We start from the raw sequence: 115343 nt of genomic DNA, 5'->3' as shown, positions 1-115343 counted from the left end.
GATTGAAGAGCAAGATTATCCTGGTATTCAAAGAGGGTGTCAGCATGCAGAAACACTTCATATGACTGGTACACGAAAAACGTTCACACTAGAAGAAATTCGATCCGCCTATACCCGTTTTTTGCAAGATGACAGCAGACGAGATTTCGCCATTTGTCTGCTGGATACGAAAGAGATGATTGGGGATGCGGCGATTGTGGACATTGATCCAATCAATCATACGGCAAGCTTCCGCATTGCGCTTCACGGGCCGGAGCATTTTCAAAAAGGCTATGGCACTGAAGCTGTTCGGATGGTTCAAGCATTTGCCTTTGACACATTAGAACTCAACCGTCTTGAGCTTGAAGTCTTTTCCCACAATCCAAGGGCCTTTCGAAGCTATGAGAAAGCCGGATTTCAATATGAAGGAAAAAGACGCCAAGCGCTCTATTTCAACGGTACATACTCAGATGTCATCATCATGGGCATCCTTCGTAAAGAATATAAAAACATGATGAATACAGATGCTCCTGCTTAAGAAGGGTCATCTTTTTTAAAAAATTGAATCCCAGTGACGATAATTAAACAAATAATGGAAGAGAGAACGATAGAGACGCTTGATAGACTGAGCGCCATGCCTTCCCATCTACCAATAAAGAGACTGACAATCAATAAAACCAAACCAAATAAAATCAAGCATATAGGGACAATGAACCCCGCATGACGCTGCCGGCTTCTTTTCCCTGCCCACCATGAGAGACACAAAATAACGATTGTAAAAATAGCTGTTTGCAGCCAGAACATATGATATCAACTCCCTTTCTCTTTTTGATCCCATGACAACGGAGGTACTTCAAATGAACATTAGACCCATCGAGCAAAAAGACAATCCGTATATCGCAGCAATTATCCGCCAGTCACTAGAATCAGCGAATCTAGCAATTGAAGGAACAGCCTACACTGACCCCCAGCTTGACCAGCTTTTCGAATATTATCAATCATTGACTCATGCAGCCTATTGGATTGCTGAAGAGCATGGTGAGATTGTGGGTGGTGTAGGGATTGCTCCATTCACAAATGGAGTATGTGAATTACAAAAGCTTTATTTAAGTCCAAAAGCACAAGGAAAAGGTGCGGGCAAAAAACTGATGGATACGGCGCTGGAATATGCCTCTACATACTACGAAGCGTGTTATTTAGAAACCCGCCGAGAATTAACAGCGGCTATAGGCCTTTATCAGCGATACGGCTTTTCTCTTCTTTCAGAACCGCTTGAAGGCTCCGAGCATTCTGCAATGGATGCTTGGTATCTCAAGACCTTCTCATCATGAACCATAAAACAATCGATAGGTTTTGATCCTCCGGAAGCCTAACTTCTCTGCTAGTTTGATTGAAGCTTGGTGATGGACATCGCAATCCCAATGCGGTGTCCTCTTTTTTTCAAGACAGATGCTGAGCATATGCTGAGCTGCCAGCAGCGCCAAACCTTTTCCTCGATAAGTCTCATCTGTCCAAATATCTATCTCTGCACGATCCTTACTTGAAAAAATAGAGACACATTCACTCACCACGTTCTCTCCATCTAAAATGGCAATCCCGATTCCCTTTAAAAGAAAGCGAGCTGTTTCACCCCAATAGACTTCGTAATAGCTGGGAGGAAAAGCCCTGCTTGCAGTCATCACCTGCTCATTTGTCCGCTCTACTCTATAGCCTGGATAAGGCGCAGAGACATGAGAATGTGCCTGTGAATAAACGTACGCATGTCTTTCCATTTCATTCAGATATAACCCAAGACATTTTTTCATCAATGCATCTGTTAATGGGTTTGCTGAAAATATGGTGAATCGGGCATTTTGTCTTTTCTGCCTTTCGTACACATCCACAATGAAGGCTGAACAGCGTAACAGCTCCGCTTCACTCCTTCCTGCCACATAATAAATGCCGCATGAAGCTTCGAGAAAATATACAAGCGGATGCGCTTCATCATCTACATAAAGATGCCCTTGTATGACGCCATCCATGACTGCATCTACAAACACTGGATATGCCGGATCGATCTGCTTAATTCCTTTTTTCATTGATGGTATCTTTTTCCGTTCCAAGAGATGCACGATTTTTCCTCCTTTCCTTCCATTATAAAGAAAAAGCTGCTGACATACAGGACTCTTTTCAGCAAAAGCAATCTTCTGCATCAATGGCGCAATTTAAAAAAAGAGACCTTATTTAAAAGGTCTCTCATTATTCTGCCGTTGCCTCTTCTGTCACTTTTCCCTTCCAAATCAGGGTTAAGCCTAATCCAAGAAATAAGACAACACCTGCGAATAGAAATGGGAAGTGAATATTTTGGTCGAATAAGATGCCGCCAAGTGCCGGCCCGAAAATCGTACCTAGGCTTGTGTAGGTAGAGTTCATTCCTGCGACAAATCCTTGCTGATTGCCAGCGATTTTGGATAAGAAGGTGGTTAATGCTGGACGCAATAAATCAAACGCAAGGAAAATGACACATGTGACAATCAATACAACCAAAAAGCCTGACACAACGGTTGAAACGAAAGCAAGGACAGCCCCGATAATCAGACATAGCTGAATGACTCTTTTTTCTCCTAGGGTATTTACCAGTTTACCAAACACAAGTACTTGGATGATGACTGCCACAATTGAGCTGACGGTAATAATCACGGCTATATCTTTTGGACCAAATCCAAACTTATGATTTGTGAACAAGCTAAAGACTGTTTCATATGCAGATAGTCCAAATGCGAGGACAAATACAATGATAAAGGCAATGAGGTAGCTAGGATGAATCGATTTTTTCAAATCTTTAAAGAAAGTCGATTCTTTCACTTCAATCATTTGCTTCTCTCGCTCTTCTTTTGTTAAAGGCTCCTTCAGCATAAACATAGACGAAATGACGGCAATAAACGCAATCCCTGCTGCAAAGAAGAATGGCAGGCGTACGCCGTATTCTGCAATAAACCCGCCAATTCCCGGGCCAATGATAAAACCAGTACTAATGGCCGCAGAAACATAGCCCATCGCCTTTGATCTTTCTTGAACGGTCGTAATATCTGCGACATACGCAGTGACAGCCGGCATGATAAATGCCGCACTAATTCCGCCTAGAAGCCTTGCAACATACAGAACATACACGTGTGTTCCAAGACCAAAAACGAGTTCCGATAACGCGAAGAGGAACAGCCCAGACACAATCATTATCTTTCTTCCGTAGCGGTCTACCCATCTACCTGCAATCGGTGATGCGATGAGCTGAGCAACGGCAAACGCCGCCACAAGGTATCCCATCGTACTTCCTGTTAGATGCATCACATTCATGAATAGCGGCATGACAGGAATAATGAGACCAATGCCTAAAAACGCAATAAAAATATTACTCAATAAAATAACGAGTACAGCTTTTTGCTCACGAATCGGTTTTTGCATGATGTTTGTTTCCCCTTTACTGACTCACTTGTTACTCATGATGGTTGATTCCGTGAATAAACAATGAGATCGCCTCTTTTTGTAACTCTTTCTTCTGCTCAATGGTGTCATTTTTATATAACACGTCTAATCCATAAAAAACGGAAAGTAATATTTTCACTTTTGACTCCACATGCTGGATCGACCAGCTGCCATCTTCATTTCCCTCAAGTAAGATATCTCTCATCACATCATCAAAATCGACATCAATCTTGTTCAGCCGTTCCATGACTTCGTCTGATGTAAAGGCGCTGGCACAAAATTCCTCACTGGCTCTCATTAATGGGTAGTTAATCCCTATTTGACTGAGCAGCTCTGCAAATCCGGCAAGCTTTTCAATAGCTCGGTTCAGTGTTTTCTTTTCCTCATGCCACGCTTCCATCATCACACGATGATCCTCTTCCATAATATGAAGAAACAAAAACTCTTTTCCTTTGAAATGATGATAGAGATTACCTTTACTCACCTCAGCAGCCTCTAAAATATCGCGCACGGATGTTTCTGAATAACCTTTTTTCGCAAATAAGTCACGAGAAGCGGTGACGATTTTTTGCTTCGTTTTCTCGCTCTTTCCAGCCCCGCTTTGTGTACGTGTCATGTGTCACAATCCCTTTCTACCCTACATTTCTTAATGTGAAAAAATAAAACCGACCAGTTGGTTTATTTTTTTATTATAAATGGATTTTCCTCATAATACAATGAAAATGGCATCGATTCATAAGGCGTAATTCATGTAAAAACAAACAAAACAGTCATCTGCGTTATCACTAAAAAGGACTTATACGCATTTTTCTTCTGCGACCTTTTCATGGCTGCCTTGGCCTACTACATGTTCATCATTCATTTAATTTCCCTTTATATTTAACTTCACTTAAATATAAAGATTGCCTATAATAGAATAGAGGTGATGTCATTGGATGAGGAAATTATTCATTACAGTAAAAAAATCATTGAATACTCGAATGCTCTAGGCTCAATTTATGTAGAAGAGTATCAGCGATTTTTAAAACATGAGTATGCAGATTTATCAGCCAAACAAGAGCTGACGCTTGAGTTGCTGCGTACGAAAACGAGAACAATCAATGAATTAGCTGATTACTTTTCGATTTCTGCCAGCGCAGCTAGCCAGCTTGTATCAAGGCTTGAGCAGCTCGGCTATGTCACACGAGAAATTAATCCGCATAACCGAAGAGAAATCATTGTTGATTGTGCTCAAAAGGGCCATGACTATCACAAGAATACAGAAGACATTCAATTGCATCTAATTCAAAAATATTATGCAAAGCTTCCAAAAGAAGATTTAAAAACATTACTATCTCTATACGAAAAAATCTATCAGATTGCGAAAGAAGCGCCTTAATACGGTGTTTCTCTCCCCGACATTTAAGTTGACTAAACTATTAAGGGGCTGAAAATATGACAAGGATTCATTTACAAGATGGCCGGCACATCGGTTTGATTCAATACGGTGATCTTTCGGGGTTTCCAATATTCTTTTTTCATGGAACACCTGGATCAAGAGTGATGTTTTTAGATGATGATCCAATCTCTCAAAAGCTCGGCATTCGTCTCATCTGTTTAGATCGACCTGGATTTGGTTTATCCACCCCACTACCTGACCGCACAATTTTAGACTGGGCAATAGACGTGCAGGAAGTGGCAGATGATCTTGGCATTCAACATTTTTCAGTGATGGGTGTATCTGGAGGCGGTGCATTCGCAGCTGGTTGTGCCTATCAATTGCCGGATCGCGTCCTTTCAGCCGCTCTGATCTCAAGTACAACCCCTTTTCAGGGCGGAAAACCGCCGAAAAGCATGCTGAAAGAAAATAAATTAGCCTTTTTCCTTAGTAAGAAGTTTCCTTGGCTATTGAAAGCAAGCTATCGTTCCCAGAAAAAAATGATTGAGAACAAACCAGAGAAATTTAAGAAGCTGGCCAAAAACGGGAACAAGCATTTACATCCATGGGATCGGCAATTCCTTCAAACCGATGAGCAGTTAGAAATGATGATGACACATTTACACGAAGCGACTCGTCAATCGGTGGATGAATGTATTCATGAACCCGTTTTACTTTCGAAACCATGGGCCTTCGATATGAAAGATATTCAAATCCCTGTTGATGTCTGGCATGGAAAAGAAGATACGATGGCTCCATTTGTAGAAATAGAAAAAATAGCTCGGGCGATTCCAAACGTCAAAACCCATTATATAGATCAAGCAGGGCACTTTCTTACTGATGTAGACGATATTTGGCGAAATATTTTACGCTCTTTAAAGGAGCGTGCTGAACATCAGAAACATGCATAAAAAAAGACCCAATATGACTCGGGTCTTTTTCTTCATTAATATTGTTCATAATACCTCTGCACTTTATCTGGATCCTTTGTCTTCGTCAGTGCCAGCATGAGCAGAATACGTGCTTTTTGCGGGTTTAATGAATCAGACGACACAAAGTGATGTTCATCATCCGTTTTTTCATGGGTGACAATTCCATTACCCGTACGGCTTGATCGCACGAGAACCACATCTTTTTTCACTGCATCTGTTGCTCCTTTGATGGCTTCTGTTGACATCGTTCCATTTCCTGCTGCGGCTACAACAATCCCTTTTGCTCCTGCTTTTACTGCAGCATCATACATATATTTTTGATCATTTTGATAGCCGTATAAAATATCAACTTGTGGCAATTCTTTTATCTTCGATACATCAAAATCGCTTTCAGTTGTATGTTTTCTTGTCGGTTCGTTATAAAAGGACACCACTTCACCAGTAACTACTCCGATGTATCCTTGCTCAAGTGACTTGAAGGCATCAGTTGTGGTTGTGTTTGTTTTCGTAACAAAACGAGCTGATGCAATTCGATCATTTAATGTGACCATGACCCCTTTGCCCTTCGCTTCTTTGGTGGATGCAATTTTCACCGCCTGATACAAGTTAAGCGGGCCATCTGCACTGATAGCCGATGCTGGTCTCATTGAGCCAACAACCACAACAGGCTTATCACTTTTGACCACCAGATTTAAAAAGTAAGCTGTTTCTTCAAGTGTATCTGTTCCATGCGTGATGACAATGCCATCCACTTGATCATCTTTTAATAGCTCATTGACTCGTTTGGCTAATTTTAAAAGAAGAGCGTCATCAACATTTTCACTTCCAACATTCGCAACCTGCTCACCAGTGACATTTGCAATATCCTTCAGCTGTGGAACTGAAGCAATGACTTTATCGATGCCAAGTGCACCAGATTTATAGCCCGTCGTATCTGTATCACTGTCTGAACTGCCAGCAATCGTCCCGCCTGTGGCTAATACCTTAATATTTGATAAGGACTTATTCCCTGTTTCAACCGCATTGTTTTTCTCTTTTGTTTCACTGGATACGTTTTCTTTTTCGCTTTGACTATTCTCTTGAGTGCCTGTGTTCGCACAAGCTGCTGTCACTAGTAATAAAACAGAAAGAAGGACAGCACCTAACCATTTTGTCATGTTCATTGGATCATCTCTTTTCCTCATTTGATGGATTTCATGGCTAAATCTCTTTCTATAGACTTTACTTTATACCATACCTTCATTCATCGGCATGAGGCTAAAGATATAGAACCAAATACTGGGAATACTCCTTATATTTTTAATGAATTACTTTAAAACATAAGATTAAATTATAAAAATAACCCATTTAACCTTAATTTTACCTTAACAAAATTATTTACATATGGAAAAAAATAATTACGTGAGTAGAATATACTATAAAGGAGGGAATATGAAAATAAAGTTTATTTTTCTTTTCTTGTTCATAATAATCACTATTGTTTTCATTTACATACCTAAAAATGATCACAACATTAAAATAGCAGTCATTGATAGCGGTATTGACGTAAATCATGTTGATGTTTCTGTGATAAAGCGCTTTGATAATAAGAAAACAGTGATGGATTCTTTCGGACATGGTTCTGCTATTGCTGAAATTATTAATAAAAACAATGAGAACATAGATTTTTATGATGGAAATATTTTAGACGAGAATGGAAACACAAGTGTAGAAACTTTAATCAAAGCTTTAGATTGGTGTATTGACAACAAAGTGAATCTCATCAATATGAGTTTTGGTCTTTCTGAGAATAATGTAAAACTACAAAAAAAGATTGACGAAGTCGTTAGTCATAATATTTTAATTATAGCTGCTGCAGGTAATAAATTTGGTTTAAAAAGTGATTATCCTGCTCGTTATAATAACGTGATTTCTATTTCTGCTGTTGATTCTAAAAATAAGATATATAAATTTGCAGCTAAAGGAAAAATCGACTTTGTTTCTCTTGGTGTCGATGTAGAAACAGTGAAAATAAAAAAATTGGCTGAAGTTAAAGTTTTAAGCGGTACTTCTTTTGCTACAGCAAATGCTACAGGGTATATTTCCAAGCTAATACCAGATGACTTTTCGCTATCTTTTAAAGATATTCTTCACAGATTAAAACAAAAAACTCAAACGCTGAATAATGACGAACGAGATTCAACATATGGTTATGGCCTATTATTAAATAAGAATTAGGAGTTTATGATGTTTAAGAATATTATTAAAGTAATAAGTTTAGTAATGATATTTTCAATTATTGGACCTAGCATTTCTAATGCGACCATGAATTCAAATGAACATGATGAAATTAATTCAAATGATATTAACACTCTACCAAACACGGGGGAATTGCATAGTACAGAGGTCATTAAAAACACGAATAATGAACAGGAACTTGAAGTAAGTGTTGAAAACGAAAATTTATTGATCAACAGTAAAGTGATTTTATCTCAAGAATCAGAACAATTACCAATGGTTGAAGCTGAAATTGTTGATGAAGACACAAAAGAGACTGTAAAATATAATTTTGAAATAGCAGATATTGATGTTGCTGAAAAAAGCGAACCTCATCTCTTATTAGTGGATATTGAAACTGGTGAAGAGTACACAGTAAGTGACTCACAAATTCAAGCATCATGGTATCCTTTAGTAGTCGTAGCAATCTATATTGCTCGTGTTGGAATTAACCAAGCAATAAAGAAGTTTGGTAAAACTGCTGTTAAAAATGCTGTTAAAAAACATGGTAAGAAAACCACTACTTCAAACGCAGTCAAAAAAGTGAGTATGTCGCGGCTAGACTATCATTATAAGAAACACAAAAAAGAATTTGGTAACATTACAAAATCTGAGTATTTAAATAAAGCACGCAAACTATTAGGAGCAAGTAAGAGCAACAATATTTTAGAAAAGAAAAGCAAGAAAAAGTTTAATGGTAAACACCGTTATTATAAATATAATAAAAAAACAAATGAATTTTTATCTGTAGAGAAACAAAAAGATAAAGATGTCATTATCACTTTTTTCAAACCTAAAAGAGGAATTAATTATTGGAAGGACCAGTAGAAATGAATAAAAACGTTTGTTTAATTTGCGGCTATAATGAATTAGAAGAAAGACCTTACTATTCCGATTTTGCAGGTAGTAACGAAATTTGTCCATGTTGCGGTTTTGAGTTTGGAGTAGATGATTTTGATTGTGATGAATTTGATCATGAGGGGTTAACAGACCAAGAAATTGTTGAAAAGTCCCATATCATATGGAGAAAACATTGGATTGAAAACGGGCTAGAGTTGTTCAATCCTAAAATCTTTTCTCCAGAATTTCGAAACGGTAAATTTTTAAAAAGAGATTACTTAGAGATTCAATTGAAAAAGAATCTTGGATTAGATTTTAATGACATTTAAACGAACAAAGACCACTCAGGTTTTATTCTGAGTGGTTTTCATATTTTAATATATGTCTTTACTACAGCAAAAAAAATATTTAATGTATAGGTTGTTTTTACCTGATTTATTACGCATTTTAAGTGCTCCAAATATCCTTGACCACACAGTCAATCATGCCATAAAAAAATCACTGAGGAAATGTACCTCAGTGATGGGAATCGTTATTTCTTCATTGAACCTGCGTGTGAAAAGATTAGATCTTTCAATTCAAATTCGAATGTCTTTCCGTCCACAATACCGACTGTTTTTTCACTGTCATAAAGCTCAAGCATACAAGCAGCCATTTCTTTTGATGTATGATATTTCTTGAAATTGCCTTCATATTCAAATTCGTCTACATCCAATGAGCGCTTTGCAAATTCTGATTCTGTCGCGGATGGCGCTAATACTTTTGCCTTTAATTTGGCACCTTTTTCTTTCAATTCTAGGGCCAGTCCTTCTGTAAAGGCGCTCACGTAAAACTTCGTTGCTGAATAGGTGACGGCATTGCCAACGACTGTATAGCCTGCTCGTGAAGAAATGTTAATGAGCTGAGCCCCCTCTACTTGCTCATAATCACGAACAAATAAGGTGGATAGAATCGTTAATGCTTCTATATTCAGATGAAGCATATCCCCAATTTTACTTAAATCTTGTTCTCCTATAGAGCCAAAATGACCAAAACCCGCATTATTTATGAACGTAGCCAGCTCATAATCTGACAATGATTCATAAAATGAATACACTTGCTCCATGTTTGTTAAATCAACTGACTGTATGACTACTTTGATATCGGGATATTGATCATGAATCTTTTTCTTCAATTCTTGGAGTTTATTGAGCCTGCGTGCAGCTAATATAAGATTTTTCCCTCGTGCTGCAAATGCGAGAGCCGCCTCATATCCAATACCTGAGCTTGCTCCTGTAATGACTGTATAGCCCATTTTATATCCCCCTATTCGCGTCTTCTAACTGGTTAAATTATAACGACAGCGTTTCGCTCAAGTCAATTTTGAAGAGAGTCAAGGGGCATCATGTCAACTGAGATACAGCTCCTCAGTTACTTCCTTTTGAATCATTTTGGAGGATGTCATGCTGAGATTTTTTTGTTAATTTTTGAAAAACCAATTGATAGGAATGTTCGATTAACTCCTCTACAAATGAGGATGGAATGTCTGCATCAAGGTAAATGGAATTCCAATGAGTCTTATTCATATAGTAGCCAGGGATAATTCCTTCATGCATCTCTCTTAGTTCTTCAGCGCGAAGAGGATCACATTTTAAAGTGATGATAGGCTTTCGATTCGCATCTCCCCCCATCATAGCAAACATCTTTCCGCCAATATGATAACGATCTGCCTGCCACTCAGGTTGATAATCATGGGTTGTTCCTTTTAAAGAAAGACAAAATGCCTGTAGCTGTTCTTTTTTCATTTCATTAGCTCCTTTTTAGAAATCATCTATTTTTTCTATTATATCGACAATGAGGAAAGATATCTGACGCTTTTTTTCAGAAACAATAAGAAAAGCACAGGCCCATTGTCTCCTGTGCTTTTGAATCACTCTGCTTTTTTTATTCAAACGCCTTCTTTAGCTGATCCCCCATCAAATGCCAAGCCTCTTCAGCTATGGCTAAATCTCCGGCGTGCGTGAAGCCGTGTGGAACTCCTTTAAATTGTTTATACGTGACGTCTATCCCAGCTTCTTTTAACTTGCCAGCATATTGCTCAGCTTCTTCAGCCAGCGAATCCCTCTCTGCTGTGATGACGAGAGCTGGAGGCATTTGTGCCAAGGATGAACGATCTGCAAAAACCGGAGAAACGAGCGGATTGCGCGGATCTTGGCCTTGCAGATAGAAGGAATTAAAGAGTCTCGCCAATTCAACTGGAATCGCTTCTTCAAACGCTGGCTTTTGTGCTGGATCAGTGGCTAGATCAAGCGGTGGATAATCAAGCACTTGATAGGCAATTGGGAGTGTATTTCCTTTTTGAATATTTAATAGACAAGCAGCCGTTGCCAAATTTCCTCCTGCACTATGTCCGCCAATGGCTAATGCATTCCGATCGATTTGAAGTTCATCAGGGTGGTCATACAGCCACTTCAGTACATCGTAGCATTCATGGAGAGCGGCTGGGAAAGGGTGCTCAGGAGCAAGCTGATACTCAACATTGACCACGATACATTGCGCTCGGTCTGCAATGACTGGACACCATGGATTATCCATTTCAGCACTGCCCATGATAAATCCGCCACCATGTAAATTCACAAAAACAGGAAGTGGCTGCTTTGATGTGTTCACTGGCTTAAACACCCACACCTTTGTTTCGCCAGCACTTGTTGGAATGTCATATTCCATTTTGTTCACATCAGGAGGATTTACTGGCTTTAGTTCCGATTGACTCGCTAATGAACCTTCAGATGGCTGGCGTAATGAAGCAGCGATTTTGATTTGTTCTTCTAAGTTCATGATCTCAGACTCCTATCTTATTCATTTCTTCTTAACTCATTCGTTCCTTTTTCCTCTTTTCCTTCTACTGAATCAGCAGCACCTTACTGGATTAATCAAAATAAAAAAGAGAAGACATTGAAGAAGGTATACGTTTATTAGCTAAACTAATCAATAAAGCTAAGTAACACACTGAATTTAACACACGATACTAAGAGAATGAAAAAAAGAAAAAAACGAGTTTTCCATGTTTAATGTAAATGGGAAAACTCGTTTTTATATCACAGCTGAAAACCTATAAAAATAAATAATTTTTAAGAAAAAATGATCAATCTGTAACTGCAAACCAAGTTTCTTTGAGCAATTCACAGAAAGATTGAATGGTTGGTCCTTCTGAACGACTTCTTAAATATACGACAGATGTTTCAATTGGTTTTTCACAGTAATGCAATGGGATAAGAATACCCTCTGCTAATTCTTCTTTAATCATATTTTCACCAAGCAAGGCGATTCCGGTTTTATTTAAAACTGCCCGCCTAATCGTTTCATCACTTCCCCCGCATTCAATGATAGAAGAAGGACGGGTGTTAATTTCAGAAAAACACTGCTCTGTAATTGAGCTAAAACCGCAATGTTCATGATAAGCAAGAAACGGAAAAGATTCTATAATCTCTTCTTTAGAGCGGTTTTTTGTAAGATCGGCGGAGACAACCAACACCGCCTTTTCCCTTTCTAAAACAAACTTTTCTAATTCTGAGGAATCAACTTCCCCTGCAACAATCCCAATATCTGCTTCATTATTTAAAATTTTATCGACAGCTATAAGGCTGTTTGCTGGCATGAGGCGCAGCTTAACTTGTTTATGCAATTTTGTATAAGAACTAAGCAGTAGGGAAAGGTGATTCGTACAATAATATTCTGAAGCTGTTACAGTTAGACTTCCGGAAGGACCATTTAACTCTTCCATGTCTCTTTCCATATATTCCATTAATTCAAATAATCTATCTGTATGCTGCTTTAATTTTTTTCCAGCAGGCGTCAAAAACGTTTTTTTTCCAATACGGGTGAATAGAGAATGGTTTAGTTCCCTTTCTAATACTTGAATTTGCAAAGTAATAGTGGGTTGAGTATATTTTAAGATCTTTGCAGCTTTGGTCATATTCAATTCATTGGCTACTACTTGAAAAGTTTTTAGATTTCTGAGTTCCATTTAACCTTCATCTCACTATCTATATTTTTTATAGCCTACAAAAGCTCCTAACCAAAAGTATATAAAGTAATCATCTTTCTCATAGGATATAAGGTTAACCATATAACCCCATAGACAAGATGCTCTGAAGCGAATAGCAATCAAATCATTATATCAAAAATTTTAACGGGAGAATCTAAAAGTTTGATACGAATCATTCATTTTTTATTGGTAACTATTGAATCGCCTAATTTAAAATACCAATAAAAAACCAAATCATCTCCTTACTCTTAAGGTTATGATATATCGCTAAAGTTTTCTAATGCATACTATTAAATTAATTAATTTTTAGCTTGTTTCATCCTGTGATAGATTTGATAAAGAGCTTAACGAAGTAAGGGAAAGGGAGAATATTATGTACCCATTTAAAGTATTAAATCATGAAGATATCAAAGCTATTCTTGATATGAAAAATGTAATCGATATCGTAGAAAAAGCTTACGTCTTAAAAGAAAATAAAGAAGCTTCTTTATTCCCAATGGTGTTTCACGAGTTCGAACCTGGTAAAGCGGACATGGATATTAAATCAGGAGAATTGTCAGGAGCAGGCATTTTCGGTTTAAAACTTGTTTCCTGGTTCGGTGACAACCCTTCTAAAGGCCTTCCTGCTGTTGTTGGAACTGTCTTAGTTCTTGACAGCCGTACAGGCCTTCCAATCGGTATCTTGAGCGGTGAGTATATGACCATGATGCGCACCGGAGCAGCTGGTGGAATTGGAGCTAAATATTTAGCAAGAAAAGAATCAGAAGAATTACTTATGGTAGGATCAGGTCATGTTGCGGCTTATCAAATCTTAGCTGTTTTAATGACAATGAACCATATCAAAAGAGTTCGAGTGTATAATGCTCATTCATTTGACCGAGCTGGTCAGTTTTGTGCAGACATCAAAGGCAAGTTAAAAGAGCTGTTAGCTCAAACTAAAGAACAAAACCCGGAAGTTTATGAAGAAATGCTTCAAAAGATAGAGATTGAGTATACGCCGGTTAATGATATTGAATCAGCTACGAGAAATGCAGATATTATTATTACAGCTACTCCAGCACGCCAACCAATTATTCTAAAAGAATGGGTAATGCCAGGTACTCATTTTTCATGTGTGGGTGCAGACATGGCAGGAAAACAGGAAATTGATGAAAATATTTTAACTGATGCTCGCATATTCGTTGATGACCTTGAACAGTCTGTTACGGTAGGAGAATTTGAAACTGCATTCAAAAAAGGCATCATCGCAAAAGATAGCATCATTTCGGAAATTGGAGGAGTGATTACAAATCAAGCACCAGGACGCGTTTCTCCAGAAGATATCACTGTTTTTGACAGTACAGGCATCTCTCTTCAAGATCTATTGACAGCGAGCTATGTTCTAGAACAGGCAGAAGAAAAACAAATTGGGATGTCGACAAAGCTGTAACTGATCGATAGCCTTTTAAATCAGCAGATTTTAGAAAGTATTCTTTACCAAAAGACTATGTATCAAAAAATAAGATCATACTTACAAAGGAGTTAATCGGATGAATATTAAAACATTTGCTGTAGAACATTGGATGAATTTATACGAGCAAGAGGCCGTTTATAATATCGCGGAAACATGTGTTGAATCTTTCACTGTAAATGAGTTGATTGGGATTGACGGCACAAATCCGGCAGATTTTTTCAATGAAGTCGGAAAGAAAAAATTAACATACGGACATATTGAAGGATCTCCAGAGTTTAAAAGCTTAGTATCTGGCCTGTATGAGACAGTTGAAGCTGATAATGTACTTGTCATGAATGGAGCAATTGGTGCAAACTTCTTAGTGCTCTATTCTCTTATTGAGCCAGGAGATCATGTAATTGCTGTACACCCAACATACCAGCAGTTATATGATGTGCCTGCTTCATTTGGCGCGAATGTAGATCTGCTGCCATTGAGACCAGAAAATAACTTCCTGCCGGATCTAAACGAATTAAAGTCTCTGATTAACGAAAAAACAAAATTGATTATTATCAACAATCCGAATAATCCTTCAGGTGCTATTATTGAGAGAGAAATGCTTGAAGAAATTGTAGAAATTGCACGCTCATGTGATGCTTACTTGCTGTGCGACGAAGTATACAGAAACCTATTACAGGAAGATAACCTTGTTGTGCCATCTGTTGCTGATTTATATGAAAGAGGAATCAGTACATCAAGTATGTCAAAAGTATTTTCATTAGCCGGCTTGCGCCTTGGGTGGATTGCAGGTCCAAGTGATGTGATCGCTGAATGCATAAAACACCGTGATTACACAACAATCAGCTGTGGTGTGCTTGACGATATGTTAGCCGTTCATGCTCTTAAAAACTATGATAAAGTCCTAGGAAGAAGCCGCAAAATTATCAAAGATAATCTGGCTATTTTAGATGAGTGGGTTCAAAATGAACCTTCAATCTCCTACGTAAAGCCACGTGCAGGCACAACATCTATGCTGAAATACGATTACCCTATTTCATCAGAAGAATTTTGCGTTGACCTATTTAAAACGAATGGCACATTCTTAACGCCAGGTTCTTGCTTTGATATGGAAGGTTACGTTCGTATCGGTTACGCATGTTCAACAGATGTATTAAAAGCAGGTCTTGAGAAATTCTCTGAATATTTGCGTACCCTTAAAGTAAATAGCTGATTAAAAACCATTAAGATAAATATTTGGAATATCTGATCGTACAAAAAACCGAACTGCCAATAATGGTTAGTTCGGTTTTTTTTGTAAAGTTAAAAGATATTTAAAAATCTCATCTTGTCAGATTATCTCACATCATTAATTTCAATAGTTACCATAAATAAGTTAAAATTTTCAGTTAATTATTTTCGTGTTATTCTACACCTGCAACAGAGGAAAGGTAGAGGTGTAAAAAGCTTAAGGGGGGAGATTTTATGAGCAACAACTGGAGTTCCTTAGTTGAGAACATGAGTGATTATTTAGCACCTAGCATGGCCAAAGATCATCCAAACTTACCTGTGGTAAAAGAAGAAGGTTGTTATTACTACGGGCTGGATGGGAAAGCCTATTTAGATTTTACTTCCGGAATTGCAGTAGCTAATACAGGACATCGCCATCCTAAAATTGTACAAAGTATCAAGGATGCAGCAGATCATTTAACTCATGGCCCTTCGGGAGTCATTATGTATGAATCCATTTTAAAGCTGGCCAAATCTCTAGGTGAAATTCTGCCAGGAGATTTAAATTGTTTTTTCTTTGCCAATAGTGGCGCTGAAGCAATTGAGGGAGCTTTAAAATTGGCTAAATATGCAACAAAGAGACCTTATGCTATTTCTTTCACGGGGTGCTTTCATGGCCGTTCTTTAGGTGCTTTAAGCGTATCAACATCAAAAAGTAAATATAGAAAATATATAAATCCGTCTCACCTGACTTATCATCTGCCTTATGCTAATATGCAGGCATGCCCCGAAGGTAAAGACCCAGAAACTTTCTGCATAAACGAATTAGAAAAACATTTTGAAGAATTATTTAAACACCAAGTGACACCTGAAGAAGTAGCCTGCGTCATATTAGAACCTGTATTGGGAGAAGGCGGCTACATCATCCCTCCTAAAGGGTGGCTGAAAAAGATCCGCGAAATATGCGATCAGCATGGTATACTGCTTATTTTTGATGAAGTACAAACTGGCTTTGGACGCACAGGGGAGTGGTTTGCTGCTCAGACATTTGAAGTCACCCCAGACATTATGGCTATCGCTAAAGGAATAGCTTCTGGTCTACCTTTAAGTGCCACAGTAGCTTCAAAAGAACTGATGAGCAAATGGCCTGCTGGAAGTCATGGAACAACGTTCGGTGGAAATCCAATTGCCTGTTCGGTAGCGTTGACCACTCTTGAAATAATGAAAGAAGAAAGATTACTAGATAATGCAAAAGTGGTTGGTCAATATGCTGCTGAAAAACTAAAACAAATGAAAAAAAATCACCCGGTCATTGGAGAGATACGCTCGGTAGGCTTAATGATTGGAATTGAAATGATAAACCCAAAAACAAAAAAACCCGATGGAAGCGCCGTCATGAAGATTTTAGATTATTCCCTTGAGCAGGGAGTTCTCTTTTACTTATGCGGTAACGAAGGAGAAGTGATTAGAATGATCCCTCCTCTGACCGTCACAAAAGAACAGATTGACGATGGGCTTTCAAAATTAGAAAAGGCATTGCACCAATTTGAGAAAGAATTTTAAGTAGAAGCCGTTTCGAGTATTCACCGCTATTCTATGTACGACTCTTTTTTTCATATTTAATGATATCATTATTTGATGAAAGACTAATTTATTGAAAAAAAGCACTGCGGCGCTATGTCCTCAGTGCTTTTCATTTCTCTTATGATACTTGCTGTTCTACCTTCACTCGTTTAATGAAGAAAGCAATAATCAATCCAATGACGGTCATGATCACGGCAAAGATAAATGCATGCTGGACACCATTTGTAAAGGCGAGCAGCTGATTCACCGGATTTGCGGGGTCAGATACATTTTCCATAAAGCTGCGAGCTCCTGATGAAAGGATCGAGATACCGATCGCAGTACCAATGGCTCCTGACACTTGCTGCAAGGTATTCATAATCGCTGTACCATGCGGATATAGCTCTGGCGGAAGCTGATTTAATCCATTGGTTTGAGCAGGCATCATGATCATCGCGATTCCGATCATTAAGGTAATATGAAGAGTTACAATGAATCCAATTGACGTATTCACACTTAGATTCGTAAAGCCAAACATCGTCGCTGCGACAATGACAAGACCTGGAATGACAAGCCATTTTGGGCCAAACTTATCAAATAGACCACCCATGATTGGAGATAGCAGTCCGTTGATAATTCCACCTGGCAACAGCATTAAACCTGCTGTAAATGTAGAAAGCGCCAAGGACGTTTGCAGATACAATGGCAAAATCATCATAGCAGACAGCATCACCATCATACACACTAAAATCAGAAGTAACCCAATGACAAACATCGGATATTTAAACGGGCTTAAGTTCAGCATTGGTTCTTTCATGTTCAACTGTCTTAAAGAGAACACGAGAATCCCTATGACACCAACTACAATTGCAACGATGACATGCATACTGCTCCAGCCGCCGCCTTCCCCGGCACTGCTAAAGCCATATACTATTCCACCGAAACCAATGGTTGAAAGCACAATCGATAAGATGTCGATTTTCGGTCTTGTTGGTTCTGTAATATTTTGCATAAAGATAAAACCAAAGACAAGTGCAGCCATTAATAAAGGAAGTGAAATCCAGAAAATCCAATGCCAAGTCAACGATTTCAAAATAAGGCCAGAGACTGTCGGGCCGACAGCTGGTGCAAACATAATCACAAGACCAATAATCCCCATTGATCGGCCTCGTTTATGAGGCGGGATGATGACCAAAATCGTATTAAACATCAATGGCAGAAGCAATGCTGTACCGACTGCCTGCACGACACGTGCTACCATTAAAATACTAAAGACCGGCGCAACCGCCGCAATAAATGTTCCGATGATCGAAAAGACGAGCGACGTTATGAAAAGCTGCCTTGTCGTAAACCATTGAAGAATGAGTCCTGAAATCGGTACGAGAATACCAAGTGTTAATAAATATCCTGTTGTCAGCCACTGAGCAGTCGTCGCTTCAATTCCAAAGTCTAACGTTAAACTTCTCAGCGCCATGTTTAATGCCGTTTCACTGAACAGGCCAATAAATCCAGCTGTGATAAAAGAAATAATAATGGGCAGCGTTCGAATTTCAGAAGCTGCTGCTTGCTGTTTGTTCATATTAAGTTGGCTCCTTTTCTTTTTCAATTTAGATGAACCTTAGGAAGTCAGGGTGGTCAGAAATGAGCCACTTTCATGTCTATTGAAAGACGGATAAAATCTGTTTTTCTGCAGCAAATCGAGCAATTTTGTCGATCGAATAGCCAGATTCATGTATATAAAACATGAGCTCAGGCGACATTGGAGAAGACATACATAGCGTTGTCAGTTCTATATCCTGTATATTCGCTTCTCCCTTTTCTCTCGCTTCTTCAAGCAATTCACGAATGATTTGTCTGAGTGATTGACTGTAATGACTATCATACACTTTACTTGTCTGCTCTAAATTCCCAGAGATTGTGAGCATCCGAATCCAGTCTAAATGGTGACCGACGATCAGATGAATTTCTTCGAGAACATAGCGTAATCGTTCACGAACCGGCTGATCACTTATTTTGCTCAAGTAAAGATGCAAAGCTGGGATCAGCTGTTCAAATCTCTCCCCAAGGATAGAAAGGCACAAATCACTTTTATTGGCGTAGCGGCGGTATAGTGTGCCCTGTCCAACACCAGCTGTTTTCGCAATTTTATGCATGCTGACATTTTCTACACCAAATTCTTGAAACAAGGAGAATGCGATCTCTTCAATTTCCTCACCAATATCCTTTTCCACCATACACACCTTCTTTACCTTCATCCACATGACACTCATCTCTATGTGTTAAATCAAAACACTTTAGGTTTTTCTTAGGAAAATTGTCCCGATATTATCTTACGGACAACTGTCCGCATTGTCAATCATTATTTTTTTCTTTCAATTCTATTAAATGATGCACACAGTTTATCATTATTTAGACCGATTTTCCCTTTTGAAAGAATCATGTATGATCAATAAAGAAAGCGCTTCCACAAAAGGAGAGGAGAATGCGAATATGTACCGTATGAAACGAATGTTGATGCTGGTTGTCACTGGATTAGTCTTGAGTTTGTCCACATTTACTGTGGGTGCCTCAGCACAAACGGGTGGATCGTTTTATGAACCTTTTAACAACTATAATACGGGGTTATGGCAAAAAGCCGATGGATACTCGAATGGAAACATGTTTAACTGTACGTGGCGTGCAAATAATGTGTCGATGACCTCAGCAGGTGAAATGCGTTTATCTCTCACAAGTCCCTCCTATAACAAGTTTGACTGCGGAGAAAACCGCTCCGTTCAAACGTACGGCTATGGGTTATATGAAGTCAACATGAAGCCCGCCAAAAATGTGGGGATCGTCTCTTCTTTCTTCACTTATACGGGACCGACTGATGGCACGCCTTGGGATGAGATTGACATTGAATTTCTAGGAAAAGATACGACAAAGGTACAGTTTAATTACTATACCAATGGTGTAGGAAATCATGAAAAGATCGTCAACCTTGGTTTCGATGCAGCGAACTCTTATCACACGTATGCATTTGACTGGCAGCCAAACTCTATCAAATGGTATGTCGATGGACAATTAAAGCATACCGCCACCACACAAATTCCTCAAACACCAGGGAAAATTATGATGAACCTGTGGAATGGTGCAGGTGTCGATGAATGGCTTGGTTCCTACAACGGTGTTACACCACTCCACGCACATTATAACTGGGTGCGTTACACAAAAAGATAACTCTATCAAAAAAACCTGTGACTTGTCACAGGTTTTTCTTCGTTTAATTTGAACTAGTTTTCAGCTGATGAGCGAGTTTTTTCTCATGATTGTGGATAATATCTTCATAACTTTCTATTTTGAAATCCAATCGTTTAATGGTCTCTTCGATTTCCTTTTGTTTTTGGACGAGTCTTTCTCGTTCATTGATCAAAATGTTTTTTCGCGAAGATAACGTATGATCATCATCCTCAAAAAATAAGGCTGTATATTCTCTAAGCGCATCAATCGAGAGCCCAGCATTTCTCATACACTTGATAAATTCAATCCATTGAAGATCATCCTCTGTATAATCACGAATCCCATGATCATCACGTTTGATTTCTCTAATCAAACCAATATTTTCGTAATATCTAAGTGTCGCAGTGGATAAAGCGAGCTGTTTTGCTGCTTGTGCTATTTTCATTGTGCCCTCCCTCTTTCTCTTACCTTCCGATCTCCCTTTCCTCATCATCTCCATTTTAAAAAAGAAAGCAAGATGCTTTTGGCTCAATTCTTGATTCAAGAATGTTGAATTCGTTATTACAAAAGGTTTTCTGTTGACTTATAGTTCACTTTAAGAAGTACAGTATAGAAGAAAGAATCGAAGCTTATTTTTGAAAGGATGATCAAGAATGTGTCAGACGCACCAATCAAATGTTTTAAGTGTTTCACACGCAAAAGCGAATTTTGAACGGACGACCATTGAACGAAGAGCACTTCGTCCACATGATATTTTAATTGATATTCAATTTAGCGGGATCTGTCATTCAGATATCCACAGCGCTTTTGATGAATGGGGCGGCGGTATTTTCCCGATGGTTCCTGGTCATGAGATTACTGGGGTCGTTGCAGCTGTAGGGGATGATGTGACGAAGTTTCAAATCGGTGACCGTGTAGGTGTTGGCTGCTTTGTGGATTCCTGCGGCACCTGTGAATATTGTCAAAATGGAGACGAGCAGTATTGCACAAAAGGGGTCGTCCAAACATATAACAGCCGTGACTATGACGGGGAACCGACTTATGGCGGCTACAGTCAAAAAATTGTCGTGACTGAACGATTTGTCGTCAGCATTCCTGATCAACTGCCTCTTGATGCCGCAAGCCCTCTTCTCTGTGCCGGCATTACAACTTATTCTCCATTAAAGCACTGGAAGGCAGGCCCTGGTAAAAAGGTCGCTATCGTCGGGATGGGTGGACTCGGTCATGTCGCCATTCAATTCGCACGCGCACTTGGCGCTGAAGTAACGGTTTTAAGCCGCTCTTTGAATAAAAAAGAAGAAGCACGATCATTTGGTGCAAAAGACTATTTTGCTACAAGTGATCCTGAAACGTTTCAGACACTAGCCGGTCAGTATGACCTCATACTCAATACAGTCTCTGCCAACATTAATGTGGATGCCTATCTGTCCTTACTCCGTGTAGATGGAACCTTGGTGAACGTCGGTGCACCGCCTATGCCGGATCAATTCCACGTCTTTTCATTAATTTCCGGCCGCCGCAGCATAGCTGGTTCACTCGTTGGCGGCATCCAAGAAACACAAGAAATGCTCGATTTCGCAGCTGCTCACAACATCGCACCACAAATTGAAGTGATTAACGCGAATCAAGTTGATGAAGCGTATGAACGTGTGCTGAAAAGTGATGTGCGTTACCGGTTTGTGATTGATATTGCTACGTTGTGATTGCTATTTGTTTTAAGAGACTAGCCTGATTGGCTGGTCTTTTGTTATGTTTCAACCTTTTCCTTTTACACAGGTGTATGCAATGGACATTTCACAGCAAAAATCCTCTGAAATTCGCACAAAAAATATTGACATAAAAATAAAAAACATGTTATTATTAAAAATTTGGTTATTACACCTTCATTTGTGATACCCTTATAGTAGATACAATTTATGGAGGTGGATGAAATGTTTCAAATTGGTGATAACATTGTTTATCCAATGCACGGAACAGGCATAATTGAAGCCATAGAAGAAAAGAAATTTTCTGCCGAGACAGAAGAGTATTATGTCATTAAGATGTCCGTCAGCCAGATGAAAGTGATGATTCCAACAAAGAAAATGTCAGGGTCAAATATAAGAGCAGTTACGAATATACTTGCCATCAAGAACATTATCCACATTTTTCAGAATGAAACCTCAGATACATTATTGTCCTGGAAAGAAAGGTATAAAATCAATACAAACAAAATCAAAACAGGCGATATCCAAGAAGGCGCTGAAGTTGTACGTGACCTCTTGCGAATGAAAAAAGAAAAACCACTCAATTCAAGTGAAAAGAAAATGCTGGATGATGCTTATGAGTATTTGATTAGTGAACTGGAAGTCATCGAAGGAATTACCGAAAAACAGATTAAGAGCTTTTCTTAAAAATTTATACCACTTTTTTACTCCCACCTTCTCCCTCATTTGTTATTCTCTACGAATAGCTCCACGCCCTGTCACTTTGAAAAGAAAAAGAAATTATTTAGGAAAATTCCGCATATTGTCAATCCAGTATGTTATACTAAACTAACCTTTGAAGCATGAAATTTTTACGAATACCTTGTACCATCTCCCTACTTGTACGTTGAGTAGGGTTTTTTCATGCAAAAAAACAGGCTCTCCGTAGAGAACCTGTTTTAAAAGAATGAAGATTAAGCAATTTTTTGAACGTTAGCAGCTTGAGCTCCACGAGAACCTTGCTCTACGTCAAATGATACTTTTTGACCTTCGTCTAAAGATTTGAATCCGTCGCCTTGGATAGCTGAGAAATGTACGAATACATCGTCGCCTTCTTCACGTTCGATAAATCCAAAACCTTTTTCTGCGTTAAACCATTTTACTGTACCTTGTTCCATGATTGTTGCCTCCTCGTGCGTTTACCACACAATGTATTATACTATCCTTGCCCAAAGTACCCTCAAGACGAAAAGTCAATCTTCATACTATCCTTTACGCCGAACAAAAATAATTACTTTTCATTATAGCATGAATCGGTAATAATTGCAATTTGTTGATTAGAAGAAACATAAGTACATCATTAGACAGGGGGATGATGGTAAAAGGTATAGACATGTTAATCATAAAGCTTGAATTCTATAATAAGTTGTACCTTACTAAAGACTTTCCAACTCAAGTCTATTTAACCAATTATCGACTAATGAGTTAAATACATCGGGTTGTTCAATTTGTAGGTTGTGACCAGCCATATCAAGCACCGCAAAAGTGGCTCTTGGATAATCTTCGATGAGCCGCCATGCATCGTGGTATCCGACTACATTGTCCTGGCGCCCTGTGATAATGAGCGTTGGATACTTAAGATCAGTTGAAATATCGAAGGTAAAACCATATCCATTTTGATGAATGTTGTTGATGAAATCATGATTTGTTTGTTTAGAAGGAAGTAAAATTTCATCTCGAAACCTCTCCCATTCCGTTTTTCCTTGCACAACTATCATAGAGCAAAATTCATCTACCTCCTCTGAAGACAATTGTGATATGAAGCTGCTGTCACTTTTTAAAACCGCCGCCTCTGGTACGACTCTTTCATTGAATTCTGGTATAGTCATGGGCGCCACAAGCAGTAATCCACGAACGGTTTCCTGACGTGAACGAACGATACCTCTGGCGATGTACCCTCCATATGAATAACCACAAACAATAAACTGTTCATCAGGGATAATCTCGTCCAAAAGACACAATATCGCTTCTAGCACATCATCAGAGTTCTGAATAGACGGATGTGGCTTTGAACGTCCCATACCTGGTAAATCTATGTATATTCTCTTCCAACCGCTTCGTTTTTCGAATACCGGTTCCAATGCGTGTAACATTACCTGATGGTCAAGAGTCCAACCATGCAATATCACGATCGGATACCCTTCTCCAATGACTTTATGGTAAATTGACATGTTTTTATTTCCCCTTTCCTACTCTTCAATATTTTATCACAATTTTAGAAAAATTCTTTTTTCACTAAACTTGTTATCATCGTAAACTATCATATATAACTGTTCAAACTAATTAGAAAGCACAAAAAAAACCAAAGGTCTACAACCTTTGGTTTCTTAGATGCGGCCGAGAGGACTTGAACCTCCACGGGTTATTCACCCACTAGGCCCTCAACCTAGCGCGTCTGCCATTCCGCCACGACCGCGTGTATGATGTGCTCATATATTCATAAGTGCACTGTTTGAAAAAACAATGCGGGTGAAGGGACTTGAACCCCCACGTCATAAAGACACTAGATCCTAAGTCTAGCGCGTCTGCCAATTCCGCCACACCCGCGTGACAATGGTGAGCCATGAAGGACTCGAACCTTCGACCCTCTGATTAAAAGTCAGATGCTCTACCAACTGAGCTAATGGCTCATCTGCTATGCAGAAAAACATATATAAAAAATGGCTGGGCTAGCTGGATTCGAACCAACGCATGACGGAGTCAAAGTCCGTTGCCTTACCGCTTGGCTATAGCCCAACGAATCAAAAAACAAAACATGACCCGTACGGGATTCGAACCCGTGTTACCGCCGTGAAAGGGCGGTGTCTTAACCGCTTGACCAACGGGCCATACAATAATGGCGGAGAAGGAGGGATTTGAACCCTCGCGCCGCTCGCGCGACCTACACCCTTAGCAGGGGCGCCTCTTCAGCCACTTGAGTACTTCTCCATTATGGCTCCGCAGGTAGGACTCGAACCTACGACCGATCGGTTAACAGCCGATAGCTCTACCACTGAGCTACTGCGGAATAATAAGACATGTTTCATTATATCTATGCCAGAAAAATGTGTCAAGAATTTTTAAGTGTTTCATTCCTGTCTCATTAGCGACGGCTTTTATAATTTAACATATACTAATATAACAGTCAAGCCTTTCTTCCTTCCTTTTTGTTTTCTGTTTAGACATGACAGAAAGACCCCGACCTCTAACTGAAAGACCAAGGTCTCCTTGCTGCTGCGCTCCCTATGAGTTCATGACAGCTTATACTTTCGCATCCACTTGTAAAAGGTGCTTCTTGGCACCTCTGCCAGCCTCGCTGCTTCTGACACATGACCTTTTGTTTTGTGCAATGCTTCAATCACCGTTTGCTTTTGAATGCGTTCCCTTAGCGTGAGTTCTTTTGGATTCTCGGTATACTCTGGTAGATGCTGCTTCTGCTTTTTCTGATCCATCGCCTCTAATAACGCCGCATATTGCGATTCACCAATCCATCCTCCTTTAGGAAATAGTACCCTTATATGTTCAAACAGATTAAAAAGCTCTCGTATGTTTCCTGGCCAGTGGTACGCTTCTAGCTTACGAAAAAAAGATTCAGGAAATGTCGCATTCCATTGGTGTTTCTTTTGGTAATAGCGATAGAAATCAACAATGTCTTCTTTTCTTTCTCTAAGCGGCGGGATGTTGATTGGATAGACATGAAGACGGTAATACAAATCTTCACGTATTTTTCCTTCCTTCAGCAGTTCGTTTATATTCCGGTGTGTCGCTGTTATGATTCTAATATCCAAAGGGATTTCGTGTGTCCCGCCGAGCGGTACGACTTTTCTTTCTTCAATGACCCTAAGAAGCGCCACTTGCATCGCATAAGGGATTTCGCCAATTTCGTCTAAAAAGAGAGTTCCTTTCTGAGCCTGTTCAAATTTCCCCTTTGCTCCATGACGTTTTGCCCCTGTAAAAGCTCCTTCAGCATAACCAAATAGTTCGCTTTCTAACAGGCTTTCTGGTATGGCTCCACAATTAACGGCAATAAACGGTCCTTTATGTCTTTCACTAGCTAAGTGAATTGCTCGAGCGGCCAGTTCTTTCCCTGTACCTGTTTCTCCCCAAATATATACATTTACATCTGTTTGTGCCGCTCGTTTCAATTCGCTAAGTGTCTGCTGAAATACTGTACTTGTTCCAGATTCCCCGGGAAATTGAGGAAAAGAAACGGTGATATTTCTCTTCTTTGCTTCTTCAAGAGAAAAAGACATCCCAAGCAGCTCTCCGTCTTGTTCTGACTGAATGAGACGCTTGTCTCGTGTAACAAATGTATCAGCCATGAGCAGCTCAACATCCATTCCATACCAGTCTGTAAACCGATCTCTAATCGGCTTGCTTGCCGAAACAATCTGCTTTTTCTCATTACAGACAACATACGGCTCGTCCGCTTCCACCTGCTGGAGACAATGACTGACCAGCTCCATCTCTTTCCTTTTTTGCTGGACCTGAATTTCTCTCTCTATAGCATATGCAACTGTTGAAGCCATCCCAAGCATAAAAGGATGCCTTTGATCCGCCATACAGGAGATATCAATGACTCCTATGATCGTGCCGTCTGCATCACGAATAGGGGCCGCTGAACAACTCCAATGGTGGGAAGCGACTGAAAAATGCTCAGTTCCGTTGATCGCTACAGCTTCCCCAATGACCAGTGCCGTTCCAATAGCGTTCGTCCCCACATCGGCTTCGGTCCAGCGCGCGCCCTCCATAAAATTTATTTTTTTCGCTTCTACCAGTGTCCTTTGGCTTCCTGTCAAACTCAGCACATAGCCATCTGCATCGATGAGTAAGGCCATCATGTCCGATTCTTTTAATTGCTGACTAATTTTATTTAAGTAAGGAAGAGCGGCATTTAGGAATAGTGAGTACTTCTTTTTTTGAATACTGAATAATTCCTTTTCTAACAACGACTGTCCTTTATCTAAATACGGGTTCACATTTGCCTGTTTACATCTGTGCCATGACTCCATCACTCTCTTATCCAGACGAGACCTATCAAGTAAACCTTCACGAACAAAACGTTTCCAAGTATTTAAATAACAAGGCGTCGGATTCATTCCATCCTCTCCTCTGGGGGCTTTTTATCCATTATAGATAATTATAAAAGCGCTTTCAATTATTGGCTGACCCAGGGAATTCATTCGGATAAAATGTTTCTCTATCAGCAGTGCACCGCTCGTCCATTTGTTTGCAGCAAGGCTTCGTGTATCGCCTCAGAGAGTGTCGGATGTGCCGCAATAAACTGCTCTAATGTATCAGCTGTTAACTCTGTATGCATCATCACTGCCGCTTGTCCAATCAGTTCTGTGGCATTTGGCCCGATAATGGATACACCTAAAATTTCTTGATATTGCGGTTCGACAATGACCTTTACTTGACCTGCTGGCTGATTTAAAATGAGTGCTTTTCCATTAGCAGAAAAAGCGAATTTCCCTATCCGAATCTCCCCATATTGTTTTCTAGCACTCTCTTCATTTAAACCGACACTCGCGATTTCTGGAGACGTGTAGATGCACCTTGGAATCACTTGTTCATTGACCTTTACATCTTCACCTGATGCATGTGATGCCGCAATCGTTCCTTCATGAAAAGCAGCATGAGCAAGCTGAACACCGCCTGTCACATCACCGCACGCATAGATATGCGGGAGATTGGTTTGCATATGCTCATTGACGCAGATCCCGTTTCTATCAAATTCAATGCCGACCTGTTCAAGATTCAGCTCTCCCAGCCTCGGCTTTCTGCCAATGGCGACTAAACAATGATCGGCCTTGATGTCACAGCGCTCTCCATGTTCCTTCTCAACCACCACTTTTTTTGAGATTGCATCAAGCTGTTTGACTGTTGCTGATGTCAAAATCTCCACACCAGCTTTTTGAAGCTGATCGTGAAGACAGTTAGCGGTATCGTGATCTTCTTCAGGTAAAATGTGTGCTGCCTGTTCAACCATGACAACCTTTGATCCCATTCTGCTAAAGATGCTTGCAAACTCACAACCGATCACCCCTCCGCCAATGATACAAAGCGAATCTGGTATTGAAGGGAGCGTCATGGCATCCTTACTATCAATGATCCACTCCCTGTCAAATGGGGCGAAAGGCAAAGCAGCAGGTTCTGATCCTGAAGCAATAATGATTTGTTTTGCTTGAATGATTTCAGATGTCCCTTCACTTTCTATCAATAGCTCATGTGCCGAAAGAAATGATGCTTTCCCATTTAACACGCTGATTTTGTTTTTATTCATCAAATAACGAACGCCATCAGTCAGCTGCTTGACGACTGACCGCTTCCGCTTTTGAACGGCATCCCAATGAATGATAGGCTCCTTCCCTGGAAGCTCAATTCCAAAATGACCAGCTGATTTCACATGCTCGTACATATCAGCGCTTTGTAAAAGTGCTTTCGTTGGGATACAGCCTTCATTCAGGCAGGTACCTCCTAACAGGCCTTGGTCGATTAGTACAACCTCTCTGTCAAAACGGGCGGCTGTTATTGCCGCCACATATCCTGCTGGCCCGCCTCCTATAATGACAAGCGTCATTCATTTCACCTGCTTCCTATAAAAGAATGGATACTGGATTTTCTAAATACGCTTTAACAGTTGATAAAAATTGTGATGCCGGCGCCCCGTCCAGCACGCGATGGTCAAATGTCAGACTGAGTGGCAGGATCGTCCCTTTACATAATTCATTCCCCTGATAAACAGGCATTTGATCCGCTTTTCCAACGCCAAGAATACCTGCTTCCGGCGGATTCAAAATCGGGGTGAAATGTTCCACACCATAAGCACCTAGGTTAGTGATTGTAAAGGTAGAGCCTTCAATTTCATCGTGGAGAAGTTTGCCTTCACGTGCTTTTTTGCCATACGATTTGATACTCTTCGCCAGCTCAATAAGTGAAAGCTTTTCCGCATGCCGAATAACAGGCACTGCCAGCCCATGATCTAAAGCAGCAGCGATTCCAAGATGTACATGCTCAAAAGTTTCGACTCTATCATGTTGATATTGACTGTTCATTGCAGGGTGCTTTTGCAGAGAAAGAATCACTGCTTTGGCTACAAAATCGGTCATGGTTAATTTCATATCGTGTTGTGCTCCAGCTGTTTCGTTCAACTCAGACTGTAAAGCTGTAAGTTTTGTCACATCCGCTTTCATCGTTATTGTTAATTGTGCACTTGTTTGCAGGCTTTCCATCATTCGCGAGGCAATGGTTTTCCGCATCATGCTGACTGGCTGATGCTTTGTTGGTTCATTGTGTTGTTTTTCTTTTTCATCAGGAAGTGCCCGAAGCACATCCGCTTTCGTGATTCTCCCATCTGGACCTGTTCCCACTAGTGTATGAATATCCAAATTAGCACTTTGAGCAATCTTACGTGCAACAGGGGAGATTTTTATTCTCTCTTTCTTTTGTTTTGGCGGCAGGTCTTTTTCTTTCTTTTCCTCGACCTGTTCATTTCCTTCACCGATATAGCAGATGACCGTGCCAGGCGGTACACCTTCTCCCTCAGACACTTTTATATCCAATATAGTTCCTTCTGCAGGTGATTCGATCTCCATTTCAATTTTTTCAGAGTTGATGCTTGCAATGCTTTCCCCTTTATTCACGGTCTCTCCGATCTCTTTATTCCAGACAGATACCGTTCCTTCTTTCATTGACATGCCCAATTTCGGCATCACAACCTCGACAGCCATCTCCCTCTCTCCTTTCTTTAGTTCAAGATCTTGTCATGACTTTTTCCAACCATCTCTAAGACAGTGTTCACAACCTTATCAGGTGTCGGCAAATATATATCTTCAAGCGGTGGTGAAAATGGGACCGGTGTATGAGGAGCCGTCACTTTTTTGATTGGAGCGTCGAGTAAATCGAAGCCTTTATCCGCAACCAGAGAAGAAATATCTGCGGCAATTCCGCACCTCGGATTTGCTTCATCCACAATGACAAGCCGATTCGTTTTCTCTACTGAAGTCAGAATGGCCTCTTCATCGAGCGGTGACAAGCTTCTAGGATCAATCACCTCGGCTTCTATTCCTTGGGCAGCTAATTGTTCTGCTGCTTCGAGTGCTGTATGAACTTGTTTGCCTACTGCAAAAATGGTCACATCTGAGCCTTCTCTTTTCACATCTGCTTTGCCAAGCGGCAGCGTGTAATATCGCTCCGGAACATCTCCTGTAATATTGTAAAGCGTTTTGTCTTCAAAAAAGATGACAGGGTCCTGATCCTCGATGGCTGCTAGTAGCAATCCTTTGGCATCGTATGGTGAAGAAGGCACCACCACTTTCAATCCAGGGATGCTTGTAAATAGCGCATACAAGCTTTGCGAATGCTGAGCAGCTGCTCTAAAACCCGCTCCATGTGTCGTTCTGATCGTGATTGGCACCTCTGCTTTTCCGCCAAACATGTATCGAAATTTAGCCCCTTGATTCAGCACTTGATCCAGACAGGTGCCGATAAAATCATTAAACATGAGTTCTGCAATTGGCCTTAGCCCTGTGGAAGCAGCTGCCATGGCCGCACCTACATAGCCAGCTTCACTAATCGGTGTGTCAAGGACTCGCTCACGTCCAAACTCCTGAACGATTCCTTTCGTTACACCGAGCACGCCGCCCCATGCTTCATCATCTTGTAAGTGATCTACATGAGCGCCTCCAGCAACATCTTCCCCCATTAAAATGACATCCTCGTCTCTTCTCATGGCAAGCTTAATCGCTTCATTCAATGCACTAGACATGCTGATTTCTCTTGTCATTTTCCTCTCCTCCTTCTGATTTATTGATACGAAACATACACGTCGGTCAATAATTCGGTCTGATCTGGATATTCACTTTCTTCACTGAATTGAACGGCTTCATCTATCGCTTCAGTTACTGCCGCTTCAATATTTGATAGCTCTCCATTCGTCAGCAGCTGCTGCTTGATCAATTCATTTTTAAAAAGAGTGATCGCATCCCTCTCTTCTTGATGTTCTGTTTTTTCTTGATTGGTTTTGTAACGCTGGGCGTCTCCTTCGAAATGGCCATAATTCCGATATGTCATGCATTCAATCAATGTCGGACCTTCTCCATTTTTCGCTCGTTCAATTGCTTGTTCTGCGGCTTGATAAACGGCCATCACATCTTTTCCGTCTACTTGAATCCCAGGAATGTTATAACCGGCCGCTCGATCGACGATTGATTTGCAGCTTGAAGCATAGGAAAATGGTGTCGCTTCTCCGTACCCATTGTTTTCTGCGATGAAAATGACGGGCAGTTTCCAGATGGCCGCGAGATTGATTCCTTCGTGGAAAGTCCCTTGATTGTTTGCACCATCCCCAAAAAAGCAAACGCTTACATTTTCTGTCTTTTTATATTTGGCTGTGAGGGCTGCCCCGCACGCAAGAGGAAAGCCCCCTCCAACAATTCCGTTGGCACCAAGCATTCCTTTATCAAAATCTGCAATGTGCATGGATCCGCCTTTGCCTTTACAAAGACCTGTGGCTTTTCCATAGATTTCTGCCATCATTCCTTTTAGATCACAGCCCTTCGCTATACAATGGCCGTGGCCGCGGTGGGTACTTGTAATACTGTCTTTTTCATTCAGATGTGCACAGACTCCTACGGCAACAGCTTCTTCGCCAGCATAAAGATGGACAAACCCTGGCAAGATTCCTTTTGTAAAAAGCGCGTGTACTCGATCTTCAAATTGGCGGATTTCCTGCATTTTTTGATACATCCATACGGCTTTTTCTTTAGTCAATGCCTTTTCCATTTGGTAAAACCTCCTATCCTTTTTTGCTTGCACTACTATACAAGCAAAAATCGTGCCAACATGAAGATACTTGAACACTTTGGCTTTGACCGAATCACACCGATGAAAAAAGAGACAAAATGAGACATGCGTCTCTTTTTGTCTCCATATGTCCACACATCTAATGGAACAAAAAAAGCATCCCCTTAGAGGAATGCTTATCATAATGAATCGGTTGTGCTCTGCCACTTTAATTTCCCTTTGCAGACGCCGCATACATAACGAGAGGTATCAAACCGTCTTTTTCTGATAAAAGACCGGCCGCATCCTGTGCAAATGTATTCATGGCGTTTCCCCGCACGTCGCTTCTTTTGTACGGTCTTAAGCGGTGTACAAAAACGCGGGGCTTCTACTTGTTTTAATAACTCTTTAAAATCACGGTCGCGATGCTGATAGCCCTTTCCCTCAAGATGTAGATGATAATGACACAGCTCATGCTTGATGATCCCGATTAATTCTTCTCGTCCATGCTCCTCTAGGTATCGGCGGTTCAGTTCGATATTGTGTGTACCAAGTAAATATCGTCCGCCTGTCGTTTTTAACCGTTCATTAAAAACAGCCTGATGGCGGAATGTCTTGCCAAAGAACTGCTGGGAAATGTGCTCTGTTAACTGCTGTAACTCTCTCTCGTTCAATCAAGATCGTTCCTTTCTATAAAAACCTCGAACGGGACAATTTCCCCTATGCATACATTGAAGATACACCCACTGTTTCGATCAAAGGAGGAATGGGCGATGCCCAACTGGCTGAAAAATCAGATGCAGAAGGCATTTTATGAGAAAAATCATTATCAAATCAAATTGCTGAATCAATGCTGGTACTTTTATAGAAAAAAACATTCAGTCACATCAAGGCACACCCCATCCTAAGGTGCGCCTCGTTTTTTGTTTACTCTGGTTTCAGCATGGAGAGGGCAACGCGGCCTTTTGCCTGGTCAACCGAGTCCACCCAGACGGTCACAATGTCACCAACTGATACAACGTCAAGCGGATGCTTCACAAAACGATTGCTTAGTTTGGAAATATGCACAAGCCCATCCTGCTTTACGCCAATATCAACGAATGCGCCAAAGTCTACGACGTTTCTTACCGTTCCTTGCAGCTCCATTCCTTGCTTCAAGTCTTCCAATTTCAATACATCTGTTTTGAGCAGCGGTTTTGGTACTTCATCCCGCGGATCACGCTCAGGTCTTGTGAGCTGATCGATGATATCTTGCAGTGTAATTGTCCCAATATCTAGCTGTTCTGCTGCTTCGTCCAGTTTCACTTCAGCAATTTTCTCTTTTAACTGCTCTGTGCCAAGATCGTCTGGCGTCATGTTGATCATGCGTAAAAACTGTTTTGTTTCTTTATAGCTCTCTGGGTGAATGCCTGTACGGTCAAGCGGATCTTGTCCGTCTGTAATACGCAAGAAACCGATACACTGCTCATATGTTTTAGCACCGAGCCTTGGAATATCCTTCAATTCTTTTCTGCTTGTGAATCTCCCAATCTCTTCGCGCCTTTTGATGATATTCTCAGCGACGGCTTTTGAAAGGCCTGACACATATTGCAGCAGCGCCTGTGAGGCGGTATTGACGTTTACACCAACTTGGTTGACGACTGTTTCTACCACAAAGGTTAACGAGCTGTTTAATTGCTTCTGGCTGACGTCATGCTGGTATTGGCCCACACCAACAGACTTCGGATCAATTTTCACGAGCTCTGCTAAAGGATCTTGTAATCTTCTAGCGATTGAAATGGCGCTTCGTTCTTCAACTTGCAGATCTGGAAACTCTTCTCGCGCAAGTGCAGATGCGGAGTATACACTTGCTCCTGCTTCATTCACGATCAAATAGGACACCGGCTGATCCAGCTCTTGAATCAAGTCTGCAATGAATTGTTCTGTCTCTCTTGAGGCTGTTCCGTTTCCAATCGCAATGACTTCAATGTTCGATGATTGAATGATCTCTTTCACTTTTTGTTTCGCTTCCGCTTTTTTCTGCACGGGCGGATGCGGGTAAATGACGCCAATATGATGGACTTTGCCTGTATCATCCACGACGGCTAATTTGCAGCCTGTCCGAAATGCGGGATCGACTCCAAGTACACGCTTCCCTTTCATCGGCGGTTGAAGCAGCAGTTTTCTTAAGTTTTCAGCAAAAATATGAATCGCTTGTTCCTCTGCTTTTTCTGTCAACTCTTTTCGTATTTCTCGTTCGATGGAAGGCTGAATGAGACGTTTATATGCATCATCGATTGCTGCTTCAATAAACGGTCTCGCCGTCGTCTGTTTGCCTTTTAGAACTTGTTTGTCGAGATAGAAGCGAATATTTTCAGCAGGTGGTTCGATGGCTGCCTTTAAAATGCCCTCTTTCTCCCCACGGTTGACCGCTAGTACACGGTGCGGGACAATCTTTTTGATTGGCTCTTGATAATCGTAATACATTTCATAGACGTTTTTCTCATCGCTTTCGACGTCTTTTCCTGATGTGACCAGACTGCCCTTTTGGTACGTTTCACTGCGAATCCATTTTCGCATATCAGGATCATCTGCCAGTTGTTCAGCAATGATGTGCTGCGCACCCTCAAGTGCCTCTTCTACATTCGTCACTTCTTTTTCTTCATTCATAAAAGCAGCTGCCTTCTTCTCGATCTGATCGCTTGGCAGCGTGAGTAAATATTCCGCCAGCGGCTCCAGCCCTTTTGCTTTGGCTACATTCGCTTTTGTTTTGCGCTTTTGTTTGAATGGCCGGTATAAATCTTCGACCTCTTGCAGTTTATGAGCTTGTTCAATTTTCTGTTTTAATTCATCGGTTAGTTTGTCTTGTTCAGCAATTAAGCGAATGACTTCTTCTTTTCGATTCGTGACATTTTGGATATATGTATAGCGCTCTGAAATGGTTTGAATTTGCACCTCATCCAGTGAGCCTGTCTGCTCTTTCCGATAACGGGCAATAAACGGGACGGTGTTGCCATCCTCTAAAAGCTTGATCACACTTTCAATTTGTTTCGTTGAAAGCTTTAATTCTGTCGCAATTTGTTTCAATAAAAAGTCAGATGTCTTCATACTTTGCATCCTCTCACTGTGTCTTCTCTTTTAGTGTATCAAAAAAACCGGCAAAACAGAAAAAAGGTCAGCTATTTTACGTGAGCTGACCAAGTACATAGGTGAGATCGTCCTTTTTGTCTTGTGTGTATGTTTCAAGCTGTTTGGCGATGTCTTCAACTGAATGTCCATGCTTTAAACACATGCGCATGTTTGGCACATTCAGTCCGTCTGAATACATAATGAATATCGATCCTTTTTCGTAGGAATAGGTGTATGTTTTATATTTTCTAGGTTTCCCTGATAAGTATCCTGATGTCGGAAGTGGATAAATATAGTCGCCAGAAGGTGCATTCAAGATAAAACGAATATTACCAACCGAACAATAGGTAAATTGCTGCTGGGAAAAATTCACCTTTAAGATCGCAGCTGTGGCACCGCGTTTATTTTTCATGGCCTGATTGCATCTGTCGATGAGGGTCGCCACATCCTCATGTCCATATTCTTCGACAATTTCGCTGACTAAAGAAGATGATTCATTGGCGTACTGGCCGCTGCCTAATCCGTCTGCTACAGCACAAATTAGTTCTTCATCATCTGCTTTAATAAAAAAACTGTCCCCGCAGCATGGTTTTCCTTCTTTATTCGATTGATAGATAATGGCGTTTACATGCTCATGCTGTTCAATCTGTTTCATTACCCTAGCTCCATAGACGCATCTTCTGATAATGCATCTCGCAGTTTTTTCACTGCCTTCCGCTGCAGTCTCGATACATGCATTTGGGATATGCCGAGTAAATCGCCTGTCTCTTTCTGACTCTTATTTTGCAAGTAAGTCAGATTGATAATCTCTTTTTCTCTATCCGACAGCACATGAAGCACACTCTCAAGCATCATTTTTTGATTCACACGTTCGTAGCCTTCTTCCTGTGAGCCGACAACGTCTAAAATCGTCACAGTACTTCCTTCAGAATCAGCCTCTACGCCTTGGTCAACAGACAGTGCTTGATAGCTTTTGCCCATCTCCATAGTTTCAAGTACTTCTTCTTCTGTTACATCCAGATATTCTGCAATTTCTTGGACTTTAGGTGATTTCTGTGTCTCTGTTGTCAAATGATCGACTGCCATTTTGATTCTTGGTCCAAGCTCTTTGATCCGCCTTGGTACATGGACACTCCATGTCTTATCTCGTAAAAAGCGTTTGATTTCCCCGATGATGGTTGGAATAGCAAAGGCTTCAAATGATTTACCGACGAGCGGGTCGTATCGTTTAATGGCGCCAAGTAAACCAATCATTCCAACTTGTCTGAGGTCCTCATGAAAGCTTTTTCCTTTAGAATATTTTTTCGCCAGCATATCAACCAAGTTTGTATAGCATTCGACCAGCGTGAGCTGCGCCTGCTCGTCTTGATTGGTTTGATAGCTTTGGATGAGGCGATCTACTTCATCTTTAGTTAGTTTCATAGTTTTGGATGGTTGTGTCATGGTCAACTCGCTCCCTGTTTAAAAACTTTGTCATCGCCACGGTAACTCCGGAGTTTGCTTGCACCTCGACTTCATCCATCAATGTTTGCATTAAGTATAAACCAAGACCTCCTTCTGCCAATTGATCCACCGTATGAGCAGATGTGTACGGTCCCAAGTCTTCCTGTTTTTGCTTAAAGTCAAAGCTACCGCCTTTGTCAGCGACAATGATTTCTAGACGATCCGCGTAGACAAGAAAGCGAACAGCTACCTCTCCATCTTCGCCGTCTTCACCTTTGTAGGCATGCTGAACTGCATTTGTACAGGCCTCACTGACGGCAATTTTTAAGTCTTCAATCTCTTCATAGGCATAGCCCATCCGGCTCGCTACACCTGAAAGAGTCAAACGAATGATGCCTACATATTCTGGTTTTGCCGGTATTTTCATCTCGATTAGATCTACTGATTCGTTCATTGTACCCCACCCTCTGACTTTGCAGAAATGTCAATGATGTCCTTTAATCCAGTGATTTCAAACAACCTTACAAGCCGTTCTGACAAGTTCTCAAGCTTTAATGTTCCACCTGCTTTTTGAGCCGCTTTAAACAGCCCAACGAATACACCTAAACCTGTACTATCCATATACGTAACATCCTTTAGACAGATTTCAAGATGCTCTCCCGCCTCTGCTTTAGGCATGAGCGTTTCTCTTAGCTGAGGAGCGGAGTACACATCGATTTCTCCGCTGACACTGATTTTCGTTTTTTGATCTATTTGATGCTCTTTTACAGACATATTCATTATGCATTCACCTCGAAATTCTTGTTTCCTAAAGTTTTATATACCCGCATGTTCACTTTCTAAACCTTTCTTTTGAGAACAAGTAAAGTAAAGTCATCGTGCAGCTGAAAATCCTGCAGTTTGAGTAAGCTGGCGTAGATGGCATCCACCATTTCTTGAGCTGAGTAGGATAGGTGCTCTGATATGAGTGCTTTGATGTCTTCCCGCTCTAGGAAACCGTCCTCTGACTTGGATTCTGTGACCCCATCAGAGAATAAGATCACCATGTCTCCTATGTCTAAATGCTTCTCATACTGTCTGTAATCAAAGTCTGGTGCAATCCCGAGGACAAGCCCTTTCGCTTCTAAATCGTAAAATTTGTCCTCTTTTTTGCAATAGAAAAAGCCCGGCTCATGACCAGCCGATGCGTATTTAAACTCATGCGTTTCTTTATTATAGCTGCCATAGAACATCGTGATAAACATACTTGGATCTACATTTTGCTCGACTACACGATTCAGGGTTTTCAGTACCTTTGTTGGGCCGCTCCCTGACTCTGGTAAGGAATCCATCGCATATTTAATCATCGACATACAGAGCGCTGCCGGGATTCCCTTTCCAATGACATCTGCGATCGCGATATTGATTGTATCGTGATCCGTTACAAAGTGGTAATAATCTCCACTCATCTGTTTTGCCGGTACACTAATCGCACCAATATCAAAGGTATCTCCTTCTGGAATTTTCGTTTCCAGAAGGGTTTGCTGAACATTTGCAGCAATTTCGATTTCAGATTTTATTTCTTGCTGGATGCCTCTGAGTGTTAAATGTTCTTGGTAAGCAAGTCCGTACCCAATCATGACTTCAATTAAGAAGTCTAGTGAATGAAAAACATCTTCCGGCAAATCAGGGTAAAGCTCCTGAATCACTTTTCGGTGAACACTCACTATTTCTTCAGGAGGTATTTGATGCTCAATGGTTTTACGGCTAAATTTTTGAGCTTGATAAAGCGATGTTTCAGTTAAATCACTGATATAACGACTGAGCAGCTGATGGTACCGCTGCTCCATTACCTCCTTAAAATCCATGGTTTCCCTCCTAGCGAAGCCACTTAACAGCTTGTATCTCCGTTCCTTGTTCTGGTGCAGAGTCTAATTTAAATTCATCCATCAGTCTTCTGACACCCGGAAGACCTGCTCCGAGTCCGCCTGATGTTGAAAATCCGTCTTCCATTACTTTACGTATATCCATGATACCCGGGCCCTCATCGGCTGCGATGACTTTGAGTCCACGCTTTCCGCGCTCCATCACTTCGTCTATACAAATCTGACCTTTACCAGCGTATAAATAGATGTTTCGAGCTAATTCTGAAATGGCCGTCGTAATTCTTGCTTGGTCAACTGTTCCAAATCCAAGTTCTTTTGCAACATTGCGCCCCAATTGTCTTGCTGCGACTATGTCCCATTCCGTCAATATTCTTACACAGGATTGGTCTTTCATATCTATTCCCCCAATTCCCGCTTCAGTGTCTCAAGCCCTTGTTCAAGATCTAGTGCTGTCTGAATTTCTTCAAGCGATATTCCAAGTTCAATCAGCGTCACAGCGACTGCTGGCTGTATTCCTGTTAATACAACTTTTGCCCCCATGAGCTTGGACATCGTGATGACATCGCCTAATACCTTTGCAATAAAGGAATCAATCATGTCGACGGATGTAAGGTCAATGACAACACCGTTTGCTCCTGTTTCATGAATTTTATTCAACAAGTCTTCTTGAAAGTGGAGAGCTGTCTGATCATCAAGTTCCCACTGTATTGAAATCAGAAGACAGTTATATAATTTTAAGATTGGAATCTTCGGGTGATTTCTCACTAGGTTATCCCTCCAATGAAACAATTTTTCGATTTGTCATTTCCAAAGCAGTTTGAATTCCTTTTTGAAGGGTATTCTTTGTTGTAACTTGAGATAAATCAATTCCAAGGTTCACAATGGTTTGGGCTATTTCTGGGCGAATACCGACAAGCAAACACTTCGCACCTACTAATCTCACAGCCTCAGACGCTTGAATGATATGGTGGGCTACCATTGTATCAACAACCGGGACACCCGTAATATCAATTAAGACGACCTGTGAGCGATGTTTGACGACACCATTGAGCAGGTTCTCCATAATTTTTTTCGCACGATCTGTATCAATTGTTCCAACAAGCGGCATGACGGTGATGTGCTCAAATACAGGGATTAGCGGGGCAGAAAGTTCCTGCAGCGCAATTTTTTGAAGGCTGACTGTTTTCTCCCATGAGATGGAATACTGGTTTAAGATCTCGTTATGAATTGGTGTGATGAATTGGTCGATTTGCCAGATGAGGTCATGACTTTCTTCTGTTGTATCTTTGTCATCGTTCATTTTTTGATATAAATGTGTACGGATTTCAGTTAGACCATTTGCCAGTAACTTAAGTGATATACCCATTTGAACAATGTTTAAAGCAAGAGTTTGCACTTTTTCTTCAAAATCCTCATTATACCCCTCTGAAAGAGATGTAATGATTAGTTGAACATATTCCGAACAGATGGTTTCATACATTTTGTCGTTCAGCATCATGTCCGTTTCTTTTTCTCCGAGTCGTCTAAAAATGTCCGTCCACTCTTTTTGTAATTCCTCTTGATGCTCCCTTGCGAAAGCTAACACGATATGATTCGACATGTTTTACCCCCTACGTACATAAACAGCACTTCTTTTATTCTTTCTTCATTATAACGTTAATAAAAATTGAACACAAAAAAAAGTTGCTCTCACGAGAGCAACCAAATCTCACCATATTAAAAATCAATAAGAGCCAAACTAACTTGTAAGGCTTCATCAACCTTCTCCATCATCTCATCATCAAGATGTGTGATTTTATCTGTCAATCTTTGTTTATCGATTGTACGAATCTGCTCCAAGAGAATGACAGAATCTCGTTCAAAGCCGTAGCGCTTTGCATCAATTTCGACGTGAGTCGGTAATTTCGCTTTTTGTATTTGGGCTGTTATGGCTGCAACGATAGCAGTCGGGCTGAAGCGATTTCCAATGTCATTTTGAATCACCAATACTGGGCGAACCCCGCCCTGCTCGGAGCCAACAACAGGAGATAAATCAGCAAAGTAAACATCACCGCGTTTAACAATCAAATGTTTAACCCCCGCTGACTAATCGCTCAACTGTATTCTCAGCCTCAAATTCTGCGTATTGTGCCTCTGAAGAGATATTCAGATTAATTTTCGCCATCTCCATGTAGCCGCGTCTCATCGATTCACGATTTTGTCGAATATTACGTTCACGAATATACGTTTTTGTCGCTCGGTAGATCAATTCATTTCTTGTTACCTTATCCTGCTCTGCTACTCGTTCGATTTCAGACATCAAAGCCTCCGGTAGTCGAATCTTCATTTCGTTTGTTGCGCTGGATTCAGACAAAAAACATACACCTCCACAAAACTTACGGATACCGTTTCGATCCATTCCAAGACTAATCATACCATTATTCAATGCGCAAGCAAAGCTGTTTTTTCATGATTTCTTATTAGAACATGAAGCGGCTGTTCACCCGTAAATCAAAGATGATAATGGAGTTCCTCTTTCACATTATACGCTTTTTTCCGAAAATCATACGGTATTTCCAAAATCTCTAAAAAAGGGAGAATGTTTACCCCTTCTTTGTAGAATAAAAAGGAACGATGTCAGTTTGACGATCGTTCCTGTGAAAGCTGTTTAGAAAAAGCTTGGCCCGCCTTGAAGCAGCGGATTCCGCACATGCACCCTTTTGCCGTCCTCTATATATACTCTTGGGACGCGGTGTCCAATGGAGCATGTGACTTCATAGTTAATGGTTTCAAGCCTTTTTGCAATTTCATCGACTGATACCATTTCTTCACCTTGTCCACCAATCAAAACGACTGGCTCCCCTACTGGAAGGTTCTCTTTCAGTTCAACCATGAATTGATCCATACATACCCTTCCTGCAATCTTCCGGCGCTTTCCGCCAACAAGTACTTCCGTACCTGCCAGCTTCCGAATCCACCCGTCTGCATAGCCGACTGGTACCGTACCGATCCACGTATCTTGATTAGCTGTATACGTCGCCCCATAGCTGACACTCTCACCCTTTTGAATGAGCTTTACATGGGCAAGCTTTGTATGAAGCGACATGGCTTCTTCCAGCTTGAAAGGAAGTTCATCTTTGATTTCCTCTGACGGTGACAGCCCGTACATACTGATGCCGAAGCGAACCATATTAAATAACACTTCTTTAAACCTTAATCCTGCTGCACTATTGGCACAATGAACAAGCAGTTTTTCCGTATGAAGCGGCTGAAGCAGGGTTTGAAAGGTGTCGACCTGCCGATCAAAATAGTTCTCATCCTTTTCATCCGCGGTCGCAAAGTGAGTAAATACTCCTTCCAGCTGTAAATAAGAATGCTCGCTGACAAGCTTCTTTACTTCATTCACTTGCTCTAACGTTTTCACACCTAAACGGTTCATTCCGCTGTCTATTTTCAAATGAAAACGAATGGGTTGTCCCATCTGCCCTTTCACCATATCGACGACTTCCCTCAGCCACCTGGTGGAGTAAGCGGTCATAATTACATTGTATCGAACAGCGGTTTTGACATACTCCGGCGGCACTGCGCCGAGTATAAGAATCGGTGCTTTGATACCTTTATTTCTTAAAGAAATGGCCTCATCTAAAAAGGCTACAGCTAACAAGTCTGCTCCTGCTTTGAGGGCAGCTCTTGCCACTTCTATATCTCCATGTCCATATGCATTGGCTTTCACAACAGCCATCAGTTGAACATTTTGACCGATATGATCTTTCATATGTGAAACATTGTGCTTGATTGCTGTTAAATTAATTTCTGCCCATGTGTCTCTATAAAAGGCATTTGTGTCCATCAGTCACACTTCCCTATTGAATGATTCAATCCCCTCATATGATACTAAAAATCAAGAATAATGTGAAACAAATCAAAGAAAATCAGCCCTTGCACAGGGCTGATGCTGCATTTATCAAGGCTTTCCGCCTGAGAACCTCATTTATTTAGCTGACTGGCCTTCTACACTCTTTGCGACCATCAACAGCTCTTCCTTCGATAGATCACTTGAGGAAATTAAGTAGTCAACTCCGTCAGAAGTCCATGAGAGAGATTGTTCTGTCAGAACCCCTACTGTCATACCAAGATCGACCGGCTCGCCGTTCATCGTGACAGGCGTAGATGCTTCCGCTACTCTCGCTTTTTCCTGGATGAGTGTGAAGGATTTCTTGCCGCCGTACGTAATCACATAACGCTTCCCAGCATCTGTCGTCATTTCTTTCTCTTCCATCTTCTTCACGCCTTCTGGCATATCAACTGGTGTTTTCACCGCAAAGCTGTCAGATGGGTCTGCACTTGTGGCAACATCCATTTGAGAGAGTGTCATGTTTTTCTTCTCATCAAATGCATCTTTGTCAAAGGATTTATTGAATTCAAAGTGAGAGAATTCCACTTTCACCATTGGCTTTTTGTCGCTATCCAGCACTTTTACACTGGCAGGCGCCATTGTTTTCTTATGAAAGGTAATCTCTTGGGTAGGCAGCATTTGATTGTGCTGATAATTGGTCTTCGTTTCGAACACATACTTTGACTCTTTCGCTTTGAACTGAGCTGCACTGTCATTCTTAATGTCCTTCACGAGTGATTCGAATAAATAGACTTGACTGCTATTATTCGGCCAATCGCTATGGAAACGGAAGCTCTTGTTCAATGAAGGTGTCAGCACAAACACACCATTGCCGTTTCTTAAAATGACTTGACTCTGATCCTTTTTCGGATTTTCTAAATAGACACGGTAAAGCTCCGGCTTTTTGTACCAAATTTCTACCTGGTACTCCTGCGGGTCATTTCCTGTCTCAATGGTCATTTTTGCTTTGGCTTTGTATGATGTCATTTCCTCTGCCTTTTTGTTTAAATCTCCAACGATATCCTGCTGAGATTTTTGACCGCATGCGGAGAGAATCAGTACAAAAAGGATTCCCGTTACAAGCAAAACAAAGCTTTTTCTCACCCTTTTCAACCCCTTCGTTAATTGTGTTAAAAGGAAGAAACCGCTTGTTTGACTTTAACAGTACGCCTCAAGAGTTAACTGCGTACCGCGAACCATCAAAGCCTGTTAGCAACTCGCCCTTCCTTATCGCACTACCCAATATATGAAGGGGGGACAAACAATATGCAGACTAGCTTGACAACCTTTCAATTAAAACTTGTGCAGCAGCATATTCCTTTGTATGAGTAATGGACACATGAACCTGATCTCCCTCCGCTTTCTTGCTTTTGATGAAGGGTTTTCCCTTATCGTCTTTTTGAATGTCTATGTCATGAAAGCTTAAATACTGACCGATTCCGGTTCCGTATGCTTTAGCGAAAGCTTCCTTTGCCGCAAAACGTCCTGCCAAAAATTCCAGCTGTCTTTTTTCACTGAGTGTACGAAAGACATCCTGTTCACTTAAAGTCAAAATTCGTTCTGGTAAACGGGGCTGTCTGCTGAGCACTCGCGATAGTCTGTCGATCTCTACAATATCAATGCCTATTCCTTTGATCATGAGGTACCTCCTATGATACTCGTACTAATTTGAGTGTTCTCTTCATAAACGTGTTACTATAAACTTACCATTATCTAGTCAAAAGGGGTTTGTTATGTTTATTCGAACGGAGAGCTTTCAACAATTTATTAAATCGTATCCAATCGTAACAGCGATCCTCGCTTTACAAATCGGCCTGTGGCTTATATTTGCGATTCCTATCCCTATTATACAGCTTGGACAGGATCATCTCGTCGGTTTCAACTATGGTGTAGCGGCTGGGGAATGGTGGCGGCTCGTCACACCTATTTTTCTCCACGGAAGTCTCACGCATATTTTATTTAATTCTATGTCCCTTTTCTTATTCGCCCCAGCGCTTGAACATTTGCTAGGGAAGGTTCGATTTCTAATCATTTATCTTGGTGCAGGGTTCATTGGCAATCTCGGGACCTATTGGGTGGAGCCTTTAGAGTATGTACACGTTGGCGCTTCTGGTGCGATCTTTGGTTTATTTGGGGTGTATCTATACCTTGTCCTATTTAAACCGCACATGATGGACCGCGGCAATTCACAAGTGATTTTAACGATTCTTGCTGTTTCTGTCATCATGACCTTCGTCAATTCGAACATCAATATCATGGCTCACTTGTTTGGATTGATCGGCGGTATGATTCTAGCACCTATTACGCTGTTCTTCCATTCGAAAAAAAGACGCTATTAATCTCATAAAAAATGTCGATCACTCCTTGAGCTGGAGCTGATCGACATTTTTCGTTTAAGACGATTGATTTTTTTCATACGAATACCAATCAAATACACGTGCAGCATCTTCTTCCTCAAGGTGATGCACACCAAAGGAATCAAGCAGCGCGGAGGATTTTACAAAGGTGTGAATACTTGCGACCCGGCCTTTCTTTTGGAAAAAAGATTGCGTCATCGTATAGTTTTGCATTCGTTTTCTCAAGACAATGCCAGTGGTCTTGCCAATGCCTCTTGATGTCAGTTGAATCAATGAATCTTTGATTGTATATCCTGATTGTTTATAAGCTAAATAGCCAAAGAATAGAGCAAGTGGTAACGGAATGAGTCCCAAATATCCCCATGGCGGAAAGCGCACCGACAGGATAACACCTACAAGTAACGGCACAAAGCCATATGAGATCAGGTAGCGTTTGAGTGAACGCTTTGGCACCTTTTTCAGCTCTGTTTCTGGTGCAACATGATAATGATCCGTGAATTGGGACAGCAATTCATTTATTTTTTTCTTCCGAATGAGCGGAAATAAGACGGAAGAGGTTTCTTTCTCTGTAATCGAACCTCCTGCACTAACAAGCATCACTGTCGCAAAGCCAAAAGGCTCACGGATAATATTCTCTTTGATTTTCACTGCTTGAATTCTCGCAAGTGGAATGGTCATTTGATGTCTCTCGATGAGACCTCTTGTAATGATGATGTCATTCCCTTTTCGCTTTGCAGCAAAATTCGCATACTGAAGCGCTGTTACCCCAACACTCAGGATCCACGCGATCAATACGGCAAGAAATATCAAAATCGCATAAATTTCAACGCTCGCATGACTTAAAAAAGAGAACTTCTTGAAGAACCCGTCCAAAGGGAGAATTTCATCTATTTGCGTGTAAATGGCAAGACACCCGGATATAATGACCCCGATACCGTTTGAAGTGGTCGCAGCCAAAAGCAATTCTGGCACACCCATACGATAGGAGACATTGATTTCTTCCTGCACAGGTTTCTGGGCAGCCAAATGGCCATACAGCTCTCCTGCTTCATCCGTCATTTCTTCTTCCTGCAAGCTTTTCTTCCGGTTGAAAATCGACTGCTTTAATTGTTCCGCTTCTGCTTTTGTAATAGCGGTCAGGCTCACTTCTGGACCATCCGTACCGCCTGCCGTTTCGATTTGAACCCGCACTAAACCGAAAATCCGTTGGAAAATACCTTCACTTGTATTGACTGTTTGAATTCGTTCTAACGAGATATATTTTTTCTTTTTCGTGATTACACCCGATTCCACACGAAATTCATCGTCTTCCATCCGGTAGGTGAATCGTCTCCATTCTAAAATGGTATATACGGCTTTCCATAAAAGAAGCACACCAAGAATGATAAATGCATAAAAGCGAATGCTCGAATTCGAGTTCACAAAAATCAACACGAAAAAAGGGATAATGAAGTTTTTAATCATGGATACAGCATCTGATATAAAATCAATGAACATCGAGATAGGATGTACACGTTTTGGTTCAGACATCATCTTCCGTCACCCTTGCTAAACGAGATATGTAATCACGAAGCTCATCTGCCTCTTCTAATTCTAGCGCCGGTATATCATGAACTGTGGCAGCAGTCGAAATTTGAACAGAGGCCAAACGATAGCGCCTTAAAAGCGGTCCTTGTGATGTATCAACATGCTGAACACGAACCATCGGCACAATGACACGTGTGACGCGAAAGAGACCATGCTGTATTTCAATTTCATTTTCAAATACTTCGTAGCGCCAGATGTGATGGCGGATTTTTGGTATGAGCCAAATGCCAAAGATGACCTGTAAGACCCATAAACCAGAAAGAATCGCTCCAATCCAATATGGCCATTGAAAATAGTAGCTAGCAACAAATACCCCAATGATGATGAGTAAGAAAATCAATGAGATAATTCCATTTTGAAGACGCCATACCTTTAAACCATTTAGACTAATTTGACGTTGCGGCTGTTTTCTCACACTCTTCCCCCATTCTCTTACTTTTCTATCAATATATTACGTAACAAAGCCTAAAAAGTTTCAATTTTAGCCTGTTAAAAAAAGCGAACCCTGCAAAGGATTCGCTCTTGTATTAGTTGTTATAAGATTTCTTTTGACGACGATCGTTAGAAGAACGATTGCGGTCATTTGAAGAACGCTTTTTATCACCATAAGATGAACGGCTGTTCTTGCCTTTTCCACGGTAGCCTCCGCCACCGCCGCCGTCTCTGCGTTTAGAAGAGCTGCGGTTGTTACGATGACGTTTTGAAATCATTGGTGCTTCATCTGTCAAACGAACAGGCGTTGCATCCGGCTCTTTTGTCATCATTTTGATAGCAGCTGCAACCACTGTTACAGAATCATGATCTTCCAGCAATTCAGCAGCAGCTGTCATGTAGAAGTTCAAGTTGTTTTCACTGATGATCGTGCGTAGACGGTCAACTGTTACTTGCTGTTGTCCTTCAATTGCCTCATCAAGTGTAGGTTCTTTCATACGATCCATTTTACGTTTAGTCGTTTGCTCAATCGCACGAAGCATATCTTTTTCACGTGGTGTGATGAATGTCATCGCCATACCTGTACGTCCAGCACGTCCAGTACGTCCAATACGGTGTACATAGCTTTCTGGATCTTGCGGCACGTCGAAGTTATACACGTGTGTGACGCCTGAGATATCAAGTCCACGTGCTGCAACGTCTGTTGCGACAAGCACATCGATTGAACCTTCTTTGAATTTACGAAGCGCAACCATACGTTTTGCTTGAGTCAGGTCACCATGAATTCCTTCAGCTGTATAACCTCTTAGGTTAAGTGCTTCAGTCAATTCGTCAACACGGCGTTTCGTACGGCCGAAGACAATTGAGAGCTCAGGTGATTGAATGTCAAGAAGACGAGTCAATGTATCAAACTTCTTACGTTCGTGAATATCCAAATAGAACTGTTGGATGTTAGATACAGTCATTTCTTTCGCTTTTACTTTTACGTGTTCTGGGTTTGTCATGAAACGCTCTGCAATGCGCTTAATTGGTGCAGGCATTGTCGCAGAGAATAAAAGTGTTTGGTGTTCACTTGGTACATTTGAAAGGATCGCTTCAATGTCTTCGATGAAACCCATGTTTAGCATTTCGTCTGCTTCATCTAGCACGACTGTTTCAACATTTTGAAGACGCATTGTACGACGGTTAATGTGATCGAGTAAACGTCCTGGAGTCCCTACGATGATATGAGGATTTTTCTTGAGCGAACGGATTTGACGGCCGATATCTTGTCCACCGTAAATAGGAAGTACGCGTGCACGCTTGTCTTGGCCGATTTTATATAGCTCTTCAGATACTTGAATCGCTAATTCTCTTGTTGGCGCAATAATAATCGCTTGGATATTTGGAGACGCTGGGTCGATTTTTTCAACCAGAGGAATACCAAATGCTGCAGTTTTTCCTGTACCTGTTTGTGCTTGTCCGATGACATCTTTATTTTGAAGACCGAGAGGAATCGTTTCTGCTTGAATCGGTGTTGCTTCTTCAAATCCCATGCGGTTAATAGCCTTCATGAGACTTTCGCTTAATTGAAAATCTTGAAACGTTATAGTCAATTTATTCAAACTCCTTCTAATTGCTGTTTCAGTAATCTCGTGAATGATCATTAAAAACTGCCCTTTTCTGAAAGGACAGGTCCATTATATACAAAGCCCGAATTACCCTACCTTATATCTTACCATTACACTATTTGTTTTTCAACAAGACAGAAATGGATATATCTACTGCTCTACAATGACAGATTCACCTTCACTTTGATCTCCGTCCATCCATTTCCACTTTTCAAACAGTTGAATTTTTCCGTTATCCAGCTGCTTAGGAGTGGAATCGCAAGACCCGCTTCTCATGCTGCCGTCCTTGCTTACATGGTGGTATCTAAAATGAAGTGTTCCATCCTCATTCACAGTTCCTACAAGTACGCCAGATATAATACTGCCGCCTTGATATGTGCCCGTTAATATATTCCCGTCCTGACGATATTGAAATATGGTTGCTGCTGATACTTCTCCGTTACTCGAATTAGACTGCGGGATAAAGGTTTTTCCGTCATATTGAAACAATCGAATCAACCACCTTTTCTTTCCTATTGTACCATAGGCCTGTCACTCATTCGACAAAAATGATGCAAATTTTAACAAGTGGGATTCAATTTATATTAGTTTAGCCACATTTTAGCTTTTCTATATATTAAATTGCTTTTTTTAGAAAATGTTCTACTTTCTCAAACAATTGCTGGGCACATGGCTCATGGCAAACATGATGTTTACAATCCGGCAAATAAAACATTTCTTTCTGGCGAGACGGGACTTTATGATAAATAAATTCTGCACTTGAAGCAGGCACAATCCCGTCGCTTTCACCTTGAACAATTAACACAGGCAGATGAAGCTTCTCAAGCGAATTCTTCGTTTGCTTTACCAGCTTCATAAATTCTATCGCAGCTGACAGCGGCGTGCTTGTGAGCTTATGGCGATATCGATCATATAAAGGGTTTGTATCAACAATCCCTGACAGGGACTCCTTTACCATCTGCCGTGTGTCTTGCATCATTTGTTTTGGGTTCACATATTTGGCTGCAGCACTTAAAAGGACAAGGCGGGCAACTGGGTACTTCGCCGCTAAGTAAGAAGCAATCATTCCGCCCATAGAAAAGCCGACCAAATACACGGTGTCACAAGTCCGGTAAAGGGATAGAAGTTCGAGTTCAGCTGTCGCTATCCATTCTTGATAAAGAATGCCTTTTAACTGCAGCTCATCCCCATGCCCCGGAAGCGTGACAGACTGCACATTCCAATCTGCCGCCTGTTTTAAATATTGCGCCAGCGGTTCTACTTCATAAGGGGCACCAGTAAAACCGTGAATACATAAACAGCCAATCATTCTGTCACCTTCTCACTTTTATAGTGCAGTAATGACTTCTTCCAATCTCATACCGCGTGAGGCTTTGACAAGCACAACATCGTCAGGCCCTGCCACTTCAGCTAGTTTTTTCTTCAGGTCCTCTTTGTCCATAAAGGAGAATACGTGCTCAGCCCCGAATGATTTTTTTGCTCCTTCAGCAATAAATGCACCTAGGCGGCCATACGTCATGACATGATCAATAAATTCTGGCTTGATGTAACGGCCAAGTTCATAATGATACGTTTCTTCTTCGCTGCCCATTTCGAGCATATCTCCAAGTACAAGAATACGATTGGCAAAGCCGTCCATATCCCCCACAAGATCAATGGCGGCTTTCATAGAAGTAGGACTTGCATTATACGCATCATTGATGACAGTGATTCCTTTGTCTGTTTTAAACAGCTCAAGACGCATCCCTGTCAACTTCGTTTGCATCAGTCCTTGGGCAATTTGTCTTTCATTCAGCCCAAAATGCTGACCTATTGCAATAGCAGCAAGTGCATTCTTCACATTATGTTTCCCTAATACAGGAATGAGAAAACCCTGGGCATACCCTTCTACTTGAAATTCTGTTCCTTCTGCAAGCTGGTTGATGTGCGTTACCTTGATATCACAGTCCTCTGCTTCTCCAAAGGTTTTTACACGCTGAGAAAGTGAACTTGATCTTTCTCGAAGCAATGGCTCATCACCTAGGTAATAAAAGACGCCGTCTTCTTTTAAGCCTTTTACGATCTCATATTTTGCATCGGCAATGGCTTCTCTTGATCCTAAATCTTGCATATGAGATTCCCCGATATTTGTGATGACTGCTGCATCCGGCTCAGCGAGGTCTGATAAAAATTCGATTTCGCCTTTTGCACTCATACCCATCTCCAAAACCGCAATATCGGTTCCTTCTGGCATTGCAAGAATGGTGAGCGGAAGACCGATATGATTATTAAAGTTACCGTCTGTTTTATGAACTTGATACGCTGTTTGCAAGACGGAATGAATCATGTCTTTTGTTGTGGTTTTCCCATTACTTCCTGTAATACCGACAACACGAGGATTTTCTTCTTTTAAGTATGATTTCGCCAGCAGTTGAAGCGCAGCTAGTGTATCCTCTACAAGAATAACAGGAACGCCTTCTGGCGGATTGGCTTCTTTTTGATTCCATAGAACAGCTGATGCTCCAAGCTCTACTGCTTTTGAAGCAAATGTGTGACCGTTAAAATGTTCTCCAATAAGCGGGATAAACAGTGCGCCGTCTGATACTTTTCGTGTATCTGTTGTCACTCCGTGAATCTGCTCTTCGCCAAAAGCTTGATTAGATAGGGTTCCACCAGCCATTTGGGCGATTTGTTTCACTGTACGTTTGATCATGATTTTTCGCCTCTCTTTCTCATTTCACGTTTGAAGGAAAAGAGACACTACCTAAGGATAGTGTCTGCTTGCTGCTCACATTAAAAAGTTGTTTTAATGGTTTGTTTTTCTTGATGGCGTTCAATTGCAAGTGACACCAGCTTTTCAATCAACTCTGGATACTCTACACCAGTGTGCTTCCAAAGTAATGGGAACATACTAAAAGGTGTGAATCCAGGCATTGTATTCACTTCATTGATCAACACTTCACCTTTTTCTGTAAGGAAGAAGTCTGCACGTACGAGACCAGATCCATCAAGGGCTTTAAATGCCTTAATCGCCATGTCATGAATCGTCTTATATTCATCCTCTGACACACTAGCAGGAATGATCAAATCTGTATCGCCATCTTCATATTTTGCTTTGTAATCATAAAAATCTGTTTTAGGTGCAATCTCGCCAACGACAGAGCATTTTGGCTCATCATTGCCTAATACACCAATCTCAATTTCTCTTCCAACAACGCCTTCTTCTACGACCACACGACGATCATATTGGAAAGCGAGGTCGAATGCAGTTTGCAGCTCTTCTTTACTGCGGCATTTGCTAATTCCAACACTTGATCCCATGTTGGCAGGTTTCACAAAGCATGGATAGCCAAGTACTTGTTCCACCTGTTCTAAGCTTTCTGTTGTCGCTTTCTCAAAGTCTTTTTTATTGAAGGAAAGGTGCTTTGCTTGTGCAAGTCCTGCTTGTGCAAAAACATCTTTCATCATGACTTTATCCATACCCGCAGCAGACGCGAGAACGCCGTTGCCGACATACGGGATATTTAACAGTTCAAGTAATCCTTGCATTGTGCCATCTTCTCCATTTGGTCCGTGCAGCAACGGGAAGACAACATCAATTTTCTCCTCAGCCGTTGCAGGCTGTGGAAACATGCTTTCATTTAAAGAAGTTGGTAAAAACGTCTTTGCGTTCTGTTCAAATTGAAGCATTTTGACGTTTGATACTGGTTCAGTGAGTTTTTCTCCTCTTAACCATTCACCCTCTTCTGTAATATAAATTGGATGTATATCGAACTTCTCAGTGTTAAGTGCTTTTGTAACTGCAAGGGCTGTTTGCAGTGATACATTATGTTCGGCTGACTTTCCGCCGTAAATCAATCCTAAACTTATTTTCAATGGATACTCCCCCCACTAAAATTCATCTTTACTATCTTATCACTTTCAAGCAAAAATGCTCTAATTAATTTTTGTTGTTACGTAATTGAAATGATTTGTAAAGGTTGTAAGCGCCTCCCGAGCATTTGTATGTCATTCGCCTTTATTTTATATTAAAATGACATTGAAAAGGAGTTGTGACAAATTGAAAAAAATCACAAGTACTGAACAATTCAATGAAATTATTCAATCAGACAAAGAAGTGATCGTTAAATTCTTTGCAACATGGTGTCCTGACTGCACAAGAATGGACATGTTCATTCCAGACATCCTAGAAGCTTATGCTCACCATGAATGGTTTGAAATAAATAAAGATGATTTCCCTGAATTAGCGGAAACGTATCAGGTAATGGGTATTCCAAGCTTGTTAATTTTCAAAAATGGTGAAAAAACAGGTCATTTACACAGTGCAAACGCAAAATCGCCTGAAGAAGTGACAGAGTTTCTTCAAGAGCACGTTTCTTAATTGAAGGACATCAGCAAACTTTTGCTGATGTCTTTTTTCTTTTTCAATCTCTTCTTAAGACGAGCTGCGCAGCCAAAACGTTTCAAATTGATGTTTTCCCCTACGACAAGTCATGACAAAATTATTTCCTGGGAAAGAATGCAGCGTCGATACAGCTTGGAATATGTCGGTTACGTGAATTTTCTGAATTGAATCTTTACTTCTGACATTTGTCTTTGTATAATGGAGTTGCTAATTGAAAATGATTATCAATTTCATCTATGTGAAATCCTATAGACGGCCATTCTAATAAAGGAGCGATGAGTCACATGTCTAAGAAGAAGATCAAAACCTATCAGCAATTGATTGAAGAGAACAAAAAGGCGATCATGCGCGATCCTCAAATGATGGAAAGTATATACGAAACCATCGACAAAAAACACCAGAAGCAGCTTGCGGCTGCTGGGCGTGAATCATAACTACAAGAGGAGCAGTCATCACTGGCTGCTCTTTTGTCTGCTTCAATAAAATAAAAAAGCCGATAAAATCTGTTATTCGATTTTATCGGCTTTTGTTTTAATGTGATTTCGCTACACGGTCCTGCTTCATTCCTAAATAAATGAGCATATATGTGAGATAACCCATTGTCATCGTTAACCCACCGAAGAAAAATTGAGAAAAGACTGGTTCCTCAAATGTTGTAACGGCAGCAAGAATGATCCAGCTCGCATATAAATAAACCATGAACCATTTCATGTTTCTTTTAAGTGTATACAGAAAGAAAAGACCGGCTAACGAAAAGATCCCCAGCGCTAGTCTGAAATAAACAAGATGATCAAACTGGAAGGCAAAAGACACAAACGAAAACGACAGCAGCAACAAAATTGGTAAAGCCGTAATGAAATTTTTCACGATAGTGCCACCTCCATGACTCCTTCTTATTATAAGACAAAATCGGCCGGTTATCGTGAAATACAGACTCGTTTTCACAAAGATGTCACGAATTTTTCTTGTTATTTGACACAATTTTTACACATTTACATCACGTTTCCAAAAAAGAATCCAAGCCGATCCAACAAAGAAAACAAAATGCGCCCCCACTATAAATAGAGAAAACAAAAGGCTCATCCCATGAAAAGGCGGCGGTCCTTGAAAGCTGTACTGAGTAAAGTCCGTATTCGCAAAAAGAAGGATTTTCCCCCACTGATTTTCTAAGAGCGACATGATCGGTACAAGTGATTTCGCCGCATATAAAACAAAAAACGAGGTCACAAGTGCAACAAGACTGTTTCTAAACAAACTGGAACACATAAAAGCAAAGCTTGCCATCATGACCACTTCCACCCACTGAGATCCAATGACGGCAAACGTATGCTGAAATAATTGCCCCGTTCTTTCATCAAAATCAGTACCGAAGAAAATAAGACCAAATAGAAAAGCTAACACATAATAAAAAACAAACAAATAAATGACTGTCAGCAGAAGTGTGATGTATTTTGACAGAAAAATGTGCAGTCTTGTTTTTGGCCTGATCAATAAAAACTTGATCGTCCTTTTCTGAAACTCTGTTGAGATCAAGGTCGCGCCAATAACGACAGCAAGCACCTGTAAAATAAACACGACATTCGTGGAATAAGCAAAATAGTTTGCGACTGTGTCTTGTCCACCAAAGCTTGATATGACTCGTTTCAAGGTGAGAGCCATTGCTAGTTGAAATACAACGATCAACCCAAGAGCAATGAATGTGATTTTTTTCCTCATAATTTTCTTATGCTCATTTTTGATGAGGTTCAGCATCTGTCTTCCCGCCTTCCGTCCATTTCATAAACGCCTCTTCAATTGATTGCTTTTGAGGCGTCATTTCAAGTACATCAAACCCCGCCAGCACAAGCTGTTTGTTTAGCTCTGGCACACGTTCTTTGTCCAGTTGAAGCAGTACACGCGCTCCGTCTCGTTCATATGTATACTCCTGTGCGTCAAGCCATGAAACCGCCTTTTCTACTGGCTGAATATTCATCAGCACCTGCTCTTTCCCTTCCATATCAAGGAGATGAGTGCTAGCTTTGATCTGTCCCTTTTGAATGATGATCATGCGGTCACATAGCTCCTCTACCTCATGCAATAAATGCGTCGCAAATAATACGGAGGTTCCTTCTTCCTTTACGAGCATTTGCAAGTGCTCCCGGAATTCCTTCATGCCTGCAGGGTCTAGCCCATTTGTCGGTTCGTCTAAAATGAGCAGGTTCGGCCGATGCAAAATAGCTTGTGCAATCCCAAGCCTTTGTTTCATCCCTAGCGAATACGTCTTGACCTTCTGATGAATGGCATCCTCCAGACGAACTCTTTCCACTACTTCCTGAATGCGTTCCTCCGTCACCCCGTCGTGCATCGCTGCATACATTTCAAGGTTTTCAAAGCCTGTTAAATACGAATAAAATTCTGGGTTTTCTATGATTGCACCAACAGATGACATCGCCTGGAGAAAGTCCTCATCTTGTGAATATCCATTGATCATGATGCGGCCATTGTTTTTTTTCATCAAGCCAACGATCAATCGAATCAAGGTTGTTTTTCCAGACCCGTTGGGGCCAAGTAATCCGACAATTTCTCCCCGCCCAATTTCCATAGATATATCCTGCAAGATCATTTTCCGGCCAATTTGTTTGTCGACTTTCTCTACTTTTAAAACAGCAGACTGCAAAGTGGTTCCTCCTTCTGATGTAAAGCCTATGGCGGCAGTTACGACCGCTCATCCTGTAAAAAGTATATCACGCTAGACAAATCAATCCATGAAAAAAAGGGCTGATCCACTCAGCCCTTCTTGCTTATTACAGTGATAAGTTAGGTGTCGGCGCTTCTTTTTCATGTTTCTTTTCGGTTTCAGAAACAATCACCGCACATGCTGCGTCACCTGTAATATTCACTACGGTCCTTGCCATATCTAATAAGCGGTCTATGCCAAGGATCAGCGCTATTCCCTCAACAGGAAGATTCACGGAATTTAAAACCATGGCCAGCATGATGAGCCCTACCCCTGGCACGCCTGCTGTACCGACACTTGCTAATACAGCCGTTAACACAACCGTCAGCATTTGAACAAGCGTCAGTTCAACCCCATATACTTGAGCGATAAAAATGGTCGCAACACCTTGCATAATGGCTGTGCCATCCATATTGATGGTTGCACCAAGCGGCTGCACAAAGCTTGAAATCGGCTCTGGTACCTTTAAACGCTTTTGCGCTGTTTCCATTGATACAGGCAGCACTGCGTTACTGCTTGATGTACTAAATGCAATAACCATCGCCGGGGAAAATCCTTTAAAGAATTCCATCGGATTTCGTTTAGCTAAGATCGCAACGGTTGAACCATATGTCAGGAAGAAATGCAGGATGAGCGCAATTAACACGACCGAGAAGTAAAGTCCCATCGCTTTCATGGCATCCAGCCCCTGACTGCCGATGGCGGTTGCAATTAAACCGAATGTCCCGTATGGAGCAAATTTCATCACAACACCGACAAGATACATCATTAATTCATTTCCTTGTTCAAACAGCTTTAGCAAGCCTTCCGTTTTTTTACCGAGCATGGCGATGCCAAGACCTAAAAATACACAGAAGACGATAATTTGAAGCATATCTCCTTCAACTAACGATTGGACTGGATTGGTTGGAATAATGTTGAGTAGTGTTTCTGCCATTGACGGGGCTTCCTCTGCGGAATAATCAGCAGCTTTTGTATCAAAATTGCCGAAGGCTCCCGGCTTGATTAATACAGCTAATGAAATGCCAATGATGATGGCAAAAGTCGTAGTGAGCAGGAAGTAAGTAATGGTTTTTGCGCCGATTCTGCCTAGCTTTTTCGGATCACCAAGGCCTGCTACACCAAGCGTGATCGAAAAGAATACAATGGGCACAACCAGCATTTTAATCAGATTTAAGAAGATTTGACCTAGAGGTGTAAATAAATACGGATCTAACACTTTGAATACATTTGGAGCAAAAAGGTTAAGCAGCAATCCTGTGATGGCACCTACAAACAAGGCAATAATAATTTTCGTCGCCAGCTTCAATAAAATCTCCCCTTCCTCGTCAAAAAGCCCACGAGAGAGTCTTCTCGTGGGCCTGCGTGTCCATACGTGTACCACTGTCTACTCTCTTCACGCTGATGAGGTTAGCTGACGGGTTAGGACGAAGAGATGTCCTTTTTTCTCAGATAAGAAAAATTCACCCCAAAAACTTGGGTCCCCCATTCCTTTAGAAGGATTAAGCGTGTGGTAATATGATATTTTCATACCATTTATACCTTATTTTTAGAAAATTGTAAACAGGTTCATATGAACTTTTTAATTACTTTCTTCCCTATTTGTGACCTCAAGAATATCTAAAATAAACACAAAGATTGGGATACCGATAATAAGTCCCCAAATGCCAATATAGTGTTCAGAGAAGATCAGCACAATAAACGTGAAGAAAATAGGGAGTTCTGTTTTAGCTGACATGAGCTTCGGATTTAAGAAATAAGCTTCAATGGCATGGATAATCACGATCACCAGCACAATATAGAGGACATACATTCCGCCTCCAAGTGTATACGCAATGATGCTGAGTGGAATAAGAGAGATAACCACACCCGCTACTGGGATTAAGCCTAGCAAAAAGACCATGACCGCTAAGCCAAATAACTGCGGGAAACCCATAATGCCCAGCGCAATTGTCGTTAGCACACAATTAACGGTTGCAATAATAAACTGTGCTTCGAGTACTTTTCCAAACGTTCGGGAAAATTTACGTCCAAAGAAGGCAATTTCATGATAGAACACGGAGATTTTACTCGTTTTGAACTTGTTCATAAATTGAATGAGGCGTTCCTTTTCGAACAGGAAGAACATGCTTAATATTAAGGACATAATGACCTGGATACTGAACGTGCTGAAATCTGTTAAGTATGTATAGAGGAAATTAAACCCTTTCTCAAAGAAAGCTGATATTTTGAAATCACCAAATACGTTCGTGATGACGTCAAAGAAGGGTAAATCTTGTGGATGATCTGCGATTTTCTTTCCTAAATGGAATAGCTGCTCCACCTGTTTGGCGATGATTGGTACAAAAACGAAACCGCCAAATGTCAAACCACCAGCCAGAAGAATATACAAAATAGTAATGACCGATTTCTGTCCTATTTTCAGGAAGCGATTTAAAAAGCCTCTAATGACCTCTTCTAACCGATTCATCAAAAAGGTGAAAATGAAGGTCAGAAGAATTAAATTCATCATTCCTCTTAATAGATATAATGCTGTAGCTAATACTACAAATACTAAAAACCGCTTAACACCGGGTTTTTCGAACAATTTTAAAAATGCCGCCATTACGTTACACACCTGCCAGGACTAAAGTCTATTTTTCATCTTATCTGATATACATTATATCGGATCTTTCTGTAAATTATATAATAAAAGGTCAACGAGGTCTTACGATTCGTAGTCATTTTATTGATTTTATTTTTTACACAAGAAAAAACCGAACCTATGTAGAACATAAGGTTTCGGTTTTTGGTTGTTTTTATACTAAACAGCCTGCTTCATATTCCGCATTTCCTGAAGTGCTGTTTTGCTCTTCGATTCGTCAAATTCACCTTCACTCTTCGCGACAACAATTGTTGCGATTCCATTACCAATGAGGTTTGTAATCGCTCTTCCTTCACTCATGAACCGGTCAACCCCAAGCAGCAGTGCAAGCCCTTCAAGCGGAATGACCTGAAGTGCTGCAAGTGTAGAGGCAAGCACGATAAATCCGCTTCCTGTCACCCCAGCAGCTCCCTTTGATGTCAGCATCAGAACAAGGATAATCGTGATCTGCTGACCGATGGACAGGTCTACACCAAACACTTGCGCCAAGAAGACGACGGCCATCGATAAATAGATTGAAGTTCCGTCTAGATTAAAGGAATAGCCTGTTGGAATAACAAGACCAACAACAGACTTAGAGCAACCGTAGCGTTCCATTTTATCCATCATTCTTGGCAGCACAGATTCTGAAGAGCTTGTGCCAAGAACAATCAAAATTTCATCCTTGATGAATCGCAGATAACTGAACAGACTAAAACCATACATTCTACAAATGATGTTCAGCACAACAAAGATGAATATGAACATCGTCATATAAACGGAGAGCATCAGACTCGCGAGCGGTTTAATCGATGCTAGCCCAAAGTGTCCGATCGTATAGGCCATTGCCCCAAATGCACCGAGCGGCGCAGCACGCATGATATATCCAATGATTTTAAAGAAAACGAGTGAAAGCTTATCAAGCCATTCGATGATGCCTTTCCCCTTCTCGCCAAGTGCAGCGAGCGCAACACCGAATAAAATAGAGAAGAATAAGACCTGTAAAATATCACCCTTTGCGAAAGCATCTACCATGTTAGATGGAACGATGTGTGTGACAAATTCCATCCAGTCGATGCCCTGTCCGCCATTTTGGGTATACTGTGAGACATCCCCTTTTTCAAGCTTACTATAGTCAAGACCTGCACCTGGCTTCATGATATTCACAACAAAAAGACCGATGACCAGAGCAAGTGTCGTGACGACTTCAAAATAAATAAATGCTTTTCCCCCAACTTTTCCAACCTTTTTCATATCCCCCATCTTGGCAATACCAAGAACAATGGTTAAGAAAATAATTGGTGCAATGACCATTTTAACGGCATTGATAAAGGTATCACCAAGCGGCTTCATTTCTTTTCCGACGTTTGGCCACACCATCCCGACAATGATCCCGATGATAACAGCTGCAATCACCTGAAATGTCAGGTTTTTCAAAAGCCTTTTCATAAAAAATCAACTCCCTCACCCTTTGATGTAAACGCTTAACTATTATCTGTAGGTAAATGATAGCGATTTCATCAAAGGCTGTGAAGCTTATGGACATATCGTACATTTTGGTCTTTTTGGTCTCTTAGTCAGAATGTACGATATATTTATTCACGGGCCGTCCTACCCCGCCATATTGCATATCTAATTTCAGCTCGCCTTCTTTTACGAGGAAGTCTAAATACCGGCGTGCCGTGACACGGGCAATGCCAAGTGCATTGGCAACTTCCTCCGCAGACTGTGCGCCTTCCTGCAAGCCCATATACGCTTTAATTTCGTTCATCGTATGCACATTCAGCCCTTTAGGAAGCCAAGTATCTTCCTGCTTAACAACAGGCTTTCGTATGATATCATCGAGCATCTCCTGAGAAAATTCTGCAGCGGTTCGAATTTTTGATTTAAACGCCTTATAGCTTTCAAGAGATTCCTTCATTCGTTCAAATTTGAATGGTTTAATAATATAATCCCGCGCACCATTTTGAAGCATGATGCCGATGGTCTCTTTGTCCTTCGCTGCTGAAATCACAATCACATCCACCTGCATCTTCTGTTTTCTGATGTCTTGCAGCGTTTTGACGCCATCCTTTTTTGGCATATACACATCAAGTACCACGAGATCTGGACGAGTCTCTTTAATCAACTGGATGCCCTGCTCCCCATTTCCTGCGACAGCTGCTACTTGAAAGCCAGGAACACTCATAATGAATTCTTTATTCACTTCTTGCACCATCGGGTCATCTTCAATTAACAGCACCTTAATCTGAGTCATCTGTCTCTCTCCTCTATGGTCATTGGGAATTCGATTGAGAAGGTGGTACCAATGCCGATGCTTGATGTGACTTCTACATTTCCCATCCCTTTGTCGATAATCGTTTTTACAATATACAGGCCATAGCCTGTTCCGCCCTCTTTGCCGTGTGTGAAGCCTTTATCGAAAAGATAAGGAATTAGTTCCTCTTCGATTCCGGAGCCATTGTCTTCAATTAAAATCGCGAGGACATCCTCCGTTTGATCGATGCTAATGGAAATGACTTTTGTGTCTCTTTCTACAGTATCATACGAAGCAAAGGCGTTCTCAATGAGATTTCCGAGCAGCTTTGTCATATCATGCTGATCAAGCCGCTCAGGGAAATGACGGAGACTGCTATGTTCATCTACTTCGACCTTGATGCCAAGCTCCTTGCCCCTTCTGATTTTACTCATCAATAATCCTGCGACCGCATCATGCTGAATGACGCGATGAAGAAAGTCCGTCACATGTTCCTGCTCCTCTGTCGTTTGAAAGGCTAGATCGAGCGCCTGATCGGCTTTACCAAGCTGAATCAGCCCGGCAATCGTATGGAGCTTATTCATATGTTCATGGTTTTGCACCCGCAAACCGTCCACAAAGTTTTTAACCCCTGTGAGCTCTTCCGCCAATTTTGCCGCTTCCGTCCGGTCCTGAAAAATGGCGACCGCTCCGATGATCTTCTTTTTCATCACAATCGGAATCCGGCTGCTCATGATCCGCTTTCCGCTCATATGAATTTCTTCATTGTAGACGGGTTCTGCGCGATCGATGATCTCAGGAAGTCGTGTATCAGAGAGCACACCCCAAATATTCTGGCCCACGACATCACCTGTCACGCCAAAAATCTGCTTCGCCTTCTCATTAAAAATGGTGATCATGTGCTGATTATCAATGGCGATGACCCCTTCATTAATAGAGTGAAAGGTTGCAGTACGTTCCTCTAGCATTCTAACAATCTCATGCGGCTCCAGCTTAAACATTTGCTGTTTAATATGGCGGGCGAGCAAAAATGAACCTACAAGCCCAAAGCTGAGCGTCAGCAGGAGAATCATGAGGATATCTCGCTTCATTTCTCCTAATATATCTGCCATACTTGGCAGGGTTCTTCCTACAAGCACAACCCCTGTTTGATTAAATTGATCATCCTTCACTGGATAAAAAGCTCTGATGGCTGTTCCAAGCTCTCCCTCTGCTTCTGAGAAATAAATATGCTCTGCAAAAGCCGGCTCTTCATCTGTTCCTTCTGAGCGCTGGCCAATCCTTGTTTTTACTGGATGCGTTAATCTCACATGATCCATATCCATCACGACAATATAGTCAGCGTCTTGAATAATCCGAATTTCTTCGATTGCATGCTGTAATCGATCACGTTCCTTTGTCTGATCAGCTAACGCCTGCTTCACCTCATTCATTTCTGCCACAGTTCTCGCCGTGTTCATGAGTCTCTTTCGAAGCTCCCGTTCCTCTGTTTGCTGAATTCCCCCAACAAGGACAATCCCTCCGATTAAAAGGGCGAAAATGACAACGAAATATGTGAGGATGGTAAGCTTCCATCTAATAGATAATTGTTGTAATTTCAATCGATTTCTCATCATTTTTTCACCTGTATCTTTACGAATTCTTCCTCTGTCAAGTATGCTTGACATAAGGGGGATCTGACGCATGAAGAATTTACTCGCTTATACGCTATTACTCATGATCGGTTTTGTAACCGCTTTATACTTTGGCTTTTATCATATGATGCCAAAATCAGCGACAACCTTTGATGATGAACAAACCGGACTGAAGGACCAGCTTGTGTTCAAATTCAGTCATGTCGTGGCAGACAATACACCTAAAGGACTTGCTGCAAAGAAATTTGCTGAGCTTGTGCACGAAAAATCGGATGGAAAGATCAGCATTCAAATTTTCTCCAACGGGAGCCTTTATTCTGATATTGAAGAAATTAATGCACTCAAAGAGAATCAAGTTCAATTTATCGCTCCGTCTACCTCGAAGCTCGGCATGCTGTCCCCTGAGTGGCTGGCACTTGATCTTCCCTTTGCTTTTTCAAATTACAGCGCGGTTCAAGAAGGCCTGCACGGTGCAATTGGACAAAGGTTGTTTGGCACGCTGCAAAAAGATGGATTAAAGGGAATGGCTTATTGGACAAATGGCTTTAAGCAAATTACCTCAAATAAAGGACCCATCAAACAGCCGGCTGATTTAAAAAACCAGTCTCTCCGCATAATGCAAAGCGACATGATTGAGAAACAATTTAAACTTCTTGGTGCAAAGCCCTATCAGGAATCATTTAATTCAACATTTCAGCTATTAGAAACCAAAAAAGTAGACGGTGAAGAAAATACCATTTCAAATATTTATTCAAAAAAATTCTATCATATACAAGACTATATGACGATCAGCAATCACGGGTATTTAGGCTATGTGGTCTTAACAGATCAATCCTTCTTTGACCGCCAGACACCCGAAACGAAACGAATTTTACTTGAAGCCATGGAAGAAACAACAGCTTGGAATGAAAAGCATGCAGAACAGATGAACAAAGATCAGCTGGAGGACATTAAACATGAATCGCCGATTGCCATTCATGAATTGACGCCAGCTGAAAGACAAAAATGGATGAAAGCCCTTGATCCTTTGTATGACGAAGCCGAAAAAACGATTGGCTCCACCCTCATCAAACAGATCCGCGAACTTCGTGCACGTTATGAACACTCACCTATTCATGCTTTTCAGGAAGAGGATGAGAGCAAATAAAAAAATCCCTTTGATAAGGGATTTTTTTATGCGCCGGACTCACTCTGTTCTTGCTCGGTGAGCTCTTCTAATCTTGTTAAAATTCTTCGCTTTCGGTATTGCATCATGCCTGTTTCGGCAATTCCTTTTAATTGTGAGCGGTTCGAAACGGCACCAAACAAAATCCCAGCGATGGGCACAAGCTGAAACAGTTTCTTCCAGCCAAACGAATCTCGGTAATTATAGACAACCTCACGCCACCCTTGGATTTGGGAAATCATGTTTTCATGCTTCCCTTCAGATGCATGATAGCTTTTCAGCTCTTTTAGAATCGATTTCTTTCCAACGACATCCGCAGAGTTCAACTGCAAGCATTTAATGATGAAGACCCGCTCCTCTTTGTTTTTAGGATCATAGCCATAGGTGACGGCAATATCCTGTAATGTTTTCAGAGAGAGACCGAGTACCGCAGGAATATCAGCGGCTAGTGTAAACATTCCGCCAACACCAGTTGTCGCTCCTTGTACTGTCGCGAGATTTGTTCTGTTTTTCCCCATATGCTCACTAATGGCATCCATCATTTCGATTGGGGCCTTTCCAATATCCTCTATGCGCTGAATGGATTCATCGGCACACTTCTTTTGAAATTGATGAATGATGCCTTTTTCCGATGTCAAATAGGCACCGCCGGATTGAATGTAATGGCCCATTTCGTCTAGCAGTACACCGATTTTTTTCTGAATAAAAGCAGGCGTCAGCTTGTCCAGCATTTGAAATGGAAGACGGCTGAGTTTCTCCCAAAACCATACCTTTTGCTGGTCTTTCTCCCACTTTTCAATCTCCTTTAATTGTGCTTTTAGCCATTCTCTTTCCTCCATGTCATATGCCTCCTTAGATGCCGCTGAAGTATTTGTCTGTTATTATACACAATCCTTGTCCATCATACGTATAGAACATTGAAGCGGTTCCGAAAGGTTTTAATCTTTTTCAAAACGGTTATTGCTTAATAAACAAACAAAAGAGGAGTGATCAACATGTTAGGATTTCTAATTTCATTGGTTGTGGCGATTGTCATCGGGCTCATTGGGAGTGCACTCGCTGGAGGCAGTGTACCGGGAGGATGGATCGGTTCAATGATTGCCGGACTTGTAGGCGCTTGGATTGGTCATGGATTACTTGGAACGTGGGGTCCTAGTCTGGCAGGCTTTGCGATCATTCCAGCGATCTTAGGAGCAGCAATCTTTGTCATTATTTTAAGCCTGATCTTCCGCAGCGTTGGATCAAGGGTATCTTAAAAAAACGAATAGCAGAGGAAGCAGTAGGGACACCGTCTAAGGGGCGGTGTTTTTTATGTTGGCGCGTTGACAAGGTATCTATTTTTTTCACTTACATATGATAAACAAACCTATTAGTTCAGATAGTTGACTTTTCATGAAGATGGGCATATGATGATTAAAAATTGCATGAAGGAAACTTTTTGTGCCCAAGCAAAACTTTGTAGAATCTAGGTGATGACATATGACAAACAAATACATCGAGGCACAAGCACACATGTCAGCGGCAGCTGAGCGTGCACTTGAAGGAAAGGTCAAAGGATTTAGAAGGCTTCTTCCTTTTCTAGGCCCTGCTTTTATCGCTGCCATTGCATATATTGATCCTGGGAATTTTGCCACCAACATTGCCGCTGGCTCCAAATATGGATACCTCCTCTTATGGGTCATTCTCATATCAAATCTCATGGCTTTGCTCATCCAATCCTTGTCCGCAAAGCTTGGAATAGCAACAGGTAAAAACTTACCTGAAATCGCACGTGAAGAGTTTCCAAAACCTGTATCCATCGGTTTATGGATTCAGGGCGAACTCGTCATTATTGCCACAGATTTAGCTGAGTTTATTGGAGCGGCACTTGGTTTATACTTGCTCTTTCGGATTCCTTTGCTTGAAGCATCTATTATTGCAGCCATTGGATCATTTGCGATTTTAGAATTGCAAAGACGGGGATATCGCGCATTAGAAGCTGGCATTACAGGCATGCTCTTCGTTGTCGTGATCGCTTTCGCTGTGCAAACCTTTGTCGCCAAGCCAGATATGGCAAGTGTCGCAGGCGGGCTTTTCATTCCAAAATTTGATGGCACAGATAGTGTACTGCTTGCAGCTGGAATTTTAGGTGCTACTGTGATGCCACACGCGATCTATTTACATTCAGCATTAACCCAAAGAAGAGTCGTCGGCAGAACAGAAAAGGAGAAAAAACAGATTTTTCGCTTTGAGTTTTTCGATATCCTCATTGCGATGTTAGTTGCTGGAGCCATCAATGCCAGTATGTTGATTGTGGCAGCCGCTCTATTTTATAAAAATGGTCTCTTTGTTGAAGATCTGGATGTTGCGTTCCAGCATTTTAGCACACTTGCAGGTCCTGTATCAGCTATCTTATTTGGTGTAGGCCTGCTTGTAGCCGGACTATCCAGCTCTTCTGTCGGTACATTGTCAGGCGATATCATTATGCAGGGTTTTATTCAATACCGCATTCCACTGTATGTCCGCCGGCTGATTACCATGATTCCCCCTATTGTGATCATTGCATCTGGGGTGAATCCGACATCCGCACTTGTGATGAGCCAAGTGGTCTTATCATTTGGTATTGCCTTTGCTTTAATTCCGCTCATTTTATTTACAAGTAAAAAACGGATTATGGGCGAATTGACGAATGCCCGCTGGGTGACAGGAATATCTTGGGTGATAGCAGCTCTTGTTGTCGCACTCAATCTCTTTTTAATTGTAGATACGTTTATGTAAAAGACAGTCGTGGTGCTGTCTTTTTCTTTTCATATGGTTATGGTAAAATTCCCCTGAGAGGATGTGGGCACATGTTTTTTTATCAAGATCAAGAGATATCCATGCGGTTGCTTGAGCCAAGAGACGCAAGAAGTCTATATTTGCTCATCCAGCGGTCAAGAGAGCATTTACGTGAATGGATGCTTTGGGTGGATTCAACACAGACAGAGGAAGACAGCATGGCATTCATTCAAGGCGCAATGCAGCAAGCCTTGCAGAACAACGGTTTTCAAGCAGGCATCTGGTCACATGGAGAGCTTGTCGGGATCATTGGCACCCACCAAATTCATTGGATCAACAGGACTGTTTCAATTGGCTATTGGCTCGGAGAAGGCTATCAAGGAAAAGGCATCATGACAAAAGCATGCAAAGCAGTCATTCAATATTTATTTGAAGAATGTGGACTGCACCGCATTGAAATCAGGGCTGCTGTCGATAACCAGAAGAGCAGACGCATCGCAGAGCGGTTATCCTTTTCGCTTGAAGGCATTTTGAGACAATGTGAATGGCTGGGCGACCGCTTTACGGATCATTGTGTATACGCGCTCTTGCAGCCTGAATATATGAAAGAAAAAACGCATTCTATGAATCAACCCACTTAATTGTGTCGATTGCATGAATTATTTTACAAAGTGAAGCTTTGTGGTATCCGTTGCGATCAGCATCTGATAAAATAGAAGGAAAAATCGAGGTATGAAGTATGTCTCTTATTATTTTATTTTACTTATGGATCGTCCCTTTATTATTTGGCATTTTCTTCTCATTCTTAACAAAGAAAGCCACCTACAAACGCCGCTTTGTCCCATCATATAGCATGGCAGGACTCAGCATCGTTTTTCTCATTCTGGCACTTGTCTTTTCAGCCAGCCATTTTCTATTCATTTGCGGTATATTCCTATTTGCCACAACCCTTGTCGGCACAAGCATCCCTTTATTTTTAGCCTTTACAAAAACACCATCATAAACAAAAACCACCTTTTTCAATGGAAAGGTGGTTTCTTTTTTATTGATTTGGCATTCTGTAAGTCACGGTGGCATCTTGATTGGATTCAATTGTTTTCACAATGTCTTGTAGGATCTCTGACGCTCGATCATTTGAGTCATACTTGCCGAGAGTCTTTACCCAAGTATCGCCTCCTGCGATCATTCCTTCAATCTTTTTGTCGGTTACTGAGACTTCGTGGACATGAACGAAACTTTGCTGGTTTTGTGCGAAAATCCATAGCATGGTTTTAACTCCTTTTTTATTTTTATTGGTTTATTTTAACATATTAATTTCTGATATGACTGGAATGGAATGGCTTATGCAGGTAAAAAAATCAAGATGACTGTTTCATTCAGGTTTGTTGTATTTTTTAGCATACTTTTTAATTTACCATCTATCATAATCTTAATTCCTTCTACGAGTTCACCAGTATTTTCATTTTCAAACTTCTCAGACAGGATGCTTATTTTATGGTCACTCATTGTTTTCTCCTCAATTGCTTTCGAGATCTAACAAATCTACTTTAATTTTTTATCATAGCAATTTTTACCGACAATGAATGAAAGAAAACGATGGACCATTAGCCCATCGTTCTATTTAAACTCTCTAGTTATTTAAAAATCAATTCCTTTTCAGTCTCTAAAAACTCTTCTACAAGTTCTTTAATTGTATTTTGTGAACCTTTGGGGTAATAAAATGCATCTGAAACTTTTCTAAAAAAATCATACATATTTTCGGGCGTATTAAAGATTGAAAAAATATTTTCAATTTCTTCGAATATGTTTTCATCAGTTGAATTAGTATAAACCTCTTTCATAGTGCTATATAGCCACTTATGATACTCCCTCTTCATGTCTTCCGATGATTTGTCAGAGATTAAGCTTTCAAGTATATGATCTACTTTAACTTCTTCTTGTTCCCAAGCTAATTCAAGGATTAATTCATTGTTAGTATTAGGGTTGTTTTCTAGGTATTTAACAGCATAGTTTGTTACTTCTAATGCCGAAATTAAATTAAACTGTCTACCAACAAACAGTGTAGACCAGTTACAATCAAAACCATTTTTCGTGATTATATCCGTTTTATACAATTTTCTATTTCCCCCATTGATTTATTTTTCCTGTCACTTTGCCACCAGGTATAAAAGTTCTATGGGTTACTGTATTCGTTGTTGGATCTACCACCCATTCAAACACGCCATTCCTTATTTCTTTCGACTGTAACATTTCAGGAGCGTTGTTCTTTACTTTTACATATTTCGTTTCGTACTTAACCACCGAGCCCTCTATTTGATACAACGAATCCATATGGCCTTTTCTATTTGGTAAATCAAATCTCTTAGAATGAACTGCGTAGTTGTCAATTATATCATTAAAGCTATGATAAAAATCATCTTTTAATGCACTACCTACTCGTGGATTATCTAAAACTGGATGCTTAAGTTCTCTCGTACTCTTAATCCCCATCCTCCCATGAAACCCTTTCGCCCCAAACGGCAAAAGCATTCCAAGCGCCGCATTCATACTCGCTTCCTGCTGTTCTTTCGAAATCTTATTTCCAAACATATCGCGGCCTGTGATTGCTTCGCTGAAGCCGTTGGTGGCGGTTAGGCCATATAATCCTTTTTGAGATGTTTTCAGGGCGTCAAAGGATTTTTGTGATGTCTTGTAAATGTCGACTGCCCTGACCGCGGCTGATGTGGCTTGGGTCGTTTTATAGACAGCTTTTCCGCCTTTGAAAATGCGGCCTGCCCAGCCGACGATTGGGATGTAGCCTGCTGCTGCCATGCCTCCTGCCGCGACTCGCTGGCCTGCGGTGAGTTCCTCGCCTGTGATTGGATCAACGCCTGTTGCGGCACGTTTTGCATCGTTCACACCTGTCAGTTCATTGACGATATTTCCACCGTAATCGAGCGCTTTTTCATACCAAGGACGGTTGGCGAGGGCTTCTTGTTCCTTTGCCATCTCGCGGGCTTCTTCTTGTTCTTTTTTGATTTTCAGATATTCAGAAGTTTGCTTTTCAATATCGCTTTTTGCCTTGTAGATTTCGCTATTTTGATACGCTTTCTTATCAAAATTCATAGGCGAAATCGCTTTTCCGTCATTTGTCGCATTCATCATTTCAGCGTACAATGCCATTGTAGCTTGCTGCTCCGTTTCTGACAAAGCATATTCATCTTTTAAATTTTGATCAAGCTCTCTCAGATCTTTGACAGTCTTTTTTCGTTCATCTTCTGCATCTTCTATTTTTTCGTCAAAGTTTTGGCTATCAAATACCTCTAAGGAAATGAGGTCATCAATGTCTTGAAAAATCGTTTTGAGTGCCTTTTTTTGATCCTTTACAATACTTTTGGCATTCTTGATGCCCATATGTACTGCGTTGTCTAAAAAGTGTTCTTCTACAAAGGTATCGCCGCCAAAGCTCGTATCATCAAGTGTTCCAGAAACACCTTCATGGAAGGCTTTTTGCTTATCAATGAAATTGATAAACATGTCTACATTTCCAGACAGCTCTTTATAAAAGCTTTTAATGTTATCGGCACCTTTCCCAGTAAAATCATCACCGAGGTTGGCAACACCTTGTAATGCCTTTTTTAAATCTACCATTTGTTCACGGAGTTCCTGATAGTGTTTTGCTCTTGTGTCCATGGCACTTGTTAGTGCTTTTGCATCAAGTATCTTGCCCAGAAGAAGTCACTCCCTCCATTATTGATCATAAAGTCTATTTTACCTTTCTCAGCGAATTGGAAAAATAGGCTTTAAGTTACAAAAATAATTTCCATATATTTATAGAGGAAATAAAACAAGTGATAGTTGAAATGTTTTTCCTTTCATCACAAAAAAGTCAGTCCTCTTTTGAGAGGACCGACTACATTTTGTTTAGAAAAAGCGTTTTAAACTTTTCTTGAGTGGAGGGATATCCAGCTCGCCTTTTTCGAAGAATTTTTTCAGTAAATACTTACTAAAACCGGCTGCTTGTGTGTACGTAATTTTTCCAGGTAACGGCGGTTCATTGGTGACAGCAACATCAATAATGACAGGTTTATCTGATTGAAGAGCTGTATCAAAGGCTGGAGCTAGTTCTTCATGTGATGACACGGAGATTCCTTTGCCGCCACATGCTTCTGCAAACTTAGCAAAATCAATATCTTCCAGCTCTATACCATAATTGATGTTTCCTTTTACTTGTTGTTCATATTCAATCATTCCAAGGTTGTTGTTGTTTAAAATCACAACAACGATTGGCAGTTTATATTTTACCGCTGTCACAAAGTCTTGCATGACCATTGTGAAGCCACCATCGCCACAGACAGCAATCGCTTGGCGATTCGGTTCATTTAACTTAGCAGAGATAGCACCAGGCAAACCACAACCCATTGTGGCAAGCCAGCTGGAAATGATGAAATCTTGCTGTTTCATTTCAAAATGGCGAGCCATCCATACGGTCACATTCCCTACATCAACAGAAAGAATAGCGTCGTCTTCGACTGCTTCTTCTAACCTAGCAATGACTTGCTGAGGTTTAAGCGGTGATGTGGCAACGGATTTTTCCTTATCCATTTCTTCTCGCCATTTCATCATATGCTCAGTACAAGCTTCAAGGAAACCTCGCTGCTCTTTATATTCAATGTAGGAGGTCAGTTCATGCAAACCACTCTTGCTGTCACTCACGATTCCTACGTCTACCGGATATCTTTTACCGATTTGATCTGGCTTAATATCCAGTTGAATGGCAGGTGTGTCCTCTGGTAAGTAGTCTCTATATGGAAAGGAAGTTCCAAGCATAATTAAGAGATCACACTCTTCCATCGCTTCATATGCTGGCTTCGTTCCGATTTGACCTAGGTTTCCTAAAAAATATGGGTGCCTGTCTGGCACAACACCTTTTGCAGGAAGTGTGATGACAATAGGCGCAGCAGCCTTTTCTGCAAATGAAAGAAGCTCTTCTTTTGCATTTCGTAATCCTTTACCTGCTAAGATGACTGGCTTCTTCGCATTGTTAATTAGCTGTGCTGCCTTTAGCAGTTGATCTTTCTTTGGCCGTACTTCTCCCTCAACATAAAGCGGAGATGTATAAACAGGCTTACGCTTAATTTTTTGAGAAAATAAGTCATCCGATACGGTGAGAACTGCCACACCTTTGTGAGTATAAGCTGCTTTAATGGCTTGATTCAATAAATCTGGCAGAGCTTCTGCTGTTTGTACCTGCTGATTAAAGACAGCGACGTCGTCAAACATCCGCTCTAATTTGATTTCTTGAAAGGCGTCTCTCCCTACTTCCGTTGACGCAACCTGCCCTGCAATTGCTAAAACGGGTGCGCCATCTGCTTTTGCATCGTATAGTCCATTTAATAAGTGGACAGCACCCGGTCCAGCGATGGATAAGCAGACACCGAGCTTACCTGTTAGTTTGGCATCAGCCGCCGCTGAAAGTGCCGCCACTTCTTCATGTCTCGTTTGTATAAATTGTATTTGGCTTGATTCATGCCTAAGCTCTTCAATCAATTCGTTTATGCTGTCGCCGGGCATTCCATAAATATGTTTTACGCCCCACTCTTCCAGTAGCGCTGTTACTTCTTTTCCTGCGGTTCTTTGCGGCATGTGAGAAAACTCCTTTTTTCTTACTCCATACCACCGCACCCTTTTGATCAAACGTTTCAACTTGCTGCTACTTTTTAAAATGATATGGAAGGGTGGCAACCACTATATCCCGCTTCCATAACAGACGGAATCTTAATAAGAAGGCAGATTGGTTATGCAAGATCGTGTGCCATCTTTTTTTCGGGATAAATTGAGGTACGAGCACCATCACTTTATATTGATGCGCATTTGCTTTTGCCTCAACCGTTTCAAGGAATTTATCGAGCGGATGAATAAGGCTTCGATAAGACGAATGCAGCATCACAAGCCGCACACCGCTGTTCAGTTTTTCCCAATCCGCTTCAATTTTCTTATCTTTTTCTTTATCAAAGGATACATGAACTGCTATGACTTGCTCTGATAAGGATTTTGCATATTGAACAGATTGCTCAACAACACGCGTTACACCGGCAATTGGCACAATGACCACATTTCCTTTAATCTCAACAGGCTCTGTTTCATTCATTAAACGCAGTTGTTCTCCGACAGACAGGTAATGCTTTTTAATGGAATGAAAAATTAATAAGACAATTGGCATGAAAACAAATACTGGCCATACAAGATGGAACTTGGTCAAAATAAGAATCATGAGAACCGTGAAGGAAATCAGTGCTCCGACTATATTGATAGGCATTTTCGTTTTCCAGCCCTGCGGTTTTTCACGAATCCATTTCACACACATACCGGTCTGTGACAAGGTAAATGGAATAAATACACCGACAGCATATAGCGGGATAAGGTGTTCCGTTTTCCCATCAAACAACCAAATGAGCAGCATGGAAGCTACACCTAAGAAGATAATGCCATTAGAGTAACCGAGACGATCCCCTCTTACTGTAAACATACGCGGCATATATTTATCCTTTGCTAAGTTGACCGCCAATAAAGGAAAGGCGGAAAAGCCGGTGTTTGCCGCTAATATCAAAATTAAAGCTGTGACAGCCTGAATGACATAATAGAAAAATGTACGTCCAAATGTATCTGATGCAATTTGTGATACAACCGTTTCTTCTGGCTTTGGTGATATGCCAAAACCAAACGCAAGCAACGTCACGCCAACAAATAATACAGCTAGTAAACCACCCATCATCAATAATGTTCTCGCTGCATTTTGTGCAGCTGGTTTTTTAAAGGATGGAATGGTATTTGAAATGGCTTCTACTCCAGTCAGTGCAGAACAGCCAGACGAAAATGCTTTTAATAAAAGAAATAATGTAATGCCAGGTACGTGTGTACCTATTGCAGTATGCTCAGGTGCTGGAGGAACGCCTCCTGTTAATAATTTAAAGCCCCCGACTCCAATTAATATAAGGAGTGATATGACAAACAAGTATACGGGATAAGCCAAAATAGATGCTGATTCTGTCAATCCACGAAGGTTGAGCACCATAATCAAGATGACCAATACAATTGAAATCAGCACATGATATGGATATAGTGCCGGAAAAGCTGATGTGATGGCATCGGTACCCGCTGATATGCTCACTGCTACAGTCAAAATATAATCTACAAGCAATGATCCGCCAGCGATCAGTCCTGGCTTTTCACCTAAGTTTCGGCTAGAGACGACATAGGCCCCCCCGCCTTCTGGATAAGCATAAATAATCTGGCGGTAAGATAGAATTAACGCCATTAAAAGAATTAATACACAACCTGCAATCGGGAGTGAGTACCAAAATGCTGCTGCACTAACGACTGAAAGAACAATCAAGATTTGTTCTGTACCGTATGCAACGGATGACAATGCGTCTGATGACAATAATGCCAACGCTTTGATTTTTGATAGTTTTTGTTCTCCTGCTGCCTGTGATTTTAATGGTTTCCCAATTAAAATACGCTTCATCAAACTGTACATGTGATGCCCGCTCCTTTAGTGTCAAACGATTTAAGTTACAAAAGATGGATCGCCAAAAAGACACAGAGGCAATAGAATGCCCCTGCGTCTATTGTTTAGATCACAGGTTGGTCTTTGCTCTCTTTAACGCTTACGAGGTTAGCTGACGGATTCGGGCGCATGAGACTTTGCCCTACCTAAAAAGGATTCACCCCACGTGGTGTCCTGCACCACTAATGGTTCCCCCGCTCATCGAAATGATTCAGCGATTGGTCTTTTATAAAAGAGATCATACTCCCGTTTGACACCAAAGTAAAGACATTTTTTCAAGGTCTTTTGATCGTTTATCAATCAGTCTTTTTGCGGTTTTTTCGCACAAAATAAATAATCATTCCGACCACAAAAATAATCAGCACAGCGATACATGCAAAATAAATCCAAGAATCACCGACGCCTTGCTTTTCACCTTTTTTGAGATCATTTGTTGTGCTGCTGACCGTTTGATGATTAGAGAACATGTCTTTGTTTTTGCTCTCGATGGCAACCGTTGCCGTTTCCGTATTTGTTTGCAGGAAATGAAGCACTTCATGTGAAAGATCAGCGTCAGATGCATTCATTCCTGAAAAGACGGTCATTGTTTGCTCTTTGTTCCATACAGATGGCTGCGTCCATACAATACGAGCAGTCGTTTCGTTGATCATGCCAAAGGAGGATACATCATACTGATCCTTTGTCACAGGAACGATGAGATCGTCTGCCTTTTCTTTTAAAAGAGAGAACGTTTGAATGCCACCGATGAAAATAAGAGAGTGATTTTTCAATTGATCATTTGTCACATTTGATGCTTTGATCAATTGATATTGAGCAGCTTCCGGCTGACTAAATGATTCTGTCAGCATCGCCATTTGATTGATCGTTTCTTGCTTGATTTGATTTGGCATGATGATCAATGTTTTTCCTTGCTGTGTTTTTGATGTGAAAGGAAGCGGCCATGCAGCTAAATCCGGTGTATCACTAGCTGTCCCTTCTGGTATTTGAAGAGAGCTATTCTTATCAATGTAAATCCAGCTTTCTTCATCCGTATGTCTGCAGGACTCCATGTTTTTAAAGCCTGTAGTGACAAATTGCAAATCAATATATTCATTCTTTTGGAGCACTTGTGAATCTACTGGAATTGACACATGATAGAATCCATTCTCATCTTTGTTTCCTAGTTTTGTTAACGGTACATCGTGTGGTTCATTATTAATCATGACTGTTAAGCGTTCCGCTTTGTTCGCTGTATCAGTTTTTTTAAATGATAGATTTAACTTTGCACCAGATTTTTGATTAGCGATCAATGCTTTCGGATAATAGTAATGATCCGATGCCGTCTTTTTGGTTCCAACCGTTACATCATCACCACCAAAATCTTTTAAACGAATTTGATGAGATGGTTTTGATGCTTTAGCAGTCACCTTTTGAAGCAGCAAATCTGTCCCAGTGAGCTGATCGGTCAGTTCTGGTTGAGTCAGGACATTGATTTTTTCAGCAATTGTCTTTGGCTGTTCAGCAGTGACAAATAAAATGGGCTGTTCTTTTTTCTTCCCAGTCAGTGTTCTCACTGCTAACGTAAGCTGGTTGCTTGCTGTTTTCATTTTCGCAGCTTGCTCGATCGATTTCACTCGTCCCTCCCAATTTCCTTTCGCTCCAACAGCAATCGTTGGATGCGCGATTTGCTTGAGGTCCTTTTCTTGGACGATTTTGAGGTCTGCTTGGCGGTCTTTGTTTTTCAACGTACGGTATACTTTCACAGCCGCTTCTAATTCAGCTGCTTCCGGTGAATTTGGAATCACAATATCTGTTTGTTCTTTCTGATCACCTGTTTGAATGAAAGGTGAAGGGAAGCTGTCTAACGTCACGTCTGTCGTTTGAGTTCCTTTGAAATCCAGCTCACTTTCAGGATATACTTTCAGCCAATTGGCAGGTGTCTCTTGGTTGATACACACACCTTCTTTTAACACGCCATAAAATGCGAGCTGAATCCGATGAGAACCTTTTTTCAATTGCGATTTGTTCAATTTGATTTGAATCGATTTCTTTTGGTTTTTCCCTGATACGGGAATGGTCTTTTCAATCTCTCCATCAATCATGACTGTGAACGATGATGGCGAAATGAGTAATGGTGATGCCTCTATATTCAATGTAAGGGTGCTAGACTCTACTTTTTCTTTCTCTATTTGATAGGAAAATTCAGTGCGGTCTTCTTGTCCATACAAGGTCACTACATCTTCTGATAATGCTTGCGTTTCTGTTTGACTTCCTTTTGATGAGCGAATCCAGTCATCTTTCACTTGTACTCGATTTGATTGCGCCAGTGCTTGCCCCGCCATGAAAAAAGGCTGAATGGCAAGGGATATCACCAATGTAAAAATCATCCATTTTACCGATTTCAATTTGTCACCCGCTTTTCTTTTGTTGTTGATCGTAACGCTCGGTTTTGTACCATTTTACTTCTTGTTTGAATAAACGGCTCTTTGTCTCTACAAATAAAGAGTACACGACTAGCGCAATCCATACTTGAGAATAAGTGAAGTACATGAGCGCCACAATGAGTATATTTTGTTTGGTGAGCTCTGTTTTCTCAATGCTTAATGTAATCATCACTTCTGTTAGAAAGAGAAAGAAGGCCAATCCCCACAGGATCAGGGCAACAGCTCCTACAGATAAGTGAAGGTCAACAAATAGGTTCACGATAAAGATCCCATTTGAGAGCAGGACACCGAAGAAAAATAAGAAATACGTAAAGAAGAAATAAAACAAATCGAAAATCATTCGTTTTCGTTTCAGCTTCATAAACTGCTTTAAAAATTTGAGTACAACATATTGATTGCCTCGTGCCCAGCGCGTTCTTTGCCGCCACCAGACTTTCCACGTCTCAGGCTCTTGTTCCCAAGTGATCGCTGCCGGGAAAAATCGAATGACATAGCCAAGGTTATAGACACGAATCGTTAATTCGGTGTCCTCAGCCAGCGCATGAACATCCCAGCCACCAAGTTCTTCTAAAATATGGCGGCGGATGGCGAAGTTGGTGCCTGGTATTGTCGCAATGCTAAACCACTTCCATCTTCCGCCCTGCGCCATCCATTGGAAGCAGATGGTCTCAATATTAATAAATTTGGTCAGGAGATTTTTGGCTGCATTAATGACCCTGAATTTCCCGACAACAGCACCTGCCTTAGGGTCGTTCAATAAACCAAGAACCAAGTGATAGACGGCCTTTTGTTCAGGCATGTTATCTGCATCGTATACGCAGATGACTTCTCCTGTTGAAGCCTTTAAGCCTTCATTCAGTGCAGTGGATTTTCCCTTTCCGGCAAATGGCGGCTTTGTTTCAATCATATGGATATGATCATATTGCTCACTGAATGACCGCACGATGTCCCCAGTGCCATCGGAGGAATTGTCATTAATCACAATGATTTCAAGGAGATGTTTAGGGTAGGATAGCTGGACCATTGCTTTTAGCGTTTGCCGGATGACAACTTCTTCATTATGAGCAGGAATCAGAATGCTGACGGTCGGCAGCTCTTTCCCTTGTTTCGTCCATTCAGGCAGCACTTTTTCGTAGGTCAGGTAGTGCTGAAAGCCGCCCTGCATGAGAAACATGTGGTATAGGAGCATGATCCAAATCAGTATTAATGAAAGATAAAATAAGACATCAGCCACCTAGTTTTCTCTCCTTAAAAATTCGTTTTTTCATTGTCAGTCTTAAATACAATGTGTAAAAAGCAAATGCCGCAATAAACAGCATCACCACGACTGTGAGAATTCGCAGCATATTTTCCATGCCGCTTCGTTTGACTGTTTTGGTTTCTGCTCTATTGGATTGTTCTACTTGAATATGTCCATTCCCTGATGTTTTGATCTGCACATGTGATGTTTGGACCGTCTGTTTTGTTTTCTTTAAATCCAGCCATTCACTAGAAGGAATTGCATCCATCTGCGTCATCAGATTTTGCAGTCCATCTATTCCTGATTCCACATCATAGGACAGTCCGATTGCGGCTGATTGAAGATGCTGGATGGATTGAATCTTTTGCTCTGTTAAAATATTTGAACCTTCTTGGTCAGACGCCGGCTCTACTGATTGCTGAGGATATAAGGTCATGCCATGAAGCATAACGGGCTTCGTCACCAGCGGCGGAGCACCGGCTGTTTTCCACGTATGATCCGACAACTGTACCTGTCCAAACAGACTGGACATATGCCTTGATATCACATCGTAGCCTTGTTGGGATATGGCATCATGCGGCACCTCGAATGCCAGTGGATATAGACCTTGCTGCGCAAGAAGCTCAATGCCCTTTGTGATTTTTTCTTCTGTATAGATGATTTCTTGCTGCTGATTCGATCTCGTATAAGCATGGAAATCTTTTTCATTCGAAAAATGGCTTTCACTTTGCTTCTTCTCGGCTTTTTTTGGGTCATTTGACGTAATGGACTGATCATTCTTTGCATCCCAGAACTCAAAGTCCTGACCAGAATCCTCCGTTCGGTACGTACGGCTAAATCCATGAAGAATGATGCTGGCTCCATTGCTTTGCAATTGTTTTAACACTTTTACGAGCTGCGGGCGGTCACTCAGTGTCACTTCATCACCTGTTGTTCGATCCACCCATACAGGAGTTACCGCTATCAGAAACGGAATATGCCGAGTGGATACGTATTGTCCAAGCTCAAGCAGCTTCTTCTCGTCAGAGACAGGACTGATGTTCCCAAACCTTAAGTACTTTGTGGTCAGCTGATGAGAAGAAGACAGGCGTTTTTCCAGCACTTCTGCAAGCAGCTCGTTCTGCTGCACGACATTTAAGATACCAATATAGTCGGCCCCTTCCTTTGTTTGAATCACAAATGGAAGGTCAGCTTCATGCTTCTTCAATAAAAATTCACTTTGCAAGTCGGCCCCTTGAACCGTTAACGCACTGATACTTTTCTCTAGCTGACGGTAAGTTTGATCATCTGTATATTTGATTTGACTCGTGTGATCTTGTTTGTGAAAAGTAAGATTGGAGAATGGGCGAAGCTGTTCCGCATTGTATCCAATGGCTATTACCTTCTGTGCTTCATTCATCATACGAATGGTCTGTTTCGGTAAGGTTCTCTTTATTTCTCCTAGGTAGATGACTTGCTGAAATTCACTGATCTTCTTTTCAGCCAAATGTTCATCAGATACAATCGTCGTCTTTGTTGAAAAATGTCCGGCGAGTAGATCCAGCATATGCACTGCTGGTGTCGCTTCCCCCGATTCTGTCGAATAAACGATCAGGGTATCTGGCTTGGCAAGTGCGTCGGCTGAAGCCATGTATTTAAAAGAAAGAATCAAAAAAAGAGCAAGCAGCAAACAGCATTTCATCAAAGAATTAAAGTTCATTCATCATCATCTCTTTTTCTAGTTCTTGTAAAAATTGCTCTGGCGTACGATAATCCGAACTGCTTGTTAAATGACAGACATGAAAAGTCAGGGTGACTTCACGACCGTTTAACAGCACATGCTTTTGCAATTTATCTTTTAGCTTCTCAAGGACGACAGAGACATTCTCTTCTGGTGTGTGAGTAAGCAGCAAGCCTATTCGTTCTTCGGATAATCGAAATTTCTTATCCGTTTCTCTGACACTTTCGCGAATCTTGATACTTAATTGCTGAAATAGGTGCTGCATTTCTTTTTCTCCATATAACGATTTGAATTCCGCTGCATAATGGATATGAAGAAGGATAAAAACGAATGGCTGTTTGTAACGTTCTGCCCGTTTCATTTCCTCGGATAATTCCAGCTTCATCCGATCTGCATTGTCAAATCCAGTTGTCGAGTCAATCGCCACAAATTGTTTCATCGCCTGCTTTTGTTGTTCAATGGTGTGACGCATCGTCTTGATCCGCTCATGCAAGCTTCCTGCTGAAATCGCGAAAAAGAGAAGGGCTACGCCCCAAACCACCACATCCTGCAATGTTCGATTGGAAAAGAAAGGATTTGTGTGGCCAAGCTCTGTAAAGAACATAGCACTTCCTATAAAGAACAACATCAGCAAGGTAAAAATTAATGCTGGTAAGATGCCAAATAAAATCCCGCATCCTAACACGACAAAAGTCAGTGTGATCATCAAAAAGCTCTCTGCATCATGCAAGCCAAGGTAGCTCATAAACAAAATAAGACCTGCAAACGTGAGGAGCAGAGAATAATATAAACGATACGTATTACTGAATAACCGATTCATTAAAAAGCTCCCTTTCTGCAATGAGAGGCAATAAGTTGTCAAATGAGTGTGTGTCTTTTTCGTTCATGTATCCTCCATAATAATCCTTGAGAGGATCTTGAATTTGTAATTCTTTCATGCGGTCATAAACCTCTTTTGCGAATTCCGGTTCGTTTCGTTTAAGAGCATACAAGATGACCAGTGCATATACAGAAGGCGATTCATACGTCACCGATGGCTGCAATGTGCTCAGTTTATATCTACCGTACAGCTTTCCTTCTTTTTTAAAAGTCGTTTTCAGCCATTTCATGATCGCAGACGTACTCACCTTTGCACGATCGGCATGTAGAGCCGTATAGAGTTGATCAATCATATTGATTTCTCGATCAAATGAATAGGCTTTTTTCTTTATATCATAGGATTTAGGAAAGAATCCTTTTTTTCTCGGTGCTTGTTTTAGAATGGTCAATTGGTTACTCGTCATTTGTTTCGTGAATATTTTGAGGGATTCCAATTCTTTGATTGCTTTTGGGTCTAAATATGAGAGTGTGATTGTGTGTGAAGTTCGGTTTGTTGACGCATCATAATAATCGGACAAGATGCCTCTATACATATTCTTGTCTTTTAACGCTTGTGCGATTTCTTTTGCTGTGGTTTGATACGCTGCATTCTTCCATAAACGATCTGCCTTTTGAAGTGCCGCCACTACCCGTAAGTCATCAACTAGAGCATTGGCTTTACTTTTTTGATCAGATTCGATTTGCCAGCTGAGAAGGTGATCATCTAGTAAAAATTCATCTTGCAGGACACCAAATTGTTGGTCAAAAGAATTTTGATCTTTTTTTCGAACAAGATAATCCATCCAAAGTCCAAGCGACTCAGATAAGTAGATGTGCTGCTCTGCTAATGAAGTGCGAATCATGCCTTGATCTGTCATGAGGTGATGAGTGATAAAATATTCTCCAGGCAATACAGGCTGTGGAGATACTGGATCAGCTGATTCCTTCTGCTGTTCCCAGGTACATCCGCCTAATAAAAAAACAATGAGTAAAACAATAGCCGTGCGATGTATGGCTGTAACCATTCGTGTCCCCTTTCAACTCCCGTTCTCTTAGCATCCAACGATTTATTATAGAGTGTTTTTGTTAAAATTTAAATAAATATTTTATACCAAATTACGAGTCTTTTTGCATACATATTCCCATTTTCAGAAAAACCATATGCCGATATACTTGATTGCACAGAAAAACCCATGCATTTCAGCATGGGTTTATATACTACTATTGATCTAATTTTAATTTCTTTAATTGCTCAGCCAGTGCGTTATTGATTGGTTCTTCCACTTTCTTTTGTTTCTTCATATATTTTGACACATCGTGCTTACTGGCTTTCTTTTGATTGGATTGTGATTTGCGTTTTTCGAAAACAGACAGTTTTTCTCTATGGCCGCACACACAAGCAAAGATTTTGCCATCACCTTCTCCACGCAGCTCGAGCTTTTTATGACAGTTCGGGCAGCGTGCGTTTGTTTTCTTCGCTACATTTTTACGGTGGCCGCATTCTCGGTCTTGGCACACGAGCATTGTGCCATGTTTTCCGTTCACTTTCAGCATAAGTTTTCCGCAGTCAGGACAATGGGTGCCAGTGACATTGTCATGCTTAAAGGTTTGATTCGTTTGTTTGATTTCAGATACGGCTTGTTTTGCATAGGACTTCATTTCACTCATGAATTGAGAAGCCTTCAGCTGTCCTTTTGCGATTTTAGAAAGCTTTTGTTCCCATTCCGCTGTTAACGCAGGTGACTTTAAGTCTTCAGGCACTAAGGAAAGCAGCTGTTTCCCTTTCGATGTGATGAAAATGTCTTTGCCCTTTTTCTCGATTAAGAAGCTGTTGAACAGTTTTTCAATGATATCGGCTCTTGTGGCCACTGTTCCTAGTCCGCCTGTTTCACCGAGGGTTTTCACTAAGTCCTTTTCCTGATTTTGCATAAATGCCGCTGGGTTCTCCATAGCAGATAGCAGAGTTGCTTCATTAAAACGGGCAGGAGGTTTCGTTTCTCCATTTGTTTCTTTCAGCTGGCGTACTTCAAGTGACTGCCCTTCTGAGAGCAGCGGCAGATGCTGATCTGCTTCGGCTGATTCCTCGTCTTCATAGGAATCATCATACACGGCTTTCCAGCCGGCTGATTGTACGGTTTTTCCTTTTGCCGTGAACGTTTCACTGCCTATCTTGGCAATCACCGTTGTTTCCTCGTATTCAAAAGGATTCATCAGTACAGCAAGGAATCGTTTGGCAATAAGATCATATAATTTACGCTCTTTATCACTTAGTGCACCAGGATACAGCTCTTCCTCGGTTGGAATGATCGCATGGTGATCTGACACTTTTGCATCGTTGACGAAGCCTTTGTGCGCTTTCACGCCTGATTGTAAAATGCGGTTCACATGCTGTGCGTACGGTCTGACGTTCATTCCTTTTAAACGATCTTTTAATGTAGGAACGATATCCGCTGAAATAAATCTTGAATCTGTACGCGGATATGTCACAAGCTTATGCTGCTCATACAATCGCTGAAGCGTAGACAAGGTTTCTTTTGCTGAGAAGCCGTAGCGTTTATGTGCATCACGCTGCAATTCAGTCAGGTCATACAGCCCTGGAGCAAAAGCTTTTTTCGCTGTTTTTTTCAATGCATCGATCACTGCTGGTTTTCCTTTGCAGCCTGCCAAACGCTCTTTTATGACATTCTCTTGGAATGTGCGGTTTTGCTTTGTTTTGGCATCCTGCCATGTCAACGTAAGCCCATCTACTTGTGCAGTCATTCCATAGAACGGCTTCGGCTGAAATTGCTGAATGTCTTCTTCTCGTTTATTGATCATGGCAATCGTTGGTGTTTGTACCCGTCCGCAGGAAAGCTGTGCATTGAACTTGGTCGTCAGCGCTCTTGTTGCGTTGATCCCTACAATCCAGTCTGCCTCTGCACGTGCAACAGCCGAGCGATACAGATTATCATATTCTCTGCCATCTTTTAATCGTTTGAAGCCTTCTTGGATGGCTTTGTCCGTAACAGATGAGATCCATAGTCGTTTCAGTGGCTTTTTCACATGCGCTTTTTCAAGAATCCATCTTGCGACTAGCTCCCCTTCACGTCCAGCATCTGTTGCGATGACAATGTCTTTTACATCTTTTCTTGCAAGCTGCGCTTTCACTGCTTGAAATTGTTTGCCTGTCTTTTTCATGACGACAAGCTTGAGCGGCTCTGGAATGATCGGCAAATCCTCTAAACGCCAGGATTGAAATTCTTTTCCGTAGCCTTCTGGATCAGCCAGTGTGACCAAATGGCCAAGAGCCCACGTCACAATGTATTGATCTCCTTCTAAAAAACCATTTCCTTTTTTATGACACTTCAGTACACGTGCTAAGTCACGTCCTACTGAAGGTTTCTCTGCTAATACAACTGTTTTTGACACTAGATTTCACATCTCTTTCTTCTATCCATCCTTTTATTATAGCAGACGTGGAGATGCGGTTCTAATGACGGATTATTTCTTCAAGCGCTTGATGATTTCGTTGGTGATTTCTTGTGTTTGATAGGCTCCGCCGATGTCTGCTGTTAAAAAGCCGTCTGCTGTGACTGACTCGATGATTTCGAGGAGGTGTGTGCCCAGTTCTTCTTCTCCGAAATGATCAAGCATGAGTTTAGCCGTCCAAATTTGACCGATTGGGTTGGCAATCCCTTTTCCTGCAATGTCTGGGGCTGATCCGTGTACAGGCTCAAACATGGACGGATATTTGCCATTCACATTGATGTTGGCAGCAGGCGCTACGCCAATACTTCCCATAATGGCGGCTCCAAGATCAGTCAAAATATCGCCAAATAAATTACTGGCGACAATCACATCGAATTTCTCAGGTCTTGTTACAAAGAAGGCTGAGAGTGCATCAATGTGCTGTGAGTCTGCTGTCACCTCTGGATAATCCTTTGCTACGTCTTGAAACACTTCATCCCAAAATGGCATTGTATGAACAATTCCATTCGATTTGGTTGCACTTGTCACATGCTTTCTTCTCTTTTTTGCTAATTGAAAGGCAAAACGCATGGCTCGCTCTGTCCCTTTTCTGGAGAAAACAGCATTTTGAATGGCAAGCTGATCTTCTCCTTGATAGATACGGCCCCCAATTTCACTATATTCACCTTCACCGTTTTCTCTTACAACAAGAAGATCGAAATCCTTTGGCTGAGCAAGCGGTGAGCGAATGCCGCTCAGCTGTTTTGCAGGTCTAACGTTGATCACCTGCTCAAATTCACGTCTAATTTTAATGAGCAATCCCCAAAGTGATACATGATCCGGCACTAAATTGGCATCTCCGACGGCCCCTAAGAAAATGCTGTCAAAGGCTTTTAGTTGTTCCAATCCATCCTTTGGCATCATTTCGCCATGCTCTAAATAATATTCACAGCTCCACGGAAAATCCTGAAAGGTGAAAGACAGACCGCCATGCACCTCTGATATCGCTTTCAAAACTCGGATGGCTTCAGGTACAACTTCCTTTCCAACTCCGTCTCCTGGTATCGCTGCAATTGAAACATGCTTCATTGATTTTTCCCCCTTTGTCATCGGTCGACCGTCGACCGTTTAATTTGAGTTTACTAAAGAGTGCCTGTTCTTACAATGGACAAAAGACGCTTTTTGATCAAAGCGCCTTTTTATCCTGCACCAGTATCGGGGACTTCTGTTTCTTTCTTCCCGCACCTTTTTTATCTGAAAGCAGCAAACCTCCTAAGGTCAGTACCGTTCCTAGTGCCGACATGAAGGTCAGACTCTCGTGAAGAACGATCATTGAAATGATCATCGTGATAATGGGCACTCCATAAATATACACACTTGATTTCACCACACCGATCGTCTTCACGGAAAAACTCCATGTCAGAAAACAAATAGCAGATGCAAAGACGCCTAAAAACAGCAAGTGGAAGGCAAACGATGGATTCGTGAACCGCTCCCAGTCTAAACGAATCTTAAAATGCCAGATCAGCGGAATCATCCATAGCAGCCCGTAAAAGAAGACACGTCTTGTCACCTGAATAATATGGTAGCCATATTGATTGATCATTTTCGATAAAATGGAATAAAATGCCCAGACGATGGTAGCCATAAATGCTAAAGCATCACCGAGCGGATTCAATTGGAACGTCGTCATCCCATTAAAGCTAATCAGTACAATTCCCATCATCGCGATGAAAAAGCCTATGAAAAAGCGGCTGTGCAGCGGCTCATCTTTTAATAAAAAATAAGACAATAGAAAAGAGAAAAATGGGACAACGGAGCTGATGGCACCTGCATTCGAAGCGAACGTATAAGTAAGTGCAACATTTTCTAAAAAATAGTATAAGACCACACCGCATAACCCTGCGAGCGCAAACATCCCTTCATGCTTTCTACGCTGCACCTTCATGGTGACTGGATAAATGATCATCAGGGTAAGGTACCCAAGGAAAAAACGAAAAAATAAAATCTCTGTTGGAGAAAAAGCCGTTAATAATATTTTGGTTGATATAAAGGTAGATCCCCATAAAAAAATGGTGAACATGGCTGCTATATGACCAAGAAGCTGTTTATTTTTCATTTTGCTGTTACCTGCTTTTCAAAAATTTGCTGATACTGCCCTGGCGTAAGCCCAATAAATTCCGAAAAGAAATGAGTCAAATGACTTTGATCAGAAAATCCAGCGGCAGCAGCTACATCTATTGGCTTCATTCCTTGGGCGAGTAGTTCCTTCGCATAGTTCACCCTGATTGTCTGTAAATAACGATACGGCGTAATTCCTCTGAACTTTGTAAAAGCACGCAGCAATGAATATTTGTTCATGGACACGAGCTCACCTAAGTCATCTAACGATATATTTTCCGTGAGATGTGTTTCAATATATTGCTGTACGTCTTGGACTTTTTGTTCATTGGCATTGGCATTGGCTGCTGATGCTTTTTCCTCTGGTATATCAGAATAGGTTTCGATCAACTGCTTCATCAAAAAGTAAAAGGCTTCCTGTTTATTCAAAGCAGGAGCTTCTTCTGTGATCATTTGATGAAGATCATATAATTGCTTTGCTAGTTCACTTTGTGAAACCACAGGGGCTTTAAAATGCGGCTTGTGCTGAAAGATCTTCTCCAGCAACTCTGGTTCAATATTTAAGCTGCGATAATCTAGCGGCTTGTGATCAAATTGTTCACATCCGTGATTATCGTACGGATTGAAAAGAAGGATATCTCCTTTTCCAATGATGTATTCTTGATTTTGGCAGAACATACGTCTTTGACCGCCTTCAATAAATCCAATCACATAGTATGTATGAAAATGTTTTGGGAACTTTTTGATGATGGCATGAAAGCGATACGCCTCTATTTGCAAGTCCTGGTCAAAATGGACTGTTCGTTCCTCTAATGTTCTCATGTCGATCCCCTCTTTTCACTGAACTCATCATTAGTGTAGCACACCCTTTTTCTCTTGGATTGTACGATATTGACTTTTCGATGCAGGCTTGCCTAGAGGGAAAAACTTGGATAACATGAGACAAAAGATGATGTACAAAAGAGGGAATGATGGGATGAATTCATTCGAGATGGAAAGACCAACACCGTATCACATGCAATTTTATGAACAGCTGAAGCAAATGATTTTTGATGGCCAGTTTCAGCCAGGAGAGCGCATCAATGAAACACAGCTTGCCAAGCAATTTGGCGTAAGCCGTTCACCTGTAAGAGAGGCGATGAGGCTGTTAGAAAAAGACGAGCTTTTAATCGCGGATCATCGATCAGGCTATTCAGTCTATACGTTAACAGAAAAAGATGTCGAGGAGCTCTATCAAATTCGGGTTGCCTTAGAAACACTTGCTGTTGAGCTTGCCTGTAAGGAAGCCACGCAAAGAGAAATGGATGAAATTGAGCAGGTTCTCACGGAGGCGGACGAAGCGATCAAGCAGGAGCTGCCATCTAAAGAGATCGTCCAGTTACATGAATCCTTTCACCAAAAAATCATTTTGGCGAGTCACAATGACCGTTTATCCAAACAATTGAATCACGTGAATGCACTCATTCACTATTGTCGCATCTTCCATTTTAGCGGCGGCACTCGTGCTGAAACCATTCAAAGAGAGCATGCAGCGATCTATTCTGAAATAAAAAAGCGCCGCTCCACAGAAGCGGTTCAAGCAATGACGGAGCATTTATTACATGATGTGATGCACTTAAAGCAAGTACTCTCTGAAACAAACAAACAGTAAAGGACTTTTCCCATTTTTTAAGCAATCCATGAACATATTTTGAATTTTTCGTAGATTTCAGCATGCCCAGACGATCTTTCGTTTATATTAGAAGATGAGAAACTAGCTTTTATACAGGAGGATTTGTATATGCATACAAGTATTAGCCGTCTGCGACAGGCGGGTTTTATTGAGGGTATGTCTCTTTTAACCCTTCTTTTAATTGCCATGCCTCTAAAATATTTTGCGGATATTCCGATGGCAGTCACCATTGTAGGCTCTATTCACGGCGCATTGTTTGTCATCTATATGCTCATTTTGGCATATGTGACATTTAAAGTTCGCTGGCATTTGAAATGGTCCATCGCCGGTTTTTTTGCGGCATTCATTCCTTTCGGCAATTTCGCCTACGATAAGGTGCTCCGCCAATATGATACAAAAGCTTAATAGAAAAAGCGTTCCTAAAAGGAACGCTTTTTTATATTGATGCATATTTCACAATGGCTGCTTGACGCGTCATATCGTGATATGCCACCCATAATTCATCACCAGGCAAGACACTGGTGATTGGATCGATTGGCTGTTTCACTTCATACATCATGCCATTTCTCTCAACTTGAATGATTGCTAACGGCAGATTGCCGATGACGCCAGCAAATTCGACATTGGTCACTTTTGCACTTCCTTGTTTCTCTTGCATAAGGCTCATTTCTCTATCCAGCTCTTCTTTCTTTGTCTGGATCGTGATTTGAGTGCCCACTGCGACCTGCATATGATCAGGGATGAACTGGCTGACCGTTTTGGTGATGGACTGATCTCCGTTTGACACTGTCACATCCAGCTGAATAGGCTTTTGTTCATGGATGGCAATTGGATATTGCTTCACACGCTGGATGGTTCCAGTTAACGTCATATCTTTCCCCGATCGATTCCGAACTTCATAGCCATAGGCAGCCATTTTCAGCTGGCCATTGATGTCGACGAGATCGGCTTTTTCTCCTGTTCTAAATTCAAAACCAGCGGCTTGAATCATCGGAATGATATACGTTTTCTGATCTAATTCAAATGTGAGTGATAAGACGGTGCCCCGTCCTACGGTTCCATATGATTCTATATTTCTTAAAACAGCGCCTTTGATGAACTTTGGCTCACTTGGCTGCGAGACGTCACCCTCTTTTAAAAGCATTGCCTTTTGCTTCTTCGGATCATAGTGAATGGCAATAGGCTGGCCTGGCTGTGGTATCTGGGTGTAGGATACAACCGTTTTAACCGTCTTTTCTATACTTTGCCCCTCATATTCAAATTGAAGCCGCATGCTGACAACTGGCTGTTCGTTGATATAGGTGCCCGTTTCTTTCACGGACACAATATAGGCTTGTAATGTGACACTGTCCTTTATCTTGTTTCTTCTCACCAGTCTCAAAATCGGCGGCAGGAAGATCGCTAGCACAAATAATAACAGTGGGATCAAGATCCATATCGCCCAGTTGAGAATGAGCGGTCCGCCCTTCATTACATATTGCATAAAGGTATCAACAGACGTTTGGTGGGCTGGACTGGCGTTTTCAATTGAGATGACCTTTTGCAAAGGAAATTCCTTTAGCTCTTTGCTTTTCGTCTCAAATGCACCCGTTAATTGATTGTCAAATGAATAATAGAGCCAATCGCTCTTCACATTTTTATTGAAAGAGAGCCCTTCTCTTTGTAAAGATTCATATGAAAGCGACTGCAAAAGCTTGCTGGCAGACGTCGCCTTATTCGTGCGATGGTTATAAATATAACCAGTCAGTTTGCCTTTTGCTTCGTCCTTTGCTGTAGAGCCTGCAATCAACACTTCTTCCTCATTAAGCTGGTACACATACGTTTGGTAAATTGGTTTTGGTGTTGGAACGACTTCTCCAAGTCTTCCTTCTGCATTCACTTTCCTTGCCCTTTTTGGATATTCCGATTCCACGGCGACAGCAAAGTTTTGTGATGATCCGATCGTTTTTTGCAGCCTCTGCTCAACTGTATCTTCCACAAGGCTGAACGGTTCAGCGTTTTTGGAGACATAAACCCCAAGCTGATGCTTCTCGTTTGAGATTCCGCTGACATACGCCTTCTGGTCATTTTTCAAAGTTACTTCAAATATAGGAATTGGCGTCTGTCCTCTAAAGGAATTCATGACAACATCCATGGAGACGGGTCTTGCTGGCAGCTTTAGCTCGTTCAGATTATGCATATGAAACTGACCGTTCTTTAGCTCACCGATGACTGCAGCGGCACCGTCCATTTCTCCTGTAAATACAAGTCGTCCATTCCATTGGTATGTATTCGTTTTTAAAAATGAGGGAATCTGCAGGTTATTTTGAACGAGCTCTTTCTTTTCTCCGCTTGGTGTTAATTTCTCAATCAACAGCTGCCCGTCTTTATTCTTTAAAGCAAGCAAGAGATTGTTTCCTTGAATGGATGGCAGCATTTCATTAAACGAATCACTTTCTGTGGTCCATTCACTCATTCTTTTCCCTGATTGAGGATCAACCATTGCAAAATGGAGCTGCTGGTCTTTTGATACAGCACTCACCACTCGTTTGCCTTCATCAAATGTGAACATTCCTTTGACGTTATTCTCTGTTACTTTCCCTTCTGACAAATCATCTTGATAATGGTTCCACACCAAGACACTGAGAATGATTGCTGGAATAAAGAAGACAATATATCTGAGGAAGATGACTGGTATTCTTTTCACTTGATCGCTTCCTTTCATGAGGTTCCTTTAACTTATACGTCAGTACAGCGAAAATGTTTCACGCTAGAAGAATACCATCAAAGCCTCTGAAATCCATATTTTACAAACTTTGTTGTTTACGATAAAATCCAATCAGATTCAAAAAAGGAGTTCTCTCATTGGATAAGCTATCATCAATCATTCTAGCGGCGTGGCTGCGTGTCCCTCGCTGGTTCAAGCAATGGGTACTCGTATCCATTTCCATTTTCTTTTTTTATATGTGTTTTGTAAAGGGGCTGACTAGCTGGCACACCTTGCCGCCTAGCACTTTGCTCTCATGTGTGATAGGTTCCTTCATCATTTGGCTGATGTGGCTTAAGGGTCAAAAAAATAAGTGAAAAGAGGAAAAAGATGAAAAAATTAATTCTATATTTTGCGATCTCTTTTGTTCTGCAATTCGTTTGGTTTGGTCTTGTGCACCCAAATAGAGGCGTGACACTGCTGGATATGTTCATGTTTTCTATTTTGTTTGCAGTGATGTTCTTTTTTATTGAACGGATTTGGCGGTATCAGAAGAAAGGACAAAGGAAATGATCATGAAGCCCGCTTTATTCACTCTGATCATCTGTGCATTCATTGGTCTGCTACTAGTGTCGAACCCTTTTGGAGCGGACGCGATGCGATTGGTTTCTATCTCCATCTTCCCTTTTCTTGGGCTCATTGGTTTTGGGGTCCTCTTGTTTAACCAAATGAAAAAGGCTGCCAAATAGATGGCAGCCTGTTACTTACTCTTTTCATGCAAATAAATAATCAATGTTTAATCTCCGTTACGGAGTGTATGAATTAAGATTCGATCATATCAGTGTGTCATATGTGTTCCGAGTGAACCTACGTTTGAAAGTAAACGCCATGGAAGTTCTGGATAACAAGACAACGAAAGCCCTACCTCTCATTCGTCCTTACGGCTCCGAAGCCGTGCCAGTGTGAATTGTAAATCAAAACGTCTTTTTTCCATTCTTCCGCTTATATAGGGGGGCGGGTGCAGAAGGAAAAGAATAAGTTTGTTCGCTTTGACAGCGTCTCGTTCTTATCAAGTAGAAGCTCTATTGCTTCTCATTGTGTCATAGAAAAAAGAAAGTTTACTTTCTTTATTTATTTGCTTATTTCAACACTTAATATCAAACTATAACACATTCCCCCTGATTACGCAAGTGTTAAAGTGATAATTCTGCTGGTGTACGGCTTCCTTCATTCATATAACGAATGGAGGTTGGATCAATTTTCAGAATCACTAGATTCGGGTCATCTTTTCCTTTAAACCATTTCTCCATCTCATCAGACCAAAGGCGGTCGATCAGTTCCGGATCATCGGTTAATGTTGCGGTACCTGCAATTTCTGCATAAGTATCACCAAATCCTTCGCCTGAATATCCAATGAGAATATGAACATTTGGATTTTTTTCAATTTCATCTGCTTTATGTGTTTCTTTACTCGTTGGTGTATATAACGTCAGATCTTCATGGAAAAACGTCATGTAGCGAGTATGCGGCTTATCCTGTTCAACAGTCGCCAATGTTCCGACCTTTTGTTCATCTAATAGGTTTAATACCTTCTGTTTTAATTCTTCTTGAGACATATCATTTCACTCCTTCAAAATTTCATCCGTATTCTTAGGTTTCCACGACGGCCCATTCATTAAACAAAGAAATGTGTTTTTCATAAAAAGAGACCTTCTGGCTGATGCTATAGAAAACAGGTTCAATGAAGGGAGAAGTTGAACATGCATCATGAAACGATGTTCCATTTGAGTTCACTTGTCATTGCGGCAGTTGTTGTGGGCATTATCGTATGGTCTGTCACATCTGTGCAGAAGAATCGCAAGAAATACTAAAAACACCGCCCAATCAAAGCTGGGCGGTGCCGCGTAGATCATGTATTCATAAAGGAACCGCCATTGACGTGAAGTGTCTGTCCTGTCATATAAGACGATTCGTCAGAAGCCAGCAGCACAAAGCAGCCGACATGCTCTACAGGCTGTCCTGGTCTTCCCATCGGGGTTTCTGCCCCGAAGCTTTCCACACTGTCTTCATCAAATGTAGATGGAATGAGCGGTGTCCAAATTGGACCTGGCGCTACACCGTTTACCCGAATCCCATCTTTCACAAGTGATTGTGCCATAGAACGCGTAAAGCCGTTAATTGCTCCTTTTGTCGCCGTATAATCAATCAGCACTGGGTTACCTCGATATGGGTTAATTGATGTTGTGTTAATAATGGAGCTTCCCGGTTTTAAATAATCCAGTGCCTTTTTCGTAAAATAGAAATAGGAATAGAAGTTGGTTCTAAAGGTTTGGTGAAGCTGTTCACTTGAAATATCTTGAATACGTTCTTGCGGATGCTGTTCAGCCGCATTATTTACTAAAATATCTAATTGTCCAAAGGCTTCAACTGTTTTTTCTACTGCTTTCTCGCAAAAGGCTTCGTCACCGACATCTCCTGCAATCGTTAAGCATTTGACGCCTTCCTGTTCTACACGTTTTTGCGTATCTTCTGCATCCTCATGTTCATTTAAATACACAATGGCGACATGTGCTCCTTCTTTTGCATAGGCAACAGATACTGCCCGTCCGATTCCACTATCTCCGCCTGTAATCAGTGCCACTTTTCCTTTTAGCTTGCCAGAACCTTGATATGATTCATCCTCAAAGATCGGCGCTGGATTCATTTCTCTTTCACTGCCTGGCTGCTGATCCTGCGTTTGGCGCGGAATGCCATTTGTTAAATATTCACGTAAATCCATGTGTAAGCTCCTCCTTGATTTGTTGATGTATCCTTTCATTACCACCTCATTTTTCCACTCAAACATCATGAAGCTGTACAGATGTGTTCCCGAAAATCAACATGTTTGAATAGGAGAAAAATCGGTTACATGATCATCAAAAAGGAGCGTTCTCACATGCTGTCTACCATTTCAAAAACTTTTAGCAGACCAAAAGGCTGGCTCGGAAGCATCGCTGGATTCATTATGGCAAATGAAAATAAATCATTGAATCAGTGGGCCATCCGCCACTTAGATCTGACAGATGGTGAAAACATTTTGGAGATTGGCTATGGACCCGGCTACAGCATCAAACATATGCTCAAGCATTATCAAGATCTTCACATTGATGGGCTGGATGCTTCTTCAACCATGCAGGAGCAAGCACAGTCCCGCGTCAGCAAACGAGCAAAAGACAAACAGGTCCGATTGTATGTCGGAAAAATCGAGAAAACACGCCTTCCCGGAGAGCAGTATGACAAAGTGCTGTCTGTTAACAATTTTACAATTTGGGATGATCCAAAGACGGGCTTACTCAATCTTTACCACACCTTGAAACCAGGCGGAACACTCGTTATTGTCATGCAGCCAAGAGAAAAAGGAGCTGACGCCAACCGGACAAAAGAGATGGGTGAAAGCATATTAAATGACATGCAGTTTGCAGGGTTTGACCCATTTTCTATTGAGTATGAAGAAATTCGTCCTACCCTTGCTGTCTGTGTCACAGCAAAAAAGCCGAGAAGCGACTAAGCTCTCGGCCTTTTTCTTACTTACCACTTTGCCTCTTTGACAAATTGATAGAAAAGCTGATGTAATTTCTGTTCAATGTCTTCCTTTGTCCCTTGTCCATAAAGCGCCATGCTTTCTTCACTTTCAATGATGGATGAACTGATCAGACTAAACATTTCTGACCCTTCCTTGCCAAGCTCTTGCGGCGCCAGCATCATGAGCATTCGTGACATCTGCTGCTGCCCGCCATCCATGCTTTTAACCTCGTATGCTTGATCAAGATCATAAATATGAAAGATTGGTTCCTTGATGAATGCATGCTTTAAATGATAAAGAGCAAATTCAGTACCAGGTATGCCTAAGCCGCCTTGCTGTTCACGTTCCAAAAGGCCGCTCGCTACATCATCCGCATGTATGATAAGCCCTTCCTCTTCAAGCTGACGAAGCAGCTGACTGATGGTTTCATCATGCTTCGGCATCGTCTTTCTTTTTTCAATGGTAAAACGGGACAGGATGCTGCGAATCACAAACATATAATTCGTCACCTGCTCTGCAACCGTCATCATATTAACGGTTTCTTGCACCAATTCTTTGGGAGATTCTTTTGTTCTTTTTTTCTCGATGATATAAGGAATCTTCCGTTTAATATGAGCCTTCACACGCATGGCATCATCCTCGTTTAGGAGGGGGCTGACCATAATGTAATCGATATGCTCATATGGTATCGGAACGGTCGAGACAATCATGTCATAGCTCGATGCATCGATTTCCTTTAGCTCTATCAAAGAGGATAGATCGAATTTGGCGATCTCCGGCAATTCTTTTTTCAACCGGGAGGCGAGCATTTTTGAGGAACCGATTCCGCTTGAGCAAACAACAAGCGCATGAATTTTTGTTTCTTCTTTTTTGATTTCAAGCACTGAGCCAAAGTGAAGCACAATAAAGGCGATTTCATCCTCTGGAAATTCAATCTCAGGAAAGAAGCGCTCGACTCCTTCTTCAATCGCCATAAACAGCAAAAAGTAGTCTTTTTTAATTTGTTGTGTGAGCGGATTATAGATTCTCATCTTTTCCTTTAGACGGTTCATGGCAGGTTCGAGATGAGATACGAGTCCCTCATACAATGAATCATTTTCATTAAGATGATAGCCGGTTTTATTTGAAATAAAATCAATGAGCTTTTTCGTTCTCAGCGCGATATCCAGCTCGATTTCATCAATACGGTATTCTGCCCCAAAGCTGCGATTTGCACTGCGAAGGTGGATGGTCATATATCCGACCTCCGCTTCAGGGATCTCCACATTAAACATGCGTTCAAGCGCTCTTGCCATTCGGAGTGATGATTCAAATTCCTTCGTCCGCTTTAATTCCAGCAGCTCTTCCTCTTCCATTCGAATGGTTTCCCCAAGCTGAATACGTTCGATGGCATAGGTTAAGTGAACAACAAGTGCAATATAGGCACTATCAGATAAGGAAAGTGACAGTCGATCTTTCAAATGAAAGAGCAGTCTTTCTACCTTGAGCAGCTGACCTCTGCTGACAACGCCAAACACCTTTTCCGTTGCTTTCGTTCGATGTTTGATATTCATTTCAATCGTTTCTAAAAACAATTGAATGTCGAGCCGGTCAACAATGAGATTGCCGACAATTTTCCGTTTTGCTTCCTCCGGCCCTTTTAATTCAATGCCGTACCCGCGCTTGCGGATAAGCTGCAAACCGTATGGAGCAATCCACTCCGTCAGTTCATCTAAATCATAGCTGATCGTCGCATTTGTTACCTGCAAGTCAGCTGCGAGTGTGTATAATTTCACCGGTTCCTTCGCTTCAAGCAGCGCACATAGGATTAAGAGCTTTCGTTCATCCGAGCTATATTCAATTTGATCCTCACTTGACATATGAGCAAGAAGCCGCTGTTTATCCTCCTGTTCGCCAACTGCCTTTAAGCCTTTTCCCGGCTGTTTATCTAATGAAAGATGATAATCTTTCAAAATTGGTTTAATAGATTTTAGTTCTCTATGGATCGTTCTTGTACTCACCTGAACAGAATCGGCTATCTCACGAATGGTGACATAACGATTTTGCTGAATGATGTATTTAATGACTTTCTGTTCTCGTGCCGTTATGTACATGAAATGCCTCCTTCTGTATAAATAGGTCTATTGTCACACCTTAATATAAAACGCTTTCAACGAGCGATGCAATCTTAAGTTGATCTGAATTTGGCACAGCGGCTGTGACAAAATATAAACAAGGGATCATTAGACGCTTCTCCAAAATGACGGTCCATAATCCTTTTGATGAAATTGTACCTTTTGTTCATGAAAATGCAGTGAACTACCGGCTTTTAAAGAATAAGACGGATTGTACACCGGAGAACCAAAGCAATAATCAATCGTGCCTTCTTCCGGACGGAACATGACGGTTCGCATCGTTCCAAACAGCTCCTCATAATTGTGCACAGTTAGACCATCAGGATATTCTGTCTGAAATAGCTTCACAAGAGAATCATTTGATCGTTGTTCTTTTAAAGCCTCCATTAACATATCGTATCTGACAATAGAATGATGTTTGGTCATCCCTTTTGCTGTTTGATCAGCTACCGGATGATTCGTTGCGGCAATATAACCTGTCTCCGGTCTTCTCACCCTTTTTTGACCATCGATGATTTCTATTACAGCCGCCTCTCCTTTTCGATCCGCAAGCATGATATGAACATTTGAAGCAACGGGCATTTCCTGGATTGAGCGAATGGCTTCCTCGACCGTTTGACAGGATTCCAGAACAGAGCGAATCACATGATACACCTGCAAACCGGCGACTGCTGGAGGCTTTAAACCGGGTTCATTGCCAACCGGCGGACCGCAAGCGGAGAAAGTCACAGCAAGACCATGCTCATTCATTCCATCAGATCTGCCAAACAAGAGCAGCGACGAACCTGTATGACATGCCAAGCCTTTCACATGTGTCGTCACAAGACGCATATCATCAAAAATCGGGGAGAAATCATAGTTACGAAGCATGACCGTTTGTTGACCGGCTGCCATATTCCCCTGCCTCACACAATGGGAACAGCCTGGCTGAAGATGTGATGAATAGAAAAAGGTCAAATAACGCTCATCTAATTGCATTTCATCACAAAACCCAGCAATCTCTTCATCTAATTGAGGAAGAAAAGGACGGATCAGCTGCTTCGTTTCCTTCACAGCCTGTTGTGTTACCGGTTCTGTTCGAATATATTGTGTCTGCAGTTGCTGGTTCTCCTTCAACCAGAGAGCCTGCTGTTTTCCTACTTCATAAGCCGTTCCTGTCATCTTTTGAAAAAACGCATTGATCTCCTCCATGCCTGCACACCTCTTTCGCCTTCGTTTCTTTTATCATATCGAAACCGTCATTTATTGAAAAGGATGAAAAAAACTGCAATCCCACCGGATTACAGCTGTTTACAGTATTGTTGATACAATGCTTCTGCCATTGCATCATACCCCTTAGGATTTGGATGAAATTGATCAATCGATAAGTAAGCTCTTTCATGCCCTTCAAACGCTTTGTATACATCCACAACTTCTACATGTGGATTCGCAGCAAGCAAACGAAGTTGTTGATTATATTGTTGAAGCCACCGCCCGGCTATTGGTATTTGTGGAAAAGGATTATATAAATTCATGAGATATACGCAATAGGGCTCATGCTGCCCTCTTTTGATCTGAGCAATTTCTTGAATCATCTTGCTAAAATTCGCCTGGCAATGCATGACCGCTTGCAGCAGTTTCTTTTCATCTTCACCTTCTTCATACTGCTGAACAGCTTGAACAAGGTCATTTCCACAGCCTGTGATGGTGATGATGTCAGCAGCTGCAATGGCACGTCTCACCTCAGACCGTTTGAAGAGCTGTAAAATCTCATCGGTCGTTAACCCTGACTTTGCAAATACAGACAGCTCGACCGGTGCATGCGTCTTTTTTTCAAGCATCCATCGAAACCGCTGAGTAAATCCTCCGCCAAATAAACGTGCCCCCACCCCAACTGTTAAGGAATCCCCAATCGCAACATAGGATCGTCCCACTCTTATCCCTCACTCTCTCCTGCCTTCTCTTATATATACGAATTTGGAGAACAGATGCTTGTAGCAGATGACTTAGGGGCATCCATCTTTTTTTGAGCTGCAGCGCCTTTACAAACTCTTTACTTGCGGTATTGAACGATTTTTTGTTCAATAAGAGTAGGTTTTTTGCGCTGAAATCTGCGTGTTTAAGTGTTCCAGAAAAATTTACAAACTTTTTATCTTGATTTCGAGACTTTATATCTTGACTTCAAACTACAATGTGATTACAATGAAAATATCAGTTTTTATGTAACTGTGCTTGTTACATCTTTTTCATAGCATTCCAATATGATTAAAGATGCCACATATTCAGCGTACCTTTGGGATACGCTAAAAAAATAACCGAAACAGAAAGGATTGAATGAACATGGCAAAAGTTTTATACATCACTGCACATCCGCATGATGAAACAGTTTCTTACAGTATGGCTACTGCTAAGGCATTTATCGAATCTTATAAGGAAGCAAACCCAAGTGACGAGGTTGTACATATCGATTTGTACAAAGAAAACATTCCTCACATTGATGCAGATGTATTCGCTGGCTGGGGCAAACTTCAATCTGGTGCTGGCTTCGATACACTTTCAGCTGAAGAGCAAGCAAAAGTTGCTCGTCTAAACGAATTAAGCGATCAATTCGTTTCTGCTGACAAATATGTATTTGTTTCACCACTTTGGAACTTCTCATTCCCACCAGTTCTTAAAGCATACATCGACTCTGTTGCTGTAGCTGGTAAAACATTCAAATACACTGAGCAAGGTCCTGTTGGTTTATTAACAGACAAAAAAGCTCTTCACATCCAAGCACGTGGTGGATACTACACTGAAGGTCCTGCTGCTGAACTTGAAGCAGGTCACCGTTACCTTGGTACAATTGCGAACTTCTTCGGAATTCCTTCTTTCGAAGGTCTTATCGTTGAAGGTCACAATGCTGAGCCTGCGAAAGCAGAGCAAATTAAAGCAGATGCAATCGAACGTGCAAAAGCTTTAGGAAAAACTTTCTAATAACTGCACCCAAAAAAGCCAATGATCTTGACGGTCATTGGCTTTTTATTTGTTCGGATGAAAAGCCTAATTCTCTCGAAATATCACTGGCGGCTTTTTTCACCTGTTGAATTAAGTAAGGCAGGCGTTCTTTTTGATAGCCCGCTTCAAATCCTGCAATGCTAATACCTGCTGCCACTTCCCCCAGATGATTGAAAATAGGAGCTCCAATGGCCGCTGTATAGTTTTCAAGCTCAGAATAACTTAACGTATATCCCCGCGCATTTGATTCTTCCAGCATGTTTCTTAGAACCTCTTTGTCTGTAATAGTCCCAATTCCGATCTTCCCCAGCTCAATTGAGTCAATATAGGCAAGTCTTTCGCTCTCTGGCAAAAAGGAAAGAATACTTCTCGCACAGGCACCCGCATATAGGGGGGAACGTCTACCGACGGCGGTGTAGAGACGAACAGGCTGCGTACCTTCTATCTTTTCCACGTAAATGGCTTCGTCACCCTCGCGAACAATGAGCTGTACAGCTTCTCCTACTTCATCCCGTAAGCTTTCCATAAATGGTCTTGCAATTCTTCGAATATCAAGGCGGTCCGCCACAAGCTGACCGTATTCAAGGAACATTAAGCCTAATCGATAAGCACCTGTTTCTTGCTTTTCTAACAGTCCCATATCGGCTAATGAGCTCGCCATGCGATGGACAGATGTTTTCGGCATACCAGATAGCTCGATCATTTCATTTAATGTTAATTGATCGTGAGCAATAAACAGCCGCAAAATCTCCATTGATTTCACAACCGTTTTATTTGTGTTTTGCATCTTCTTCACCTTTTCTAAACGAGAATGCTTCCAGCTTGATTCTTGCGGTAAGCTCCCTCAGTTCTGCTTCTTGTTTAAATAACGCCTGCTCTGCATCCCGATGATCTATTTGTTCAAAATACAGCTTTGCTCCAGGCATCGCCTGTGCAATAAGCGGCAAATCTACAGTCGCTACTTCTCCAATACGCGGGTATCCGCCTGTCGTTTGCCGATCTGCCAGCAGAATAATCGGCTGGCCATCGGGTGGGATTTGAATAGATCCAAAGGCGACCGCTTCTGAGATCAATTCCAGCTTTTCTTTTAAATGAACCGGCTCCCCCTTCAGCCGGCAGCCCATACGATCTGATTGAGGTGTGACCTGATAAGGCTGCTCAAAAAATGCAGTTTGAGATGTTTCTTGAAAATGAGAAAAATGCCTCCCTGCCAGCACACGAATCACTGGCGATTTCCGCAGCGGCAAAAAATAATCGTGACTCACTGTCCAATCTGGTGCGCCGTATCCCGCCTGATTCACTTTATTTTTTAGCCTATCAAACAAATGATCCGCTACGATAGAAGGCTCTCCAATGGGCAGAACGTCGCCTTTTTCAAGAGGACGTCCTTTCAGTCCACCGATCCCCGCTCTTACATAGGTGCTTTTGCTCTGCATGACTGGCTCTACATCAAATCCACCTGCCACAGCAAGATAAACGCGGCAGCCTCTCTTACAAAGACCAAAGGTGATCGTGCTTCCTGATCGGACAAAGAGCGGCTTCCATAAAGGTGCCCGCTCTCCGTCAATATCAATCTCTACATCAGCACCAGTGACTGCAATGAGCTGATCCTTCTCACATGTGAGCACAGGACCCGGCCCCATCAACGTGACTTCCAGTACGGCTTCGTTTTCTTGGTTGCCAGTGAGAATGTTGGCGATTCTAAGTGAAAGCGGGTCCATGCCGCCGCTCGTTAAGACGCCATACTTTTGATAGCCTTGCCGCCCTTTATCTTGAATGGTTGTGTACATCCCTGGCTTGATGACATGAATACTCAACGTTCTGCCTCCTTCATGCTGAAAAATTCCTTTTCAGACATTTGGACAAATCTGACCTCGTCCCCTGCTTTCAATAGACTCGGAATTTCCTCGTCTGGGCGAAAAAGCAGCAGCGGGGTTTGTCCAATGAGCTGCCAGCCCCCTGGTGTGGAAATTGGATAAACGCCTGTCTGCTTTCCCGCAATACCAACAGAGCCTTTTGGAATGGACATCCTTGGTGTTTCTCTGCGTGGTGCCGCGATCTTTTCAGACAGCCCGCCTAAAAACGGAAACCCTGGGGCAAATCCAATCATATAGACAAGATACGTCCCGGCAGTGTGAATACGTACGACTTCCTCTGGCGTTAAACCATTGATACGGGCAACCTCTTCTAAATCAGGGCCCAGCGCTCCCCCGTAACAGACTGGAATATCCACAATGCGGCGCTTTACCTGAACTCCCTCCTGCCATTTGTCTTCAAGAAGTTGTTCAATATAGCCTTTGACCCATTCGTACGGAGACAGATCTTGTGTTTGAAGCTGGGCCGATTGATGAACGGTATAAGGCTCGTAAAAAACAGTCACGTTTGTAAAGGCTTGAACCGCTTCTACATAACCTTCAAATGGGTGCTGTTCAATACATGCAAACAGCTGCTCAACACGTGCATGAATCTCTTCATGTATGTCAGCTCCAGCTTGGATGACGATCGCTGCATCTCCCAGCGGGTGGTAGGTGATGGAATCTTTTATTGTTGAAAAAGCCACTTGAGGACACCTCTCTTTCTACAGTACACCGAGCTTTTGATCTCTTCGATCTGTGATGAACATATGCCCAGGTGCATGAGTGATCGCAATGTCGGGTTTTGTATGCATGACAATGGCTTGCGGCGTCACACCACATGCCCAAAACACCGGGACTTCTCCTTCTTTGATCACAGATGGTTCTCCAAAGTCAGGCTGGTTCACATCGGAAATACCAATCACCGCTGGGTCCCCTATATGGATCGGGCCGCCATGGACTGATGGAAATCGAGATGTCACTTGAACACTTCTTGTGACCTGATGCGCCGGAATGGGTCTCATGCTGACCACCATTGGGCCATGAAAGACTCCTGCTTTTTCACAAGCTATATTCGTTTGATACATGGGTACGTTATGACCGTCTTCAATATGGCGGACAGGGATGTCATTCAGCATAAGCGCGTGCTCAAACGTAAAACTGCATCCAATGAGAAAGGCAACCATATCATCCTCCCAATAAGCAGAGATATCTGTAACCTCTTCTTCAAGAATCCCTTTTCGGTAAATACGGTACTTAGGAAAGTCAGTACGAATATCCGCTTGAGGCGCCGACCGTCTTGGCACTGGATCACCCGGGTCCAGTACATCAAGCAAGGGACATGCAGCCGGATTCCGCTGACAAAATAAAAGAAAATCAAAGGCAAGTTCCTTTTTGACAATCATTAAATTGGCTTGAGCAAACCCCTCAGCAAAGCCAGCCGTTGGTCCTGTGATCTTTTTTTCGCGAATCAATTCTCTAATTTGTGAAGGTTCATATGTTTGGTAAGTATTCATCTGAATCAGCTCCATAGTTTCGGGATTTCATTGATGATGGTATAACCGCCCATTATCGCCATGATGACCACAACAAATGCACCTGACACCGTCAAAAAGAAAGGATGGCGATAATTTCCGACAATGTCTTTCTTATAAGCCGCAACAAGTAATGTGCCAAGAGCGAGCGGCAAAATCAATGCATTGATCGCTCCAACTAATATCAAGATGTTCACAGGTCTTCCGATCGTGATAAAACAAAGGGTTGAAAGAGCAATAAAACCAATGATAATGCCACGCTGGTTTTGCTCAATTTTTGGCGAGAAGGTTTTGAAGAAAGAAACAGATGTGTATGCTGCTCCAATGACGGATGTAATCGCCGCAGCCCACATAATAATCCCGAACATTTTATATCCGATATTTCCTGAAGCTAATTGAAAAACAGAGGCAGGCGGGTTGGATGGATCTATCTGCAAGCCTTTTGAAACAACTCCTAATGTGGCAAGAAAGAGTGCTACACGCATGACAGAAGTAATTAAGACACCGAAAATAGAGCTTTTCGTCACTTGCGGCAGTGCTTCCTTCCCCTTAATACCTGCATCCAGCAAGCGATGCCCACCAGCAAAGACGATATAGCCGCCTACTGTTCCGCCCACAAGTGTCACAATGGATAAAATATCAATCTTCTCTGGGACAAATGTTCTCACCGCCGCTTCTCCAATTGGCGGCGCTGTTGAAATCGCCACATACAGCATCAGGCCAATCATGACAAAGCCTGCTGCCTGTGTGAAACGGTCCATCGCTTTCCCAGCCTCTTTAATTACAAAGATGAGAATGGCAATCACAGCACTGATCCCTGCGCCAATTCGCGGATCGACACCGAAGATCACTTGAAAACCAAGACCAGCCCCAGCGATATTTCCGATGTTAAAGGCAAGTCCCCCAATGACAATCAAAAAGGCGAGCACATACCCGAGACCCGGGAGCACCATATTTGCAATATCCTGACCTCGTTTTTCTGACACGGCAATGATGCGCCATACATTTGTTTGTGCAAAAATATCTAATAAAATTGAGATCAAAATGACAAATCCAAAGCTAGCCGCAAGTTGCTGTGTGAAGACGGTCGTTTGTGTTAAAAATCCCGGTCCAATCGCGGACGTCGCCATTAAAAAGGCAGCGCCCATCAGCATAGACCGATTCCCCTTTGGTGCCTTCACGTGTTTGACTTTCTCTGTTTTCATGCTGTTTCCCCCTTTGATGACGATTTTTATTGAAAGGCCTTGAGATGGATGCCGGCTTCTTTTAGCTTTGCTGTAATGGTTTTTGCAAATTGAAGCGCATGGCTGCCGTCTCCGTGAATGCAGACCGTATCTGCTTTGAGCTCGATATCTTCCCCTTGAACTGTACGAACCTTGCCTTCTCGCACCATACGAACAACCTGCTGGACGGCCCGTTCATCCTCTTCAATGAGTGCATGTGGTTCGCGGCGCGATGTCAGCGTCCCGTCTGTTTGATACGTCCGATCAGAAAAAACTTCATGTGCCACTTGCAGACCTATCCGTTCACCTGCTAATGCTAGTTCACTCCCTGACAGACCAAATAACACAAGGTTTGGATCCACATCATACACAGCCTTCGCAATTGATTCAGATAATTCAGTATTTTTAGCCGCCATGTTGTAGAGGGCTCCGTGTGGTTTGACATGCTGCATTGTGCCGCCCTCGGCCTTGAGAAAGGCTGATAGAGCACCAATTTGATAGATGACAAGATCATAGGCTTCCTCTGCGGAGATAGCCATTGGACGTCTGCCAAAGCCGGCCAAATCTTGCAAACCAGGATGTGCACCAATTTTGACCCCTTTACCCAGTGCCATTCTGACTGTCTTTCTCATAACCGTTGGATCTCCTGCATGAAAACCGCAAGCAATGTTGGCTGAGGTGACATATTCTAAGATTTGTTCGTCTGCACCGATTGTGTATTGACCAAAGCTTTCTCCCAAATCACAGTTGATATCCACTTGATACATAGAAACCCTCCTTGTTGTTCCGAAATACGGAATATAAAGTCCGAATATTCGAATTTATACTGATTATACCAACTTTGCATAGACTGCACATGAAATTGGCAGAAAACATAACAATAGAACTAGAGAAAACAAAAAAAGCGAGAGGCAAAGTCCTCTCACTTTTTCTTGTATGAAATGCATTCTATTTAGACAGCACCCAATGTTGGATAGCCTTTGCAACGCCATGTTCTGTATTAGGAGCTGTAATCCAATCAGCGGCCTCTTTCACCACTTCCTGCGCATTTCCCATGGCAATGCCTAATCCGGCCTCTTGAATCATCGCCATATCATTGAGACTGTCGCCAAGTGACATGACGTTGTCCATCGTACAGCCAATGCGTTCTGCTACTTTTGCAAGAGCTGCCGCTTTGTTAATGCCGGCTGCATTGACTTCGATATTCGTTGGACTTGAGTTTGTGATTTCTAGATGCTTATTTGTTTTCAATGTATTGAGGACTTCCTCACGAACGTCATCATCATGAATATCAAAGCCAAATTTGAGCCATTCATGGTCATGAATTCGTTCTGGGAATTCACCTCTCCACACCTTATCCACAGTCGAAGCCCAGTAATCGGTTTCGTACCTATTTTTTAAATCCCACATCATTTGGACGTGATCAGGATGCAGCAGATCTCGTTCGATCAGCTGGAAGTTTGAATCCCAGATCTCACTTCCGTTTGCTGTCACAAGGTAAGAAGATAACTTGAGCGGCTCAACCAGCTCTCGGCATGTCATCAGTGTCCGTCCTGTGCTAATGACCACATGGACCCCTTTTGCTTCAGCTTTTTTAATCGCTTGTTTATTTTCCTCTGGAATGATGTGCTCACTGTTTAACAGCGTGCCATCCATATCAATGGCAATCAATCGGATGTCTTTCTTTTGAGCTTGTGTTGACAAATTGAGTACCCCACTTTGTATCGATTTTTGAAACTATCTTTATTTTAATATAAAGATGAAGCTGGCACAAAGGGACGAGTTTGATCCCATAGAAAAAAGACCTTGTGACAGGTCTTTTCACAGGTGCTTAGCGTTCACACGCAATGCCGTCTTTATCGCGGTCAAGCCGCATATTTTTTTGGTAAAGTGCTTTTGATACATAAGGCTTGTACTTTGTTTTTCCGCCTTTGTTTTTCGTGTTTTTACTTTTTGCTACGCCACCTTTATATACTTTGTTCAGCGCTTTGCAGTTTTTGTAAGACTTGACCGTTTTTGCATCTGCTGTGTGGGTGTCGACTTGTGTAAAGCTAAGTAAAAGACCTAAAGACAAGACAGCTACCATGATTTTTTTCAACATGTAAAATCCCCCTATTTTTTCTAATTTTACATTTTTATCATATGTCACCACTTTTTGTTTTTCAAGACTATTGAGCTAATTATTTTGATTTTTTTGGCATGAAATACACCTTATATCCTATATGGTACAATGAGTGGGAAACCTTTCCGTTTTTGACACGTATATGAAGAGAGGAGTTTTTCACATGAAAATGAAATATACCATTCTATATGTAAACGATGTTGAGGCAAGTATTCATTTCTATCAACATGTTCTTGGTTTCCCAATAAAATTGAGGGTTGAATCTTATGTTGAGTTTGACACTGGAGACGTGACGTTATCGATTAATTCACGCCAGGATGTCAAAGAGGCACTCGGATTGCCTGTCCCAGAAGCAAATCAATCGTCTCAAACGTTTGAGATTGGCTTTGTTGTGGATGATGTGGATCAAACAATTGCTTCAATGAAAGATAAAGGGGTTCCGATCATCAAGGAACCTGCAAAAAAACCATGGGGTCAAACAGTCGCTTATGTGTCTGATCCTGATGGTCATTTCATTGAAATATGTGATGCGATCTCCTAATTGTTTTTGAAGGGAGTGAACCAAAATGAGAAAAAAACATGTTTTTTTCGTCGGTGTTTGCTCAATGATTGTGATTTGCAGCGCTTTTAATAAGAACAATAAGTGATGTATTCAAGAGTAACGACAGATACCTTCCTAAATGAGACTAGTACTAACTACCAATGTGGAATGAAAAGACATTTTGTTATTGTCTATGCTTCTCACTTTCTCTGCACTTTACACAAAAATGTGTAAATCATACTTAAAGCCTTTCAAAATATATAAGTAAAAATAAACCTTAAAATAACCTTAAAATTGAAAATATGGGTTTAAAGAACAATTTATTTATTGTATATTTTACTTATAAATTTGAAGGGAGATTTTAGTATGATAAATAAACAAACGTTTAAAACTGTTTTATGTTCTACACTTTTAATTACTGGTATTGGATTTTCTCAGCAAGCTTTTGCTGCAGAATCAAATTCTTTAGAAAAAGAGGCAATAAAACAACACAAAATATCAGGAATGAGCGATAAAGAAATTACTGAATTAATTAAAACCGCTAAAGAAGATCGTAAATTCGCTGAAACTAAAGGGGACGAATTATACAAAAAAGATCAAAAAGAGTTCAAACAGCTTGAAACTTCAGGACAAATTGACAAACTTTACCCTAAATATAAAGTAGAGAAAAATAAAATATCTGCTTTATCTACAAAAAAATCTATGGGCACAAAGGGAGATGTATTAGTTAGTTATGAAATTAACTCTGGAAGCGCCTCAATAGGAGTTGGACATGCAGCAATTGTTGCCCAAAACAGCTCAAATACTGTAGAATCTTGGGCTAAAAGTTATAGCCCAAAGAAGCAAGATGGCGTGAGAAAATACCCGAATACATGGAATACGAAGAAAAAAGTTTATGGTTTATGGGTTAAAGGTTCTTCTAACGCTAAATATATTGGAGCAGCTAAATATGCAGAAAAACAAGCCTCAAATAAAAAACCTTATAACTGGAATTTTTTAAACAAAAACACTACTAAAAGTTTCTATTGTTCACAACTTGCATGGAGAGCATGGAAGAATCAAGGCATAGATATTGATAATATCAAATGGGATACTATTGTCACTCCAATGGAACTTGTAAAGTCAAATAATACTAAGATTTTTAAACATAACAAATAAAATAATTAACTCAAAACAATCGTATTCCTTATACGGTTGTTTTAGTCTTTAAGGAGATGTCTATAAATGTTTAGTAAACGTATCTTTTTAAGTATATTTGTTATTTTAATTTTATCAGCGTGCACAGCCAATAATTCAGAAAATAACCCAAAAGAGAAAAAATTCACCAAAATGAATGATACATCATTTATTATTTCTCTGTCCAATACATTAAAATCCGGTACTGAAATAATTTACTTTGATAGTAAAGGAAATAGTATAAAAGATAGTTTATTGAATTCTGGTTATAGTATTATATCCAGCACACAAAGCAAGGATAACATTTATTTTAATAGCAGTCGAAGTAATGATTATTTTACCATAAATAAAAAATCAGGTTTACTAAAAGAAGGTAATTTAAAAAGTATGTCAAAAACAACAGAAGATGAAGGGTCTTTCTTTATTAATGCTAGCAACTCATACGTTTTTAAAGATATAAATATCGGTTATACTGATAAAGGGTATGAGAGCGAATTTATTTATTGGACAGACAACAACGATGATAAAAAACAACATATAAAGTTAAAGGGGATGCTCAACTCTGCAAGGTTAATAGATGGGAAATTTTATATACTCTCCAACTATGACGATGAATACTTATCTATAAAAGTTCTTGATCCAAATAACAATAAAATTATTTTGGATAAACGTATTCCAAATAAACAGATTTATTTTATTGAAGGTAACGAAAAAGATGCATTTAAAGAGTTAGACTCTGATACAATAGCTTTAGCCCTAACCGATACGGTTAACCAAAATGAAGAATCTAAAATTTTATTAATTAATAAGTCTAATTTAAAAATAAAAAAAGAAATTACAATTAATCAAAAATCTTTCTCTCCAACACAAATTGAATTACTCCATGATGGTAATATTGCTATCCCATCCTCTGAGGGCAAAGTATTAATCTATGATAAAAATTTTAAGTTAATAAAATCTTTTGATATGAAAGATACAAAAGAAGAACAATATCTCCAAAACATTCAATATTCTAAAGATAATATGTATGCTTTTTTCAAGTATCCTACTCAAAAAAAACAAAATGTGATAGGACATGTAGATATATATGATATAAAGAAGGGAACATTAACTAATTCCATCGATATCCACTCAAAAAAAGATTGGGAAACGGGACGACTTGAATTAATTCAGTAATAAGGGGGATAACCTAGTGGGATCTATTGTTTTATTAATTGTTTTTGTTTTGCCCATATTGTCGATTCTAATTGGAATATTAGGTACACGTATCTTTAGAAACATATGGATTTCTCCTCTTGTTTCTCTTGTCTTAAGTTTGGTGTTTTGGTTTACTTTAGCAGAAGGAAACTTTTCTTTTTTATTTTGGGTAGTTTGTTACACTGTTATTTCCATAATCTCTTCTGTTATAACATTTATCATAATTAAAAAATCCCCTTAATCAAGAGGACTGGAAATCATCCGGTCCTCTTTGATTTACAAACGATAACGCGCAATGTCCTGATTCAACCGCATGCTAAGTTCATTGAGCCTTTCTGCTGCTTTTGTCACATTAGAGATGGCTGTTACTTGTTCATCTGTGGATGCAGTGATTTCTTCGATCGCCGCTCCGTTTTCTTGAGAAACATACGGTCATTTTGCTCCATCAATGTATTCAGCTCTTTTACCATAGCGTTTGTTTCAACGATGGTTTGTGAAATCAATGTAGAGATAGCATTGATTTCATTTTCTGTTGCATGCACCGCTTCATCTAACTCGGCAAAACGATCCATTTTGCTCGACATGATGCCGGCTGTTGCAGCCATTTCTTCTTTAATGCCTTGGGTCATTTGCTGAATTTAAACAGACAGCTGGCTGCGTCGGTCTTTTATGTTTTGATGTAAACACTTGTTAAAAGGAGTTAGTCGTATGGCTGTTTTTATTTTATTCATTGTATTTGGCTTTCCCATTATCTCTGTGCCGATTGGTATTTTCGGTACGCTCCTTTTGAAGAATGTTTGGATGCCTACTTTGATTGTGCTGTTAGCGAGCATGATCTTCATGTTCACCTATATTGGCGGGGATGAATCTTTTCTCATTTGGGTTATTGTCTATACCGTCTTTACATTCTTTGCTGGATGGATTACAAAGCGGCTCAAGTAAAAAAGAACAGCATCGCTGTTCTTTTTTTAAATCATATATCCGCACACCATAGTTCAATTTCAATTTTTAGCTCAGGCCATCCTAAAGCTGATACATAAGCAACCGTCATTGATGGGTAAGCTGTTTTGAAAATCGTATCCCACTGAGGATATAGATGATCCCAGTCAATTTCTTCTGTTGCCCATATATTGAACTTGATCACATGTTCTTCATTCAATCCCTCTGATTCAAGGATTTTTTTGATATTTTCAAACGTATTCGTTACTTGGTCGTTTAAGCTTGATGGGATCTGCCCATCTATATCTGTCCCTACCTGACCCGATGTAACAAATAATCCCGCACCCTTTGGCACCCTTGTAATATGACTGTAGTTACCAACAGGTTTCGGCATACTTTCTGGGTTTTTTCTCGTGATTTTTTCCATGTTATGTCCCTCACTCACGTTTATTTTTCTGCTAGTTTCTTCGTTTTGTAGACAGACTTCACCAATTTCTATCTACCTTCAAAGAAAACAGCAGTGGAGTATCCATAGCCACAAGGTAAGAACATCAATATCTTCTTTTTCATGACTGAAACACTCCTTTTGTTTGCGTGAGCAAGGTTTTGATTAACTTCATAGTACCACATAGTCAAAATGAATTATAGACGATAACGCGCAATGTCCTGATTCAATCGCATGCTAAGTTCATTGAGTCTTTCTGCTGCTTTTGCCACATTAGAGATGGCTGTCACTTGTTCGTCTGTGGATGCAGTGATTTCTTCGATCGCCGCTGCATTTTCTTGAGAAACATGTGCTGCGCCGTGCATGGCTTTTGTGATAAGGTCGTTTTGCTCCAGCAGTGTATTCAGCTCTTTTGCCATCGCGTTTGTTTCAACGATGGTTTGTGAAATCAATGTAGAGATGGCATTGAATTCGTGTTCTGTTGCATGCACCGCTTCATCCAGCTCGGCAAAACGATCCATTGTGTTAGACATGATACCAGCTGTTGTTGTCGTTTCTTCTTTAATGCCTTGGATCATTTGCTGAATTTGAACGGCTGATTGTTTTGTCTGCTCAGCTAAATTCCGCACTTCACTCGCGACAACTGAGAAGCCTTTGCCGTGCTCTCCTGCACGTGCTGCTTCAATGCTGGCATTCAGTGCCAGTAAATTGGTCTCATTTGAAATGCTTTCAATCGTATCTGTGATTTGAGAAATATCCTGTACTTTTGTACTTAACTGCTCGATTCCCGCTCTAATGCCTTGAGACGCTTGAATCGATTGTTCATTCGATTGTTTTAATTGCTGTACGATTTGCTGGCCCTGCTGTGATGATTGACTCGATTGGTCGGAAATCCGTTTAATTTGATCACTCTGTTCTTTCACATTCTCAATAGATTGATTAAACTGGGTCATTTGTTGATTGGCTACTTCAAGATCAGATGCTTGATGAAGTGTTCCAGTCGAAATGTCTCCGATGGCTCGTCCAATTTCTTCACTGCTGGCTGAGGTTTCTTCAGATATCGCCGATAAATCTGTCGCTGATTCCACAAGCTGACTGCTCGTTTCCTGTAAACCGCTCACCAGTGTTCTGAGCTCGCCTGACATATGGTTAAAGCCTTTTGCCAGCTGTCCGATTTCATCCGTTGTTTCCTTTAAGCTCGTGCGCTCAATATTCCCCGCTGCAATCTCCTTTGAAGCAGCAGTGACTTGCTTGAGCAGTCTGACTTTTCCTCGGGCAGCTAAATAAAAGACGCCTAAACTCAGAAGGGCGACACCCGCTGTAATGAGAATAATATAGAGCTTCATCTGCTCTAATTCTTTATAAAATTCGTCCTGGAAGACAGCGATGCCTACACTCCAATTCCACGGTGTAAACTGGCTCATATAGGCAAGCTTTTCCTTTTCTTCGCCGGTTGCATCGTCCTTATCCATATAGGTCACATAGTGTGCATCCTCATCTTTTGCATTCGCGCCGGCGACCATTTTTTCACGATTGGTCGTGTTATCTGGAATGACGCCGATGTCGTTGACCGGATGGACCTGGGTTGAGTAGTCAGTGCCATATGCGATCAGATAGCCTTTATTTTTATAGATAAAATCTGATTTTTGAGATTGGTATCCCTTCCCGTTGTCATTTTTTGGTCCGCTCAAGTAAAGGCGGGCCTGTTCTTGCGCCTGCTCAAGCGTCAGTTCTTTTTTCTCCACACGGTCATTCAATTGTTCAAGTGTGGCCATTGCTCCGCTGACGATGTGCTTTAAATCTGCTTTCCCCGCATCAATTAATACATGTTTCGCTAACAAATATCCCGTAGTTCCAACAAGTCCGCCCGTTAAAATCGTGATCACGATAATGGCAGACATTAATTGAAAAAAGACACTTCTTGACGCAAACGCTTTCTTTTTCATAAACAAATTCCCCCTTACTTTATATATCGTCAAGCAGGGAAAAGTATTAAAAAAGTCATAGAAAAAAATCCCTTTCGCACGTTGGAAAGGGATGTTCAAATTATTGAGTTGCTTCTTTAATAATGGCTTGATAAAGATCGTCTGTTGGCGAGAGTCCACATACCTCTTCCAGCACACCTTCAATGCCTTTTTCTTTTCGTAATGCCTGCAGACGAACAGCTTCTTCATCTTCAGTAAAGTCGTAAGCCAAAGCTGCCACGATGCCTTTAATTAAATAATGTGGCTGTTTGATCTTTTTCGCTGGACCGATTAAACGGTCATCTGCTCCGAGCTTTCTAAGCGGAGAGCGTGCGACACGCGTGACTTCATCAGAGATAAAGGCATTTTCAAATCGTTTGATGATTTTTTGAATATACGCATCATGTTCTTCTTTTTGAAAGCCATATGTGTCGATCAAATAACTGCCTGTTTCGTGAAGTGCACCTTCGACCACTTGACGAATCTCTTGTGTATCGACAGCTTCTTTAATCGTTTGCACACCTTTCTCGTACCCGACATAAGCAGCTAGTGCATGTCCTGTGTTGACAGTAAAGAGTTTACGTTCAATAAATGGCGTCAAATCTTGTACAAAGGTCGCTCCGTCAATTTGAGGAACGTCTCCAATAAAGCCTGTCTCATCAATCACCCACTCGAAAAATGGCTCGACTGATACTTTCAATATGTCCTCATGGTGCTGAATTGGGACAATGCGGTCAACCGCAGCGTTTGGAAAACCTACTGTTTGTGACAGCGCTTCTTGTTCATCAGCTGTTAAATGAGAGACAACGGCTTTCTTTAAATGAGAGCTGCCGCCAATCATATTTTCACATGCCACAATGTTGATGATATGATCAGGCTTTTTCTGTTTTAAACCGTCAGCAATCGACGAAGCAATGATGTTCAAAACGGCTGGTCCAACAGCTGTTGTAATGAGATCAGCTGTTGCAATCGCCTCTATTAAAGCAGCTGGATCTTTTGCGGAATTGATGGCTGACACAGGACCGACTACTTCTTGCTGCTGCCCTGGTGCTGCGAGTTCAACCGTGTATTCTCCTTTTTCATTCAGCTCGTTGATGACCGCTTCATTTACATCGGTAAAAACGAGCTCAAAGCCTGATGCTTTTAACAAAGATCCGATAAACCCTCTGCCAATATTTCCTGCTCCAAAATGAAGTGCCTTCATGTTAGTTCACCTCGTTAAAGATGGCGATCAGTTCATCCTGATCCTTTGCATGAAGGATACGCTCTATGTTTTCTTCTTCTGAACACACAATCGCAATTTGAGAAAGAATATCGAGATGCTCATTGTTTTTACCAGCGATGCCAAATACGACTTTGGCAATATTTCCTTCGCCGTATTCAACGCCGTCTGGAATTTGGATAATGGAAATCCCTGAATGAAGGACAGCCGCTTTCGCATCCTCTGTTCCATGAGGAATAGCAATTCCGTTGCCCATAAATGTAGAAGAAATATTTTCTCTTTCAAACATTTTGTCCACATAATCACTTGTGACATAACCGTTTGCCACTAAAACTTCTCCTGCTTTTTTAATGGCTTCTTCTTTAGAGCCCGCTTGTTCGTTTAGAAAAATATTGTCTTTTGAAAGTACTTGTTTCATGAAAGATCACACACCTTTTTTAGAATGAAAATCAGAAAACAACCAAAACGGGGAGTTCAATTAGAAAAATTGGACTCAACCCGTTTCGTCATGTTATTTTTTCAATTTCTCAATCAGCTCATCGTATTTCGGGCTGTTTAAGAAATTATCAACTGAAATATGCACAGCTCCTGGCAGTTTTGCCTTCGCTCTATCTGTTAAATCTTTATGAGTAAAGACTACATCGGCATCATCTGGAATGTTGCTGATGGATGTATTTGTCACATCAATATCAAGTTCTGCCTTTTTGACTTTATTCTTTAAAACGGATGCGCCCATCGCACTTGAGCCCATTCCTGCATCACAGGCAAAGATGATTTTGTTCACGTCATCTGGATTGATTTCATCTGGAGATGCTGCTTGCTCGTTTGCTTCAGCACCTTCTTTTTGTGCTGTAAGAGCAGCTGCTGCTGCACTTTTCTTGCCTTTCATGTCTTGCATTTTTTCTGTTGCTGCTGTTAAGTCTTCATCCACTGCTTTAGACGCTTTCAAAATGACAGAAGCGACAAGGAATGATACGACCGCTGCCACGACAACACCTGCTAGAACGGCAAGGTGGCCGCCTTTTGGTGACATGAGCATAAGAGCGATGATACTTCCTGGTGACGGTACAGCCTTTAGGCCCGCATTTAACAGTGTAAAAGTTAGAACGCCGCTTGCTCCCCCAGCAATTACCGCTAAAATGAGCTTTGGCTTCATTAAGATGTATGGGAAGTAAATCTCATGGATTCCCCCTAAGAATTGAATGACAATCGCACCCGGTGCAGACTGCTTTGCTGTCCCTCTTCCAAAGAACATGTAGGCCAGAAGAACACCGAGACCTGGTCCTGGGTTTGTTTCAAGCAAGAACAGAACGGACTGGCCTGTCTTCGCCGCTTGCTCCACCCCTAATGGACCTAAAATTCCTTGGTTAATTGCATTGTTTAAGAACAATACTTTTGCTGGTTCAATGAAGATACTTGCCAGCGGAAGCAAATGTGCATTGACAATAATATCTACACCTGCCGCAAGGGCTTTATTTAAACCTAGAACCACTGGGCCAATAGCGTAGAAAGCAATGGCTACTAAAATGGCACCAAGAATACCTGCACTAAAATTATTAATCAGCATTTCAAAACCTGATCTGATTCGGTCTTTAAACAGCTGGTCAATTTTCTTAATGAGATAACCGCCAAGCGGTCCCATGATCATCGCACCTAAAAACATTGGGATGTCCGAACCGACAATAACCCCGATCGTAGCGGTTGCACCGAGTACCCCGCCTCGATGGTCATATACGAGCTTCCCACCTGTGTAACCGATTAAGAGCGGCAGCAAGTAGTTGATCATTGGACCAACGAGTGTATTTAATTGTTCATTTGGAAAATAACCACTTGGAATGAACAATGCGGTGATGAGTCCCCAAGCGATAAACGCTCCAATATTCGGCATGATCATACCGCTTAAATAGCTTCCAAAGCGCTGTACTTTTACGCGAAACCCGCTTTTTTCCTGCATCTATGAAAACTCCTTTCTTCTCTCCCTTTATTTAGGGCTTTATAGGTCAAAAGATATAAGAACAAGATTCAGTGAAGCCCTTATGCCTATCGTAAAACGCTTTCACTTTCTCATCAATTGAAACTAAATGTCACTTTGTCACATCGTGTGTGACAAAATTGAAAAATGATGTGAATTCTCTGTCAGATCTCAACATATAATGGGTGGAAAGCTTGATCTGCCGTTGTTTTCACGCAAAATTCATGGGAATTTCACAACTTTCAAATGGTCACTTCTTGTTTCCTCTTCTTAAATCGAATAGGCTTATAATTGATCAAACCTATTCAATTAAGAAATGTCTGCGCAGACATGACACAGAAAAAGTGAACCATCTTGCTATTTGTTTCGTTTACCTTTTAGAGAGGGCGGTACAATAGAAGGAGCGGTTTTTTCTGTGACTCACAGTTTACTGCCGCTTTCTTTCTGATACATGAGACATTTTCATAGGTAGAAAGGCGGTTATTTACCTTGTTTAAAAATAGTCAGTGGCTTCTGCTTCTTATGGTCATGTTCGCTTTTTTCATTCCAAAGGAAGCATTTGCTCACGCATACGTCGTGAGCTCGAACCCAGCGGCAAATGAAGAGCTGGATCAGCAGCCCCCTTCAGTCTCGATCACATTTAGTGAAGGAATTGAAAGCGGGTTTCATGCCATTAAGGTGCTAAATGCAAAAGGTGATCGTGTGGATAAAGGAGATACGGTCATTAAAGATCAAAAGATCATGGAAGCGGCTTTAAAAAAGAATTTACCTAAAGGGATTTACACCATTCAGTGGAATGCGGTATCAGCGGATGGACACTCTGTCTCTGGCATGATTCCGTTTAGTATTGGAAAAGCGGCTGGCGGTTTTGACCAATTAGAGCAAGGTCAGACGGATGAATCCATTGATGTGGCTTCAACTATTGATAAAGCCTTTCTTTATACGTCATTCAGCTTATTCCTTGGCACCATTTTGTTTGGACTGCTTTGGTTCAGGGCAGCGATTTCACCTGTATTGGCGAAACGAATGAAGCGGATTTTGACATTGTCATTGATCATGATGGGCGGAGCACTTGTGTTCCAGCTGCCGATTCAGACAAAGTCAGCGGCA

At 41.3% G+C, this 115343-nt stretch carries 118 protein-coding genes, 7 tRNA genes and 2 riboswitches (2 of these 127 only partly in view); of the genes, 33 read left to right on the top strand and 92 right to left on the bottom strand.

Going from position 1 to position 115343, the window contains the following annotated elements; translation table 11 throughout:
* A protein-coding gene (locus tag OIT90_RS15300) for a GNAT family N-acetyltransferase (protein ID WP_327842333.1) crosses the window boundary here: on the top strand, nt 1–517 show its 3' portion. The gene continues 23 nt to the left of window position 1, outside the view; the window shows 517 of its 540 coding nt (coding positions 24–540); the start codon falls outside the window, past its left edge; the stop codon is at nt 515–517.
* Here the strand turns inward: OIT90_RS15300 and OIT90_RS15295 are convergent.
* Complete coding sequence (locus OIT90_RS15295; RefSeq protein WP_039176789.1) at nt 514–783, bottom strand: YesK-like family protein; 270 nt, start codon at nt 781–783, stop codon at nt 514–516. The genes OIT90_RS15300 and OIT90_RS15295 overlap by 4 nt on opposite strands.
* Nucleotides 784–836: 53 nt before the next feature.
* On the opposite strand from OIT90_RS15295, the gene OIT90_RS15290 reads away from it, so the two are divergent.
* Nucleotides 837–1310 (top strand): GNAT family N-acetyltransferase, encoded by a 474-nt coding sequence (locus OIT90_RS15290; RefSeq protein ID WP_039176786.1) that lies wholly within the window; start codon nt 837–839, stop codon nt 1308–1310.
* Here OIT90_RS15290 and OIT90_RS15285 read toward each other — a convergent pair.
* The 3 genes from OIT90_RS15285 to OIT90_RS15275 all read right to left on the bottom strand — a co-directional run bounded on the left by OIT90_RS15285 (nt 1305) and on the right by OIT90_RS15275 (nt 4057).
* Nucleotides 1305–2090 carry a GNAT family N-acetyltransferase gene (locus OIT90_RS15285; RefSeq protein WP_059376104.1) on the bottom strand — a complete coding sequence of 262 codons (786 nt, stop codon included), beginning with the start codon at nt 2088–2090 and terminating at the stop codon, nt 1305–1307. The genes OIT90_RS15290 and OIT90_RS15285 overlap by 6 nt on opposite strands.
* Nucleotides 2091–2217: 127 nt before the next feature.
* Complete coding sequence (locus OIT90_RS15280) at nt 2218–3420, bottom strand: MFS transporter (protein WP_039176781.1); 1203 nt, start codon at nt 3418–3420, stop codon at nt 2218–2220.
* A 31-nt stretch (nt 3421–3451) separates the two neighbouring features.
* Nucleotides 3452–4057: a TetR/AcrR family transcriptional regulator gene (locus OIT90_RS15275; RefSeq protein WP_474892704.1), complete on the bottom strand. Its 606-nt coding sequence runs from the start codon at nt 4055–4057 to the stop codon at nt 3452–3454.
* 309 nt (nt 4058–4366) lie between these two features.
* Here OIT90_RS15275 and OIT90_RS15270 point away from each other — a divergent pair, with 309 nt between their 5' ends.
* On the top strand, nt 4367–4819 hold the full coding sequence (locus OIT90_RS15270) for a MarR family winged helix-turn-helix transcriptional regulator (protein WP_039176776.1): 453 nt from the start codon (nt 4367–4369) through the stop codon (nt 4817–4819).
* Between the two features lie 56 nt (nt 4820–4875).
* On the top strand, nt 4876–5769 hold the full coding sequence (locus OIT90_RS15265; protein ID WP_474892703.1) for an alpha/beta fold hydrolase: 894 nt from the start codon (nt 4876–4878) through the stop codon (nt 5767–5769).
* A 35-nt stretch (nt 5770–5804) separates the two neighbouring features.
* On the opposite strand, the gene OIT90_RS15260 is transcribed toward OIT90_RS15265, so the two are convergent.
* Nucleotides 5805–6953, bottom strand: a complete 1149-nt coding sequence (locus OIT90_RS15260; RefSeq protein ID WP_058837402.1) for a type II asparaginase — start codon at nt 6951–6953, stop codon at nt 5805–5807.
* A gap of 268 nt (nt 6954–7221) precedes the next feature.
* Between OIT90_RS15260 and OIT90_RS15255 the strand changes: the two genes are divergently transcribed.
* The 3 genes from OIT90_RS15255 to OIT90_RS15245 are packed head-to-tail and all read left to right on the top strand — an operon-like array spanning nt 7222 to nt 9215.
* Entirely contained in the window at nt 7222–8007 is a 786-nt protein-coding gene (locus OIT90_RS15255; RefSeq protein WP_052773102.1) for a S8 family peptidase, read from the top strand.
* Between the two features lie 9 nt (nt 8008–8016).
* Nucleotides 8017–8874: an SAR2788 family putative toxin gene (locus OIT90_RS15250; protein WP_126681967.1), complete on the top strand. Its 858-nt coding sequence runs from the start codon at nt 8017–8019 to the stop codon at nt 8872–8874.
* Nucleotides 8859–9215, top strand: a complete 357-nt coding sequence (locus OIT90_RS15245; RefSeq protein WP_080967148.1) for a hypothetical protein — start codon at nt 8859–8861, stop codon at nt 9213–9215. The genes OIT90_RS15250 and OIT90_RS15245 overlap by 16 nt, the downstream gene beginning before the upstream one ends.
* 203 nt (nt 9216–9418) lie before the next feature.
* Here the strand turns inward: OIT90_RS15245 and OIT90_RS15240 are convergent, their stop codons facing one another.
* The 4 genes from OIT90_RS15240 to OIT90_RS15225 form a co-directional block, all read right to left on the bottom strand.
* Nucleotides 9419–10180, bottom strand: a complete 762-nt coding sequence (locus OIT90_RS15240; protein ID WP_126681966.1) for an SDR family NAD(P)-dependent oxidoreductase — start codon at nt 10178–10180, stop codon at nt 9419–9421.
* A gap of 112 nt (nt 10181–10292) precedes the next feature.
* Nucleotides 10293–10670, bottom strand: coding sequence for an MmcQ/YjbR family DNA-binding protein (locus OIT90_RS15235; protein WP_126681965.1), 378 nt, complete (start codon nt 10668–10670; stop codon nt 10293–10295).
* 139 nt (nt 10671–10809) lie between these two features.
* Nucleotides 10810–11703 carry an alpha/beta hydrolase gene (locus OIT90_RS15230; protein WP_126681964.1) on the bottom strand — a complete coding sequence of 298 codons (894 nt, stop codon included), beginning with the start codon at nt 11701–11703 and terminating at the stop codon, nt 10810–10812.
* Between the two features lie 307 nt (nt 11704–12010).
* The gene (locus tag OIT90_RS15225; RefSeq protein ID WP_039176759.1) at nt 12011–12892 is read right to left on the bottom strand and encodes a LysR family transcriptional regulator; all 882 of its coding nucleotides are present in this window, start codon (nt 12890–12892) and stop codon (nt 12011–12013) included.
* A 394-nt stretch (nt 12893–13286) separates the two neighbouring features.
* On the opposite strand from OIT90_RS15225, the gene OIT90_RS15220 reads away from it, so the two are divergent.
* The 3 genes from OIT90_RS15220 to OIT90_RS15210 all read left to right on the top strand — a co-directional run bounded on the left by OIT90_RS15220 (nt 13287) and on the right by OIT90_RS15210 (nt 17135).
* Entirely contained in the window at nt 13287–14342 is a 1056-nt protein-coding gene (locus OIT90_RS15220; RefSeq protein ID WP_039176756.1) for an ornithine cyclodeaminase family protein, read from the top strand.
* 100 nt (nt 14343–14442) lie between these two features.
* Nucleotides 14443–15576, top strand: a complete 1134-nt coding sequence (locus OIT90_RS15215; protein WP_126681963.1) for an aminotransferase — start codon at nt 14443–14445, stop codon at nt 15574–15576.
* Nucleotides 15577–15827: 251 nt separating this feature from the next.
* On the top strand, nt 15828–17135 hold the full coding sequence (locus OIT90_RS15210; protein WP_106025667.1) for an aspartate aminotransferase family protein: 1308 nt from the start codon (nt 15828–15830) through the stop codon (nt 17133–17135).
* Nucleotides 17136–17274: 139 nt separating this feature from the next.
* On the opposite strand, the gene OIT90_RS15205 is transcribed toward OIT90_RS15210, so the two are convergent.
* On the bottom strand, nt 17275–18714 hold the full coding sequence (locus OIT90_RS15205) for a DHA2 family efflux MFS transporter permease subunit (RefSeq protein ID WP_058837394.1): 1440 nt from the start codon (nt 18712–18714) through the stop codon (nt 17275–17277).
* A gap of 79 nt (nt 18715–18793) precedes the next feature.
* On the bottom strand, nt 18794–19390 hold the full coding sequence (locus tag OIT90_RS15200; RefSeq protein WP_474892702.1) for a TetR/AcrR family transcriptional regulator: 597 nt from the start codon (nt 19388–19390) through the stop codon (nt 18794–18796).
* A gap of 235 nt (nt 19391–19625) precedes the next feature.
* On the opposite strand from OIT90_RS15200, the gene bglS reads away from it, so the two are divergent.
* Nucleotides 19626–20354, top strand: a complete 729-nt coding sequence (gene bglS / locus OIT90_RS15195) for a beta-glucanase (RefSeq protein WP_041089240.1) — start codon at nt 19626–19628, stop codon at nt 20352–20354.
* A gap of 43 nt (nt 20355–20397) precedes the next feature.
* Here bglS and OIT90_RS15190 read toward each other — a convergent pair whose 3' ends face one another.
* Nucleotides 20398–20799 (bottom strand): MerR family transcriptional regulator, encoded by a 402-nt coding sequence (locus OIT90_RS15190; protein WP_144495831.1) that lies wholly within the window; start codon nt 20797–20799, stop codon nt 20398–20400.
* Nucleotides 20800–21007: 208 nt separating this feature from the next.
* Here OIT90_RS15190 and OIT90_RS15185 point away from each other — a divergent pair, with 208 nt between their 5' ends.
* Both OIT90_RS15185 and OIT90_RS15180 read left to right on the top strand, forming a co-directional pair.
* Nucleotides 21008–22057, top strand: coding sequence for an NAD(P)-dependent alcohol dehydrogenase (locus tag OIT90_RS15185; protein ID WP_474892701.1), 1050 nt, complete (start codon nt 21008–21010; stop codon nt 22055–22057).
* A gap of 228 nt (nt 22058–22285) precedes the next feature.
* Nucleotides 22286–22747 carry a CarD family transcriptional regulator gene (locus tag OIT90_RS15180; RefSeq protein ID WP_039176740.1) on the top strand — a complete coding sequence of 154 codons (462 nt, stop codon included), beginning with the start codon at nt 22286–22288 and terminating at the stop codon, nt 22745–22747.
* Nucleotides 22748–23013: 266 nt separating this feature from the next.
* Here OIT90_RS15180 and cspC read toward each other — a convergent pair whose 3' ends face one another.
* From cspC to OIT90_RS15105, 15 genes are all read right to left on the bottom strand, one after another.
* Complete coding sequence (gene cspC / locus OIT90_RS15175) at nt 23014–23217, bottom strand: cold shock protein CspC (protein WP_008346765.1); 204 nt, start codon at nt 23215–23217, stop codon at nt 23014–23016.
* A gap of 258 nt (nt 23218–23475) precedes the next feature.
* Entirely contained in the window at nt 23476–24270 is a 795-nt protein-coding gene (locus tag OIT90_RS15170; RefSeq protein ID WP_039176737.1) for an alpha/beta fold hydrolase, read from the bottom strand.
* 161 nt (nt 24271–24431) lie between these two features.
* Nucleotides 24432–24515: transfer RNA gene (locus OIT90_RS15165), tRNA-Leu, on the bottom strand.
* Between the two features lie 48 nt (nt 24516–24563).
* Nucleotides 24564–24646, bottom strand: a tRNA-Leu gene (locus OIT90_RS15160).
* Between the two features lie 7 nt (nt 24647–24653).
* Nucleotides 24654–24729, bottom strand: a tRNA-Lys gene (locus tag OIT90_RS15155).
* A 31-nt stretch (nt 24730–24760) separates the two neighbouring features.
* Nucleotides 24761–24835 (bottom strand) — tRNA-Gln (locus OIT90_RS15150).
* A gap of 20 nt (nt 24836–24855) precedes the next feature.
* Nucleotides 24856–24927: transfer RNA gene (locus OIT90_RS15145), tRNA-Glu, on the bottom strand.
* A gap of 9 nt (nt 24928–24936) precedes the next feature.
* Nucleotides 24937–25027, bottom strand: a tRNA-Ser gene (locus OIT90_RS15140).
* 4 nt (nt 25028–25031) lie between these two features.
* Nucleotides 25032–25106, bottom strand: a tRNA-Asn gene (locus OIT90_RS15135).
* Nucleotides 25107–25329: 223 nt separating this feature from the next.
* Nucleotides 25330–27177, bottom strand: coding sequence for a sigma-54-dependent Fis family transcriptional regulator (locus OIT90_RS15130; RefSeq protein WP_474892700.1), 1848 nt, complete (start codon nt 27175–27177; stop codon nt 25330–25332).
* A gap of 104 nt (nt 27178–27281) precedes the next feature.
* Nucleotides 27282–28661 carry a dihydrolipoyl dehydrogenase gene (gene lpdA, locus OIT90_RS15125; RefSeq protein ID WP_039176732.1) on the bottom strand — a complete coding sequence of 460 codons (1380 nt, stop codon included), beginning with the start codon at nt 28659–28661 and terminating at the stop codon, nt 27282–27284.
* A 16-nt stretch (nt 28662–28677) separates the two neighbouring features.
* A complete protein-coding gene (locus tag OIT90_RS15120; RefSeq protein WP_126681957.1) occupies nt 28678–29811 on the bottom strand; it encodes a dihydrolipoamide acetyltransferase family protein in 1134 nt (377 codons plus the stop codon).
* Nucleotides 29812–29828: 17 nt separating this feature from the next.
* Complete coding sequence (locus OIT90_RS15115) at nt 29829–30866, bottom strand: alpha-ketoacid dehydrogenase subunit beta (RefSeq protein WP_008346887.1); 1038 nt, start codon at nt 30864–30866, stop codon at nt 29829–29831.
* 20 nt (nt 30867–30886) lie between these two features.
* A complete protein-coding gene (locus OIT90_RS15110; RefSeq protein WP_064498168.1) occupies nt 30887–31864 on the bottom strand; it encodes a thiamine pyrophosphate-dependent dehydrogenase E1 component subunit alpha in 978 nt (325 codons plus the stop codon).
* Nucleotides 31865–32064: 200 nt separating this feature from the next.
* Nucleotides 32065–32538, bottom strand: a complete 474-nt coding sequence (locus OIT90_RS15105) for a SprT family protein (protein ID WP_474892699.1) — start codon at nt 32536–32538, stop codon at nt 32065–32067.
* Between the two features lie 99 nt (nt 32539–32637).
* Here OIT90_RS15105 and cmpA point away from each other — a divergent pair, with 99 nt between their 5' ends.
* Nucleotides 32638–32772 (top strand): cortex morphogenetic protein CmpA, encoded by a 135-nt coding sequence (gene cmpA, locus OIT90_RS15100; RefSeq protein ID WP_008346893.1) that lies wholly within the window; start codon nt 32638–32640, stop codon nt 32770–32772.
* A 19-nt stretch (nt 32773–32791) separates the two neighbouring features.
* On the opposite strand, the gene OIT90_RS15095 is transcribed toward cmpA, so the two are convergent.
* The 14 genes from OIT90_RS15095 to acpS form a co-directional block, all read right to left on the bottom strand.
* The gene (locus tag OIT90_RS15095) at nt 32792–34951 is read right to left on the bottom strand and encodes a Tex family protein (protein WP_474892698.1); all 2160 of its coding nucleotides are present in this window, start codon (nt 34949–34951) and stop codon (nt 32792–32794) included.
* Between the two features lie 76 nt (nt 34952–35027).
* Complete coding sequence (locus OIT90_RS15090) at nt 35028–35627, bottom strand: PP2C family serine/threonine-protein phosphatase (RefSeq protein WP_039176718.1); 600 nt, start codon at nt 35625–35627, stop codon at nt 35028–35030.
* Nucleotides 35627–36415: an RNA polymerase sigma factor SigB gene (gene sigB / locus OIT90_RS15085; RefSeq protein ID WP_024427378.1), complete on the bottom strand. Its 789-nt coding sequence runs from the start codon at nt 36413–36415 to the stop codon at nt 35627–35629. Before sigB ends, OIT90_RS15090 begins: the two co-directional genes overlap by 1 nt.
* Complete coding sequence (gene rsbW, locus OIT90_RS15080) at nt 36381–36869, bottom strand: anti-sigma B factor RsbW (protein WP_039176716.1); 489 nt, start codon at nt 36867–36869, stop codon at nt 36381–36383. The genes sigB and rsbW overlap by 35 nt, the downstream gene beginning before the upstream one ends.
* Complete coding sequence (locus tag OIT90_RS15075; protein ID WP_017358393.1) at nt 36866–37195, bottom strand: anti-sigma factor antagonist; 330 nt, start codon at nt 37193–37195, stop codon at nt 36866–36868. Before OIT90_RS15075 ends, rsbW begins: the two co-directional genes overlap by 4 nt.
* A 59-nt stretch (nt 37196–37254) precedes the next feature.
* A complete protein-coding gene (locus tag OIT90_RS15070) occupies nt 37255–38262 on the bottom strand; it encodes a PP2C family protein-serine/threonine phosphatase (RefSeq protein WP_039176714.1) in 1008 nt (335 codons plus the stop codon).
* Nucleotides 38263–38272: 10 nt separating this feature from the next.
* Nucleotides 38273–38674: an anti-sigma regulatory factor gene (locus tag OIT90_RS15065; RefSeq protein ID WP_024425390.1), complete on the bottom strand. Its 402-nt coding sequence runs from the start codon at nt 38672–38674 to the stop codon at nt 38273–38275.
* A 2-nt stretch (nt 38675–38676) separates the two neighbouring features.
* On the bottom strand, nt 38677–39045 hold the full coding sequence (gene rsbS / locus OIT90_RS15060; protein ID WP_003214235.1) for an RsbT antagonist protein RsbS: 369 nt from the start codon (nt 39043–39045) through the stop codon (nt 38677–38679).
* A 4-nt stretch (nt 39046–39049) separates the two neighbouring features.
* Nucleotides 39050–39880 (bottom strand): RsbT co-antagonist protein RsbRA, encoded by an 831-nt coding sequence (locus OIT90_RS15055; RefSeq protein WP_039176712.1) that lies wholly within the window; start codon nt 39878–39880, stop codon nt 39050–39052.
* Nucleotides 39881–39996: 116 nt separating this feature from the next.
* The gene (gene ndoA, locus OIT90_RS15050; protein ID WP_024425388.1) at nt 39997–40347 is read right to left on the bottom strand and encodes a type II toxin-antitoxin system endoribonuclease NdoA; all 351 of its coding nucleotides are present in this window, start codon (nt 40345–40347) and stop codon (nt 39997–39999) included.
* A 4-nt stretch (nt 40348–40351) separates the two neighbouring features.
* Nucleotides 40352–40633 carry a hypothetical protein gene (locus OIT90_RS15045; RefSeq protein ID WP_003214273.1) on the bottom strand — a complete coding sequence of 94 codons (282 nt, stop codon included), beginning with the start codon at nt 40631–40633 and terminating at the stop codon, nt 40352–40354.
* Between the two features lie 294 nt (nt 40634–40927).
* Nucleotides 40928–42109, bottom strand: a complete 1182-nt coding sequence (gene alr / locus OIT90_RS15040) for an alanine racemase (protein WP_064498172.1) — start codon at nt 42107–42109, stop codon at nt 40928–40930.
* Nucleotides 42110–42250: 141 nt separating this feature from the next.
* Complete coding sequence (locus tag OIT90_RS15035; protein ID WP_474892697.1) at nt 42251–43267, bottom strand: outer membrane lipoprotein-sorting protein; 1017 nt, start codon at nt 43265–43267, stop codon at nt 42251–42253.
* A gap of 160 nt (nt 43268–43427) precedes the next feature.
* The gene (acpS, locus tag OIT90_RS15030; protein ID WP_474892696.1) at nt 43428–43793 is read right to left on the bottom strand and encodes a holo-ACP synthase; all 366 of its coding nucleotides are present in this window, start codon (nt 43791–43793) and stop codon (nt 43428–43430) included.
* A 94-nt stretch (nt 43794–43887) separates the two neighbouring features.
* On the opposite strand from acpS, the gene OIT90_RS15025 reads away from it, so the two are divergent.
* Complete coding sequence (locus OIT90_RS15025) at nt 43888–44493, top strand: rhomboid family intramembrane serine protease (protein WP_126681956.1); 606 nt, start codon at nt 43888–43890, stop codon at nt 44491–44493.
* A 54-nt stretch (nt 44494–44547) separates the two neighbouring features.
* Here the strand turns inward: OIT90_RS15025 and OIT90_RS15020 are convergent, their stop codons facing one another.
* The 7 genes from OIT90_RS15020 to OIT90_RS14990 form a co-directional block, all read right to left on the bottom strand.
* On the bottom strand, nt 44548–46044 hold the full coding sequence (locus OIT90_RS15020; protein WP_474892695.1) for a PH domain-containing protein: 1497 nt from the start codon (nt 46042–46044) through the stop codon (nt 44548–44550).
* On the bottom strand, nt 46034–46513 hold the full coding sequence (locus tag OIT90_RS15015; protein WP_039176703.1) for a PH domain-containing protein: 480 nt from the start codon (nt 46511–46513) through the stop codon (nt 46034–46036). The genes OIT90_RS15020 and OIT90_RS15015 overlap by 11 nt, the downstream gene beginning before the upstream one ends.
* Before the next feature lie 112 nt (nt 46514–46625).
* Entirely contained in the window at nt 46626–48125 is a 1500-nt protein-coding gene (gene cshA, locus OIT90_RS15010) for a degradosome RNA helicase CshA (protein ID WP_024427371.1), read from the bottom strand.
* Between the two features lie 165 nt (nt 48126–48290).
* Nucleotides 48291–48629 carry an avidin-fold protein gene (locus OIT90_RS15005; protein WP_474892694.1) on the bottom strand — a complete coding sequence of 113 codons (339 nt, stop codon included), beginning with the start codon at nt 48627–48629 and terminating at the stop codon, nt 48291–48293.
* Nucleotides 48630–48756: 127 nt separating this feature from the next.
* Nucleotides 48757–49449, bottom strand: a complete 693-nt coding sequence (locus OIT90_RS15000) for an alpha/beta hydrolase (protein WP_058837372.1) — start codon at nt 49447–49449, stop codon at nt 48757–48759.
* A gap of 18 nt (nt 49450–49467) precedes the next feature.
* Nucleotides 49468–50832, bottom strand: a complete 1365-nt coding sequence (locus OIT90_RS14995; RefSeq protein WP_474892693.1) for a UDP-N-acetylmuramoyl-tripeptide--D-alanyl-D-alanine ligase — start codon at nt 50830–50832, stop codon at nt 49468–49470.
* Nucleotides 50833–50912: 80 nt separating this feature from the next.
* Nucleotides 50913–51995, bottom strand: a complete 1083-nt coding sequence (locus OIT90_RS14990; RefSeq protein ID WP_474892692.1) for a D-alanine--D-alanine ligase — start codon at nt 51993–51995, stop codon at nt 50913–50915.
* Between the two features lie 184 nt (nt 51996–52179).
* Between OIT90_RS14990 and OIT90_RS14985 the strand changes: the two genes are divergently transcribed.
* Both OIT90_RS14985 and fbpB read left to right on the top strand, forming a co-directional pair.
* Entirely contained in the window at nt 52180–52500 is a 321-nt protein-coding gene (locus OIT90_RS14985) for a thioredoxin family protein (RefSeq protein WP_012008983.1), read from the top strand.
* 308 nt (nt 52501–52808) lie between these two features.
* The gene (gene fbpB / locus OIT90_RS14980) at nt 52809–52958 is read left to right on the top strand and encodes a Fur-regulated basic protein FbpB (protein ID WP_065215285.1); all 150 of its coding nucleotides are present in this window, start codon (nt 52809–52811) and stop codon (nt 52956–52958) included.
* A 97-nt stretch (nt 52959–53055) separates the two neighbouring features.
* Here the strand turns inward: fbpB and OIT90_RS14975 are convergent, their stop codons facing one another.
* The 8 genes from OIT90_RS14975 to OIT90_RS14940 all read right to left on the bottom strand — a co-directional run bounded on the left by OIT90_RS14975 (nt 53056) and on the right by OIT90_RS14940 (nt 61736).
* Entirely contained in the window at nt 53056–53391 is a 336-nt protein-coding gene (locus OIT90_RS14975; RefSeq protein ID WP_008359528.1) for a hypothetical protein, read from the bottom strand.
* A gap of 117 nt (nt 53392–53508) precedes the next feature.
* Nucleotides 53509–54276: an ABC transporter permease gene (locus OIT90_RS14970; RefSeq protein ID WP_039176696.1), complete on the bottom strand. Its 768-nt coding sequence runs from the start codon at nt 54274–54276 to the stop codon at nt 53509–53511.
* A complete protein-coding gene (locus OIT90_RS14965; protein ID WP_058837371.1) occupies nt 54254–55180 on the bottom strand; it encodes an ABC transporter ATP-binding protein in 927 nt (308 codons plus the stop codon). The genes OIT90_RS14970 and OIT90_RS14965 overlap by 23 nt, the downstream gene beginning before the upstream one ends.
* A 127-nt stretch (nt 55181–55307) precedes the next feature.
* Nucleotides 55308–56549, bottom strand: a complete 1242-nt coding sequence (locus tag OIT90_RS14960; RefSeq protein WP_427369666.1) for a dicarboxylate/amino acid:cation symporter — start codon at nt 56547–56549, stop codon at nt 55308–55310.
* Between the two features lie 76 nt (nt 56550–56625).
* Nucleotides 56626–56759: riboswitch (cyclic di-AMP (ydaO/yuaA leader) on the bottom strand.
* A 63-nt stretch (nt 56760–56822) separates the two neighbouring features.
* Complete coding sequence (locus OIT90_RS14955) at nt 56823–57845, bottom strand: AI-2E family transporter (protein WP_039176691.1); 1023 nt, start codon at nt 57843–57845, stop codon at nt 56823–56825.
* 198 nt (nt 57846–58043) lie between these two features.
* The gene (gene dctP / locus OIT90_RS14950; protein ID WP_039176689.1) at nt 58044–59312 is read right to left on the bottom strand and encodes a C4-dicarboxylate transporter DctP; all 1269 of its coding nucleotides are present in this window, start codon (nt 59310–59312) and stop codon (nt 58044–58046) included.
* A 124-nt stretch (nt 59313–59436) separates the two neighbouring features.
* Nucleotides 59437–60120 carry a response regulator gene (locus OIT90_RS14945; protein WP_260775320.1) on the bottom strand — a complete coding sequence of 228 codons (684 nt, stop codon included), beginning with the start codon at nt 60118–60120 and terminating at the stop codon, nt 59437–59439.
* On the bottom strand, nt 60117–61736 hold the full coding sequence (locus OIT90_RS14940) for an ATP-binding protein (protein ID WP_039182991.1): 1620 nt from the start codon (nt 61734–61736) through the stop codon (nt 60117–60119). Before OIT90_RS14940 ends, OIT90_RS14945 begins: the two co-directional genes overlap by 4 nt.
* Before the next feature lie 67 nt (nt 61737–61803).
* On the opposite strand from OIT90_RS14940, the gene OIT90_RS14935 reads away from it, so the two are divergent.
* A complete protein-coding gene (locus OIT90_RS14935) occupies nt 61804–62901 on the top strand; it encodes a TRAP transporter substrate-binding protein (RefSeq protein WP_058837369.1) in 1098 nt (365 codons plus the stop codon).
* Nucleotides 62902–62927: 26 nt separating this feature from the next.
* Here OIT90_RS14935 and OIT90_RS14930 read toward each other — a convergent pair whose 3' ends face one another.
* Complete coding sequence (locus OIT90_RS14930; protein ID WP_041089179.1) at nt 62928–63758, bottom strand: EcsC family protein; 831 nt, start codon at nt 63756–63758, stop codon at nt 62928–62930.
* A 156-nt stretch (nt 63759–63914) separates the two neighbouring features.
* Between OIT90_RS14930 and OIT90_RS14925 the strand changes: the two genes are divergently transcribed.
* The 4 genes from OIT90_RS14925 (at nt 63915) to OIT90_RS14910 (ending at nt 66679) form a co-directional block, all read left to right on the top strand.
* Nucleotides 63915–64175 carry a GlsB/YeaQ/YmgE family stress response membrane protein gene (locus OIT90_RS14925; RefSeq protein ID WP_039176683.1) on the top strand — a complete coding sequence of 87 codons (261 nt, stop codon included), beginning with the start codon at nt 63915–63917 and terminating at the stop codon, nt 64173–64175.
* Nucleotides 64176–64398: 223 nt separating this feature from the next.
* Nucleotides 64399–65676, top strand: coding sequence for an Nramp family divalent metal transporter (locus OIT90_RS14920; protein ID WP_039176681.1), 1278 nt, complete (start codon nt 64399–64401; stop codon nt 65674–65676).
* Between the two features lie 71 nt (nt 65677–65747).
* Nucleotides 65748–66317 carry a GNAT family N-acetyltransferase gene (locus OIT90_RS14915; RefSeq protein ID WP_039176679.1) on the top strand — a complete coding sequence of 190 codons (570 nt, stop codon included), beginning with the start codon at nt 65748–65750 and terminating at the stop codon, nt 66315–66317.
* Nucleotides 66318–66415: 98 nt separating this feature from the next.
* A complete protein-coding gene (locus OIT90_RS14910; protein WP_039176677.1) occupies nt 66416–66679 on the top strand; it encodes a hypothetical protein in 264 nt (87 codons plus the stop codon).
* 39 nt (nt 66680–66718) lie between these two features.
* On the opposite strand, the gene OIT90_RS14905 is transcribed toward OIT90_RS14910, so the two are convergent.
* From OIT90_RS14905 to OIT90_RS14835, 15 genes are all read right to left on the bottom strand, one after another.
* Nucleotides 66719–66943 (bottom strand): hypothetical protein, encoded by a 225-nt coding sequence (locus OIT90_RS14905; RefSeq protein WP_474892691.1) that lies wholly within the window; start codon nt 66941–66943, stop codon nt 66719–66721.
* A 74-nt stretch (nt 66944–67017) separates the two neighbouring features.
* Nucleotides 67018–67182 carry a hypothetical protein gene (locus OIT90_RS14900; protein ID WP_185847146.1) on the bottom strand — a complete coding sequence of 55 codons (165 nt, stop codon included), beginning with the start codon at nt 67180–67182 and terminating at the stop codon, nt 67018–67020.
* A gap of 128 nt (nt 67183–67310) precedes the next feature.
* On the bottom strand, nt 67311–67790 hold the full coding sequence (locus OIT90_RS14895; RefSeq protein ID WP_474892690.1) for a DUF2247 family protein: 480 nt from the start codon (nt 67788–67790) through the stop codon (nt 67311–67313).
* A gap of 4 nt (nt 67791–67794) precedes the next feature.
* Nucleotides 67795–69387 carry a ribonuclease YeeF family protein gene (locus OIT90_RS14890; protein WP_474892714.1) on the bottom strand — a complete coding sequence of 531 codons (1593 nt, stop codon included), beginning with the start codon at nt 69385–69387 and terminating at the stop codon, nt 67795–67797.
* 192 nt (nt 69388–69579) lie between these two features.
* Entirely contained in the window at nt 69580–71301 is a 1722-nt protein-coding gene (locus OIT90_RS14885) for a pyruvate oxidase (RefSeq protein ID WP_144491742.1), read from the bottom strand.
* 67 nt (nt 71302–71368) lie between these two features.
* Complete coding sequence (locus tag OIT90_RS14880; RefSeq protein WP_048238041.1) at nt 71369–73195, bottom strand: APC family permease; 1827 nt, start codon at nt 73193–73195, stop codon at nt 71369–71371.
* Nucleotides 73196–73307: 112 nt separating this feature from the next.
* Nucleotides 73308–73452: riboswitch (cyclic di-AMP (ydaO/yuaA leader) on the bottom strand.
* Between the two features lie 69 nt (nt 73453–73521).
* Complete coding sequence (locus OIT90_RS14875) at nt 73522–75609, bottom strand: cellulose biosynthesis cyclic di-GMP-binding regulatory protein BcsB (protein ID WP_064498698.1); 2088 nt, start codon at nt 75607–75609, stop codon at nt 73522–73524.
* Nucleotides 75610–75613: 4 nt separating this feature from the next.
* Nucleotides 75614–76837 (bottom strand): glycosyltransferase family 2 protein, encoded by a 1224-nt coding sequence (locus OIT90_RS14870; RefSeq protein ID WP_376765047.1) that lies wholly within the window; start codon nt 76835–76837, stop codon nt 75614–75616.
* Between the two features lie 37 nt (nt 76838–76874).
* On the bottom strand, nt 76875–78587 hold the full coding sequence (locus OIT90_RS14865; protein ID WP_126682228.1) for a DUF2334 domain-containing protein: 1713 nt from the start codon (nt 78585–78587) through the stop codon (nt 76875–76877).
* Nucleotides 78577–79428, bottom strand: coding sequence for a GGDEF domain-containing protein (locus OIT90_RS14860; protein WP_126682227.1), 852 nt, complete (start codon nt 79426–79428; stop codon nt 78577–78579). Before OIT90_RS14860 ends, OIT90_RS14865 begins: the two co-directional genes overlap by 11 nt.
* Nucleotides 79409–80491, bottom strand: coding sequence for a glycosyl hydrolase family 8 (locus OIT90_RS14855; RefSeq protein ID WP_058837358.1), 1083 nt, complete (start codon nt 80489–80491; stop codon nt 79409–79411). Before OIT90_RS14855 ends, OIT90_RS14860 begins: the two co-directional genes overlap by 20 nt.
* A gap of 196 nt (nt 80492–80687) precedes the next feature.
* Nucleotides 80688–82874: a DNA topoisomerase III gene (locus OIT90_RS14850; RefSeq protein ID WP_144490744.1), complete on the bottom strand. Its 2187-nt coding sequence runs from the start codon at nt 82872–82874 to the stop codon at nt 80688–80690.
* Nucleotides 82875–82946: 72 nt separating this feature from the next.
* On the bottom strand, nt 82947–84002 hold the full coding sequence (locus OIT90_RS14845) for a tartrate dehydrogenase (RefSeq protein WP_041089156.1): 1056 nt from the start codon (nt 84000–84002) through the stop codon (nt 82947–82949).
* A 97-nt stretch (nt 84003–84099) separates the two neighbouring features.
* Nucleotides 84100–85032: a DMT family transporter gene (locus OIT90_RS14840; protein WP_474892689.1), complete on the bottom strand. Its 933-nt coding sequence runs from the start codon at nt 85030–85032 to the stop codon at nt 84100–84102.
* Complete coding sequence (locus OIT90_RS14835) at nt 85029–85856, bottom strand: AraC family ligand binding domain-containing protein (RefSeq protein WP_058837355.1); 828 nt, start codon at nt 85854–85856, stop codon at nt 85029–85031. The genes OIT90_RS14840 and OIT90_RS14835 overlap by 4 nt, the downstream gene beginning before the upstream one ends.
* 154 nt (nt 85857–86010) lie before the next feature.
* Here OIT90_RS14835 and OIT90_RS14830 point away from each other — a divergent pair, with 154 nt between their 5' ends.
* Both OIT90_RS14830 and OIT90_RS14825 read left to right on the top strand, forming a co-directional pair.
* The gene (locus OIT90_RS14830) at nt 86011–86685 is read left to right on the top strand and encodes a GntR family transcriptional regulator (protein ID WP_041089325.1); all 675 of its coding nucleotides are present in this window, start codon (nt 86011–86013) and stop codon (nt 86683–86685) included.
* Between the two features lie 129 nt (nt 86686–86814).
* Nucleotides 86815–87111: a DUF3817 domain-containing protein gene (locus tag OIT90_RS14825; protein WP_474892688.1), complete on the top strand. Its 297-nt coding sequence runs from the start codon at nt 86815–86817 to the stop codon at nt 87109–87111.
* Between the two features lie 31 nt (nt 87112–87142).
* Here OIT90_RS14825 and OIT90_RS14820 read toward each other — a convergent pair whose 3' ends face one another.
* A complete protein-coding gene (locus OIT90_RS14820; RefSeq protein WP_247544593.1) occupies nt 87143–89392 on the bottom strand; it encodes a hypothetical protein in 2250 nt (749 codons plus the stop codon).
* A gap of 390 nt (nt 89393–89782) precedes the next feature.
* On the opposite strand from OIT90_RS14820, the gene OIT90_RS14815 reads away from it, so the two are divergent.
* Nucleotides 89783–89965: a hypothetical protein gene (locus tag OIT90_RS14815; RefSeq protein ID WP_041089145.1), complete on the top strand. Its 183-nt coding sequence runs from the start codon at nt 89783–89785 to the stop codon at nt 89963–89965.
* A gap of 620 nt (nt 89966–90585) precedes the next feature.
* Here OIT90_RS14815 and OIT90_RS14810 read toward each other — a convergent pair.
* Together OIT90_RS14810 and OIT90_RS14805 are read right to left on the bottom strand one after the other, a co-directional pair.
* Nucleotides 90586–91008, bottom strand: a complete 423-nt coding sequence (locus tag OIT90_RS14810; RefSeq protein WP_039176603.1) for a pyridoxamine 5'-phosphate oxidase family protein — start codon at nt 91006–91008, stop codon at nt 90586–90588.
* Between the two features lie 293 nt (nt 91009–91301).
* Nucleotides 91302–92171, bottom strand: coding sequence for an SDR family oxidoreductase (locus OIT90_RS14805; protein ID WP_024425561.1), 870 nt, complete (start codon nt 92169–92171; stop codon nt 91302–91304).
* 129 nt (nt 92172–92300) lie between these two features.
* Here OIT90_RS14805 and OIT90_RS14800 point away from each other — a divergent pair, with 129 nt between their 5' ends.
* Nucleotides 92301–92939, top strand: a complete 639-nt coding sequence (locus tag OIT90_RS14800; protein WP_228280297.1) for a class I SAM-dependent methyltransferase — start codon at nt 92301–92303, stop codon at nt 92937–92939.
* A 20-nt stretch (nt 92940–92959) separates the two neighbouring features.
* Here the strand turns inward: OIT90_RS14800 and OIT90_RS14795 are convergent, their stop codons facing one another.
* From OIT90_RS14795 to OIT90_RS14785, 3 genes are all read right to left on the bottom strand, one after another.
* A complete protein-coding gene (locus tag OIT90_RS14795) occupies nt 92960–95047 on the bottom strand; it encodes a BglG family transcription antiterminator (RefSeq protein ID WP_144491733.1) in 2088 nt (695 codons plus the stop codon).
* Nucleotides 95048–95176: 129 nt separating this feature from the next.
* Nucleotides 95177–96259 (bottom strand): C45 family autoproteolytic acyltransferase/hydolase, encoded by a 1083-nt coding sequence (locus tag OIT90_RS14790; RefSeq protein WP_474892687.1) that lies wholly within the window; start codon nt 96257–96259, stop codon nt 95177–95179.
* Between the two features lie 89 nt (nt 96260–96348).
* The gene (locus OIT90_RS14785) at nt 96349–96981 is read right to left on the bottom strand and encodes a GDSL-type esterase/lipase family protein (RefSeq protein WP_474892686.1); all 633 of its coding nucleotides are present in this window, start codon (nt 96979–96981) and stop codon (nt 96349–96351) included.
* A gap of 406 nt (nt 96982–97387) precedes the next feature.
* On the opposite strand from OIT90_RS14785, the gene OIT90_RS14780 reads away from it, so the two are divergent.
* Entirely contained in the window at nt 97388–98023 is a 636-nt protein-coding gene (locus OIT90_RS14780; RefSeq protein ID WP_024720223.1) for an FMN-dependent NADH-azoreductase, read from the top strand.
* A gap of 34 nt (nt 98024–98057) precedes the next feature.
* Here OIT90_RS14780 and OIT90_RS14775 read toward each other — a convergent pair whose 3' ends face one another.
* The 8 genes from OIT90_RS14775 to OIT90_RS14740 form a co-directional block, all read right to left on the bottom strand.
* A complete protein-coding gene (locus tag OIT90_RS14775; protein WP_059376019.1) occupies nt 98058–98831 on the bottom strand; it encodes an IclR family transcriptional regulator in 774 nt (257 codons plus the stop codon).
* The gene (locus OIT90_RS14770) at nt 98815–99861 is read right to left on the bottom strand and encodes a 5-oxoprolinase subunit C family protein (protein ID WP_474892685.1); all 1047 of its coding nucleotides are present in this window, start codon (nt 99859–99861) and stop codon (nt 98815–98817) included. Before OIT90_RS14770 ends, OIT90_RS14775 begins: the two co-directional genes overlap by 17 nt.
* The gene (gene pxpB / locus OIT90_RS14765) at nt 99858–100604 is read right to left on the bottom strand and encodes a 5-oxoprolinase subunit PxpB (protein WP_474892684.1); all 747 of its coding nucleotides are present in this window, start codon (nt 100602–100604) and stop codon (nt 99858–99860) included. The genes OIT90_RS14770 and pxpB overlap by 4 nt, the downstream gene beginning before the upstream one ends.
* An 18-nt stretch (nt 100605–100622) precedes the next feature.
* Nucleotides 100623–101414 carry a putative hydro-lyase gene (locus OIT90_RS14760; protein WP_058837341.1) on the bottom strand — a complete coding sequence of 264 codons (792 nt, stop codon included), beginning with the start codon at nt 101412–101414 and terminating at the stop codon, nt 100623–100625.
* Between the two features lie 5 nt (nt 101415–101419).
* On the bottom strand, nt 101420–102637 hold the full coding sequence (locus tag OIT90_RS14755; RefSeq protein WP_058837340.1) for an NRAMP family divalent metal transporter: 1218 nt from the start codon (nt 102635–102637) through the stop codon (nt 101420–101422).
* 26 nt (nt 102638–102663) lie between these two features.
* Nucleotides 102664–103422 (bottom strand): LamB/YcsF family protein, encoded by a 759-nt coding sequence (locus OIT90_RS14750; protein ID WP_041089118.1) that lies wholly within the window; start codon nt 103420–103422, stop codon nt 102664–102666.
* 181 nt (nt 103423–103603) lie between these two features.
* Nucleotides 103604–104359, bottom strand: a complete 756-nt coding sequence (locus tag OIT90_RS14745; RefSeq protein ID WP_474892683.1) for a Cof-type HAD-IIB family hydrolase — start codon at nt 104357–104359, stop codon at nt 103604–103606.
* Nucleotides 104360–104486: 127 nt separating this feature from the next.
* Nucleotides 104487–104756 (bottom strand): excalibur calcium-binding domain-containing protein, encoded by a 270-nt coding sequence (locus tag OIT90_RS14740; RefSeq protein ID WP_080769491.1) that lies wholly within the window; start codon nt 104754–104756, stop codon nt 104487–104489.
* A gap of 184 nt (nt 104757–104940) precedes the next feature.
* Between OIT90_RS14740 and OIT90_RS14735 the strand changes: the two genes are divergently transcribed.
* The 4 genes from OIT90_RS14735 (at nt 104941) to OIT90_RS14720 (ending at nt 107932) form a co-directional block, all read left to right on the top strand.
* Nucleotides 104941–105318, top strand: a complete 378-nt coding sequence (locus tag OIT90_RS14735; RefSeq protein WP_474892682.1) for a VOC family protein — start codon at nt 104941–104943, stop codon at nt 105316–105318.
* Nucleotides 105319–105684: 366 nt separating this feature from the next.
* On the top strand, nt 105685–106476 hold the full coding sequence (locus tag OIT90_RS14730) for a septation ring formation regulator EzrA (protein ID WP_044335087.1): 792 nt from the start codon (nt 105685–105687) through the stop codon (nt 106474–106476).
* A 66-nt stretch (nt 106477–106542) separates the two neighbouring features.
* On the top strand, nt 106543–107670 hold the full coding sequence (locus OIT90_RS14725) for a hypothetical protein (protein ID WP_106025687.1): 1128 nt from the start codon (nt 106543–106545) through the stop codon (nt 107668–107670).
* A 16-nt stretch (nt 107671–107686) separates the two neighbouring features.
* Entirely contained in the window at nt 107687–107932 is a 246-nt protein-coding gene (locus OIT90_RS14720; protein ID WP_106025688.1) for a DUF2651 family protein, read from the top strand.
* A gap of 124 nt (nt 107933–108056) precedes the next feature.
* Here the strand turns inward: OIT90_RS14720 and OIT90_RS14715 are convergent, their stop codons facing one another.
* Complete coding sequence (locus tag OIT90_RS14715; protein WP_228280300.1) at nt 108057–108296, bottom strand: hypothetical protein; 240 nt, start codon at nt 108294–108296, stop codon at nt 108057–108059.
* Between the two features lie 103 nt (nt 108297–108399).
* Between OIT90_RS14715 and OIT90_RS14710 the strand changes: the two genes are divergently transcribed.
* Nucleotides 108400–108633 carry a DUF2651 family protein gene (locus OIT90_RS14710; RefSeq protein WP_474892681.1) on the top strand — a complete coding sequence of 78 codons (234 nt, stop codon included), beginning with the start codon at nt 108400–108402 and terminating at the stop codon, nt 108631–108633.
* A gap of 31 nt (nt 108634–108664) precedes the next feature.
* On the opposite strand, the gene OIT90_RS14705 is transcribed toward OIT90_RS14710, so the two are convergent.
* The 5 genes from OIT90_RS14705 to OIT90_RS14685 all read right to left on the bottom strand — a co-directional run bounded on the left by OIT90_RS14705 (nt 108665) and on the right by OIT90_RS14685 (nt 114215).
* A complete protein-coding gene (locus OIT90_RS14705) occupies nt 108665–109057 on the bottom strand; it encodes a RidA family protein (protein WP_474892680.1) in 393 nt (130 codons plus the stop codon).
* Nucleotides 109058–109272: 215 nt separating this feature from the next.
* Entirely contained in the window at nt 109273–111021 is a 1749-nt protein-coding gene (locus tag OIT90_RS14700) for a methyl-accepting chemotaxis protein (RefSeq protein WP_474892679.1), read from the bottom strand.
* Nucleotides 111022–111121: 100 nt separating this feature from the next.
* Complete coding sequence (locus OIT90_RS14695) at nt 111122–112243, bottom strand: mannitol-1-phosphate 5-dehydrogenase (RefSeq protein ID WP_474892678.1); 1122 nt, start codon at nt 112241–112243, stop codon at nt 111122–111124.
* Between the two features lies 1 nt (nt 112244).
* Nucleotides 112245–112679, bottom strand: coding sequence for a PTS mannitol transporter subunit IIA (locus OIT90_RS14690; protein WP_474892677.1), 435 nt, complete (start codon nt 112677–112679; stop codon nt 112245–112247).
* A gap of 93 nt (nt 112680–112772) precedes the next feature.
* Nucleotides 112773–114215 carry a PTS mannitol transporter subunit IIBC gene (locus OIT90_RS14685; RefSeq protein ID WP_059375998.1) on the bottom strand — a complete coding sequence of 481 codons (1443 nt, stop codon included), beginning with the start codon at nt 114213–114215 and terminating at the stop codon, nt 112773–112775.
* Nucleotides 114216–114722: 507 nt separating this feature from the next.
* Here OIT90_RS14685 and OIT90_RS14680 point away from each other — a divergent pair.
* Nucleotides 114723–115343, top strand: the start of a protein-coding gene (locus OIT90_RS14680) for a copper resistance CopC/CopD family protein (RefSeq protein ID WP_474892676.1). Its footprint extends 1014 nt past the window's final position; the window shows 621 of its 1635 coding nt (coding positions 1–621); it begins with the start codon at nt 114723–114725; the stop codon falls past the right edge of the window.

The sequence above is a fragment of the Bacillus sp. ABR genome (genome assembly GCF_056172715.1).
The sequence above is the reverse complement of the archived record's forward strand: the minus strand, read 5'-3'. Positions and strand labels throughout refer to the sequence as shown.

Coding starts and splice junctions, on each gene's coding strand:
- OIT90_RS15110 (WP_064498168.1), bottom strand. CDS start 31,864: ATGGAAAAGGCATTGACTAAAGAAAAAGCCGTATGGATGTATCAAAAA.
- OIT90_RS15240 (WP_126681966.1), bottom strand. CDS start 10,180: ATGGGCTATACAGTCATTACAGGAGCAAGCTCAGGTATTGGATATGAG.
- OIT90_RS14740 (WP_080769491.1), bottom strand. CDS start 104,756: ATGTTGAAAAAAATCATGGTAGCTGTCTTGTCTTTAGGTCTTTTACTT.
- bglS (WP_041089240.1), top strand. CDS start 19,626: ATGTACCGTATGAAACGAATGTTGATGCTGGTTGTCACTGGATTAGTC.
- OIT90_RS14810 (WP_039176603.1), bottom strand. CDS start 91,008: ATGTCTCAAGAAGAATTAAAACAGAAGGTATTAAACCTATTAGATGAA.
- OIT90_RS14700 (WP_474892679.1), bottom strand. CDS start 111,021: ATGAAAAAGAAAGCGTTTGCGTCAAGAAGTGTCTTTTTTCAATTAATG.
- OIT90_RS14790 (WP_474892687.1), bottom strand. CDS start 96,259: ATGGAGGAGATCAATGCGTTTTTTCAAAAGATGACAGGAACGGCTTAT.
- OIT90_RS14690 (WP_474892677.1), bottom strand. CDS start 112,679: ATGAAACAAGTACTTTCAAAAGACAATATTTTTCTAAACGAACAAGCG.
- OIT90_RS15000 (WP_058837372.1), bottom strand. CDS start 49,449: ATGATTGGCTGTTTATGTATTCACGGTTTTACTGGTGCCCCTTATGAA.
- OIT90_RS15055 (WP_039176712.1), bottom strand. CDS start 39,880: ATGTCGAATCATATCGTGTTAGCTTTCGCAAGGGAGCATCAAGAGGAA.
- OIT90_RS15290 (WP_039176786.1), top strand. CDS start 837: ATGAACATTAGACCCATCGAGCAAAAAGACAATCCGTATATCGCAGCA.
- OIT90_RS14935 (WP_058837369.1), top strand. CDS start 61,804: ATGAAGAATTTACTCGCTTATACGCTATTACTCATGATCGGTTTTGTA.
- OIT90_RS14780 (WP_024720223.1), top strand. CDS start 97,388: ATGGCAAAAGTTTTATACATCACTGCACATCCGCATGATGAAACAGTT.
- OIT90_RS15205 (WP_058837394.1), bottom strand. CDS start 18,714: ATGAACAAACAGCAAGCAGCAGCTTCTGAAATTCGAACGCTGCCCATT.
- OIT90_RS14825 (WP_474892688.1), top strand. CDS start 86,815: ATGCATACAAGTATTAGCCGTCTGCGACAGGCGGGTTTTATTGAGGGT.
- OIT90_RS14910 (WP_039176677.1), top strand. CDS start 66,416: ATGTCTCTTATTATTTTATTTTACTTATGGATCGTCCCTTTATTATTT.
- OIT90_RS14940 (WP_039182991.1), bottom strand. CDS start 61,736: ATGATGAGAAATCGATTGAAATTACAACAATTATCTATTAGATGGAAG.
- OIT90_RS15070 (WP_039176714.1), bottom strand. CDS start 38,262: ATGGATTTTAAGGAGGTAATGGAGCAGCGGTACCATCAGCTGCTCAGT.
- dctP (WP_039176689.1), bottom strand. CDS start 59,312: ATGAAAAGGCTTTTGAAAAACCTGACATTTCAGGTGATTGCAGCTGTT.
- OIT90_RS14905 (WP_474892691.1), bottom strand. CDS start 66,943: ATGCTATGGATTTTCGCACAAAACCAGCAAAGTTTCGTTCATGTCCAC.
- OIT90_RS15095 (WP_474892698.1), bottom strand. CDS start 34,951: ATGAAGACATCTGACTTTTTATTGAAACAAATTGCGACAGAATTAAAG.
- OIT90_RS15220 (WP_039176756.1), top strand. CDS start 13,287: ATGTACCCATTTAAAGTATTAAATCATGAAGATATCAAAGCTATTCTT.
- OIT90_RS15295 (WP_039176789.1), bottom strand. CDS start 783: ATGTTCTGGCTGCAAACAGCTATTTTTACAATCGTTATTTTGTGTCTC.
- OIT90_RS14715 (WP_228280300.1), bottom strand. CDS start 108,296: ATGGCTGCAACAGCCGGCATCATGTCGAGCAAAATGGATCGTTTTGCC.
- OIT90_RS14710 (WP_474892681.1), top strand. CDS start 108,400: ATGGCTGTTTTTATTTTATTCATTGTATTTGGCTTTCCCATTATCTCT.
- OIT90_RS15280 (WP_039176781.1), bottom strand. CDS start 3,420: ATGCAAAAACCGATTCGTGAGCAAAAAGCTGTACTCGTTATTTTATTG.
- fbpB (WP_065215285.1), top strand. CDS start 52,809: ATGTCTAAGAAGAAGATCAAAACCTATCAGCAATTGATTGAAGAGAAC.
- OIT90_RS14835 (WP_058837355.1), bottom strand. CDS start 85,856: ATGAGAACATTAGAGGAACGAACAGTCCATTTTGACCAGGACTTGCAA.
- OIT90_RS14930 (WP_041089179.1), bottom strand. CDS start 63,758: ATGGAGGAAAGAGAATGGCTAAAAGCACAATTAAAGGAGATTGAAAAG.
- OIT90_RS15230 (WP_126681964.1), bottom strand. CDS start 11,703: ATGAACTTAGAAGAACAAATCAAAATCGCTGCTTCATTACGCCAGCCA.
- OIT90_RS14755 (WP_058837340.1), bottom strand. CDS start 102,637: ATGAAAACAGAGAAAGTCAAACACGTGAAGGCACCAAAGGGGAATCGG.
- acpS (WP_474892696.1), bottom strand. CDS start 43,793: ATGATCAAAGGAATAGGCATTGATATTGTAGAGATCGACAGACTATCG.
- lpdA (WP_039176732.1), bottom strand. CDS start 28,661: ATGACGCTTGTCATTATAGGAGGCGGGCCAGCAGGATATGTGGCGGCA.
- OIT90_RS14760 (WP_058837341.1), bottom strand. CDS start 101,414: ATGAATACTTACCAAACATATGAACCTTCACAAATTAGAGAATTGATT.
- OIT90_RS15255 (WP_052773102.1), top strand. CDS start 7,222: ATGAAAATAAAGTTTATTTTTCTTTTCTTGTTCATAATAATCACTATT.
- OIT90_RS15265 (WP_474892703.1), top strand. CDS start 4,876: ATGACAAGGATTCATTTACAAGATGGCCGGCACATCGGTTTGATTCAA.
- OIT90_RS15210 (WP_106025667.1), top strand. CDS start 15,828: ATGAGCAACAACTGGAGTTCCTTAGTTGAGAACATGAGTGATTATTTA.
- OIT90_RS14815 (WP_041089145.1), top strand. CDS start 89,783: ATGAAAAAATTAATTCTATATTTTGCGATCTCTTTTGTTCTGCAATTC.
- OIT90_RS15215 (WP_126681963.1), top strand. CDS start 14,443: ATGAATATTAAAACATTTGCTGTAGAACATTGGATGAATTTATACGAG.
- OIT90_RS15170 (WP_039176737.1), bottom strand. CDS start 24,270: ATGTCAATTTACCATAAAGTCATTGGAGAAGGGTATCCGATCGTGATA.
- OIT90_RS15260 (WP_058837402.1), bottom strand. CDS start 6,953: ATGAACATGACAAAATGGTTAGGTGCTGTCCTTCTTTCTGTTTTATTA.
- OIT90_RS15130 (WP_474892700.1), bottom strand. CDS start 27,177: ATGAATCCGACGCCTTGTTATTTAAATACTTGGAAACGTTTTGTTCGT.
- OIT90_RS14830 (WP_041089325.1), top strand. CDS start 86,011: ATGAATTCATTCGAGATGGAAAGACCAACACCGTATCACATGCAATTT.
- OIT90_RS15180 (WP_039176740.1), top strand. CDS start 22,286: ATGTTTCAAATTGGTGATAACATTGTTTATCCAATGCACGGAACAGGC.
- OIT90_RS14995 (WP_474892693.1), bottom strand. CDS start 50,832: ATGATCAAACGTACAGTGAAACAAATCGCCCAAATGGCTGGTGGAACC.
- OIT90_RS15065 (WP_024425390.1), bottom strand. CDS start 38,674: ATGAAAGACCAATCCTGTGTAAGAATATTGACGGAATGGGACATAGTC.
- OIT90_RS15235 (WP_126681965.1), bottom strand. CDS start 10,670: ATGAAAAAAGAACAGCTACAGGCATTTTGTCTTTCTTTAAAAGGAACA.
- OIT90_RS14915 (WP_039176679.1), top strand. CDS start 65,748: ATGTTTTTTTATCAAGATCAAGAGATATCCATGCGGTTGCTTGAGCCA.
- alr (WP_064498172.1), bottom strand. CDS start 42,109: ATGGACACAAATGCCTTTTATAGAGACACATGGGCAGAAATTAATTTA.
- OIT90_RS14805 (WP_024425561.1), bottom strand. CDS start 92,171: ATGGATTTACGTGAATATTTAACAAATGGCATTCCGCGCCAAACGCAG.
- OIT90_RS14730 (WP_044335087.1), top strand. CDS start 105,685: ATGATAAATAAACAAACGTTTAAAACTGTTTTATGTTCTACACTTTTA.
- OIT90_RS14735 (WP_474892682.1), top strand. CDS start 104,941: ATGAAAATGAAATATACCATTCTATATGTAAACGATGTTGAGGCAAGT.
- OIT90_RS14750 (WP_041089118.1), bottom strand. CDS start 103,422: ATGTATCAAGTGGATATCAACTGTGATTTGGGAGAAAGCTTTGGTCAA.
- OIT90_RS14845 (WP_041089156.1), bottom strand. CDS start 84,002: ATGAAGCATGTTTCAATTGCAGCGATACCAGGAGACGGAGTTGGAAAG.
- OIT90_RS15025 (WP_126681956.1), top strand. CDS start 43,888: ATGTTTATTCGAACGGAGAGCTTTCAACAATTTATTAAATCGTATCCA.
- OIT90_RS14860 (WP_126682227.1), bottom strand. CDS start 79,428: ATGAATCGGTTATTCAGTAATACGTATCGTTTATATTATTCTCTGCTC.
- OIT90_RS15250 (WP_126681967.1), top strand. CDS start 8,017: ATGTTTAAGAATATTATTAAAGTAATAAGTTTAGTAATGATATTTTCA.
- OIT90_RS15020 (WP_474892695.1), bottom strand. CDS start 46,044: ATGATGTCTGAACCAAAACGTGTACATCCTATCTCGATGTTCATTGAT.
- OIT90_RS14705 (WP_474892680.1), bottom strand. CDS start 109,057: ATGGAAAAAATCACGAGAAAAAACCCAGAAAGTATGCCGAAACCTGTT.
- OIT90_RS15270 (WP_039176776.1), top strand. CDS start 4,367: ATGTCATTGGATGAGGAAATTATTCATTACAGTAAAAAAATCATTGAA.
- OIT90_RS15275 (WP_474892704.1), bottom strand. CDS start 4,057: ATGACACGTACACAAAGCGGGGCTGGAAAGAGCGAGAAAACGAAGCAA.
- cspC (WP_008346765.1), bottom strand. CDS start 23,217: ATGGAACAAGGTACAGTAAAATGGTTTAACGCAGAAAAAGGTTTTGGA.
- OIT90_RS14885 (WP_144491742.1), bottom strand. CDS start 71,301: ATGCCGCAAAGAACCGCAGGAAAAGAAGTAACAGCGCTACTGGAAGAG.
- OIT90_RS14840 (WP_474892689.1), bottom strand. CDS start 85,032: ATGAAAAATAAACAGCTTCTTGGTCATATAGCAGCCATGTTCACCATT.
- OIT90_RS14800 (WP_228280297.1), top strand. CDS start 92,301: ATGATCATCAAAAAGGAGCGTTCTCACATGCTGTCTACCATTTCAAAA.
- OIT90_RS14865 (WP_126682228.1), bottom strand. CDS start 78,587: ATGAACTTTAATTCTTTGATGAAATGCTGTTTGCTGCTTGCTCTTTTT.
- OIT90_RS14955 (WP_039176691.1), bottom strand. CDS start 57,845: ATGGCGGCATTTTTAAAATTGTTCGAAAAACCCGGTGTTAAGCGGTTT.
- cmpA (WP_008346893.1), top strand. CDS start 32,638: ATGCCCAACTGGCTGAAAAATCAGATGCAGAAGGCATTTTATGAGAAA.
- rsbW (WP_039176716.1), bottom strand. CDS start 36,869: ATGAACGAATCAGTAGATCTAATCGAGATGAAAATACCGGCAAAACCA.
- OIT90_RS15090 (WP_039176718.1), bottom strand. CDS start 35,627: ATGAAACAGATTGAACAGCATGAGCATGTAAACGCCATTATCTATCAA.
- sigB (WP_024427378.1), bottom strand. CDS start 36,415: ATGACACAACCATCCAAAACTATGAAACTAACTAAAGATGAAGTAGAT.
- OIT90_RS14855 (WP_058837358.1), bottom strand. CDS start 80,491: ATGGTTACAGCCATACATCGCACGGCTATTGTTTTACTCATTGTTTTT.
- OIT90_RS15225 (WP_039176759.1), bottom strand. CDS start 12,892: ATGGAACTCAGAAATCTAAAAACTTTTCAAGTAGTAGCCAATGAATTG.
- OIT90_RS14925 (WP_039176683.1), top strand. CDS start 63,915: ATGTTAGGATTTCTAATTTCATTGGTTGTGGCGATTGTCATCGGGCTC.
- OIT90_RS14685 (WP_059375998.1), bottom strand. CDS start 114,215: ATGCAGGAAAAAAGCGGGTTTCGCGTAAAAGTACAGCGCTTTGGAAGC.
- OIT90_RS15200 (WP_474892702.1), bottom strand. CDS start 19,390: ATGAAGGTAAAGAAGGTGTGTATGGTGGAAAAGGATATTGGTGAGGAA.
- OIT90_RS14695 (WP_474892678.1), bottom strand. CDS start 112,243: ATGAAGGCACTTCATTTTGGAGCAGGAAATATTGGCAGAGGGTTTATC.
- OIT90_RS14945 (WP_260775320.1), bottom strand. CDS start 60,120: ATGACTCAGATTAAGGTGCTGTTAATTGAAGATGACCCGATGGTGCAA.
- OIT90_RS15190 (WP_144495831.1), bottom strand. CDS start 20,799: ATGAAAATAGCACAAGCAGCAAAACAGCTCGCTTTATCCACTGCGACA.
- OIT90_RS14970 (WP_039176696.1), bottom strand. CDS start 54,276: ATGCTGAACCTCATCAAAAATGAGCATAAGAAAATTATGAGGAAAAAA.
- OIT90_RS15120 (WP_126681957.1), bottom strand. CDS start 29,811: ATGGCTGTCGAGGTTGTGATGCCGAAATTGGGCATGTCAATGAAAGAA.
- OIT90_RS14795 (WP_144491733.1), bottom strand. CDS start 95,047: ATGTACATAACGGCACGAGAACAGAAAGTCATTAAATACATCATTCAG.
- OIT90_RS15185 (WP_474892701.1), top strand. CDS start 21,008: ATGTGTCAGACGCACCAATCAAATGTTTTAAGTGTTTCACACGCAAAA.
- OIT90_RS15115 (WP_008346887.1), bottom strand. CDS start 30,866: ATGACAAGAGAAATCAGCATGTCTAGTGCATTGAATGAAGCGATTAAG.
- OIT90_RS14870 (WP_376765047.1), bottom strand. CDS start 76,837: ATGCTCCTATACCACATGTTTCTCATGCAGGGCGGCTTTCAGCACTAC.
- OIT90_RS15075 (WP_017358393.1), bottom strand. CDS start 37,195: ATGAATATGTCTGTAAAAGAGCATCAAATAGATCAAAAAACGAAAATC.
- OIT90_RS14725 (WP_106025687.1), top strand. CDS start 106,543: ATGTTTAGTAAACGTATCTTTTTAAGTATATTTGTTATTTTAATTTTA.
- OIT90_RS14880 (WP_048238041.1), bottom strand. CDS start 73,195: ATGTACAGTTTGATGAAGCGTATTTTAATTGGGAAACCATTAAAATCA.
- OIT90_RS14900 (WP_185847146.1), bottom strand. CDS start 67,182: ATGAGTGACCATAAAATAAGCATCCTGTCTGAGAAGTTTGAAAATGAA.
- OIT90_RS14775 (WP_059376019.1), bottom strand. CDS start 98,831: ATGCAAAACACAAATAAAACGGTTGTGAAATCAATGGAGATTTTGCGG.
- OIT90_RS14920 (WP_039176681.1), top strand. CDS start 64,399: ATGACAAACAAATACATCGAGGCACAAGCACACATGTCAGCGGCAGCT.